This is a genomic window from uncultured Sphingomonas sp. (assembly GCF_937871615.1).
Taxonomy (GTDB): domain Bacteria; phylum Pseudomonadota; class Alphaproteobacteria; order Sphingomonadales; family Sphingomonadaceae; genus Sphingomonas.
On the sequence record NZ_CALMPA010000046.1, the window covers coordinates 56818 to 166953 of the forward strand.

Below are 110136 nucleotides of genomic sequence, written 5' to 3' on the forward strand. Positions count from 1 at the left end.
TGAAGCTTGTAGCGGCTCTTGGTCCAGATCGGTTGGGGCTTGAACGAACAGCCGTCGGACGAGCTGATGGTGAGAGCCCCCAATCGCCCCATCATGAAGGTCGAACGGGCGGCGAGCCCTGCCCAGGCTTCGACGCTGTCGTCGAAATGGATGTCGCCGGCGACCGGATAGGTCGCGCCCCAGGAGCCCATGCACCAGAACAGCGGATCGATGACCTTGCCCGCCGCTGCCGCCGCACTGTCCGCCATGCAGGCGAGACCAGCGGCGGGATTGCCGAACAGGATTCCTTCGGGCTGGATGATCGCGCCCAGCGTCCCCGACTGCCAGGTCGGCAGCACCTCGGTGATCATGGCGACGTCGAACCCGTCATCCTCGATGCAGGGCAGGTCCGTGAACATGTCCAGCATCTTCCAGACCGGGCTGATATAATAGTGCGCCTGCGCGAACATCTTGCGCGTGTTGGTGCCGTCCGAAATAGACGATTGACTGCCCTGCAGCTTGCCGCCGGTCGGAAGAAGGTCGACGCCGAGCGCCATCATGCACCCCGGTTCGGTGACGACATCGACCATGCGGTTGGGCGACCAGAAGCTGACCTTGACCCCGAACCAGAAGGTGGCGCCTTTGCGGCAGGCGCACAGCGGCTTCGATGCGGATTGCGCGTCCAGCTCCTTGTCGAGCTTGTCGAAGCTGCCGATCCGCACGCCGCCGATCGTGATCGGGAAGATGCAGTTCCAGCGGACCTTGGTGATCGGGTTGAAGATCGTGCCGGCCTCGCATTTCGATGCATGGGCCGGTGCGGCCGGCAACAGGACCGCGAGCGCAAGCGCCGCCGCGCCCGCGCGCAGGGATGAGGCAACGCGTTTCATGGCCTGGTCTTTCGCGGCGTGGCGGGCTCGGGAGGAATTTCCGTCAGTTCGAGACGCTGCCCGACCTGCCGGACGATCACCGGGGCAACGGTCAAGCCGAGGCGCTCCTTCATCCGCTCTTCGAGGATGAACAGCGCACGCCCGGACTTCTCGCTCAGCGACAGCGCGTCGTCGGCCGGATCGCCGCCGCCGGTCAGGATGATCCAGTCGGACGCGGAGGCGGCCCGGGTCGCCCAGCCCAGATCGCGGGGATGGACGATGAACAGCCGCTGCGGCAGCGAGACATAGGTGAGCGGATTGAACGCGAAGCCCTTGGGATAGAGGATCTTCCCGTCAGGCAGCCGGATTTCCTGCTCCAGCGTGTAGAATGGCACGACCGAGCGGACGCGCTGCTGCTGCGTGACGCCGAGCGTCGCGCCGCGTAGCGCGCTCCATTTCGACCGGGGACCGAACCGCGATGCGATGTTCGCTGGTTGACGCGCGGCGCGCGCCTCGATCTCGGCCATCGCGTCGGGCTCGGCGATCGGCCAGGTCCGCCCGATCGTCGAAGTGTCGGCGTGCGCCGGAAATGCGGCGACAAGAGCGGTAGCGGCGAGAAAGCCCCGCATGGCACCGGGAGATACGCGATCAGCGGCCATTGCGGCGTCTCCAGTGGTAATCGGATCCAGGCTGCGAAGTCTCGCCCAGCACGGCGCAGATGAAGGCCGAGACGCCGGGAACGAGCGTCAGCCAGATGACCATCTGGCTCGCCCCGAGATCTGGCGCCCCCCGAAGAACGAGCGTGGACTGAACGAGAAGGAGGAGATGCGTGCCCACCAGCAGGCGGATCGACGACTGGCAGGGTTGGCGCGAGAAGATGCCGTTCATTGGCGCCTCCGGAACCGGATACGCTGAACCAGCCGCTCCGCGGCCGGCGCAATGCTGAAGGCGATCGCGCCACCCGCCAGCGCGGCGATACCGATCACGCCGGCAATGACAGGAGCGGGAACGACGCTGCGAGCGCCGCAAAGTTCGACCACGATGCAGGTCATCGTGGAGCTTGCCGCTTCGGCGAGCGCGATCGCCGCGACGCTGCGCCGCCAGCGTCCGCGCTCGCGTCCTAGCGTCGCAAGGTAGCCGTCGCGAACCGACGCGAGCAGGATGACCCGATCGGTCAGTTCCGACTGGCACCGGACCAGATAGTCGTGAAGTGTTTCGTCGGGCTTGCGCTCGACATGGGTGAGGCGGTCGTGGTTGCCCGCATGCAGCAGGTCGTGGATCATCCCTTCCTCCCGAATTTTACGAGGAGACGGCTCGTGGCCCAGGTCAGGCCGATCAGCATCAGCCCGGTCAGGAAGCAGCCGGCGCCGACCATCGCCGCCCCGCGGAGCACCAGCCCGGCGGGCTGTCCGAGCGCGAACCCGGAGGCGAGCACGAGCAGGGAGATCATCGCGGTCTCGATCAGAACGAGCCGGAAGCGCCAGCGCATCGCTTCGGCTTCGGCGCGTTGGGCCACGCGCGCTTCGAAGGCCCGCGCAAGATCGAGGTTCGTGTCGTTCGAAAGCTGTAGCGGCAACTGGCGAGGGGATGAGTGACGGCGCATCATGACTGTGCACTCCATTGGCGAGCGGGTCCCGGATCGGCCGCGGCCGAGCCTCCGAGAATTTCGGCGGGATCGACGCCGGCCAGCTCGCAGATTGCTTCGAGCGGCGATCGTCCGGCGCGCACCAGCGCGTCGAATGCGGCGACGTCCTCGGGCGCGGAGGTGTTGATCCAGTAGCTGAACGGATCGACGACAAGCCGGGCGATGCCGAGCCCGAGCGGGCTGTCGATGAAGACCTCGCTATAGTTCGGCTTGTTGTTGCGGACCGATTTCAGCAGGTCGAGGACGAACCCGGAATAATCGAGGATCTTGTTCTCGACCGCTTTGTCGTAGGTCGAGCCCTGTAACAGGAAACGCGTCGCGGCATTTTCAAGAATGACCTGACCAGTGCCGCCGAACAGCAGCAGATCGTTCATGCTCTGGAGAATGATGCCGAAGCTGCCGCGATACTTGCGGGCGCGGCGATAGCCCTGACTGATTGCTTCGGCGAGGCGGGACAGGTCCTGCCCTTCGTTCCGGGTCATGAACTGCGCTGATTCGTCGCACAGCACGAAGCGCGGGCGGTCGCGGGCCGAGAGGTAAAGCTCCTGCGTCACCGCGTTGACCACGACCATCACGACGACATTGAACAGGTCGGGCATGGACTTGAGGCGCTCGAGTTCCAGCACGACGAATTCGTCGCTCGAGATGTCGAAGGTGGAAGGGCCGTTGAAATAATGGCCGTAGGCGCCGGCCGAGCCGAAATCGCGCAGGTTGAAGGCCAGTTCGCGCGCGGTCGGGATCAGATGCTCCACCCGATCGAGGTCGGAGCGCGTGTGCGCCGGATAGACGCCGAGCCATTCGCGCACGGCGTCGATCCCCATTTCCCCGCGCCCGCTCTCGATCGCCCATTGCACGGCCGATTTGAGCAGGTTCCATTCCGAGGTGGTGACGGCCTTGCGGTTCGCGGCATTCGCCATCTCGGCCACGATCGCGACGGCCATCGAGATGGCGGATTCGCGATCGTCGCCATCGAGCGCGAACCCGAGGTCGAACGGATTGAGCACGAGATGCTCTTCGCCGAGATCGATATAGCGCCCGGAGCAAAGCGTGCAGAGCTTGCGGTAGGAGCCGCCGATATCGATGATCCGGATGAGCGCGTTCTGCGCGAAATATTGCTGGCACAGGTTGTTGAGCAGGAAGCTCTTGCCCGCGCCGCTCTCGGCCGAGACGATGAAATTGTAGTTGTTGATGCGCGGGTCGAAGAGGTCGAGCGTGATGAGCTGGCCCTTGCGGCCGGTGTAGAGCAGGGCAGGGCGGCCACCACCGCGGAAGTCGGTCTGGATCGGAGCCATCAGGACGCCGGCGCGCGCGGGAACCCGAAAGTCGCGCTGGAGCATCCGTAGCGTGCGGCGATCGGGATAGAGGCCGAACGGCAGGCTCGCGGCGAGAAGGATCGGATTGAGGTAGCTTTCCTCCTGCACCATCCATGGCAGGGGCTCGCTCTCCCAGAGCCGCTTCGCGCGCGCCGCCATCTCGCGGGCCTGGGCGCGGGTCTCCCCGAACACCCACAAGGTCGGCGTCACGGAGAGGAACCGGCTGTTGCCGATCTCATCCAGAACCCACCCGATCTCCTCGATCTGCTTGCCGACCTCGACGGCAAAGCTGCCCGCCGCCTTTTGCGCCGAGAGGATCTGCGCCCGCTTGTGGATTTCGAACGCGCTATGGTCGAACAGAACGTTCAGCGTGAACAGGAACGGCCCGCCGATCTGGTCGCTGTCCTCCGAGCTGCCGCGTATCCCGCCGGTCAGGCGATTGCCGCGCTCGGCGGTGATCCGGCGCGGCGGCGACTTCGGCGTCAGGCACCGGGCGACCTGCTCGCCCAGAAAAACCTCCGGCCCCGCAAATTCGAACGCCGGCCCCGCGTCGATGATCTGCTTGCGCACCGGGACCGCGCGATCGTGCTGGCCCTGCGAGAAGACGCCGGGCGCGTGTGCGAAGACGCCATTGAAGATCCGGCGATAGAAGGAGACGACCTCGCCCGGTTCGAGGCGGCGGATGCCGAGCTTCGCGAGCTGCTCCTCGATCTGGCGCTTGAGGTCATTGTCCATCGGCTGCCGGGTCTTCACCGACAGGAAGGTTCGGAAATCGCGAACCGGAATGCCGTGCAGCGCCTTCAGGCCCGCCGTTCCGGCGCGCATATAGTCGGCGGTGCGCCTCGCCGAAGCCTGGATCAGCGGGTCGGGACGAGTCTTCAGGTCGAGGAAGGCGTCAAGCGCATCATCGATCACCGGGTCCGCGAAGCTATGAAGCTGGAGAACCGTGCCTTCGGGGAAATGGATGTTGAGCAGTCCGAGCAGTGCTTCATGGACGTGCGCGAACATATACGCGGACGGCACCAGCTCCCAGGCATAGCCCCAGCCATCGTCGATCGTCAGGAACGCCTGCTCCTCCTCGACCCATGCGACGAGCGGGAGGAAATCCGAATAGCTGTCGCGCGAGACGCTCTGGCGCAGCCGCGCCAGCGTCATTCCATCGCGCTGGTCGACGAGCGCGCTCACGGGCGATCGTCCCGGTCGGCCGGGCGTTCCCGCGTCTGGTCGAGGATCGGCACATTGGCCGAGGAGGCTTGCGGCGCGACGAGATAGTCACCGACCACCCATTGCGGCCGTTCAAGGATCGAGAAGACATAGCGCTGCATGTAGAGCCGGTCGGGGCGATGCTGGTCCGCATAGGGCAGGATCAGCGTGCGGACCGTCCGGGGCGGTTTCAGCATCGGCGTCGCCGGCTGCTCGATCAGCCCCTGGAGCTCGCGATAGACGCTCTCCCGATACCCGGCATAGGCTGACCCAGAGGTTTGGCGTCCCGATCGATTGCCCCCGGCGGCAGGGTTCGGCGCATTGCGCAACAGCGCCTTGTCGCGCGTGACGCCGGGGTCGGATCGCGATGCCGCGCCGGCGACGGCGTCGCTATAGGCCTTCTCCGGGTGGATGCACTGACCATGGTCGCTGTTCTTGCACGAGAACTTCTCGCTATACGGTGACATGATCGAGCCGATGGTGGCGCAGCCACCCAGCGCCGCGACGGTCGGCAGCGCGAGCCCCAGAATGACGGCGCGTGGCATGCGCCGGCAGGCATTCATGGTCATGGACGGATTTCCCCTGAAAAAGTCGAGCGGGCGCATCAGAATTTCACTCCGGCGGTCGGCTTGATTTCGAGGGTCACGCCCTCCTGGATCACCACGACGACATCCTTCGCGGCGCCGACCTCGACGATCGGCCCCGCTTGACGGGCAAGATCCAAATAGAAATCGGTGAGCTTCTCCGACGAGCGCGAGAGGCCGCCGGCGATGCCGGCCTTGGCGGCGTCGCCCGCGTCGAGCGTTCGGACCGATCCCAGCGCCGAGGTCGACACCTCACCTGTGGTCGTCTCGACCGTCTGCGCGATGCCGCTGATCGTGCCGGCGATGAAGGAGCGGGCGAGGGCCGCGCCCGCGCGCGTGACCACCTTGCCGCTCAGACCCTTCTTCCCGTCGACGTCAACGAAGAAGCCCTTGATCGGCTGGTCGACCACCGAGCGCTCGTCGAAATCCACGCACGACAGCGACACGAGCTGGACCTCGACCCGCTCTTTCGCCAGGCTCCCGGTGGCGTTGCCGATGACGAAGCAGCCGGCGAGGTTCGCCTTCACGTCATTGGGGAGCAAGGCCGGGGCCTGTACGCGGGCGATCAACGGCTCCGGGTTCGAGGTCGCGTCGCGGCTCGCGAGCGCGTCGATCCCCGTCAGCAGCCGGGCCTTCATGAAACCAGGCGGCAAATAAATCGTGCGATTCTTTTTTTTGGTGCTGCCCGGCTTGTCGCCGGTCGCCGTCGCGCCGGTTGCCGCACCGATAGCGCCCACCGTCTTTTCGACCGGGGGTGCAGGGGGCGCGGGCGGCGCGGAGGGGATGGCGGGCGGCTCGGGCACCTTGGCGGCGGCGTCGCCTGTGGCGGGTGGGTCCGGGAAGGTGGGGACGCTGCCGGGAAGCGCGGGCGGCAGGTCGGTGCCGTCGGCCTTCGCCCCGCCGGGAACGATCTTGCCCTCCTCGATCGCCGTCACCCGGTCGCCGAGCAATGTCTGGCCGTCGAGGATCTTCTTGAGGTCGCCGCGCAGCTTCACCTCCAGGCTGTCGCCGCGCAGGCCTGCACCCATTTCCAGTTTCGAGGCCGGGGTGGCTGCCGGTTTCTCGGCCTTGTCGCCGCTGGCAACATACAGGCCGGCACCAAGGAGCCCGACGACGCTCACGACACCCGCTTGTTTCAGCCGCAGTTGCTGCCGCGCCGTGAGCATGGCCCAACGGGCGCGCCAGTCGAGCAGCGCCGGACCACGGCCATTGAGTGTGTCTTCGGCGTCTGCCTTGGCCTGCGCCGCGAGATGGGCGCGATAGCTGCCCGGCTTCGCATCGCTATTCGTCCGGATGGGTTCGTCGGCGTCGTTCATTGGACCGCCCCCCTGCGAACGACGACAAGGCGTGCGGTCTCGCCGGCTTTGAGCACGCTCCGGTCGAGCGTGACCGCGAAGATGTTCGCGCCGAGGCTCGCGACGAGGAAGGTTCGCTCGTCGAGCGTCGCGTCGGCGCCGACCGTCACCAGATATTCGGAGGCCGACAGGCCCGCGCCCTCGATTTCAACGCGGCGACGTTCCTCGATGCTGGCGCCCGGCAAGGCGGGGAGGGCGAGCTTGCCGGCCGCCGGTGCTACCGGCGTGAAGCTCGCGGGAATCCGGTCCTGGAGCATCGAGAGCGTGACGGAGACCGCGCGCTCCTCCTCCACCAGCGGTCCGAGCAGGTCTTCGTTCGCGCGGGCGCGCTGCGCGCCGCCCGGCTGGAGCGTGACCGTTTGCGCGGGAATGTCCGACGGCTCGGCGTAAAGCGAATAGACCGCGCCGTTGCACGAGACGAAGAACTCCGAGGGGACCGTGACGAACGAGCGGGTGACGGCGCCCGCGTCGTCGGTCTCCTTCACCAGGAACTTGATCCAGGCATCTGACCCGGCGCGCTCGACGGCGATGCCCTTCTCGGTCGAGAATTTCACGTCGTCGATCTCGCCGCCGACGCACACGACATGGTTGATGTCGCGGTTCGAGAGCCGGATAGTGCTGGTCTGGTCGGGAAGGGCGGTGATGCTCTGCGCCATCGCCGGCAATGGCGTCGCGGTGAGCGCCAGCGTCACCAGCAGCCGCCTAGCGGGGGTCTGCATCGAAATTCTCCTCGGTGAGGGCGGTGAGCCAGAAGCGGCCGTGCTCGATCGCGTAGCGAATGTGCAGGTTGCCGCGGAACTTGCGGACCACGCCGCCGATCACGCGGATCTTCTCGATCGGGGCGACGATCTCGCGGTCGGTCCAGGTGACGGGCTGGTCGGGGCGGATATAGCTCGCGATGGACAGGGTCGGATTGCCGGCCAGCTCGTCGAGCAGCTTGTTCAGGCCGTCCCGCATCGCATTATAGGCGCTGGGATGCGCGATCCGCAGCAATTCCTCGAACTGACGATCGGCGGAATAGGCGGAATAGGTCCCGGCCAGCGACACGATGTTGAAGGTGATCGCGCGGAGATAGACTTCGGACGGCTTGTTGCCGGTGACATAGAGGTCACCGCTCGCGCCGAACGGCACAACAACCGTGCGCTGGTTCTGGTTCGAGGTATACATCACCGTGCCGAGCACCGTCGTCACGCCGAACAGGCCGACGATCGCGATCTTCAGAAGGCGATTTTCCTCGAAGAGATTGCTCGATCCCTGGAGGTATCGATGAATCCCGAAGCTGGCGGGTTTTCCCAGCAGCGGATCGGCGGGCGGGCGGGACCGGCGGCGGAACATGACCGGTATCATTCGTAGAACCGGGTCTGCGTCGGACCCGGATAATGGCGGAATGAGACGAGACCCCAGCGCCAGGCCAGGTGCGGAATGAAGCCGCGTGGCTTTGTACGCAGCCAGGGCACGAAAAGGAGAAGGCCCGCGACCAGCGCCCAACCGAGCATCCCGCCGAGAATGATGGCGACGAAGATCGTCGTGACCACCAGCACGAACTCGTCCGATGCAAACCACAGGATCTGCACGGGCTTATGCAAATATTGGGGCAATCGCTCGTCCACGAGCCTTCTCCTCTTGCTTCAAGACCGTCCCGCGAAGCTGGTTGACTTGAACGGGACGGGGGTGCCGGGCACCTGTGCGCCCGGACCTGGGTGCGTTCCGGCGGTGCCTCGTCGTCGGCCTCGCCGGAGCGATGGCTTCAGATCACCATGCCGAAGGTCTGGAGGATGGTATCCGACTTGATCAGGCAGACCGCCGCCACGATCGTGGGGATGCCGACCATCACGTTCGAGAACAGCCGCGACACGCCGAACAGGAACGCGGCGACACCACCGACGAACCCGAGCGGCCCCTTGACGCCCTTGTTCACCACGATGTCGTAGATATCGTAGCCAAGATCGCCGGTCGCAGGGGCGGTGAAGGCGTGCGCGCTCCCACTGGCGAGCGCGAGAACGGCCAAAGGGAGGCCGACACTGGCGACCGGGACGATCCGGCTGCCGAGCTTCTTCAACATAGTCTTGCTCCATGCATATTGGGCCGTCCGCGAACTTGCCTGCCGGCATCGACCGTGATCGCTGTCGGCCGACGGCATGGCTGGACGGCCCGTGGGGGCCATGGCCGCCGGCATTCCGGTCCGCGGCGCGCCATGACCCGCTTCTCGCAGGCTCGAGCGCGCGCCAGCGGCCGCCATGAATGGGGGGATGGGATGCTCAGCGCGGGCCATCGGCCTTCGCCTTGCTGCTTGAGAGGAAGGCTTCGAGCTCCGCTTGCTGAAATCCGGAGATCAGCTTTCCGTCCGCGATGATCGTCGGTGTGCCCGAGACACCCATGCGAGCGACAGCCTCGGCGTTGCTGTGAACCCTGGCGGCGCCTTCGGGACAGGTCAGCAGGTGTTGCGGCGCGGCCCCGGCGTAGATCGCCTTGAAGGCCGCGGCTTTATCCGGCGAGCAGAGGATGTGCTCCGCCTTGGCGGCAGCTTCGGGGTGGATGCCGCTGACGAAAAAGATCAGGCGCCGGACCTGCTTTCCTTCGGCAGCTTTCGCGGCCCAGAACCGGTCGAGCGCGCGGCAGAATGGGCAGTCTGGATCCGTGAACTCGATCACGCTGGGCGCGTTGGCGGGGCCAATAATCAGCGCCTTGCTCGTGTCGAGCCCGTCCACTTTCCGGCGCGCTGCGGCATCCTGCGCGAGAGCGGTGAGGTTCAGGCCATTGCGATCATAGACGGCCGCGAACAGGAGGTGCTCGCTTTCCGGCGCATAGTATATGATCCGGCCGCCCGCGGTCGCCTGATAGACAGGTCCCTTGACGGGCGATGGCCCGAAGTCCTCGAAATGGAGGTTGGTGAAGGTCTGGAGGAGCTGCTGCTGCGCATCCTGCACCGCCTGATCCAGGACCGGGTCGGTGGTGTTCTGCGCCGAGGCGGAACCGGTGACCATCGCAAGCGCCGCGGCGGCAAGAACGTGCTTACCGGCGCGCATCGACGTGCCCCTTGTCGCAGCAGTCGCCGATGAGCGCCGCATCGAGATGGAGGTTTGCGCCAAGGCGGATCAGGTCCGGCGCCGGCCGGTTCATCATCTCCTCGATGCGCCGGTTCATGATGACGAAGCCGTCTGGAGTTTCTATGACGTGACGCGGATCGGGTTGCGCCGGCGCGACGGGCTGGACACGGGCCTGGGAGGGAGCCGCGATGGCCCCTGTCGCCAGGGCGAGCGCGATCGCGTCGGGAATCAGCTTGTTCATGCAAAGCTCCCTGTTCCGACGCCGAGACGCCGGACTTCATGATGGTGGTGTCAGGAGCGGACGGTACGATTCGAACCGCCGCGCCGGATACCCCCTCTGCATGAAAGCAAAAGAGTCAGTGCGCAACGCGAGTAGGAAGTTAACTTCCGGTATCGCGCAATAACGTCAGAAAGTGGTCAATTTTGTTGGAGTGCCGCTATTTGCGGCGTCTTTCGCAGTAAAATGACATCCATGCACGTCTGTCGCGAGCAACGCGACGTTTAGATAGATCTGCTGCCGATTCCGTGCGAATATGATAAATATAAGGGTGTCATATCTATTTGGTATTTACTGACTAATTTGGCGGCGTCTCGACTTGTGATCCAGTACTTGGCATCACTATAATCAGCCGGGCGATAGTGGCGAAACTGTTCTCCAGGGGGACAACCGTATGTCACGCCTTGACCGCCTAGCTCCTGCCGACCTTTCAGGATTACGCTTCATCAAAAAGGTGTCGGGTGAAATGATCCGGGATGAGCGCCGCCGCAGGCATATCACCCAGGATGAGTTCGCCCGCGCGCTGAATATTAGCGGGCGCTGGATGCGTGAGATCGAAGCCGGCAACCCCGCTTCCAGACTCGACGACCATTTGCACGCTGCAATGCTCCTCCGGCTTCCGACAGCGCACATCTCGCTGGCGATCCTGTTCGTGGCGTCAGGGATGCCGGTGCCGCGACATATATTGCATGCGGACACCGGACATCTTGAACGCGAATGTGTGGACCTGATCGCATCCGGGTCGATCAAGTCGCTTACGAGCGAATTGACCCCGCATTGGTGGGCAGAGAGCAATGCCTGACGATCTTGGCGGACGCGCCGGCTCTCGGGAACGCGGGTCAACGGATGAGCGCTTTCTGGCGTATACTGACCTGGCGGCGCGCGGGATACCGTTCACTCGGCAGCACATATCGAGGTTGATAAAACAGGGACGCTTCCCTGCGCCGATCAAACTTGGCGCCGGAACAAACCGGTGGATCGCATCCGAGGTGGACGCGTGGTTTTCGCAACGGATTGCCGATCGAGAAGCCGATCTCGCGAGAAGGAGAGGTGAACGATAGGCGTTTCCACAATTGCTGGATCACCTCCTCGCCCTCTGCTCCGGAGGGCAGATAATACTATAGGTGCGTACCAGCCTCGTAAAGCAGGCCACATTTCTCGTTCTCGGATGTCGCCCGGAGGTAGTCCAGCCATAGCTGACATATATATGCAGGCGGTTGAAATCGGGCTTGTCTTAGGGGCCGGCACCGCCCGAATATGCGAGCCTCATACTCCTACCCCTTTTCGCGGCCCAATTCGCAACGCCCAAGATTCTCGTTACTGACCAAAATCCGAACCAGAGAATTGTTAGGCCGGCGAGTCACCTGGCCGACAAGGCAGGGACGCGGCCATCCCACGACCTATAAGTATCCGAAAATGGCGGACGTCCGGGCAGATAGCGCCTGCGGGAAGTCTAACGTAGCTACGGCAACAGCGTCAGATCTGGCGCGTCGAGACCGAGCGGATGCAAGGGATTGCCGATCAGCCCGCTGACCATCGCCGCCTGTATCCAGGTCGCCGGCCACAGCTTCGACATCGGCCCCACCAGCCGGTCGCGGACAAAGGGCAACAGGCGGCTGTCGGACTGATAGACCGGCGTGAACAACGCGGTGAGCCGCTGATAGAGATGCACGTGCCGCCGCCGCCCGGCGACCGCGCGTTCCAATCCCGCCCCGACGCTCGCACCTTCGCGCAGCCCCTTGGTCAGCGACCAGGCGTCGAGCAGCGCCATATTGGCGCCTTGCCCCAATTGCGGGCTTGCCGAATGCCAGGCGTCGCCGATGTGGATGAGCGCGGGTTCGGCCGGATTGCACAGCGTCCGATGGGCGTAATGGGCAAAGGTGAGCTGATCGGGATCGACGATCTGATCGAGCAGCGGCGCGCAGGCGGGCCAAAGCAAGAGAACCTCGCCCTTCCAGGCATCCAGTCCGGCGGTGCGCCATGCAGCCAGGCGATCGGCGCGCAGCGACCAAAAGAACGCGACTTGCGGGCGACTCGCGTTCGAAGGCGTGCCGATCGGAAGAACGCCGACCATCGTGCTCGCCCGTCGATAACGCTGCTCGAGCGCGGCACCGTCGAAGCTCGCCCCATCGGGCCAATCGAGGCTGGCCCATATCGCGCCATAGGCCAGCGAACGGCCGGTGGGTGGCGCGAGCGGCGTGCGCGTTCCCAGCGCGTCCACAACCAGATCGAAAGGCCCCGCAACGCCGCCATCGGCGAAATGCAGGTGGCGCTTCACCCCGTCAAGGACGCTGCTCGCCACCGTCCTGCCCGTAGCGATCGGCACGCCGGCCGCCGTCACCGCATCATGGAGCAGCGCGAACAGACTCGCCCGATGGATGCCGATGCCGAAGGCAGCCGGGCGCCCCAGGGCGGCATAGCGCACATCCAGCACGACCGGGCCGGCCATCCCAGCCTGGCCGACCAGGCGATCGATCCGGGCACCCTTTTGCAATGCGAGGTCGGCCAACCCCAACCGATCGAGCACGGCAAGGCCGGTCGGCTGAAGCATGAGGCCAGATCCGATCGGGCGCGGCGTCTCGAACCGTTCGAACACCGTCACACGATGCCCGTCACGCTTCAATAGCAGAGCGGCGGCCAACCCTCCGGGTCCGCAACCAGCAATGGCGATGTCGAGTGGCCCCATGCCTTGCTGCTAGCGGGAAACTTCGCCCGGACAAATGCGAAACGCGGCCAGGATCGGGCTCCTCAATGCCTCCGGGCAGGCTGCGTTCCCGAATCTTATTGCTGGAGAGAGAAGCAGGGCTGTGACGCCGCGCTCGATCGGCCAGTATTGGGAGGCGCTAGGCAGCAGACCGCCCGAGAGCGGATCGCGAGCGGCTACGGCCGCATCGTTATCCTGATTGGGCAGCTTCCTTGGCAACTCAGCGCAAGGATAGGCTGAGCCTAAAAGCGTAATTCTTCGAAAACCCACTTATCGGACTCGCCGATTCGGCGCTTTGGGGATGCAATGGGAGAAAGCACCGATGAAAAATTGGAAACTTGGCGGAGCCCCGCATCACCTCGAATTTGTTGCACGTTTTGTTGCATGCAACGCCAAATACGGCGTTCGCCACCAAGGGCCGTGCGCACTAAGTCATTGATTTTATTGAAGATTTTGGTGGACGCACTTGGGCTCGAACCAAGGACCCGCTGATTAAGAGTCAGCTGCTCTACCAACTGAGCTATGCGTCCATTCCGGCGGCGGAGCGGCTCAGGAGCCGCGTTCCGATCGGGAAGCGCGCGGTTAGCAGGCGTGGCGGAATGTGCAAACCTTTTTTTGCTCACCAGCCGGTTTTTCTCCGACTTTCGCGATCAATCGACATCAGGATCCCGAGACACAGCAGCACCGTCATCTGCGCGGAGCCGCCGAAACTGACCAGCGGCAGCGGGATTCCGACGACCGGGGCCAGGCCCATCACCATCATCAGATTGATCGCGACGTAGAAGAAGATCGTTGTCGACAGCCCGGCGGCGGTGAGCTTCGCGAAGCGCGATTTGGCGCGCACACCGACATTCACGCCCCAGCGGATAACGAACAGATAAGCTGCGATAATGAAGATCCCGCCGGCGAGGCCCCATTCCTCCGCCATCGTGGCGAAGACGAAGTCCGTCTGCCCCTCGGGGAGATAATCCAGGTGGCTTTGTGTGCCGTTGAGGAAGCCCTTGCCGAACATCCCGCCCGAGCCGATCGCGATCTTCGACTGGGTGATGTGATAGCCGGTGCGCAGCGGATCGCTTTCGGGATCGAGGAAGATCAGCACGCGATTGCGCTGATAATCATGGAGCGCGAAGTTGAAGGCGAGGGGAGCCGCGATCGCCAGCGCCAGCGCGCCGCCGACGAACAGGCGCAGCGGAATGCCCGCGAGGAACATCACGGTTACGCCGCCCGCGCAGATCATCAGCGCGGTGCCCAGATCAGGTTGCAGCATCACCAGCGCGCCCGGAATCCCGATCAGCACGCACGGCGGCCAGATCGCGCCGAAGCGCCGCGTTTCCGAGGGGGGAAGCATTTCGTAGAAGCGGGCGCAGGCAAGGACGATCGCGGGCTTCATCAGCTCCGACGGTTGCAGGCGGATGAAGCCGAGATCGAGCCAGCGCTGGCTGCCCCCGCGCACCGCGCCGAGCAATTCCACCGCGAACAGCAGCACGACCAGCCCGAGATAGGCAGGGAAGGCGGCGCGGCGCCAGATATTCTCGCGCACCGCGCTGACACCAACGGCGGCGGCAAGGAAGACGAAGAATCGTATGCCCTGCGGCAGCGCCCAGGGGCGCAGGCTGCCCCCGGCGGCGGAAAACAGCACGACCAGCCCGAAAGAGCCGATCGCGGCCACCAGCAGCAGGATGCGCCACGGCAGCCGCGCGAGCGGCGCGGGAATGATCGAATCGAGCATCATCGCTCTTGCGGGCCAGGCTCGGGCGAGCCGGTGGTGCCCGCCACGCCGCCGGTATTGGCGATATCGCCGGGCGTGGCATCGGCGCTGGCGTTGCTGGCGCTGGTGACCGCTTCGACGGCGGGGGCATCGGTGGGGGCGGGGGCGTCCGTTTCGGTGGCCATCCCCTCCTCGCTCGGGTGCGCGTTGGCGGCAGCGCGATAGGCGGCGGATTCCGCGGCCATCCGGGTGCGGATATCACCGCCCCATGTCGGCTCGACCTCCGCCAGCGATTTCATCGCGCGATCGCGATCGAACAGATAGGTCATGATATCGCGCCCGATCATCGGCGTATCGAGATTGCGCACCGTATGGCCGTTGTGTTCCAGCACGATCGCGGCGGCATAGCGCGGGTTTTCGATCGGCGCGAAGCACACGAACAGCGCGTGATCCCTGAGCTTGAACGGGAGCTGCGCGTTCTTCAGCACCCCGCTTCGCCGTTCGGCCATGGTGATGCGGCGCACTTGCGCGGTGCCCGTCTTGGCGGCGAGTTGGATGCCGGGCACCAGCATCCGCGCCGCGCCGCCGGTGCCCCCGCCGTTCACCACGCGCCACATCCCCTCGCGCACGATCTGGAGATTTTCCGGCTTCACCGGCAAGGCGGCGGGATTGCGCGACACATGATCCGCCAGCAGGCTTGGTTGCAGCATCCGCCCGGAAGCGATCCGCGCGGACATCACCGCGAGTTGCAGCGGATTCACCAGCACATAGCCTTGCCCGATCGAGGCGTTGAGCGAATCCGCCACCGTCCAGCGGCTCTTGTATTTCCGGAGCTTCCACGCGCTATCCGGCACGGTGCCGTAACGCTGGGTGGTGAGCGGCAGATCGAATTTCTCGCCCATCCCGAGCATCCGCGCGATCGGGGCGACATTATCATAACCAAGCCGCCGGACCATTTCGTAGAAATAGATGTCGCAACTCGCCGCGATCGCGCCGCCGAGATCGAGCGCGCCGTGGCCGCCGCGCTTGTGGCAGTGAAACACGCCGCTGCCGACCCTGAGCGCCCCGGTGCATACCACGCGTTCGTGCGGGCTGACGCCGGCTTCGAGCAGCGCGAGGCCGTTCATCGGCTTGACGGTCGATCCCGGCGGATAGAGCCCCTGCGTGGCCTTGTTCATCAGCGGCACGTGATCGTTGGCGCTCAGCATCTCCCATTCGAGATGGCTGATCCCGGCGGAAAAGCTGTTGGGATCATATGCCGGCATGGATGCCATCGCCAGCATTTCACCGGTGTGGCAATCGAACACCACCGCGGAGCCGGAATTGGTGCCCAGCCGCCGCGCGGCATATTCCTGCAATCCGGCGTCGATCGTCAGCTTCTGCGTCTTGCCGGGGATATCGGGCCGGGTGGCAAGCTCGGCGACCAGCTTGCCGCGCGCCGTGACCTCCACGCGCTTCGCGCCGGGGGAGCCGCGCAATTCCTTTTCCAGCGTCTTTTCCAGCCCGTCCTTGCCCAGCTTGAAGCCGGGCGTGACGAGCAATTGCTCACGCGTTTTCTTGAACTGTTCGGCGGTGGCGGTGCCGACATAGCCGGTGAGATGCGCGACCGCCGCGCCCGCCGGATAATTGCGCGCGAAGCCGCGTGTCGGCGCCACGCCCGGCAATTCCGGCTGGCGCACCTGCACCGCGGCGAACCGCTCCCACGAAATGCCGTCGATCACCTGCACCGGCTGGAAACCGGCGGCCTTCTTGATGTCCGCGCGCACGCGCAGCAGATCAGCCGGCGTGAGATCGAGCAGCTTTTGCAGCAGCGCCAGCGTGTGTTCGAGATCCTCGACGCGATCGGGGATGATATCGACGCGGAAATCGGTGCGGTTGTCGGCGATCGGATGGCCGCCGCGATCGACGATCCAGCCACGGCGCGGCGGGATCATCGTGTTGTTGACGCGATTGCTTTCGGAAAGCGTGCTGTAGCGTTCGTTCTCCGCGATCGCGAGCCAGCCCATCCGGCCGACGAGCAGCGCGCCGACCCCGATCTGAGCGGAGCCAAGCAGCCAGGCGCGGCGCGAGAAGGTGTAGCCTTGCTGCGCCTCGGTTGCGATCCGGGGCGGGCGGCTCATTCGCTCGCCCGCTTGCGATCAATCCAGGCGACGATTCGCGCGGCGAGGGGGAAGGCGAGGATCGACACGATGATCTGGAGCAATAGCACGGCATCGACGTGCGCGGTAAGCGGGGATGCGACGAGCCGGCCCCCGATCAGACACAAAATGATCGCGGCGGCGGCGATCATCCAGTCATGCCAGAAATCGCGAAACATCGTGCGCTGATCGAACAAATCTATCAGAAAGAAAGCGAGCGTCCACAGCACGATGGCGCTGCCCAGCGGCTGGCCGCTCAGCAGATCGTCGAACGATCCGAGCAACGGCACCGCCCAGCGCCTGAGCGAAAGCGGCGCGAGCAGCCGCCATGCGAGCAACATCAGCAGCCCGCACGGGGGCAGCAACCCCAGCGTCGCGCCGAACGGGGCGACGGTGACGAGCGAACCCGCCATCACCGTGATCCACGGAATCGCGCGCGCGCGACCGGCGGGCAGCACCGGCTCGAACGGTTTGCGGGGCGCGATGCTCATTTCTTGCCCTTGGCGGGGATCGGGCGCGGCGGCGGAGGCGGGGGAACGAACGCCTCGCTCACCAGCGCGAAATCGAATGTGTCTGGCCGGGCATAGGGCTGCGCGGGCGCGGTGTCGCTCCCCGCGCGGACGACGCGCGCGACGAGGACGCCCGGCATATAGATGCCGCCGGTGCCAGAGGTGACGAAGCGGTCGCCGGGCCGCAATCTGGCGTCGGCGGTGTCGACCGAGCGGATATCTATCATGCCGTCGCCGCGCCCGGCGGCGAGCGCGGGCATCCCGTCACCGATGCGGCGCACCGGCACGATGCTGGTGGGATCGGTGAGCAGCAGCACGCGCGCGGTGTTCGGCCCGGTTTCGACGATGCGGCCCAGCAGCCCGTCCGGCCCGCGCACCGGCTGCCCCTCGCGCACGCCCTGCCAGCTTCCGGCGTTGAGGATGCCGAAGCGCCGCGTGCTCGATGCGCTCGAACTGACGATACGCGCGGTGACGACCGTGCCGGGCGTGCCGTCGCGCAGCTTCAGCAGCCCGCGCAGGCGGCGGTTGTCCTGCACCACGATCTGCGCCTGGAGGATCGCGGCCTGGCGGCGCTTCAACTCGGCGCGCAATTCCTCATTCTCGCCGTGCACGCGGAAATAGCTGGCGATCGCATCGGGCGCCCCGGCGACCGTGCCGAACGCCGCCGACAGCCCCGAGGATACCGGCATGGTCACCTCGCGCACCGCCGCGCGCAATGCGGCGAAGGCGGTGGGATTGAATGATGACAAGGCGAGCAACACCGCGCCCACCACCGCGCCCGCGATGGCAAGGATATAGGTCAGGAATAGCGAATATTGCGCCCGCCTCGAGAAACCCGGGCGCCGATCCCGTGACGGCGCCATCGCCTATGCCTTTTCGAGAATGATTTCCCCGCTCAACCGCTTGTCAATACGCCACGGTACATCGTGTCTTCCAGCGCGCGGCCGGTGCCCAGCGCCACGCAGGTCAGCGGATCTTCCGCCACCGTAACGGGCAGCCCGGTTTCGTCGCGCAGCACCTCGTCCAGCCCCTGAAGCAGCGCGCCGCCGCCGGTCAGCACGATGCCCTGATCGACGATATCGGCGGCCAGTTCCGGCGCGGTATTTTCGAGCGCGACGCGCACGCCCTCGACGATCGTGGCGACCGGCTCGCTCAACGCCTCGGCGATCTGGCCCTGGTTGATCTGGATTTCCTTCGGCACGCCGTTGACGAGATCGCGGCCCTTGATGTGGATCGTCGCCCCGATGCCGTCAGCCGGCGGCTTGGCGATGCCCACTTCCTGCTTGATCCGCTCCGCCGTGGCTTCGCCGATCAGCAGATTGTGGTTGCGGCGGACGTAGCTGACGATCGCCTCGTCCATCTTGTCCCCGCCGACGCGGACGCTGGTGGTATAGGCAAGGCCGCGCAGCGACAGCACCGCCACTTCGGTCGTACCGCCGCCGATATCGACGATCATGCTGCCGATCGGCTCGGTCACCGGCATGTCGGCGCCGATCGCGGCGGCCATCGGCTCCTCGATCAGCCACACCTGGCTCGCGCCCGCGTTCGACGCGGCATCCCGGATCGCGCGGCGCTCCACCTTGGTCGAACCCGAGGGGACGCAGATCACGATTTCCGGCCAGCGCATGAAACGGCGTTGCCCATGCACCTTGTAGATGAAGCTCTTTATCATCTGCTCGGCGACATCAATGTCGGCGATCACGCCGTCCCGCAACGGGCGGATCGCTTCGATATTGCCCGGCGTCTTGCCCATCATCAGCTTGGCGTCGTTGCCGACCGCCTTCACCTTCTTGATGCCGTTGATGGTTTCGACCGCGACGACCGACGGCTCGTTGAGCACGATGCCGCGACCGCGCAGATAGACAACCGTGTTCGCCGTGCCCAGGTCGATCGCCATGTCGTGCGACATGAACTTGAAAAATCGCGAAAATGCCATGATGCGCTAGTTTCCGTCCCCGAGTCGCCACGCCAGATGCGCAGTACAATACGCCAACCATCCCGCGCTTGCTGCCGCAAGGCGCATTCTGCACGAATTTATCAGCGTCTTGACGGTCGCGGGATGGCGCCGCTTGGGCTAGGGGAGGGGACGTGTCAATAAGACGTTTGCCCGAGCACCTCGTGAACCGCATCGCCGCCGGTGAAGTGGTGGAAAGACCAGCCAGCGCGTTGAAGGAACTGGTCGAGAACGCGATCGACGCGGGCGCGACGCGCATCGCGGTGCTGCTCGCCGCCGGCGGGGTCGAGCGGATCGAGGTTTCCGATGACGGCTGCGGTATGTCGCCTGAGGAAATGGCGCTGGCGTGCGAGCGCCACGCGACCTCCAAGCTGCCCGACGACGATATCGACGCGGTATCCACGCTCGGCTTTCGTGGCGAGGCGCTCCCTTCCATCGCCAGCGTCGCGCGGGTGACGCTGGAGAGCCGACCGCGCGGGGCTGACGGCTGGGCGCGGACGATCGACAATGGCGTGCTGGTGCGCGAAGGCCCGGCGGCGCTGCCGCCCGGCACGCGGATCGTGGTCGACGGATTGTTCGCGCGCGTGCCGGCACGGCGCAAGTTCCTGCGCGCGACCCGCGGCGAATATGCCGCCTGCCTCGATGTGATGCGCCGGCTGGCGATGGCGCGGCCCGATATCGCCTTCACCGTGGAGCATGACGGGCGGCGCGCGCTCGCCGCGTTGCAGGCGGAGGACCGGCCCGCGCGTGTCGCGCTGCTCACCGATCGCGCGCTCGCCGAGAATTCGGTCGCGGTCGATCTGGAGCGCGAAGGCGTGGTGCTGGGCGGTGTCGCGGGGCTGCCGACCTTTCATCGCGGCATCGCCGATCATCAATATCTGTTCGTCAATGGACGGCCCGTGAAGGATCGCCTGCTGATCGGCGCGATTCGCGGCGCCTATGCCGAGATGATGCCGCGAGACCGGCACGCGGTGGTCGCGCTGTTCCTGGAGGTGCCGCCCGATCAGGTCGATGTGAACGTCCATCCCGCGAAAACGGAGGTGCGGTTCCGCGATCCGGCGATGATCCGGGGAATGATCGTGAGCGGCATCCGCCGCGCGCTGGACGGGGCGGGGCACCGCGTGGCGCATCGCCCGGCGGATGACGCGCTGGCGATGTGGCGCAGCGAGCCGATCGCCGCGCCGCCGCCCGAGCAGCAGCAGACGATCTGGCAAGCCGCGCCGCAAGCATCGGGCGGGGTGGTCGCCGATCGCCGCCCGAGCTTCTTCGCGCCCCCGCCGCAAGCGCGCGCGGAAGCGGCATGGGCGCCGCCGCCGGAGCGCGCCGATCACCCGCTTGGCGTGGCGCGCGGGCAGGTCGCCAAGACCTATATCGTCGCGGAAGCCGAAGACGGGCTGGTCATCGTAGATCAGCACGCCGCGCACGAACGGCTGGTGCTCGAACGGATGCGCCGCGCGCTCGCCGATGGGCGGGTAGCGTCGCAGGCGCTGCTGATCCCCGAAGTGGTCGAGCTGGACGAATCCGCGTGCGACCGGCTGGAGGTGCGCGCGGCGGAACTGTCCGAACTCGGGCTCGATCTCGAACGCTTCGGCCCGCGCGCGATCCTGGTACGCGCGACCCCGGCGCTGTTGGGCAGCGGCGATCCGGCGGGGCTGGTCACCGATCTCGCCGATGAACTGGCGGCGTTCGATGAGGCTTTATCCTTGCGCGAGCGATTAGACGCGGTGGCGGGGACGATGGCGTGCCATGGCTCGGTCCGCGCCGGGCGCGTGCTCTCGGTGGCAGAGATGAACGCGCTGCTCCGCGAAATGGAGGTCACGCCGCATTCCGGCCAGTGCAATCATGGGCGCCCGACATGGGTGAAGCTCGCGCATGGCGATATCGAAAAGCTGTTCGGGCGGAAGTGAGGCCGGGTTTCGCCGCAATCACGGTCGTTTAGGAGCGTCCTTAATTAGTCCGGATAACGGGCATTCCCGGTTTCGCGAAAGTCGGCCCTTTCGCAACGTCAGTCAGAAACTTGGTAAGGATCACTGTAGGCTTCACTCCTCGCGGATCATTGCACGACAATCGTTGCTCTGCGATCATCAGCCAATGAAGATGACCGGATACTCAGTCGCTGCCATCGCTGCCATCGCTTTGACCTTCGTGACGACCGCCGGTGTCGCGTTCAGCGGTTCCGCGCGTTCAGAACAACCAGAGCCTAAGCCGGGCGATGGTGTTCTATGCCTTTGGGCACTAACGTCCGTGGCGTCGGAGGTCGGTAAGCATTGTCCCGGCAAAAATGACCCCGCCTTTCAGACCGCGTTAGATCAGAGCGTAGCGGTCATGGACCAGTATGTTTTGGTAAACGGTCGTATCGACGCCACCGGCATTGCGAAGTTCAAAGCCCAACAGGGCGGGGTGGGGCAAAGCGCCGCAGAGCTTTGCACGCCGGACAAAACGCAAATTTACGATCATCTCCATTCGCAAGGCGCTGACGCAATACGAGAAGCGGTTCGTAAGGCGGTAGCGCGTCCCGGGACACCTGCATGGGGTGACTGCGTCTAGCGGGAGGCATTGCAAAAGGGTTCCTATGCGCGGCGCTGGCTGACCCGTCGCAAAACCAACGACTTGGCCGATGGAAAAGGTCGCACCTGAAGTCTACTTCCTGCGGTGGCGCTCCAGATGCAGCGTGACCGCACTCCACCCAATCCCCGCCGTTCACATGACGCTCGGACTATGGCGTCGCGGGGCTACCCCGCACGGCCCCGCACCGGCACGCCGGCTGCGGCCAGCGCGGCGTGGGCCTCCGCGATCGTAGCCTCCCCGAAGTGGAAGATCGACGCGGCGAGCACGGCGGAGGCATGGCCTTGCGTCACTCCCGCGACGAGATCGGCGAGGCTGCCGACGCCGCCCGATGCCACAATCGGCACGCTGGTAGCATCCGCGATCGTGCGGATCAGCGCGAGATCATAGCCGTCGCGGGTGCCATCGCGGTCCATCGAGGTGATGAGCAATTCGCCCGCGCCCAGTTCGGCGAGGTGCAGCGCGTGCTCCACCGCGTCGATCCCGGTCGCGCGGCGCCCGCCGTGGGTGAATACTTCCCAGCGATCGCCGCTGCGCCGCGCATCGACGCTCGCCACGCAGCACTGGCTCCCGAAACGCCCGGCGATGTCTGACACCACCTCCGGCCGCGCGACGGCGGCGGAGTTCACCGCCACCTTGTCCGCGCCGGCGAGCAGCAATGCGCGCGCATCGTCCGCCGTCCGCACGCCACCGCCGACGGTGAGCGGCATGAAGCATTCCGCCGCCGTCCGCCGCACCACGTCGAGAATGGTGTCGCGGCCCTCGTGGCTGGCGGTGATATCGAGGAAGCACAATTCGTCCGCGCCGGCTGCGTCATAGGCGCGCGCCTGCTCCACCGGATCGCCAGCATCCTTCAGATCGACGAAATTGACACCCTTCACCACGCGCCCGTTGGCGACATCGAGGCAGGGGATGACGCGCGCGCGAACCGTCATCAGGCGGCCTTCGCCACCGCCAGCGCGGCGGCGAGATCGAGCCTGCCGTCATAGAGCGCGCGGCCCGTGATGACGCCTTCCACCCCGTCACGCGTGTGGAGCGCGAGGATATGGATATCGCCGATGCCCTTCACCCCGCCGCTGGCGATCACGGGGATCGCCACCGCGCGGGCAAGGTCAACCGTCGCCTCGACGTTGCAGCCCTTGAGCAGCCCGTCGCGCCCGACATCGGTGAACAGCAGCGCGGCGACGCCCGCATCCTCGAAACGGCGCGCCATATCGGTGACGCTGACGGTGGAGACCTCGGCCCAGCCCTTGGTCGCGACCATGCCGTCGCGCGCATCGACCGCCACGACGATCCCGCCGGGGAAGGCGGCGGCCATGTCGCGCACGAATTGCGGGTTTTCGAGCGCCGCGGTGCCGATCACCACGCGCGAAACGCCGAGATCGAACCAGCCCTCCACTGCCGCTGGCGTGCGGATGCCGCCGCCGAGCTGGACGTGGCCGGGGAAACGCTCAACGATCGCGCGCACCGCCTCGCCGTTGACCGACTGGCCCGCGAAGGCGCCGTCGAGATCGACGACATGGAGATGCCCGGCGCCCGCTTGCGCGAACAGCATCGCCTGCGCGGCGGGATCGTCGCCATAGATGGTGGCGCGATCCATATCGCCCTCGGCGAGGCGCACGACCTGCCCCTGTTTGAGGTCGATCGCGGGGAAAACGATAAGGGTCATGGGCGCCACGCAAGGAAATGTTCGAGCAGCGCAAGGCCGTAACGCTGGCTCTTTTCGGGATGGAATTGCACGCCGAGCAGATTGTCCCGCCCGATCGCGGCGGTGACGGGGCCGGCATGATCGGTGCGGGCGAGAACATGCTCGCCCTCGAACGCATAGCTGTGCAGGAAATAGGCCTCGCCCGCCGCCAGCAGCGGATGCGGGACGAGGGGAACCACGTCGTTCCACCCCATATGCGGCACCTTCGCCGCCGGATCGGCTGGCCTCAGCAGGCGGACGCGCCCGGCGATCCAGCCGAGCCCGGCGTGGCTGCCCATTTCCTCGCCGCTATCCGCCATCAATTGCATCCCCACGCAGATGCCGAGGAACGGTGCGCCCTGCGCAAGCACGCGCGCGGCGAGCGCCTGTTCCAGCCCGTCCACCGCGCGCAGGTTCGCCGCGCACGCGCCGAACGCGCCGACGCCGGGCAGCACGATGCGATCGGCGCGCGCGATCACATCGGGATCGGCGGTGATGGTGACATTGCCCGCGCCCGCTGCGCGAAGTGCGTTCTCCACCGAGCGCAGATTGCCCGATTGGATATCGACCAGCGCGAGCGTCATTGCGCGAGCCTTGCGATCGCGGACACCGCCAGCGCCGCCTTGAACTCCACCACCTCGGCGGTGGCGAGCCCCGCGGTCACCAGCGGATCGGTCTGTGCCAGCGCCTCGATATCCTCGGCGATGCCCCGGCACAGGATCACGCTGCCGGTGCGCGGCTCGCGCCGCCCGGCGACGAGGAACACGCCCTCCTTAAGGCCGCGCTCAAGGAACGCGCGATGCGCCTCGACATGCGCGTCCACCTTGTCCAGCGAGCCGACATAATCGAGCAGGACGACGCAAAGGTGCCCGTCGACGTGGAACTCGCTCAGCGCGGTCACAACGTGCCTTTGGTCGATGGAATCGCATCGGCCTTGCGCGGGTCGATCTCCAGCGCCAGCCGCAGCGCGCGGGCCAGGCCCTTGAAGGCGCTTTCGGCGATATGATGGTTGTTCTCGCCGTGCAGGGTTTCGATATGCAGCGTGATTCCAGCGGCTTGGGCGAAGGAGTGGAACCAGTGCTTGAATAGCTCGGTATCCATCTCGCCGAGTCGCTTCTGGGTGAATTCGGTGTTCCAGACGAGCCACGGCCGGCCCGAGATATCGAGCGCCACGCGCGTCAGCGTCTCGTCCATCGGGGATAGCGCGTCGCCGTAGCGGCGGATGCCGCGCTTGTCGCCAAGCGCCTGCGCCACCGCCTGGCCGATCGCGATCGCGGTATCCTCCACCGTATGGTGCTGATCTATATGCAGATCGCCTTTGGTGCGGACGTTGAGGTCGATCAGCGAATGCCGGGCAAGCTGCTCAAGCATGTGATCGAAGAAGCCGATCCCGGTTTCCACGTCATAAAGCCCGGTCCCGTCGAGATTGACGGTGACGGCGATATCCGTTTCGCTGGTGGCGCGTGTGATCGTCGCGGTGCGCATGATGCGCTCCATAACGCGCGCGCCGCATTTGGGAAGGAAAGCTTTGCTTGACCACGCCCGCGACCGCGCTACCCATAGCCTTCTATGGACGACAATGCGCCTGACAGCCTGATACCTTATGACGAAATCGTGCAGGAAGCCCTGCGCGCCGTGGTGGGCCGCGTGCTCCGCTCGGTCGCGGAGAACGGCGGCAATCTGCCCGGCGAGCACCATTTTTACATCACGTTCAAGACCCAGGCGCCCGAGGTCGATATCCCCAAGCGCCTCGTCGAGCGTTTCCCGGACGAGATGACGATCGTGATGCAGAATCGCTTCTGGGATCTGACGGTGGACGATCGCCGATTCTCGATTGGCCTGAGCTTCAATCAGGTGCCGTCGAAGCTGGTGATTCCCTATTCGGCGATCACTGGATTCCACGATCCCGCGGTCAATTTCGAGCTGCGCTTCCAGGCGCAGGAAGGCCCGGAGGATGGCCCCGGCGGGCATGATCCGGCCGAAAACGACGGGCCGGGCGCCGCGCCGATCGAAGATGGATCGAACGTCGTCGCCGTGGATTTCAAACGGAAGAAATGAGCCGGAAGCGAGCCGTGCAACCCTGTTGCACGGCGCTCGTGAAGCGACGCGCCCGGCGGCAGGCGGACGCGGCATTGCCGCGTTCGACGTAGCTGACGGAGGACGCATTGATCGACACCCGCACCGAAGCCGATTCGATCGGCGCGATCGACGTTCCCGCCGACGCTTATTGGGGGGCGCAGACCCAGCGTTCGATCGAGAACTTCCCGTTCGGCGAGCGCGAGCGGATGCCGATCGCGATTTCCCATGCGCTGGCATTGGTGAAGCAGGCGGCGGCGCGGGTGAACCGGCGCCACGGCCTTCCCGCCGACAAGGCCGACGCGATCGAGCGCGCGGCGGCGGAGGTCGTGGCGGGCGAGCATGACGATCAATTCCCGCTGGTCATCTGGCAGACCGGCAGCGGCACGCAATCGAACATGAACGCCAATGAGGTGATCGCTGGCCGGGCGAACGAGATTCTATCGGGCAGGCGCGGCGGAAAATCCCCCGTCCATCCCAATGACGATGTGAACCGGGGGCAATCCTCGAACGACAGCTTCCCGACCGCCTTGCACATCGCCGCGACGCTTGGCGTGCGCGATCGCCTGCTCCCTGCGCTCGATCGGCTGCACGGCGCGCTGGCGCTGAAATCCGAACAATGGGCCGCCATCGTCAAGATCGGGCGCACGCATTTGCAGGATGCCACGCCGCTGACGCTGGGGCAGGAATTCTCCGGCTATGCCAACCAGCTTTACCGCTGCCGGCGCCGGATCGAACCGGCGGTGGAACATGGCACGCGGCGGCTGGCACAGGGCGGCACGGCGGTGGGCACTGGCCTGAACGCCCCGGCGGGGTTCGCGGACGATTTCTGCGCCGCGCTGCGCGAGATCACCGGGGAGCCATTCATCCCGGCGGAGAATTTCTTCGAGGCGCTGGGATCGAACGATCCGCTGGTCAATCTGTCTGGCACGCTCAACACGCTCGCGGTGGCATTGACCAAGATCGCCAACGATATCCGGCTGCTCGGCTCCGGCCCGCGCTGCGGCCTCGGCGAACTGGAACTGCCGGCGAACGAGCCGGGCAGTTCGATCATGCCGGGCAAGGTGAACCCCACGCAATGCGAGATGCTGACGATGGTGGCCGCGCAGGTGATGGGCAATCACGTGGCGATCACGATCGGCGGCGCGCAGGGGCATCTGGAACTCAACGTGTTCAAGCCGATGATCGGCGCGGCGGTGTTGCGCTCCATCGACCTTCTGGCGGTGGGGATGCAATCCTTCGCCGAACGCTGTGTCGACGGGCTGGAGGCGAATGAGCGCCGCATCGCCGATCTGCTCGATCGCTCGCTGATGCTCGTCACAGCACTCGCGCCCGAGATCGGCTATGACAATGCGGCGAAAATCGCCAAACACGCGCATGTCGAGGGGCTTACGCTGCGCGAGGCGGGGATCGCGCTGGGGCTGGTCGATGCCGCGACGTTCGATCGCGTGGTGCGCCCGGAGGCGATGCTGGGAACCTGAGCCAGCGTCGCGCGCTTGATCGTTCCGTACCATCCAAGAGGTTTCAGATGCTTCGTACCATCATCGGCGCGCTTGTCGGCAGCGAACTCGATCGCCGCGAGGGCGGCGGCGGCCTGAAGGGCGCGGTGGTGGGGGCGGTGATGACGCGTGCGGTAACCCGGATGGGGCCGTTCGGGCTGGCGCTTGGCGGCGCCTATGTCGCGAAAAAGGCTTATGACCGGCACAAGGCGCGTCGGCGCGATTCCGTGGTGAACGCGCACCCGCCCGCCAGCGTCTGACCACGGGGCGCAGGCGAGGGACGGGAACGTAATCGCCCGCGCCAGACGCTTGCCGGCTTGACGCCCGCCCCATGCGCGCGGCACTAGCGCGCATGGCCGCTCCCTCCCAGCCCGATCCGCACGGCTTCAAGCGCCGTGGCGTACTTTTCGTGCTGTCCTCGCCATCGGGCGCGGGCAAATCCACCATTGCGCGCAAATTGCTTGCCGCCGAACCCGATCTCTCGATGTCGGTATCCGCCACGACGCGCCCGATCCGCCCCGGCGAGGTGGACGGGAAGGATTATCATTTCGTCTCGCTCGATCGCTTCCGCGAAATGGCGACCGGGCATGAGTTTCTAGAATGGGCGCATGTGTTCGATGAACGCTATGGCACGCCCAAGGCGCCGGTGGACGAGATGCTGGCTTCCGGCAAGGACGTGCTGTTCGATATCGACTGGCAGGGCGCGCAGCAGCTTTACCAGATCGCCGGTGGAGACGTGGTGCGCGTCTTCATCCTTCCCCCGTCGATGGAGGAACTGCACCAGCGGCTGCTGAAACGCGCGACCGATCCGATCGAGATCATTGATCGCCGCATGGCGCGCGCTGCCAATGAAGTGAGCCATTGGGACGGCTATGATTACGTGCTCGTCAATGACGATATCGAGGAATGCTTCCAGTCGGTGCGCACGATCCTCGCGGCGGAGCGGCTGAAGCGTTCGCGGCAAACCGGGCTGATCGGCTTCATCCGAAAGCTGCGCCGCGCGGGAGAGGGAACCGCGCCGTAATCCGCGCTGGCGATTGCTCTGGTCAGGAGCGTCGCAGAAAAATCATATAGATGGCGCCGAATATGATGACGATGGCGATATTCGCCATCAGCCGTTCCCAGAAACGGTGGCGGAAGAACGCATAATCCACCGCGATGATGACGATCACCATCGCCGCGATGAGAAGCCCTGGCGGAAGCCGGATCATCAGCCGATTCCTTTCGGAATTGTCCGCCGGTCGGCCCGGCTCGGCCTTCGGGACTATACCCTAATTCTCGCTGATTGCAGCGAGGAAGCGCACGGCGGCATCATAGCTCGCGCGCTTTGCATCGCGGGCGCGGGTGGCGAGTTCGTCCTCGCCCCATTGCTCGGCCTGCCAATCCTCGTCGATCTGCGCGGCGCGCCACAGCGCCTCGGCCTCGATCGCGCCGTCCGCCAGCGCGAGCGAGCCGATGAGTGAGCCTGTCGCGGAAACGATCGCCTGCAATGCGGCGAGCGTGAACGGATCACACGCCGCAACCGCCTCGGCGAGCCGGGTGAGCGTCGCCTCGGGCTGGGCGATGTGCATCACGCCCGCGGTGGTCGCGAAGTGGATATCGTAGCGCCGCCTGGCCCAGTCGAGCAGCGGCTCCCACGCCGCCTCCTGCCGTGCGACGAGTTCGGCGGGCGAATCCGCGCGGTAGCAGAGCAGATCGGTTTCGGCATAGCGCGCGATATCGGTGATGAACGGCGAAGGCTCGGGCGCGATCCGGTCGATCGCGGCATTGGCGAGGCCGGTGAGCGGCATCGCGCGCGGATCGACCGTCTCGCCCACCGCGCGCCATTCGTGCGCCACGGCTTCCGCCAGCGCAGCGCTTGGCAAGGCGAGCGGCGCGCGGCCCGGCGTGCGGACCGGGCGACCGTCGAGCGTCACCACCCGGTCGGCATCCAGCGCCACTTCCTTCCAGAATCGCTTCATTCGGACGGGCTCCGCCAGCGCCGCGCGAGGCTGCGCGGCACGATCGCCATCATCGCCAGCGCGGCAAGCACGATCGCGCCGCCCAGCAGCTTGCGCCAGGTCGTATCGCCCTCCGCCAGCAGCAGCACGCCGAGCACCGCGCCACCCGACGCGGCAAGGCGGGAGAGGGTGATGTAGAACCAGCGGATCTTCGCGGGATCGCGATCAGGAGCGGCCATGCGCGTGCTATGGCCGATCCGCGCCCCGCGCGCCACCCGCGATGAACCGGGCGGTGCAAGCGCCGGATGCCGCATGAACCGCTTGGTAACACCGGCGCCTTATGGTTAAGGACGCGAAGCGAGCGGAGCCGGGGGCACGCCAGCTTCTTCACGATCGGTTTTTGGAGACGAGGGCGCATGGTTGGCCCAGCAGTGTTCACTTATGGCTTGTTGATGAGCTTCATCTTTGCCGGGGCATCGCGCAATGCGAAGCTGCGGCGGCCCAATCCGCCGATGATCCAATATACCGGCTATATCATGTGCGGGCTGACGGGCGCGCTTTCCGTGATGCTGTTCGCGGTCGCGACGTTTGGCTTTTTCGGCAAGCCGCTGATCTGACGCGTTACAGCCGGGCGTGGTTGGCGCGCTCGGTCTGATCGGCGGGATGCTCCTTGCCCGCGCCGCGCAGCCCGGCGATCGCGCCGCGAAGATCGGCAATGGATTTGTTCTGGCTGAGCTTCGCCGTGCCACGCCATTCGCTTGTCGTGAGCACGAAACCCTGGATCGCGGCGCGCATCGCATCGAAGCGGCGTGGATCCATCTTGTCGCGCGTCCATTCGGGCTTAGGCGCGAGCCGGTGTTCCTGCGCGTGGAAGGCGGCATCAAGGTGCGCGATCAGTTGCGCGTCGTCCAGCGGCGTGACCACGCCTTCAGCCTCCGCGACGACATAATTCCATGTCGGCACCTGATCCGCGCTGTCATACCAATCCGGGCTGATATAGGCGCCGGGGCCGCCGAAGCTGGCGATCGCACGCGTGCCGCCCGCGATCGGCATCGCGCGGTTGCGGCGCGCGAGGTGGAACAACAGGTTGCCAGCCGCATCCACCGAGACCGGCACGTGCACCACCATCGGTCGTTCCGCCATCGCAAGGAAGACGTGCGCGAAGGCCGTGTCGGCGGCGAAAGCGCGCGCCGCCTCCGCGGTCATGGCGAAGGCGGCGTCCGGGTGCATCAGTCGCGCGCGGCGCCGCGCCCGCGCCGCTCGCCGCGCCGCGCCTTGCGCACCGTCTTGGCATGGGCGCGGGCCTTGGCCTTGATGTCCTCGCGGGTTGGCGGGGGTGGAGTATCCGGCGGCATGTTGTCGCCGAGCGCCGCATCGAAGCCGAGGCTTTTCAGGCTCTCCGCGAAATGCGTCGGGAGTTGTGCGGTAACGTCGATCTTGCCGCCATCGGGATGATCGACCCGGATGCGCCGCGCGTGGAGGTGCATCTTGCGGCTGATCCCGCCGGTGAGGAACGCGGCCTTTCCGCCATATTTGCCGTCGCCCACGATCGGATGGCCGATCGCCGCCATATGGACGCGCAACTGATGGGTGCGCCCGGTGAAAGGCTGCAACTCCACCCATGCGGCATGGTTGCCGGCGCGCTCGATCACGCGATAGCGGCTGCGCGCCGCCTGACCCTCGCCGCTTTCATCGACGTGCATCTTCTCGCCGCCGGTGCCGGGTTGCTTGGCGATCGGCAGATCAATCGTGCCGTCCTCGATCGAGGGCACGCCGACCACCAGCGCCCAATAGACCTTCTTCGCCGTGCGGCTGGAAAACGCCTTGGCGAAGAACGCCGCCGCGCGCGCCGAGCGCGCGACGAGCAACGCGCCGGAGGTGTCCTTGTCCAGCCGGTGAACCAGCTTGGGCCGCCCCTCCAGATCGAATTGTAGCGCATCGAGCAGGCCATCGACATGCTCGGTCGTCTTCGTGCCGCCCTGCGTCGCGAGGCCGGGCGGCTTGTTGAGCACCAGCGCGGCGGCATCCTGATGGATCACCATCTCGCGCGCGAAGGCGGCTTCGTCCTCGGATAGTGTCGGGCGCACACGCACCGGCCTGGCGGTGGCGCGCACCGGCTCGGCGGGGGGGACGCGCAGCACCTGACCGGCGACGAGGCGATCCCCCGGCCCGACGCGCGCGCCATCGAGCCGAAGCTGCCCGGTCCGCGCCCATTTCGCGACGATGGTGAAGCTGGTGTCGGGCAGGTGGCGCTTGAACCAGCGATCGACGCGGATGCCGTCGTCATCCGGGGCGACGGTGAACTGGCGGACGGTGTCGCTCATGCCGCCACCCGCACGACGAACAACCCGGCGAACAGCGCGAGGATCGCGCCGGCGAGCGAGAGCGAGACATAAGCGATCGCACCGGCCCATGCGCCGCGCTCGATCATCGTCACCACTTCGAGCGAGAAGGACGAAAAGGTCGTGAAGCCGCCCAGCACGCCGACGCCCAGCAACAGCCGCCAGCCTTCGCCGCCGAAGGTGGAAAAGCGCGCGAGGATGCCGACGAGCAGCCCCATCAGCAATCCGCCGACGATATTCACGGTCAGCGTGCCCCACGGCCAGTTCGGCCCGAGCAACCCGAGCATCATCCGCCCGGTAAGATGCCGCGCGCCGGACCCGAAGGCCCCGCCGAGCATGACGATCAGAAGGTTCTGCATTCCGCCGCCCTAACGCGAATGGCGCGCGGGTGGAAGGGAAGCGCCGGTCAGGCCGGTCAGTTCGCGCCGTCCGCCATCAGATCGACCTCGGTGCCCCCGCCCTTGCGCGGGCGGAGCATGACGAACAGCGCGCCCTTTCCGGGCGCCGTGCCCGCCAGCACATGATCGGTGCCGTCCAGCCCGTGCTGCGCGGCGATGCCCGCGTCTCCCGCCTTGGTGAAATACCAGTCGAGCAGGCGCTGGAGCGGGGCGGCGCTGGCGAAGTTGACGATGCGCAGCGCACAGCCCTTGCCATCCGCCCCCGCCGCCTCGATCACGCGCGCATCCGGATAGAGCGGCGCGGCGGCGGGCAGGCGATTGGCCCAGACGGCGGAATAAGAAACATTGCGCGAGCAGGTCACGGCGAAATGCTGGCTCTCGGCGAGCGCGCCGAGCGTCAGGGTGCGGCGCGCGGCGGCGCATTGCGGGCAGGGGCCGGGGGCGGGCGCGGCGCGCAGATCATCCCGCTCCGCCGGCCCCTTGCGCGCGGCGATATCGTCGGGCGGCAACATGCCGCTCGCCGGCTGCCTGGGGGGGCGGACGACATCGGCATTGGCCTGCTGCACCAGCGCGGGATCGACCATGATCTGATCGCGCAGCGCGCTTATCAGCGCCGGATCACTGGCCGGGGCGGACTGGTTCGTCGCGGCGAGCATGTTGTCGAGTTCGTCGCTCGCCGCGCTGTCATTTCCCGGCGCGGCACCACAGGCGCCGAGCGTGATCGCCAGCATCGGCGCCAGCAGCGGCGCAAGGCGACGCGGGAGGAACATGGCAAACCCCTTGGACAATTCGGTTATGCCATGCCCGATCATGGTTGCCGAAGCGTTGACGCGTCGCCTCCCGTCTTATCGTTGCAATACACCAAGGGCCGCGCCATGTTGTCGGCCATGTTCAACATCATCTCGATCCTGATCGGCCTGGTCGCGTTGCTGTTCGCGATACCCGGCGTGCTGCCGTTGCTCGGCTGGCTCAACTGGGCCGCGCTGCCGATCGCGGTGGTGGGCGCGTTGTTCGGCATGATCTCGTCCAGCGATTCCGGGCGCAACTTCAACCTGCTGGTGCTGCTGATCGCGATCGTGCGGCTTGCGCTGGGCGGCGGTTTCCTCTGATGCGATCCCGTCGAGCGGGCGGCACGGGGATTGCCTGATCGCATGAACCTGGGGTCGATGCCGGAATTGTCGTGGGAGGTGGTGGATCACCTCGCGCTGTCGGTCGTCGCTGCGGGGCGGGACGCGGGCTTTCCTTACGTCGCCGCGCAGAGCGATCTTGGCGATCCGATGCCGATGAAGGACGGCGAGGGGCGCGCCTATGCCGAATCGCTGCCGTGGGTGGATTCCGATCCCTATTACTGGCGCAATCGCGCGCTTGCGCTGCGCTCCAGCTTCCTGCTCGCCGCGCGGGTTTTCGCGGAGCCGATCTGGTTCGCCGATGGAAAGCTCGGCTCGTGGCGCCCGACGCGGGGCTTGGCGGCGATTGATTGCAGCCGCGTGACCGATGAGTTCGGCTTCACCGGCGCGATTATCGCGCCCGCGCACCTCAGCGGCGGGCAGGTGGGGGCGGTGGTGTGGGTGACGACCGAGCCGATCGACATGGCCGCCACCTTCGCCGCGCACGCCGCGGGCATGTTTACGATCGCGCTGCAATTCCTCGCGGCGCATAGCGAACTGGCGACCAACCGTCAGCGCGTCACGCCCGCGATGCTCTCCCCGCGCGAGGCGCAGTGCGTGCGCTGGGCGGCGGCAGGCAAGACCAATACGGAGATCGCGACGATCCTGTCGCTCTCGGTTTCGACGGTGCGGTTCCACCTGCGCAACGCCGGGGAGAAACTGGGGGCGACGACGCGCGCGCGGATGGTCCAGATCGCCACCGGCATGGGGTTCCTCGGTCGCCACGTCTGACCCCTGACGCCTGTGTCAGGTGGACAGCGCGCGTGTTCGGCGCATGATAAGCGGATGGATCACCTGCTGACCCCAGAGACGCGCGCGTTCCGCGACGAGGTGCGTACCTTCCTCAGTGAACGGCTGCCCGCCGATCTCGCCCGCGCGGCGCGGCGCGCGACCAGCGTGTTCCTCCATCCGGACGTTACGCTGGCGTGGCAGCGCATCCTCCACGCGCAGGGCTGGGTCGCGCCGGATTGGCCGATCGAGCATGGCGGGCCGGGATGGGATGGCATCCGGCGCTATATCTTCGCGGAAGAATGCGCGCGCGCGCACGCGCCGTCGCTCGCGCCGCAGGGGCTGAAGATGGTCGCGCCCGTCATCATGCATTACGGCAGCGATGCGCAGAAGGCCGCGCTGCTGCCGCGCATCCTTTCAGGCGAGGATTATTGGTGCCAGGGCTATTCGGAGCCCGGCGCCGGCTCCGATCTGGCCGCGCTCCGGATGCGCGCGGTGCGTGACGGCGACGAATATGTGCTCAACGGATCGAAGATCTGGACGACGCACGCGCAATTCGCGAACCGCATGTTCTGCCTCGTCCGCACCAGCGCGGAGGGGCGCCCGCAATCGGGGATCACCTTCCTGCTACTGGAGATGGCGACGCCGGGCATCACCGTCGCGCCGATTCTGACGCTCGCGGGCGAGCATGAGTTCAATCAGGTGTTCTTCGATGATGTGCGCGTGCCTGTCGCCGGGCGGCTCGGCGCGGAGAATGACGGCTGGACGGTCGCCAAGCATCTGCTGACCTTCGAGCGCGGCGGGCGTTATGCGCCGTATCTCGCCGCGCATCTTGCGCTGCTGCGCGAGGCGGCGGCGCGGACCGGGTGGCTGGAGCAGGCGGGCAATCGCGAGCGGCTGGGGCGGGAGGCGATCGCGATCGACGCGTTGCGCGCGATCGAGGTCGCCGCGCTGGAGGGCGGCGGCCCGGCGGATGCGGTGCGCCCGTCGATGCTCAAGGTGCTGGGGACGGAGGCGTCACAACGGCTCGATCATCTGGCGCTCGAAATGGCGGCGACATGGCAGGGCGCGCTCGACGACGCGCCCGATGCGATCGCGATCGCCAGCCCACGCTATCTCAACAATCGCGCGGGCAGCATCTATGCGGGTTCCAACGAGATTCAGCGCGATCTGATCGCGCGCGCCGTGGTCGATCAGGCGGCGTAGCGGGCAAGGTGCGCGCGGGCGCCGCCGTCGCCCTGCCGCAAGGCGCAGGCGCGGCGGAAATAGCCCGCGAGGCGCAGTTCGGCGGTAAGCCCCATCGCGCCGTGAATCTGCACGGCGCCTTCGCCCACGATCCGCGCGGCATCATCGCATGTCACGCGCGCGGCGCTCACGGCGCGTGGCGCGTCGGTGGCGAGACTTTCCAGCGCGTCGATCGCCGCGCCGGTGATCGCCTCTGCCTGCTCGATCATCATCGCCATATCCGCCATGCGATGCCGGAGCGCCTGAAAGCTGCCGATCGCGACGCCGAATTGCCGGCGCTCGTGCGAGAATAACGCGGTGTCGCGCAGCATCGTGCGGCACAGGCCGACGATCTCCGCGCAATGCAGCACGGCCAGCGCATCGGCTGACGCGTCATCGCCAGCGGGTCGCGCGCCATAACGCTTCGCCACCCAATGTTCGGCCCATGGGAGCGCCGCATTCGTCCGGCCCAGCGCGGCGGCGACCACCGCCGCATCGCGCAGGCTGGTGCCGAGGCCGCCGGCTTCCTCCGCGATGCCGAGCGCATCGAGGCCGTTTCCTTCGATCGCCGTGGCCCAGTCCGCCGCGCCGCGCGCGAACGTGGCGTCGAGCGTTTCGGCGAGCATCCGCTGTTCGTCCGTGCGCGCGAAAGTCATGTCAGTTCACCCGTCTGTCATGCCCGGCCCAGAACGGCTCGCGCAGTTCGCGACGCAGAATCTTGCCGGATGGATTGCGCGGCAACGCCGCGATGAAATCGACCGATTTCGGGCATTTGAACCCAGCGATGCGCGCGCGTGCATGGGCGATGATCGCATCAGCGTCGGCGGGTTCGCCGGGCTTCAGCACCACGATCGCCTTCACCGCCTCGCCCCAGCGCGCATCGGGGATGCCGATCACCGCCACGTCGGCCACCGCGGGATGGCCGTAGATCGCGCTTTCCACCTCCGCTGGATAAACATTCTCCGCGCCGGTGATAATCATGTCCTTGATGCGGTCCTGGATGAACAGATAGCCTTCTTCATCGAGCAGGCCGGCATCGCCCGTGCGCAGCCAGCCATCGCCGATCAGCGCGCGCGCGGTTTCCTCCGGCTTGCCCCAATAGCCCGTGGTGTTGTTGGGGCTGCGGATCGCGACTTCGCCGATCGCGCCGGGCGGCAGCGCGTTGCCGTCCGCGTCGATGATCTTCAGCTCCACGCCCGCCAGCGCCTTGCCCGCCGCCGTCATCTTGTGTTCGCGATCGGGCCGGTGATCCTCGGGCGGCAGGGCGACCACGCCGCCCCAGGTCTCGGTCATGCCGTAAACCTGCACGAAGCCGCAGCCGATCCGCTCCACCGCCTGTTTGAGCAACGGCAGCGGGATCGGGCTGGCGCCATAAGAGAGCGTTTCGATCGAGGAGAAATCGGCATCCGCGGCCTTCGGATGCTGAAGCATGATCCCGATCGCGGCGGGAACGAGGAACAGCCGTTTCACGCGATGCGCCGCGATCGCGTCGATCACCGCGCCGGGATCATATTCGGCATGGACGATCAGTTCCTGCCCGTTGTTGATCGCGCCCAGCACCACGCCGACCCCGCCGATATGGCCATAAGGCATGGCGATGATCGTCGTGTCGCCCGGCTCCGACAGCAGCCAGTCGATCCCCGCCGCGATCTGGTTGGCGCGCTGGCGGATGCCGTTGGCGTGGCTCAGCATCACGCCCTTCGGCTTGCCCGTCGTGCCGGAGGTGTAGAGCTGGAGGACGATATCCTCCTCGCTTACTGATACCGGCGGCGGCGTCGCGGGGGCGCCATCGCGCAATGCGACATAGCCGGCATCGTCCATCGCGATTACGGCAAGGCCGTGCTGTGCCGCCGCTTCCCCGATCGCGGCGAAGGCCGGTTCGACGAACAGCGCCGCCGCGCCACTGTCTTCAAGGATATAGGCGATCTCGGGCGGGGCGAGGCGCCAGATGATCGGCACGAAGACGACGCCGGCGCGCGCCGCGCCCAGCGCCAGTTCGATCGCATGATCGCTGTTCTTGCCGAGATAGGCGATGCGATCGCCCTTCTTCAGCCCCATCGCGATCATCGCATTCGCCACCTGATCGGCATGAGCGTCGAACGCGGCATAGCTCGTCACCCGGCCATTGTGGCGCAGCGCCACCCCATCGGGCCGGGTGGCGGCATGATGGCGCAGAGCGTCGCCGAATGTCCGGGGGAGGGGGGCGTTGGTCATGCCCGTATCGCCGATCGCATCAGTTTTCCTCTCCCATCCATCCTGTCAGAACTTGAAGCCAGCGGTCGCGCCCCAGGTCCGCACCTGTCCGGGGAAGCGGACCACCACGTTGGCGTTGCTGGCAACGGCGGTCCAGTAATATTGATCGAACAGGTTGCGGCCCCAGATGCTGAACGACCAGCTATCGTCATTCGCCTTCACGCCAAGCCCGGCGTTGACGGTGGTATAGGGCTTGATGTCGTAGAGCGGATTGATCTCGAATGTCGTCGTCTGCCGCGATTGATACCGCAGATTGGCATTGGCGGTGAGATTGAGCCGGTCGGTGATCGGCTGATCGACCAGCGCGGTGCCGGAAAGCGTCAGCTCCGGGCTGTAGATGAAGCGCGCGCCCGCGAAATCCTGCGTCTTTCCGGCGGCGTTGGTGCCGATATACTGGTCGATCCGCGTTTTCAGCCACAAGGCGTTGCCGATCAGCGTGAAGGCGCTGGTCGGGCGGATCGTCAGTTCGCCTTCGACGCCATAGGCTTTCGATTTCGGCACGTTATCCAGCCGCGAAAGCGCGGTGTAGATCGGATCGGCGAAATAGGTGCTGATCTGCTTGTCTTTGTAATCGTAATAGAATGCCGCGAGATTGAGCTGGACCTTGCGATCGAGCATCCCGAGCTTCGCGCCGATTTCGTATGCGGTGAGCTGCTCCTGCTTCACCGGCCCGTTCTGTCGCGCGATATTGGCGGCGTTGATCGGCGTGGTGCCGGATTTATAGCCGCGCGAGATCGACGCATAGAAAAGCGTCGTCGCGCTCGGCGTCAGATCCAGCGCGGCGCGCCATGCGAAATTATCCTCGTCGATCAGCGAGGTGACGAGGCCGAAGCTGTTCGTCGCGGGGTTATAGGTGTTGCACTGATTGGCGCTGATAGGCGCGGCCAGCGTACCATAGAGTTGCAGGAACAGCGCGCGATTGGCGAGGTTGATGTTGGGCAGCATACTGCCGTTGAAATCGCGCGAGCAGCCGGCGTAATTCTGCTTGTCGCGCGTGTATCGGCCGCCGAGCGTCAGCTTCAGCAGATCGTTGAAGGCATAATCGGCGTTGCCGAAGATGCTCCACGTCCGCGTGTCGATATTGCCCACGTCGCGATAGGTGCGGAATGCGGTGGACGCATCCGCCACCGTATAACCGAAGGTGTTGAGCGGGGAGGCGAGCAATTGCAGCGTGCCCGCGCGCACCAGCCCGACATTGGCGTTCTGCCCCAGCAGCGTGCGGTTGCTGTCGAGGATCGTATCCTTGGCGTAATAGCCGCCAATCAGCCAGTTATAGCCCGGCCCGTCGCCCTCTACGCGCATCTCCTGCGCGAAGCTCTTGATATGGCCGTTCGCCTGCTGGATCAGGATTTCATAGGGCACGCCGGACCAGTCGAACGTCGCTTGCCGATCGAACTCGTTATAGCCGGTGAGCGAGACGATCCGCACATGCTCGCCAAGATCGAGCTGGATGCGGCCCTTCAGCCCGAGGAACCAGTTATCCTCCGCGAGTGGCCCGGACAGGCCCGCGCCGCGCCCGATATCGGCGCCGCGCGCCGCCCTGGGATCCCAATCCGCCTGGCTGCCGCTGGTGGGCATATGGCTGGCGATATAGCTTGCGACGCCGGGCGCGTTGAACAGGCTGGCGGTCGATCCGCTGCCCGGCGTGGTCGCCGGGGTGAAGCCGATGCCTTGCCCCGCCACGGTATCGGATTTGTTGGCCCAATAGGTCGCCGACAGATCAATTTTGAAGCGCCCCGGCTGGAGCGCGAGCGAGCCGCGCAGGCCGTAGCGCCTGACTTTGCCGAGCCGCTCGCCACGGCTGTTGCTCACCTGCCAGCCCTCGTCGCTAATGTCGGCGCGATAGCCGAGGCGCGCCTGGATACCCTCGGCGATCGGGCCGGTGACATAGCCGCCGACATTGAGCGTGCGATAATTGCCGACATCCACGCTCATCGCGCCCGATGCGGTTTCGCTCGGCTTGCCGGTGACGAAATTGATGAGGCCGGCGGTGGTGTTGCGCCCGTAAAGCGTGCCCTGCGGCCCTTTCAGAACCTCGACGCGCTCGATATCAATCATCGGGCCGGTGTTCATGATCGGATAGGCGTAGGCGACCTCGTCGGTATAGGTGCCGACGGTCGAGGTGGACGACAGGTTGATCGTGTTGAAGCCGATCCCGCGCAGCGTATAGGTCGGCACGCCCTGATAGCTTTGCGCCACCGTGAAGCTCGGCACGACGGCGGCGAGATCGCGCACGTTGTTGACGCGCAGTTCCTGCAAGGTCTCGGCGGTAAGCGCCTGAACCGAGATGCCGACGCGGTTGATCGATTCCGCGCGGCGCTGCGCGGTGACGATGATGTCGCCGGGTATCTGCTGGGCGCCAGCGGTCTGTTGACCGTCGGTGGCCGTTTCCGGTTCGGCGCGTTGCGCGTGCGCCGCGCCCGCGCCGATCAGCGCGATGGCCGCCGTGCCGCCGTAAAGCGCATTGCAAATGTGCCGGATCGTCATGCTCATGGATCCCCTCCAGTAATGAACGGCTTCTGCGAGCCGATTGTGGAGCAAGGGGGTAGCAGGCCCGGCCGCCGCCGACCCCTGACACCTATGACAGGGGCGCGAGGGAAGGGCGCACTTCCGCGATAAGTTCCAGCAGCGCATCCGCCGCGCGGGTGCGATAGCGTTCCTTGTGGCGCAGCCCGAAGAAGGATCGCGGCCCGAAGTCGATCGGCAGCGCCTGAAGCCGGCCGGCGTTGATCGCGGGGACGACGACCAGCGATGACAGCGCGGCGATCCCCGCGCCGACCTCCACCGCGGTGCGCGCGCTCTCGTTCGACGGGAGGACAAGCGCGACATCGAGCGTGGCGGGATCGACGCCGAGCAGGCGCAGGTTTTCGTTGAGCGTCGAGCGGGTGCCCGATCCCGGCTCGCGCATCACCCAGCGCGCGCGTTGCAGCCATGCCGCGTCGATCGGTTGCGGCGCGACGTGCGGCGCCGCGACCAGCATCAGGCGATCTTCCCCCAGCGGCCAGTGCGCCAGCATCGGATCGTCCACCCGGCCTTCGACAATGCCGATATCCGCCTCGCCTTCATGGATCAGATGGGCGGTCTGTTCGGTATTGCCGATCGAAAGGTTCACCGCGATTCCGGGATAGCGCTCGCGAAAGAGCGCGAGGATCGCGGGCAGCCAGTAAGCCGCGATCGTCTGGCTCGCCATCACGCGCAGCGAGCCACGCCGCAGCCCGCCGAATTCCTCCAGCAGCAGTTCCGCCGCCGCCGCGCGCGCCAGCACGCCGCGCGCTTCCTCCAGAAAGGCGCGCCCGGCCTCGGTAAGCCGGATGCCGCGCCCGACGCGATCGAACAGCTTGATCGCGTGGCGCTCCTCCAGTGCGGCGATCGCGGCCGAGGCGGCCGATTGGGTGACGTTCAACGCGCGCGCCGCCGCCGTCACATGTTCGCGCTCGGCGACGCCGACGAAGATGCGGAGCTGCTCCAGTGTCATGCGGGCAATCTGCCCCAAATCATCGTGAATTGCGATTGGAAAGACAAAAACATCGCGTTAGATGGATTGAATGAGCTGACCTAGACGGGGAGGCGAAAGGATCATCTCATGGCCACGGCCATCGCCGCCATTCGCTCGCCGCGCAACGCCCAGGATTTCGTTTCGCGGATCGCGCCCGGCGTTGCCCTGTGCCTGATCGTTACCGCCGGCGCCTATCTGCTCGAAGGCGCGGAGGCGGCGCTGTTCGGCAGGGCGTGGCTGGAGGCGCTCGTGCTGGCGATCGTCGGCGGCACGGTGATCCGCAGTTTCTGGGTTCCGGCGGCGCGCTGGCAGGCGGGGATCAACTTCAGCGCCAAATATCTGCTGGAGATCGCGGTGGTGCTGCTCGGCGCGTCGGTGAGCGCCGCGACCATCCTTCATGCCGGGCCGGTGCTGCTCGGCGGGATCGCGGCGATCGTCGCGCTGACGATCCTGTTCGGGTTCGCGGTCGGGCGGTTGCTCGGGCTGCCGATGCGGATGGCGCTGCTGATCGCTTGCGGCAATTCGATCTGCGGCAATTCGGCGATCGCCGCCGTCGCGCCGGTGATCGACGCGGATTCCGATGATGTCGCCGCCGCGATCGCCTTCACCGCCGTGCTGGGGGTTGGGGTGGTGCTCGGGCTGCCGCTGCTCGGCATCGCACTGGGCATGAATGCGGTCGCTTATGGCGCGTTCGCCGGGCTCACCGTCTATGCCGTGCCGCAGGTGATCGCCGCGACCGCGCCGCTCGGGGCCACTGCCGTCCAGATGGGCACGCTGGTGAAGCTGGTGCGCGTGCTGATGCTCGGGCCGGTGTGCCTCGTGCTCGCGCTCGTCGTGCGCCCGGAGAGGGACGAGACGACGCGCGAGGCCGCCGCCGCGCCGGGGCTGTCGTTTGGAAAGCTGGTGCCGTGGTTCATCATCGGTTTCCTCGCGCTGGCGGCCTGTCGTTCGTTCGGCCTGGTGCCACAGGCGGCGGTGGCGCCGCTTGGCCGCATCGCGACGATACTCACCGTGGTGTCGATGGCGGCGCTAGGCCTTGGCGTTGATATCCGCTCGGTCGCGCGGGCGGGCGGGCGCGTCACGGCAGCGGTGATGTTGTCGCTCGCCGGGCTGGGCGCGCTGAGCTTCACGCTGGTGACGTTGTTGCACCTGCGCTGACGGCGGGGAGTCACGACTGTTTGCGCGCAGACGCAACACGCGCTTGCACATTCCGCGCGGCACGCCTAACGCCACCGCTCGCGTCGGGGAGTGGCGCAGCCCGGTAGCGCGCCTGCTTTGGGAGCAGGATGTCGCAGGTTCGAATCCTGTCTCCCCGACCAACTGCCGCACAGGCGGGCGGCATATCGGGCAGCGCCCCGAACCGCTGGTGGAATTTAGTTTCTGCACCATCGCCAATGCTTATGCTACGGGGCACGCCGCCGGGCGAAAACGGGGCGGCAGGGGAATCGTATGCGTAAATACCGAAATCGCCGGCCTGTGATTCTGGCGGTGGTCGGCATTCTGGCGTGCGCGCATAGCCCCGCATTCGCGCAGGCGCGCTGCGCTGAACTGCCCGCGAGCGATGTGAATTGCCCGGTCGATCCGCAGCAGCCGGACGTTGCGAAGGAGGTCGCGTGGGTCGATCTTCCCGCATTGCCTGAGGCACAACCGCTCGTTCCGGCAATCGACACGCCGGCGGCGGTATCGGCTGGAAGCGCCGCCGCCGAGCCGGTTCAGGCATCCGCGCAGGCCGATGAAACGCACCCGCGCGATATCGTCGTTACCGGGCGCGGGGAATGGGAGGCGCCCGATCCGCTGGTCGGCGTCAATCTGAAGGCGTTCGAGGCGACGCAGGCGGTGGACAAGGCGCTGGTCGGGCCGATCGCCCTGGCCTATAAGGATGCGGTGCCGAAGCCGGTCCGCGACGGAGTGCACAACTTTCTCTACAACCTGCGCGAGCCGGTCGTTTTTCTGAACTTCGTGCTCCAGCTCAAGATCGGGCGCGCGCTGGAAACGGTCGGTCGTTTCACGGTCAACAGCACGGTCGGCGTCGCGGGCGTCTTCGACATGGCGAAGCGAAAGCCGTTCAAATGGCGCCGGCGCAGCAACGGCTTTGCCAATACCTTTGGCTTCTATGGCATCAAATCCGGCCCGTTCCTGTTCCTGCCGATCGTCGGCCCGACCACGCCGCGCGACCTGATCGGCGGCGCGCTCGATCGGCTGCTGTTCCCGTTCGTTTACGGCAAGCGCATCACCAAACCCGAATTTTCGGTGCCGTTCGCGGTGCTGGGCACGCTCGATCACCGCGCCGAATTCGACGAGACGCTGCATCAGCTTCACGATGGGCAGGCCGATCCATATGCCCGGTCGCGCGATTTCTATCTGCAACGCCGTCAGAACGAGATCGACGAATTGAAGGGCAGGGCGCCGAAGAATTCCAGCCCGATGTCCGAGGCGCCGACCGCGCCGGTGACGGTGAAGGAGCGCGCGCCTGAACCGCCCGCCGGGGTGGAGAAGCCAGGCGACCCGCCGCGCGATCCGCCCAATTGAGAAACCTCGTGTATTCGAGCGGTTCGTCGCGGTCGTCCGTTCCGATCCGCGATATCGGCGAGATTTCGCGCGTGGCGCTTTGCCGGCGACCACCGACCCTGAAAGGATTTCATCTTGAAGACAGCGCGGCTGTTCGCGTTACTATGCGGCTCGATCGGATTGTCAGTCGGCGCCGCGAACGCGACGCAGGCGCCCACGGCGGAGCAGGTGGCGGCGGCGCGGCGGACGATCACCGACGATCCCGCTGTGCCCAGCTTCGCGCCGAAGGGCTATGATGTCACGATCGTCGAATATTCCGATTATCAATGCCCGTTTTGCCGCCGGTCGCAGTCGGTGCTTGCCGCGCTCTTGGCGAGCGATGGCAAGATTCGGGTGGTTTACCGCGACTGGCCGGTCCTTGGCGAAGCCTCGACGCTTGCGGCCCGGCTCGCCATGGCTGCCAAATATCAGGGCAGATATATCGCGTTCCACGACGCGTTGTTGCAGACATCGGGCAGGCTCGACGATCAGGCCATTCGCGCGGCGGCGGCCAGGGCGCGGGTCGATTGGCAGCGCCTGCAACAGGATTTGAAAACGTATGGCGCGGAGATCGACGCGCTGCTCGATCGCACGCGGCGGCAGGCGGCGGCGATGAACCTGCGCGGCACGCCGGGGTTCCTGATCGGCCCGTATCTCGTTCCCGGCGCGCTCGATCTGGCGACGTTCAAGAAGGTCGTCGCACTGGCGCGCGCCAATCCCACGGGCGATCCGGGGAAGGGCAGGTAGCGGGAAGCCGCGTCTGGAGGGACATCCGGCGCATTCGATGCCCCATCGGTGGATGGGGAGGGGGTGGTGGGCCCGGCAGGACTCGAACCCGCAACCTAGCCGTTATGAGCGGCCAGCTCTAACCATTGAGCTACAGGCCCACGTTGCACTTGTGACTAGCAGCGCGGTTTGCCGACGCAAGACCAAGACGACGTGGAAAGGGCAAAGAAAAAGGGGCGTTCCCGAAGGAGCACCCCTTTTACGTGCATCAAACGCTGTGGGCCAGAAGGCCCATCAGGCGATCAATGTGCGTTCGAAGCTGCGTCGCGCACGTTGCCGGCGGCCGCGTTCAGATTGTCCGCGGCGTTCGACATCGCGTCCGCAGCGACGGCGTTCGAGGTGTTGTCCGCAAGCGCGTCCATGTTGTCCGCAGCGCTCTGCAGATTGTCCGCCAGCATATCGGCGTTGTTCTCAGCAGGCGTTTCCGGCTTCGAGCAGGCCGCAACGGACATCAGGCCGGCGGCAGCAAGAACAAAGGCAAACTTCTTCATTCGGATGCTCCCAAGCATAGCAATCATCGCGGCCGACCCTCGCCGTCGCGAACCCCCGAAATACCGAACCGTTTCGATGGGTCAATGACGAAAATCATGAAACAGCCATGATGCGACGGGTTGAAACGCCATTCTTCAGCGGGATTTGCGGGGCGCCGGGCCGATTTCCTCAGGCGCATCGGCGACGATCGCGAGCATCGTCGTCCATGCCGCGACATTCTGCCGCAGGGTTTCGGGATCGACGCGATCGAGCGTGTCGTCGGCGGTATGATGGGTGTCGAAATAGTGCATGGCGGACTGGTTGAAGTCGATTCCCGCTACGCCTTTGGCAACGATGGGGGCGATATCCGCACCGTCGCCGCCTTCGCCGGGGCCGTGGACGATGCCGAGCGGGGCGATCGCGCTGGCGATCCGCCCGGCCACGGCGCGCGCGCTGTCGGGCAGCGACGCCTGGAAACGCCAGATGCGATCCGCGCCGAGATCGCTTTCGGCGGCAACCGCATGTTGTTCGGCGCCATGGCGACGGGCGTAATCGCGCGCGCCGAAGCCGCCGACCTCCTCCGATCCGAACCAGACGACCCGGATCGTGCGGCGCGGCTGGCGCCCGCTATCCATGATGCGCTTCGCCGCCGCGGCGGTGATCGCCACGCCGGAGGCGTCGTCGATCGCGCCGGTCGCGAGATCCCAGCTATCGAGATGCCCGCCGATCAGCACGATGCCGGCGCTCGGGTCGCTCCCCGGCACCTCGGCGATGACGTTGCCCGATTCCTGCTCCCCGATCTGGCGCGGGGTGAGCACGAGCTTCATCGTCAGCGGCTTGCCGCGAGCGGCCATCGCCTCGATCAGCTTCGCATCGGGCACGGAAAGCGCCGCGGCCGGAATAGGCTTCACGCCATCGGGGAAATTGGTGTTGCCGGTGTGCGGCGTGCGATGCGTATCGGTGCCGATCGAGCGAATCACGATCGCCGCCGCGCCCTTGCGCGCCGCGATCCCCGGCCCGACGAAACGCGCGATGCCGGCCTGACCGTAGCTGGAGCCGTCCTGCGTGGGGGCCATGGCGTTGCCGATATATACGATCTTGCCCTTCATGGCGCTGTCGGGCGCGTTCATGAATTCGGCGAAGGTCTTGAATATGGCGACTTCGGCGGTCAGCCCGGCGGCGGGCGTCGCGCCCGAATTGCCGAGCGCGGTCAGCACCAGTTTCTGCGGGAAGGGGGCGGTGATTTCGGCGTGTTCCTCGCCGCGCACCCATACGGGCATACGATAGGTTTCGATCCGAACATTCTGGAAACCAAGCGATTTGAGCTTTGCCACCGCCCAACTCCGCGCGCGGGCCTCGCCATCGGTGCCGGCGAGGCGCGCGCCAACCTCGGTCGTCAGCCCCTCGACGATATCATAAGCGATATCGTCCTTGAGCGCGGCATCGCGCAGCTTGGCGACAGCCGGATCGACCGGCGCCGGCATGGGGGGCACCGCGCGCTGGGCGATCGCGGGGAAGGGCAGGGTGAGCGCCAGCGCGGCGGCGAGAAATCGCTTGGTCATTCCGCCCGCGTAAGGGGTGAAATCGCCTCCGGCAAGCGGTGACGATTGCAACCATCCTCGCCGCACCGGCGCGTCACGACAAAGCGGGACGCGCCGGCGGGAACCGCCCGCTTCAGGCCCGGTTCGCGGCGCTCAGCACCGCGCGGACGCTGGCGGTCGCGATATCCGAATCGATTCCCACCCCCCAGACGGTGCGCCCGTCGGCGGTGCGGCATTCGAGATAGGTTGCCGCCTGGGCATGGGCGCCGTTGCCGATGGCGTGCTCACTGTAATCCACCACCTCCAGATCGGGGCCGGTCGTTTCGGCAAGGGCCGCGATCACGCTTGAAATCAGCCCGTTGCCGCGCCCGGAGAGCGATCGTTCCTCGCCGTCGATCGCGACGCGGCCAACGAAGCGGCGGTCCCCTGCCGGGCCGGTTTCCTCGTAATCGCGCAGCATGAAGCGGTCTTTCACGCTGGGCAGATAGGTGCGCTCGAACGCGCCCCAGATATCCACGGCGTTCAGTTCGCGGCTCGATTCGTCGGCCAGCGCCTGCACGACACGGCTGAAATCGGCCTGCATCCGCTTGGGCAGTTTCAGCCCCTTGTCCTGCTCGATCACCCAGGCGACGCCGCCCTTGCCCGATTGCGAGTTGACACGGATCACCGCTTCATAGCTGCGCCCGAGATCCGCCGGGTCGATCGGCAGATAGGGGACTTCCCACAGATCGTCGTTGCGCGCGGCCTGTGCGGCGAAGCCCTTCTTGATCGCATCCTGATGGCTGCCGGAAAAGGCGGTGAACACCAGATCGCCGGCATAGGGCGTGCGCGGGTGGACCGGAATGTTGGTGGCATATTCCACCGTCTTCACGATCGCGTCGATATCCGACAGATCGAGCTTTGGATCGACGCCCTGCGTGTACATGTTGAGCGCGACGGTCACGAGATCGCAATTGCCGGTGCGCTCGCCATTGCCCAGCAGGCAGCCCTCGACGCGATCGGCGCCCGCCATCAGCCCCAGTTCCGCCGCCGCGACGCCGGTGCCGCGATCGTTATGCGTGTGGAGCGAGATCACCACGCTGTCGCGATTGGGGATGTTGCGCCCGAACCATTCGATCTGGTCGGCATAGACGTTGGGCGTCGCGCATTCGACCGTCGCGGGCAGATTGAAGATGATCGGGTTTTCCGGCGTCGGGCGCAGGATATCCATCACCGCGGCGCACACCTCGACCGAGAAATCCAGTTCCGCGGTGGAGAAGGTTTCGGGGCTGTATTCGAATATCCACTTGGTGTCCGGCTGCTTGGCGGCTTCGTCCCGCAGCACCTTGGCGCCCTCGATCGCGATCTGGCGCACTTCGTCGCGCGACATGCCGAACACGATCTTGCGCCATGCCGGGGAGACGGCGTTGTAGAGGTGGACGATCGCCTGCTTCGCCCCCTTCAGGCTCTGGAAGCTCGTTTCGATCAGGTCGCGGCGCGATTGCGTCAGCACCTGGATCGTCACGTCGTCGGGGATGCGGCCCGACGTGACCAGCCCGGAGATGAAATCAAACTCGGTCGCGCCCGCGCTCGGGAAGCCGACCTCGATCTCCTTGATCCCCACCTTCACCAGCAGATCGAAGAAACGCGTCTTCTTCTCCGCGTCCATCGGGTCGATCAGCGCCTGATTGCCGTCGCGCAGATCGGTGGAAAGCCAGCGCGGGGCACGGGTGATGGTTTTCGACGGCCAGGTACGGTCGGCGATGTCGATGGTCGGGAACGGACGATATTTCGTGGATGGATCGCGCAGCATGACGGCTCTCTGTTGCAGGGAGGCTATTGGGTCGTTCGGCTTGGCCCTTAGGCGCGTCGGCGTGGGAAGCCCACGCGGCAGAGTTCGCGCCTAAGGGCGCGTAAGTCGAAGGAGAAGGCCGAACACCTGCGTCATTACGGCACGCGGTAACCCCGGAAGGGTGGCGCTGTCTAGCCCCGGCGCGCGAAAAGCCTGTCGAACGGCGTATGCGGCACGATCCAGAACAGGGCGACCAGCGCGGCGCAGGCGATCCCCAGCCACGGCGAGACGAAGGTGAGCGCGAAGCCGAGCGTATAGACCACCACCGCGAAATAGCCCTTTCGCGTGGTGCGCAGGTGATAATCGCGCGCCGCCTCGTGCCGCGCGCCGGTCTTGGCGATCACGCGTTGCAGCCAGGCATAGCCGACAGCCGGGAGGATCAGCGTGACGAGATAGACCTGCGTGGCCGTCCGGCTGAACTCATGCTCGCCGAGATAGGCGGTGCCGAACGGCACGAGGCTGAGGCCGAACAGCAATGCGAGGTTCGACCAGATCAGCGCGTTGCCGACGGTGCGCGCATGGCCCAGCAGCCGGTGATGATTGCCCCAATAGAGACCGACGTAGATATAGCTCAGCGCGTAAGCGAGAAACAGGTGCCACATCGCCAGGATGTTGCGGATGCCGTCCGCCGCCGGCACCTTCAGTTCCAGCACCATGATCGTGATGATGATCGCGATCACGCCGTCGGAGAACGCCTCCACCCGGCCGACGCCTTGGCCTTCGCCGGCCTCGTCCTGCGCCATCGCTTATTTCACGAAGGCGGCGCTGATCTTCAGCGTCACCGCGTCCGACACCATCGGGACGCCGTATCCGACGCCGAAATCGCTGCGGCGGATCGTGGTCATCGCGGTGAAGCCGACATTGTCCTTGCCCATCATCTTGCCCGCGCCATGGAATTTGACGTCGAGCGTGACGGGCTTCGTCACGCCGTTCAGCGTGAGGTTGCCGTCGATCTTCGCGTTTTCGCCGCTCGCCGTCACTTTGGTGGAGACAAAGTGCGCATCAGCCGGGCTGGGGCCGAAGAAATCGGCCTTGGCGCCTTCCTTGGGCGCGCGGAGCAGGTGCGCGGTGAGATCGGGGTTGGCCGTAAGCACCTTGCTTACGGGGATGGAGACCTCGACCTTCGCCGCGTTCGGTTTTGCCGGATCGAGCGTCAGCGTGCCGGTCGTATCGCCGAACAGCCCGAAATAGGGCGTGAAGCCAAGGTGATCGACGGTCCATTCGATCAGCGTGTGTCGTGGGTCGACCGTATAGGTGCCCGCCACCACGGCGGCGGGATCATGCGATCCCGGCGGCGCCTTGGGCGCTTGCTGCGCGATGAGCGCGGTGGAGGCGAGGGCGATGACGGCGATGGCGGTGAAGCGCATTGGAGTTCCCTTTTCTTTCCGTGGATTGAACCACAAGCGGCGGACAGGGGGAAGCGCAGAAAATCGAAACGCGGCGTTTCCGCATCCGATGCCGCTATTTGACCGCGCCTTCGATCAGATCGAACTTGATCCTCACCCATGCGCCGATCAGCGGCTTGTCCCCCCGGCGTGGCGGGCGGACGAGGAATTGCCATGATGCCTGGCGTAGCGCGCGCGATATGCCCGATCCCGGCGTCTCCCCGATCTCGCGGCAATCCTCGACATGATAGCGTTCCGCGATGCGGCAGATCACCATGCCCCAGCCGGCTGCTTGCCGCGCCGGGAGATAGGTCGCCATTTCGGCATGGGTCGGCTCGCGATACCATTCGGCGTAATACAGATCCTCGCCACCCGGCGCCCCCCCGGCGGCGGCGACCTGCGATCCGTTGGGCGCGGCATGATTGCCCGTGTCGCCATTGGCCGATGCGCTCTGGTCACGCTGTGACCTGATCCGCCCGATATCGGATGCGGCGTAATCGGCGCGCGACAGCATGATGACGCCCGGCAGCGTGATCGGCGGGGTGGGCGCGGAGGTGGCGCGCGGCGGCGGAGCGGCCTGGTGCCTTTCCTGCTTTTCGGCCTTCGGGCGCTCGACCACGGTTTTGGTCTTGTTGCGTTGCTCGCCCTTCGCCTCGGACACGTTGAAGGTGGAGAGCGGGCGCATATCGACGATCAGCGGCGTTCCGGTGATCGCGCCGACCGTGATGAGCGCGAGGACGACAAGGACGCCCACCGCGATCGAAAGCAGCAGCGCACCGGCGCGCCCGCGCACGCCGACTTGCGACTGGTACGACGAGGAACGGTAGGACGCCGCACGAATCACGCCCCCGCCTCTAGAGAGGCGAGGGCGGGAATGCACCAGCGATCAAACACGGTTCGTCGCGGTTTTCGGATTACAGGCCGGTTACAGGCCGGATCAGTTGCGCTCCTTGTCCACCAGCTTGTTCGCGCCGATCCATGGCATCATCGCGCGCAGCTTGCTGCCGACCTGCTCGATCTGGTGCGCGCTGGCGGCCTTACGCGCCGCCTTCAACTCGGGCTGGCCGGCGCGGTTGTCGAGCACGAAGTTCTTGACGAAGCGACCGGACTGGATGTCCGCCAGCACGCGCTTCATTTCCTTCTTCGTCTCGTCGGTGATGATGCGCGGGCCGGTGGTGATGTCGCCATATTCGGCGGTGTTGCTGATCGAATAGCGCATGTTGGCGATGCCGCCTTCATACATCAGATCGACGATCAGCTTCAGTTCGTGAAGGCATTCGAAATAGGCCATTTCAGGGGCATAACCCGCCTCGACCAGCGTTTCGAAACCGGCCTGGACGAGCGCGGTGGCGCCGCCGCACAGCACCGCCTGTTCGCCGAACAGATCGGTTTCGCATTCCTCGCGGAAGTTCGTCTCGATGATGCCCGAGCGACCACCGCCGACGCCCGAGGCATAGGCCAGCGCCACATCATGCGCGTTGCCGCTCGCATCCTGATGGATCGCGATCAGGCAGGGGACGCCGCCGCCGCGCGCATATTCGGAACGCACCGTGTGGCCCGGCCCCTTTGGCGCGATCATAATCACGTCGATATCCGCCGGCGGCTCGATCAACCCGAAATGGACGTTGAGCCCGTGCGCGAAGGCGAGCGCGCTGCCGGGGCGCAAATTGCCCTTCAGATCATTCTCCCAGATCGCCGCCTGATGCTCGTCGGGCGCGAGGATCATCAGGATATCGGCCCACTTCGCCGCTTCCTTGTTCGACATGACCTTGAAGCCGGCGCCTTCAGCCTTTTTCGCGGTGGCCGAGCCTTCGCGCAGCGCGATCGCGATTTCCTTCACGCCCGAATCGCGCAGGTTCTGCGCATGGGCATGGCCCTGCGAGCCATAGCCGAGGATGGCGATCTTCTTGGCCGTGATGAGGTTCAGATCGGCGTCGCGATCGTAATAGACGCGCATGTGATAATCCTTTCGTGAATGCTCGGTAAATGTGGCCCGCACGCGGGCATTGGAAATGAAGGTTCAGGCGGGTTCGCTGCCCCGCGATATGGCGACGATGCCGGTGCGGGCGACCTCGATCAGGCCGACTTCGCCCATCAGCTCGACGAACTTGTTGATCTTCTCGATGCTGCCGGTCACCTCGAACACAAAGCTGGAGGTGGTCGCGTCGACCACGCGGGCGCGATAGACATCGGCCAGCCGCAGCGCCTCGATCCGATGATCGCCGGTGCCCCGCACCTTCACCAGCGCCAGTTCACGCTCGACGTGATCGCCCTCGGCGGTGAGATCGTGGACCCGGTGGACCGGGACGAGCCGATCGAGCTGCGCCACGATCTGCTCCAGCGTCGCCGGGCTGGCGGAGGTGACGATCGTGATCCGGCTGACCTGCTTGTCCGCCGTGATCTCGCTCACCGTCAGGCTTTCGATATTATAGCCGCGCGCGGTGAACAGCCCCGCGATCCGGGCAAGGATGCCCGGTTCGTTATCGACGATCACCGCCAGCGTATGGCGCTCGGTTGTTTCTTCCCTGATGTGCATCTTCTTCTCGCTCCCCTCCCTTTCAAGGGTGGGGCTGGGGGTGGGTAGCGTCCAGGTGGTACGGGGCGGCAGGCTTTGCGGGGTGCCGTATCCGAGCACTCCACCCACCCCCGGCCCCACCCTTGAAAGGGAGGGGAGGTAGTTGGTTCAAACCAGCGCCTTCGCCTCGTCGTTCATCGTGCCCGAAACCTCGTTCGCCTGCAGGATCATGTCGGTATGCGCCGCGCCGCTCGGGATCATCGGGAAGCAATTGGCGAGCTTCGCCACCCGGCAATCGACCATTACCGGCCCGTCGTAAGCGAGCATTTCCGCGATGCCGCCTTCGAGCTGGTCGGGCCGCTCGATACGGATGCCCTTCCAGCCATAAGCCTCGGCGAGCTTCACGAAATCCGGGAGCGCATCCGAATAGCTTTCGGAATAGCGGCTCTCATACGTCAGTTCCTGCCACTGGCGGACCATGCCCATATATTCGTTGTTGAGGATGAAGATCTTCACCGGCAGGCGATATTGCGTAGCGGTGCCCAGTTCCTGAATGTTCATCTGGATCGAGGCTTCGCCCGCGATATCAATCACCAGCGCGTTCGGATGGCCGAGCTGCGCGCCGATCGCGGCGGGCAGGCCATAGCCCATCGTGCCGAGCCCGCCCGACGTGAGCCATTTGTTCGGGCTGTCGAATCCGAAATGCTGCGCCGCCCACATCTGGTGCTGGCCCACCTCGGTGGTGATGATCGGCGCCTTGGCGTGGGTCGCATCCCACAGCGCCTTGATCGCGCGCTGCGGCATGATCTCCTCGCCGCCTTCCGGGAAATCGAGGCTGTTCACCGCGCGCCAGCCGTCGATCCGGCGCCACCATTCGGCGATGTCGGGCTTTGGGTGGCGGCGCGATTTCCAGATGTGGATCATGTCCTCCATCGCGTGGCCGGCGTCCGCCAGAATGGGGAGGTCGATCCGCACCGTCTTGTTCATCGACGAGCGATCCACGTCGATATGCACCTTGCGGCTGTTCGGGCTGAACGCGTCGAGCCGGCCCGTCACGCGATCGTCGAAGCGCGCGCCGATCGCGACGATCAGGTCGGCCTGATTCATCGCCATATTGGCTTCATAGGTGCCGTGCATCCCCAGCATCCCCAACCATTGCGGGCTGGAGGCGGGATAGGCGCCAAGGCCCATCAGCGTGGAGGTCACCGGCGCGCCGGTGATCTTGGCGAGTTCGCGCAGCATCTGGCTTGCCGCCGGGCCGGAATTGATGATGCCGCCGCCGGTATAGAGGATCGGGCGTTCCGCCGCCGCCAGCATATCGACGACCTGCTCGATTTCCCTGCGATCGGCTTTCACCGGCGGGCGATAGGTCTTGTGCTGGATCGGGCCGGGCTTCGCGTAGCTCGCGGTGGCGACCTGCACGTCCTTGGGAATGTCGATCACCACCGGGCCGGGGCGACCGGAGGTGGCGATATGGAACGCCTCATGCACCACCGGGCCGAGCCGTGCGGGATCCTTCACCAGATAATTGTGTTTGGTGCAGTGCCGCGTAATGCCGACGGTATCGGCCTCTTGAAACGCATCGGAGCCAATGAGGTGCGTCGCGACCTGCCCGGTGATGACCACCATCGGGATCGAATCGAGCAGCGCGTCGGTGATGCCGGTAACCGCGTTGGTCGCGCCGGGGCCGGAGGTGACGAGCACCACGCCGGGCTTGCCGGTGGAGCGGGCATAGCCCTCCGCCGCATGGGTCGCGGCCTGTTCGTGGCGGACGAGGATGTGGCGAATCCGCCCCGAACGGAAGATCGCGTCGTAAATCGGAAGGACCGCGCCCCCCGGATAGCCGAAGATGACTTCCACGCCGAGATCGCACAGCGCCTCGACCAGGATGTCTGCTCCGCTTTTCTCGGTCACGTCGATCACTCCTTCATTCATGCTGCACAAGCGAATAGCGTGCGCGGTTGAAGCTCGCTAGTGCATCAAATATTACGCGTCAAATAATAATATTGAAATATTCTTTCAAATCGTCTCTCGACACCTCCGCAACGCGCCGCCAGTCCGGCGGCGGCTGGTTGCGGAACCAGGTATATTGTCGCTTGGCATAACGCCGCGTCGCGATTTGCGCCTCACGGAGCGCCTGTTCGCGATCAATGGCGCCCGCGAGCATCGCGGCGATCTCCGGCACGCCGATCGCGCGGCGTACCGGGGCATCGAGGGGCACGTCCGCGCGCGCCACCAGCCGCGCGACCTCATTCACCGCGCCGCCGTCGAACATCGCGATGAGTCGCGCGTCACACCGCGCGACCAGTTCGTCTCGATCCGGCAGCAGGATCAGCGATCGCAGATCAATCGACGCGCCGATTCCGCCGCTCGGTTGCGTCTGCCAGTCGGCAAGCGTTCTCCCCGTCGCGCGTATTACCTCAAGCGCACGCGCCACCCGTGCCGTGTCGGCGGGGGCGAGCCGTGCGGCGGCGGCGGGGTCTTCACGGGACAGCGCGATATGCGCTTCCGCGACGGGCAGCGCGCGCACCTCGGCGCGGATCGCGGGGTCGATGTCGGGCACCGGGGCGATACCGGCAATCAGCGTGCGCAGATAAAGCCCGGTGCCGCCAACGAGGATCGGCAGCCGCGCCTCGTCATGCGCTTCGGCGATCGCGGCGCGCGCGTCCGCCGCCCATTGCGCCGCCGAACAGGCGGTCGCCCCGTCAATATAGCCGAACAGGCGATGTGGCACGCGCGCTTCGTCCGCCGCGTCGGGCCGGGCGCTCAGGATGCTGAGGTCGCGATAGACCTGGCTCGCGTCGGCATTGATGACCACGCCGTTCGCGCGTTCCGCCAGTGCCATCGCCAACGCGGACTTGCCGCTTGCCGTCGGCCCTGCGATGAGCGCCACCGCTGGGCGGGAGTGAGGGAGTTCGATGTTCACGGCGACGTTGATAGCAACGGGACGGCTCACCGCCCAAATCCTCTCTGACGCGAAGGCGCGGCTCGCCGCGAAAGGCTGTGCGCCGGATGAACCGGCGTGGCTCGACGAGGGCGATGCGGCGGATATCTCGTTCGCGCGGGAGCCGGAGGCCGCGCGAGCCAGTCTGGAGGGCGCGTTCGATCGCGTCGATATCGTCGTGCAGGCGAGCGTCGACCGCGAAAAGAAGCTGCTGGTGGCGGACATGGATTCGACCATGATAACCATCGAATGCATCGACGAACTCGCCGATTATGCCGGGATCAAGCCGCAGATCGCCGGGATTACCGAGGCGGCGATGCGTGGCGAACTCGATTTCGCCGCCGCGCTGGATGCGCGCGTGGCGCTGCTCAAGGGGTTGGGCGCGGATGCGATCGAACGCTGCCGTGCGGAGCGGGTGCGGATCATGCCCGGCGCGGCGGCGCTGGTCGGCACGATGCGCGCGCGCGGCGCGACCGCGGTGCTCGTTTCGGGCGGCTTCACCGCTTTCGCTGATCCGGTGGGGGAGACGATCGGCTTCCATCGCGTGATCGCCAACCGGCTTCACGTCGCGGGGGATCGGCTGGCCGGCACGGTTGCCAAGCCGATCGTCGATTCATCCACCAAGGAGCGCACGCTGCGCGAGACGCGCGCGGAACTGGGCCTTGCCGACGTAGAGACGCTGGCGGTGGGCGATGGCGCGAACGATCTGGCGATGATCGGCATCGCCGGGTTGGGCGTCGCCTATCACGCCAAGCCGATCGTGGCCGCCGCCGCCGCCGCCCGGATCGATCACGGCGATCTCACGGCATTGCTCTGGGCGCAGGGGATCGCACGGAAGGACTGGGTGGTGCCCCTGAACGGCGACGGTTGATTTCGGATAGCTGCCGTTCCGATCCTAAGACGACCGTTCCGCGTCCCGCCTATTCGCGCTGCCGGAGCAGACCGTTACGGTGCCAACACCACGCACGGCACGCCCGCCTTGCCGCACGCGGCTTGGGCAGAAGCGCGGCTGGCGAAGCCGCTCGCCTGCACCTTCGTGATATTCCCGGTCTTGACGTAATTCACCCGACCGCCGGTCTTCGCTCCGATCTTGCCCCATAGGGCGTGGGCATTGCCCGCGTCGCGGAAGGCGCCGAGCTGGATGCGCCAGCTTCCGTTCGCCGCTGCGGCGGGGGCGGGAGCAGGCTTTGCCTCTTTCGGTTTGGCTGGCAGGGGTGCGGCACTGGCGACCCTCGCCGGTTTCGGCGCAGGCGCGGCCTTCTCGCGGCCCAGCACCGGATAGCTGGCACCCGGTGTTTTCGCGGGCGATGACACAGGCGGGCGCGGCGCGGCGGTGTGTTGCGCCCGTTCCGCTGTCGGCGCGGGAGAGGTCGCGGCGGCGAGGCGGGCATAGCGGCCGTCCACCTCGATCCGCTTCGCCATGGCTAGCCCCTGCTGGCGCTGCTCCGGGGTGATATATTGATCCATCTGCGCCAGCGTCTGCGAAGCCTGCGACAAGCCTTGCTGCGACGAGCGCGAGACCAGCGCGAAGGCGCGCGCCCAGTCCTTCCTCACCGCATCGCCGTTGAACAGCATCGTGCCGAGCACCAGTTCCGTGCGCTTCTCATCGCGCGCCACCGATTTTTCCAGCCAGGGCAGGGCGTCCGCCTTGCGGCCTTCCTGAAACAGGCTGAGCGCGTAATTGTCCTGCGCCTGCGCATGGCCTTGCACCGCGGCCTTATGGAACCAGTCGATCGCCTGTTTCTGATCGGTGGGCACGCCGCGCCCGAGCTTGAAGGCCTGCCCCATGTTGAACTGCGCATCCGCGTCCCCGGCGATCGCCGGCTTGCGCCATTCGGCGACCGCCTTGTCGTAATCGCCGCGACTCCACGCATCGACCCCGGCTTTCACATCCGCGATCGCTGGCCCCGCCACCGCCATCAGCGCCCATGCGCCGAGATACGCCATTCTCATCGCCCAGCCCCCATCCCGTTGATGTTCCCGAAACATGCCTGAAGCCCTATCACCAGGCAATTAACCATTCGTTCCGGCAAAGCCCGCGACGGAGCGTCCGCTCGCCGCAGCATTCGGCGCCAAACCATAACGCGAGGCCCTTCCGCGCCATTTACCTTTCCTTATCCTCCCTCATGGCATTTCGGCCCTCTGAACAGGTGGATTTGAGGGACTCATGCGCGTTCTCGCAATGGCATCGCAAAAGGGAGGGTCTGGAAAGACCACCTTGTCCGGCCACCTCGCGGTGCAGGCGCAGCTTGCCGGTGCCGGCCCGGTCGTGCTGATCGACATCGACCCGCAGGGTTCGCTCGCTGATTGGTGGAATGAGCGGACGGCGGAATATCCCGCCTTCGCGCAGACCACCGTGGCGCGTCTCGCCGCCGATCTGGAGGTGTTGCGCCAGCAGGGTTTCAAACTCGCGGTGATTGATACGCCGCCCGCGATCACCATGGCCATTCAGAGCGTGATACAGGTCGCCGAACTGATCGTTATTCCCACGCGCCCCAGCCCGCATGATCTGCGTGCCGTGGGCGCGACGGTCGATCTGTGCGAGCGCGCGAGCAAGCCGCTGATCTTTGTCGTCAACGGCGCCACGCCCAAGGCGCGGATCACCAGCGAGGCGGCGGTTGCGCTGTCGCAGCATGGCACCGTTGCGCCGGTCACGATTCACCAGCGCACCGATTTCGCCGCCTCGATGATCGACGGTCGCACCGTGATGGAGACCGATCCGAAGGGGCGCTCCGCCAGCGAGGTCGTCGCGCTGTGGAGCTATATTTCGGATCGCCTGGAAAAGAACTTCCGCCGCACGGTTTTCACGACGCCAAGCACGGTCAACGGGTTCGTCGCCTCTCGCACCGCGGCAGCCGGCTTTGGCCGGCGGGTGGTCGGCTGATGTTCGGCGCACCGAAGCCGCTCGCCTCGCTCTCGTCGGGGTTGCTCGCGCGCAAGGGGCAGGCTCGCCCCGCGATGCGTCCACAAGGATTCGGCAGCCTCGCCGGTCTTTCCACCGCGGGCGACGCGCTCGGCTGGAACGACATGGGAGAGCCGCCGATCGTGCCGCCGGTCCTGGCGGCGCGCGAAGCCTTGCAGGAGGAACTGACCTCCGCATTCCCGGCGGAAGCCGAAATCGGCGAGGAAATGCCCGCGTCGAAGGCCCACGTCGCACTCACCCCGCTGCCGCCGGCAGTGGACGTGTCGGTGGCGACAGCGGCACGCATCCGGCGCGAAACCGCGCATCGTCGCAAAAGCGCCTTCACGTTGCGGCTGGATGAGGAACGCCATCTGCGGCTGCGCCTCGCCTCCGCCACGCGCAATCGTTCGGCGCAGCAACTCGTCACCGAGGCGCTGGACGCCTTCATCGCCACACTGCCGGAGGTGGAGACGCTTGTTGCCCAACTGCCGCCGCGCAAGAAGCGCTGATCGGGATACAGGAATATGGTCATGAGGATTCGCGCGGTCGCCAGCCTGAGCCTTACGGCGCTGGTATTCGGTGGCGCCATGGTGGGCTGCACGCAGGGCGGCGCGGGCGTCGCTTCCGCCAGCAGCCGCAGTGATGCGGGCGTGGCGAAGCAGGCCGCCGCCAACGCCGAAAAGGCGCGTAAGGCGCTGACCAAAGGGCAGGCGGCGCAGGCTGCCGTTTTTGCCGAGGCGGCGGTGGCGATGCAGCCGCGCGATGCGGGTTACCGCGCGTTGCTCGCCGGGGCGTATCTCAAGGCGGGTCGCTTCGCCTCGGCCGAAACGGCGTATGGCGACGTGCTGGCGCTGACGCCCACCGACGGGCGCGCCGCGCTCAACCTCGCGCTCGCTCAGACCGCGGGCGGGGATTGGGAGAGCGCGCGCAAGACGCTGGCGGCTCATACGGCGCAACTCGATCCGACCGATCTCGGCCTTGCACTGGCTCTGGCGGGCAGCCCGACCGAGGGCGTGGAGGTGCTGATCGCCGCGACGCGCGCACCGGGCGCGACGGTCAAGACCCGGCAGAATCTCGCGCTTGCGATGGCATTGGCCGGGCGCTGGCAGGAGGCGCACAATATGGCCGCCGTCGATCTGTCACCAGCGGAGGCCGATCAGCGGATCATGCAATGGGCTGCTTTCGCCAAGCCGAATCATGTCGCCGATCAGGTCGCGGCGCTGCTCGGCGTGACGCCGGCGCAGGATCCCGGCCAGCCGGTCGCGCTGGCGCTCAACGCTTCGGTGCCGGTCGCTGTCGCGAACGCGGATAATGATGCCGGAACCGCGGTAATGTCTGCGCCCGAACCAAAGAAAGTCGCGATCGCCGCTGTGGTCGCTCCCATGCCGCAAGCCGTGGCGGTGGAGCAGGCCAGGCCGGTCATCGAGCCTGCGCCCGCGCCGGTGCTGGCGCAGATGCCCTCCGCAACCCCGGCCAAAGTGGTTTTCGCGCCGCGCCGGGAATTCGTCCAGGCGATCCCGGCGCGCGATTTCGCGGCGGCGAAGCTGGTGATGGCGCAGCACGAGGTTTCGCTTCGCCGTCAGGCACCGATCCGTAGCGCGCGCGTGCAGGAAAAGGGCGATTGGTACGTCCAGATCGGCGCCTTCTCCTCATCCGGGGTTGCCAAGGATGCCTGGGCGCGGGCGCAGCGTCGTTTCGTCGGCTTCTCCGGCAAGGCGCCGGCGGGGATGATCTTCAAGGTTGCCGACCGCGAATATTATCGGCTGTCGATCGGCGGGTTCAGCCGCGCGGATGCTGATGCCACCTGCCGCGCTTATCGTGCGGACGGCGGGACGTGTTTCGTCCGCGCGCGCGCCGGCGATCAGATCGCGCAATGGGCGAAGGGCGGCGTGCAGGTGGCGTCGCGCTGAGCCAGTGTTCGGCCTGCTGGCGGGCAGGATAATCAGCCGATCTCGTGCCCGCCTTTGAACAGGCGGCGGACCCGGCCTTGCGCGGGCAGCCCGTCGAACGGCGTGTTGCCCGCCTTGCCCGCCATCCGCTCCGCATCTATCAGCCACGGCGCCTGCTCGTCGATCAGGATGACATCGCCCGGCGCCCCGATCCTGAACGTGCCCGCGTCGATGCCAAGCACCCGCGCCGGATTGCGCGCGAGCAACGCGAACAGCCGATCCAGCGCGATTTTCTCGTCCCGCGCAATGCCGAGCGCAAGCGCGAGCAAGGTCTCCGCGCCCGAGGCGCCGGGGCTGGCATCCGCATAGGGCAAACGTTTTTCTTCCGGTCCGCGCGGATCATGGCCTGAACACAACACGTCGATCGTGCCGTCCGCCAGCGCGCGCAGTGCCGCGCGCCGATCGTCCTCCGCGCGCAGCGGGGGAGAGAGATGGGCGAAGGTGCGGAAGTCACTCATCGCATTGTCGGACAGCATCAGATGCGCCGGCGTGATGCCACACGTCACCTTCACCCCGCGACGTTTCGCCGCGCGCACCAGATCGAAGCCTGCCGCCGTGGTCACCTGCCGGATATGAATCGTGGCTCCAGTGTCCTCGGCGAGCATCACATCGCGCGCGATCGCCAGTGCCTCGGCCACCGAAGACGCAGAAGGAAGCCCGAGCCGAGTCGCCGTTTCGCCGGTGGTCGCCACCGCATCGCCGGTCAGCGCGCTGTCTTCGGCATGAGTGATGAGCGTCAGCCCGAGATCGCACGCATAATCGAGCACGCGCCGCATCACGCCCGAATCCGCGATCCAGCGCCGCCCGGTGCCGATCGCGCGCGCGCCAGCGGATTGGCAGATCGCCATTTCCGCCAATTCCGTGCCCGCCAGCCCGCGCGTCGCCGCCGCGATCGGATGGATCCACAGATCCGGCTTGCCGATCAATGCGGAGCGCTGGACGATGCCCGGCTCGTCGAGCACCGGCGATTGATCGGGCATCAAGCCGACACGGGTGATCCCGCCGGCGCGGAATGCGGCGCGGTCGATCGTCGCCACGCCGAGATCGACGATGCCGGGCGCCAGGATCAGGCCCTTGCATTCGATCACCATCGCGCCGGTCGCCGGGGTGTCCGCGATCAGCCCGTCGGTAATGAACAGATCGCCGGTCCGCTCGCCGCCCTCGGGGCAGACGATGCGCGCGTTGCGGAAATGGAGCGCGGCGTTCATGCCCAGCCCTCCACACCGCGCGCGCGCCGGGTGAGCACGTCCAGACACGCCATGCGCACAGCAACCCCCATCGCCACCTGTTCGGTGATCGCGGAACGCTCGGCATGGTCGGCGACGCTCGAATCGATTTCCACCCCGCGGTTCATCGGGCCGGGGTGCATCACCAGCGCATCCGGCTTCGCGCGCGCGAGCCGTTCCGGGGTGAGCCCGTAGCGCAGGTGATATTCGCGCGGGGAGGGGACATAGCCGCCCGACATGCGCTCGGTCTGGAGGCGGAGCATCATCACTACGTCCGCTCCTTCCAGCGCCGCGTCGAAATCAGTGAATGCGGTGACGCCCATCCGCTCGATCGCGGGGGGCATCAGCGTCGTCGGCGCGCATACCCGCACTTCGGCGGCGAGCGCGGTCAGCGCGAGGATGTTCGAGCGCGCGACCCGGCTGTGCAGCAGATCGCCGCAGATCACCACGCGCTGATGCGCGATGCTCCCCCGCCGCCGCCGGATCGTCAGCGCGTCGAGCAATGCCTGGGTGGGATGCTCATGCCGTCCGTCGCCCGCGTTGAGCACGGGGCAATCCACCTTGTCCGCGATCAGCCGCACCGCGCCCGACGACATATGGCGGATGACGATCACGTCGGCGCGCATCGCGTTCAGCGTCATCGCCGTGTCGATCAGCGTTTCGCCCTTCTTCACGCTGGATTGCGCCGCGTGCATGTTGACCACATCGGCGCCGAGCCGCTTTCCGGCGATCTCGAACGACAGCAAAGTGCGCGTCGAATTCTCGAAAAAGGCGTTGATCTGGGTCAGCCCCGCCAGCCGGCGATCGGGCGGGGCATGGGCCGCGTTCGGCGCGACCCAGCGTTCCGCCTCATCGAGCAGAAACATGATCTCATGCGGCTGGAGGCCCTCGATCCCGGTCAGGTGGCGGTGAGGGAAAACGGCGCCACCCGGTATCAGGGTGGCGGGGCGGTGGTCCGACGGTTCAGGCATCGAAGAGGAGCGGATAGTGACCGGCGCGCGCGGGCGCAACGGTGTTTATCGTCAGTTGTTCGGCACCATCGGCTTCGCGCCCTTCACCTCCGGCGGAATGGGCACCATTTCATAGATATCGAGCGATGCGCCACCGCCCGTCGCGCGATCGAGGATCAGCCGCCAGCGGAAGGCGGAAACCCGCTCGACCAGCCCGACCAGATCGCGAGAGGCATCCTCGCCATAGCGATATTGTTTCGTCTCGCCTTGGCGGCGATAGGTGCCGAGCAGCACCATGCGCTTGTCACCATCGGGATAGAGATAGCCTTCCGGTCGATTCTCGCCGGTGGTTTTGGCAAAGGCGGGTCCGTCCTTGTCCGCGAGAATGTAGCAGACATCGGGCGCAAAGGATTGCACGCCCCGCCTGCCGCCAAGCCGGATCAGCCGGCAATGATAGGGGCCGGGCGACAATTGCGGCGCCAGTTGCGCGGCCCCCGGATCGAGCAGCACGCCTTCTGACCGGGCGATGACGGCGGCGCCGCGCGGAAGCGAATTGATCGCGCGGGCGAAACGCGCGTCGAGCGTATCGAGCGAGCGCAGCCCCGCCGGGGTGGCGATCCGCATCCATTCGGGTTGCGGGGTGCTGGTGTCCACCGTTGCATGAGGCCGCATGGGGCTTGGCCGCATGGCGCTATGCTGCGCGCCGCATCCCGCAAGCGCCGCGCTCGCCAGCCCGATGGTCAGGCAACGCAGAACCATCCGCGATCTCCGAATGAAACGCCGACGACAGGATCGCATAATCGCGCCGGGAGAACGCGCGATCGGGCGGGTTGGTTCATGCCGGCAACGAATGCGGATCGCGAGGCTATACGCGGACGAGCGCGTCGATCGCTCCCTGCAGGATATAGGCAGCGGCCATCTTGTCGACGAGTTCGGCGCGTTTCGCCCGGCTCGCATCCTGCTCGATCAGGGTGCGCGTCACCGCCTGCGTCGACCAGCGTTCGTCCCACAGCAGGATCGGGCCGAGATCGGCGATGTTTCGCGCGAAGGCGCGGGTGGATTGGCTGCGCGGGCTTTCGCTGCCGTCAAGGTTGAGCGGCAGGCCGATGACGATGCCGGTCACCGCCTGCTCGGCGATCAGCGCGGCGAGCGCCTCCTTGTCCTTCGTGAATTTGGCGCGGCGGATGAGAAGGGCAGGGCTGGCGAAGGTCCACCCCGCGTCGCACAACGCGGTGCCGATCGTCTTGGTGCCCAGGTCCAGCCCGATCAGCCGCCCGCCGCCTGGCAGCGCATCGCGGAATTCTGCGGCGATGGTGGAGATCATCGCGCGGCCAGCCGCCGTGCGACATCCGCGCGGACATTCGCCCAGAACAGGGCATAATCATAAACGTGGAAATTATTGCCCGGCAGCACATAGGGGCCAAGTTGCGGCGCCTCGCCGATCAGCAGGAAGCCGCGCCCGGCGCAGCGCGCGGGCACCTTGCCGCGTTCGATCGTCGCGCCGGACATGTCGCCGGCGGGGAACAAGGTGCCGAGGTTCGCGCTCGCCGGGGCGTCCGCATCGGCGGTGCCGGTCAGCGGGTTGGTGCAGACGATCCGGGTGCCCCGCCGCGCTTGCCCGGTCAGCCCGATGGTGGCGTCGAACGTGTCTAGAATCAGCGTCGGGTCCGCCGGCTCGGCGAAGCTCCCCCAGGAAAGGACGCAGCCGCGCTGATCGCGGGCGGTGCATTCCGGCAGGCCAAGCGCGGGCAGATCGGCGGTGCGGCTGATCGGCCAGCCGACGACATAAGCGGCGGCGATCCGTTTCGCGAGCGGCTTGCCCGCGACCCGATCCTTGAGCAGCCGCATCAAATGCAGCGCGCCCTGACTGTGCCCGGCGAGAACGATCGGGCGCTCAGGCCCGATCCCGCGCAGGAACTCGTCGAACGCCTGAGCCACGTCGCGATAGGCGACATCGAGCGCCCGGCCGGCATCGGGCGCGGTGGTCAGGAACGCGCCGAACGCCGCCTGCCGATAACGCGGTGCCCAGATATCGCCCGCGCCGTTGAACGCGCTCGCCTGCCCGCGCAGGAACAATTCGGCGCGCTCATTGGCCTCTTTATCGTCGAGCGAAGCGTTCCAGTGGTCGCGCTCCAGATACGAGGTGGGGTGGATGAAGAAGATCGCCGCGCCGCCCGGCTTCGGGTGATAGCCCGCCGGCGTCCAGGATGCGGGGCTCTTTTCCAGGCCCGGCCGCGCATACCACATTTGCGGAACGTCATAGGCGTCGGCGGGCAGCGAAGCGCGCGCCTCGAACGTGGTGCCGGGGACGAAGCGCCAGCGGATCAGATCGTTGCCCCAGATACGAAAGACGATCGCGGCGACGATCACCAGCGCGGTAAGGAAGGCGACGATATAGAGAAATTTGCGGGCCATCGCGCGTGTGACTGCCCCAGCGGCGCAGCGCGCGCAATGCCGGGCATTGCTTTCCCGCGATGCACAATGGTAGCGGCGCACTCATGTCAATCGACACTGCCACAGTTAAGAAGGTCGCGAGCCTTGCGCGCATCGCGATCGACGATGCCGCCGCCGAGCGGCTCGTGCCCGAACTCAACAACATCCTCGGCTGGATCGAGCAACTCGGGGAGGTCGATACCAAGGGCGTCGAGCCGATGACGGCGGTGATCCCCAATCATCTGCGCCTGCGCGACGATGTCGTTACCGACGGCGGCATCCGCGACGCGGTGCTGGCGAACGCGCCGGCAGCCGAGCATGGTTTCTTCACGGTTCCGAAGGTGATCGAATAGTGTCCGACCTTACCGACCTCGGCATCCGCGAGATTCGCGACGGCGTGCGCGCGGGCACCTTCTCCGCGCGCGAAGTGGCCGAAGCCTTCAACGCTGCCGTCAGCAACGCGAAGGCGCTCAACGCTTTCCTCGTCGAGACCCCCGATCACGCGCTTGCCGCCGCCGATGCCGCCGATGCCGCGCGCGCGGCGGGCGAGACGCTGAAGCCGCTCGCGGGCGTGCCGATCGGCATGAAGGATCTGTTCTGCACCAAAGGCGTGGCGAGCACCGCGGCGAGCCATATCCTCGAAGGTTTCACCCCGCCCTACGAGTCCACCGTCTCGCAGAACCTGTGGGATGCGGGCGCCGGGATGCTCGGCAAGCTCAACATGGATCAGTTCGCGATGGGCTCGTCCAACGAGACGAGCGCGTTCGGCAATGTGATCTCGCCGTGGCGGCGCAACGACGGCGGCAATGCCGCGCTCGCGCCGGGTGGTTCGTCGGGCGGCTCGTCCGCCGCGGTCGCCGCGCGGATCGCGCCGGGCGCCACGGGCACGGATACCGGCGGCTCGATCCGTCAGCCCGCGGCCTTCACCGGCATTTCGGGCATCAAGCCAACCTATGGCCGCTGCTCGCGCTGGGGGACGATCGCGTTCGCCTCGTCGCTCGATCAGGCCGGGCCGATGGCGCGTGACGTGCGCGATTGCGCGATCATGCTGGGCGCGATGGCCGGCTTCGATGCGAAGGACGCCACCTCGCTCGATCTGCCGGTGCCGAATTGGGAAGCGATGCTCGACGCCAGCCTCGCGGGCAAGCGCGTTGGCGTGCCGAAAGAATATCGTGTCGACGGAATGCCCGCCGAGATCGAAACCCTGTGGCAGCAGGGCATTCAGTGGCTGAAGGATGCCGGCGCCGAGGTGGTCGAGGTATCGCTGCCGCACACCAAATATGCGCTGCCGGCTTATTACATTATCGCACCGGCCGAGGCTTCGTCGAACCTCGCGCGTTACGATGGCGTGCGCTACGGCGAGCGCGATCTGCCCGACGGCGCGAATCTTCAGCAGATGTATGCGGCCACCCGCGCGGCGGGCTTCGGCGATGAGGTGAAGCGCCGTATCCTGATCGGCACTTATGTGCTCTCCGCCGGCTTCTACGACGCTTATTACACGCAGGCGCAGAAGGTCCGTGCGCTGATCGCGCGCGATTTCGAGGCGGCGTGGGAGAAGTGCGACGTGCTGCTGACGCCGACGGCGCCGTCGGCCGCCTTCGGGCTGGGCGAGAAGCAGGCCGATCCGCTGGCGATGTATCTGAACGACGTGTTCACCGTGCCCGCCAGCCTCGCCGGGTTGCCGGCGATGAGCGTGCCGGGCGGGCTTTCCGCCGAGGGGCTGCCGCTGGGCCTCCAGATCATCGGCAGGCCGCTCGACGAGCAGGGCGTGTTCAATGCCGCGCTGGCGATCGAGGAACGCGCGGGCTTCGCGGCGCGCCCGCAGGCGTGGTGGTAAGGAACGAAAGCGATGACTGAATCCACCTATCGCATCAAGGGCGCCACCGGGGATTGGGAGGTCGTGATCGGCCTCGAGGTTCACGCGCAGGTCACGTCGAACGCGAAGCTCTTTTCCGGCGCCGCCACCGCGTTCGGTGCGGAGCCGAATACGCAGGTGAGCCTTGTCGATGCCGCGATGCCGGGAATGCTGCCGGTGCCGAACCGCGAGTGCATCCGGCAGGCGGTGCGCACCGGCATGGCGATCGACGCGCGGATCAACAAATGGTCGCGGTTCGACCGGAAGAATTATTTCTACGCCGATCTACCGCAGGGCTATCAGATTTCGCAGCTTTATCACCCGCTTGTCGGAGAAGGCTCGGTCGAGATCGAGGATGGCGACGCGATCAAGGTGATCGGCGTGGAGCGCATTCACGTCGAGCAGGACGCTGGCAAGCTGATGCACGATCAGCATCCGACGCGCTCTTATGTCGATCTCAACCGTTCCGGGGTGGCGCTGATGGAGATCGTCAGCCGCCCGGATATGCGTTCGCCAGCAGAGGCAGGGGCTTATCTGCGAAAGCTGCGCGCGATCCTCCGCTACGTCGGCTCGTGCGACGGCAATATGGAGGAAGGCTCGATGCGCGCCGACGTCAACGTCAGCGTGCGCAAGCCGGGCGACGAATTCGGCACCCGCACCGAGACGAAGAACGTCAATTCCGTGCGCTTCGTGATGGCCGCGATCGAGCACGAAGCGAACCGGCAGGTCGATGTGCTCGAATCCGGTGGCAAGATCGTGCAGGAAACCCGCCTGTTCAATCCGGATACGGGCACGACGCGCTCGATGCGCTCCAAGGAAGACGCGCACGATTACCGTTACTTCCCCGATCCCGATCTGTTGCCGCTCGAACTGGACGATGCGTTCCTGGACGAATGCCGCGCCTCGCTGCCCGAACTGCCCGATGCGAAGCGCAAGCGGTACGAGGCGCTGGGGATCACCACCTATAACGCCGATGTGCTGACGGCGGAGGTGGAGACCGCGCGCTGGTTCGATGCGCTGCTGGAAGCCGGCGCTGCGCCCGCCGCCGCGTCCAACTGGGTGACGGGGGAGTTGTTCGGCGCGCTGAACCGGATCGGGAGGGGGATCGGGGAATCGCCGGTCACGCCCGGTCAGGCGGCTGAACTGCTCGCGCTGGTCGCGAACGGCACGCTTTCCGGCAGCCTCGCCAAGCAGGTGTTCGAGGTGATGCTTGAGACGGGCGACGCGCCGGGCAAGATTGTCGAGGAGCGCGGTCTGAAGCAGACTTCGGACACTGGCGCGATCGAGGCGATCATCGCGGAAGTGCTGGCGAAGAACCCGAGCCAGCTCGAACAATATCGCGGCGGCAAGGAGGCCCTGTTCGGCTTCTTCGTCGGCCAGACGATGAAGGCGATGGCGGGCAAGGCCAATCCGCAAGTGGTGAACGAATTGCTCAAAAAGGCGCTCGCCGCCTGACGTGACGGGCAAGCCAGGCGGGCGCGACAAAGGGTTATCTGTCGCGCCCGTTGTTTTTATCGCTCGTTGAGCCGCGGCATCAGCTCGACGAAATTGCAGGGCCGGTGGCGGCTGTCGAGCTGCTCACGCAGGATGCCGTCCCACCCGTCCTTCACCGCGCTGGTCGATCCGGGCAGCGCGAAGATATAGGTGCCGCGCGCGACGCAGGCGCAGGCGCGCGATTGCACGGTGGATGTGCCGATCGTCTGATAGCTGAGCCAGCGGAACAGTTCGCCGAAACCGGGAATCATCTTGTCCGCGACCCGCTCGATCGCCTCCGGGGTCACGTCACGCCCGGTGACGCCGGTGCCGCCTGTGGTGATGACGCAATCGACCCGTTCATCGCCGATCCAGCGATGAAGTTGCGCGACGAGATCGTCGGCGTCGTCGCGCAGGATGGCGCGATCGGCCAGCACGTGCCCTGCGCCGGTCAGCCGCTCCACCAGCGTATCGCCCGAACGATCCTCCGCCAGTGAGCGCGTGTCGGATACGGTGAGCACGGCGATGCGCACCGGCAGGAAAGGGAGGCTCGTGTCGATCGGCATAAGGCGCTGACGCTAATTGGAGAGGCGGGGTCTGGCGACCCCAAATAGGCGGGGTTCAGTGTTTCCCGTTCGCCGCCACGGCCGCGCGGATCAGGGCTTTCAACGCCTCGGGGTTGATGGCATCGCCTTCGTGAAAGTCGATCGCGCGCCGTACATTGCCGTCGAGGCTGGCGTTGAACAGCCGCGCGGGATCGTCAAGCGCGGCGCCCTTGGCAAAGGTCATCTTCACGGCGTTCTTGTAGCTCTCGCCGGTGCAGATCATCCCGTTGCGATACCAGACGGGAACGCCGCGCCATTTCCATTCCTCGATCACGTCGGGAACAGCCTCGATGATAAGCGCGCGGATGCGGGAAAGCGTGTCGCCGCGCCAGTCCCCGAGTGCGCGGATGCGCGCGTCGATCAGGTCGGACGGTGTTTCGGCACCGTCGCTCGCCATCAGTGGCCGCCGCCGCTGATCGTGGTCGAGGTGGGGCCGACGCGCCCGTCCACCGCGATCGCGGTCTGCTGCGGGCGTGCCGCGATGCGCACCGCGCTCGGCCCCGGAAGGCCGGGGAAGCGCGGCCACATGCCCTGCGCCAGCGCGGCGCGGCTGGTGGAGGTCGCGCGACCGGCCTGCGCCTCATACATCCAGTAATTGCGCAGCACCGTCGTCACATAGCCGCGCGTTTCCCAATAGGGGATGCTTTCGATGTAGAGCAGGGGATCGCCGCCGTCCTGAACGATCGCGTTCCAGTCCTGCACGGGCTTCGGCCCGGCGTTATAGGCGGCGATGACCTTGGGCAGCAGCCCCTGTGTGATGCCCATGTCGCGCAGCTTTTCGAGGTGGCGCTGGCCGATATCCATGTTCGTGGAAGGCCGGGTCAACGCCGCGCGATCGACGGCCATCCCGCGTTCGCGCATGTAATCGGTTGCCGCCGCCGGCATGATTTGCATCAGGCCATAGGCGCCCGCCGGGCTGACCACCTTGTTGCGGAAACCCGATTCCTGAAGGGTGTGCGCCCACACCAGCGCCTTGTCGACGCGCCAGCCGGTATCCGGCGTCCAGTTCGGCGTGGGATAGCGCGCATCGGCGGTGGTGACGACGCCGGGCGGGCAATTGTGCGCCAGCCACACGACGCTCGCCGGCAGGTCCATCTGCTCGGTGAGCCGGATCAGCGCCGCGAATTCGTTTGGCGCGCCGATCCGCGCCTGCTGGCGGATCACCTGATCGGCGGCGTCCGTCTCTCCGATTTCGACCAGCGCCGCGGCGACGCGCACGTTCGGGCGCCGTTCGAGCAAGGCCCAGTCGGCGGTGACGCGCTGGGGCCGGATCACCGGCGACGAGATGTTCAGCGCTTGCCGCGCAAGCTGGCCGTAAAAGGCCTCGCCATATTGCGCGGCGTTCTTTAGCCGGCCTTCGACCCGATCGGGGCGGCCGCAGCGCATGTCCGCCCGCGCGGCCCAATAAAGCCCGGCGGCACGCAGATCGGTATCGTTCGCGCGGGTCGAGACGCCCTCGAAGCCGCGACCGGCGGCGGCGCAATCATCGGCGCGCCACGCGGCGAGCGCGGAGGTCCAGCGGGCCTGTATTGCCCAGTCACCCACGCCGTTCGCGCCAATGTCGCCCAGCCGGCGGGCATCGCTATCCAGCCCTTGAAGGAAATAGATCCATGCCACGCGCGCGGTCCATTCCGTCTGCGCTTCGGGGGATAGGCCGTTGGTGGAATCGAGCAATGCCTCCGCGTCGCGCCCCATGTCACCCTTGATATAGGGCTGCATCTTCTGCGCGAGATCGGCGGCGACCTGATCGCTGCGGGTGGCCTTGACGCGGACGCGGTTGGGCGCGCCATCCTGCCAGATGAGCCGCTGCGCCTCAGGCAGCGGCGGCAGATCGACCGCGCCGCGCGCGCGCGCCAGCCTTGCCACCGCCTCGGCCTGCGGGAGTTCGGGGGCCTCGGTCACCAGCTTCACGAGCGGATCAAGCTCGACGCGCGGTGAGCCTTTGGCGGTATAAAGTTCGGCGAGCGCGTAGGAATGGAGCGGGCCGGGCGCCATCGCGGTGAGGCCGATCTGCGCATCCTGCCAGCGTTGCTCACGGATCGCGGCGAACACGGCGCGATAGGCGGTGCGCTGCTCGGGCGAGAGTTGCGTCGGGATACCGGGCCTGGCGCTGAGCGCGCTGGTCGCGGTCGCGCCCGTGGTGGCGATCGTCGTTCCCGCCGGTAGCGGATCGGCATAAGCAATCCCCGCGGACAGGGCGGCAAGACCGGCCGCCGCCACGAATTTCGCAATCACGCCTCAATTCCCCCGATCAGCAATTGTAGATCCCTCCAGGCCTCGGCCTTGGCGGCGGGACGCTCGCGCAACAGACGCGGGTGATAGCTCGCCACAACCTCGGTCTTCCTGCCACCCTTATGGTCAACAGGGTGCAAACGCCCACGGGCTTCGGCGACATCCATCGAAAGCAACGCACGACTCGCCGCATTTCCTAGAGTTAGCAGTCGTTTTGGCGCGACGAGCGCAACATGGTGGCGGGCGATTTCGAACAAGGCGTCCTGCTGCTCGCGCGGCAGCCGCCCGGCGATCGGGCGCGCGGCGGCAACCGCGGCGAGGTGCACGTCGGCGCGGGTGCGGCCGATCGCGGCAAGCATCCGATCGAACAGCCGCGCGGTCTCGCCGGAAAACAGCTCGTCGCGATCATCGCGATCGGGGCAATCGGCCAGGATCATCAGATCGGCGCTCGCCGCGCCCGATGCGCCGATCAGCGCGCCGCCCCATCCGGCTTCGGGCGCGTCGGCGCCGATGCGCCACGCCAGAAACCCCTCCAGCGTCGGCGGGAGCGCGAGTGCGCGGCGCGCGGGGGCAGCAGGCGGCGCGGCCTGATCCGCGCGATCGGGCGCACGCGAATCCGCCGCACGCGCGGGCGTTTCCGCCTCCGGCGCGGCGAGCCAGTCGAACGGATCGTCACTGACGAGCACGTCCACACCGGCGGCTTCCCACCATTCCAGCGTGCTCGCGCTGGCCTTTGCCCAATCGAAAATCTGATCTGCCCCCATCGCGCGTATAAGGATTGGCGTTGACGCGCCGGTCAATTCCCTTGAGAGCCAGTGACGGACAGGACGTTGCCGGATCGCGCCCGAATGCGAATGGCACGGGAGAGAAGAATGAGCGAACGCGAATCGATGCCCTATGACGTGGTGATCGTCGGCGCGGGGCCTGCGGGCCTCAGCGCGGCGATACGCCTGAAGCAGCTTGCCGCCGAGAAAGAGGCGGAGATTTCGGTGTGCGTGCTCGAAAAGGGCTCAGAGGTCGGCGCGCATATTCTTTCCGGCGCGGTGATTGATCCGCGCAGTCTGGATGAACTGCTGCCGGACTGGCGCGACGCGGGTTGCCCGCTGGCCGAAGTTCCGGTGAGCGAGAATCTGCACTGGGTGCTGACGCGCGGCGGCAAGTTCAACATGCCGCATTTCGTAACCCCTTCGTTCATGCACAATAAGGGCACCTATACCGGCTCGCTCGGCAATCTGTGCCGCTGGCTGGCGGAGAAGGCGGGCGAACTCGGCGTGGAGATCTTCCCCGGTTTCGCCGCGGCGGAGATTCTCTACGACGATCAGGGCCGGGTGAAGGGCGTCGCGACCGGCGACATGGGCGTTGCGCGCGATGGCACGCACAAGCCGGATTATCAGCCGGGGCTGGAGCTTCACGCGAAATACACCTTCTTTTCCGAAGGTTGCCGTGGGCATTTGACCAAGCAGCTCATCCGCCAGTTCGCGCTGGATGCGGATAGCGATCCGCAGGTCTATGGCATCGGCATCAAGGAATTGTGGGACATTGATCCCGCATTGCACGAGCCCGGCCGTGTGATCCACACGCAAGGGTGGCCGCTGAGCGAAACCGATGGCTCGAACGGCGGCGGCTGGATCTATCACCAGGCGAATGGGCAGGTCAGCATCGGCTTCGTCACCTGGCTCAACTACACCAATCCGCATCTCTCGCCGTTCCAGGAGATGCAGCGGTGGAAAACCCATCCGGAGATCGCGAAGCTGCTGAAGGGCGGCAAGCGTGTCAGTTATGGCGCGCGCGCGATCAGCGATGGCGGGTTGCAGTCGATCCCGAAGCTGGTGTTCCCCGGCGGCGCGTTGATCGGCGACAGTGCCGGTTTCCTCAACGTGCCGCGCATCAAGGGCACGCATACCGCGATGAAATCCGGCATGATGGCGGCTGAGGCCGCGGTCGACGCGATCCTGTCGCAGCGGGAGGGCGACGAGCTTGCCGCCTATCCGGCGGCGTTTGACGAAAGCTGGGTGAAGAAAGAGCTTTCGGTCGTCCGCAATGTCGTGCCGCTGGTGAAGAAATTCGGCGATTTCATGGGTTCGGGCCTCGCCGGAATCACGATGTGGCTGGAGCATCTGGGCATCAAGGTGCCCTTCACGCTGCATCATCATCCGGACAATGAAACGCTGTGGCGTAAGGATCTTGTCCCGAAGATCGACTATCCGAAGCCCGATGGCGTGCTGACCTTCGATCGGCTTTCCTCGGTGTTCCTGTCGAACACCAACCATGAGGAGGATCAGCCCGTCCATCTGACGCTGAAAGACCCGTCGATCCCGGTGGATTACGATCTGCCGATGTTCGACGAGCCGGCGCAGCGTTATTGCCCGGCGGGCGTTTATGAAATTGTCGGCGAGGAGGAAGGCAATCCGCGCTTCGTCATCAACGCGCAGAATTGCGTGCACTGCAAGACCTGCGACATCAAGGATCCGACCCAGAACATCACCTGGGTCGTGCCGGAAGGTGGCGGTGGCCCGAATTATCCCAATATGTAAGGCGGCGTTGCTCGCATGTTGTGCGAGCATGGCGGTCGCCACCCCGGCGGTCGCCGCGAACCAGCCCGCGAAAAACGGGCTGCTCGCCTATCTCGCCGCGCGCGCCGATGACGGCAATAGCGACGGGGCGGAGGCGGTGCGCCGTTATACCGCCGCGCTCGCCGATGCGCCGGGCAACGCGGATGTCGCGCTGCGGGCTTATCGCGAGGCGCTGTCTGTTGGGGACGATGCGCTGGTCGATCGTTCCATCGCGACGCTTCTGGCGGCAGGTCAGGCGCCTGCGGATAGCGCGCTGATCATGCTGGCCGGCGCGGCGCGCGGCCATGATCTCAAGGCCGAGGATGCGGCGATCGCGCGGCTTTCCGGCGGGCAGCTTGCGGTGCTGGTCACGCCGCTGCGTGCCTGGGCCGCGCAGGAGCGGGGCGGCGATCCGCTGGCGATATTGGCGCAGCGCCCGCGCGATGCCGTGTCACGGCGGCTGAACGACGAAACCCGTGCGCTGATCCTGATCGCGCGCGGGCAATATGATGAGGGGTTGACCAGCCTTCGCGCGATATCGGGCAACGATCAGGCCGCCCAGGACCTGCGCATCGCGGCGGCTCAGTTGCTGATCGGGAAGGGTCAGGATGCGCGCGCCCGGACGCTGCTGACGGGCGATAGCGGGCCGATCGCCGCGCTGCGCGATCACCCTCAGGGCGCAAAGCCGACCCTCGCGTTCGGCGCGGCGCGCCTGTTCGTGCGGCTGGCGGACGATCTCGTGACGGGCGATCCGGGGCCGCTGTCGATCACGCTCACCCGTGCCGCGCTGCGCGCAGAACCCGGCAACGATCGCGCGCGGCTGCTGCTTGCGGGGACGCTTGCGCGGCTCAACCGAACCGATCGCGCATTGGCCGTGCTGAACGGTGTCGACAAGACGGGCCTCTATGGCTCGACCGTTGATACGGCGTGGATCAGCATCCTCGCCGGTGCCGAGCGATATGAGGATGCGATCAGGATCGCCGCGCCGCTCGCCCAGCCTGCGGACGCGTCCGATCTCGCGCTGGCGACGCTGGGCGACCTGTTGCTCACCGCGAACCACCCGAAGGAAGCGCTGCCGGTCTATCGCCGGCTGATCGAGCGCCCGAGCGGCGCGGCCAGGTGGGAGCCGTGGCTGCATTATGCCGCTGCGCTCGATCAGGCGGGGGACTGGCCCGCCGCGCGCGAGGCGCTGTTGCGCGCGGAGGCGATCGCGCCGGATGAGCCATCGGTGCTCAACTATCTGGGCTATGGCGATATCACCCATAATGGCGACGTGCCGAAGGCATTGGCGATGTTGCAGCGTGCAGTGGCGCTGCGCCCGGATGATTCGGCGATCGTCGATTCGCTCGGCTGGGCCTATTATCGCAGTGGCGATCTGAAGCGCGCGCTCCCGCTGCTTGAACAGGCGGCGCAGGCATCACCCGAAAATGCGGAGATCGGCGAGCATCTTGGCGACGCTTATTGGCGCGCTGGCCGGCGATATGAGGCGCGCTACGCGTGGCGCGCGGCGCAGGTGGTGGCGGAAGGCGCGAACCGCGATCGGCTCGCGACGAAGATCGCCGACGGCCTGTGACGATCGAAGGAACGCGCGACGCGATAATCGAACGCGCGCCGGCAAAGCTCAATCTCGCGCTGCACGTCCGCCGTCGCCGGTCGGATGGCTATCACGATATAGAAACCCTGTTCGCCTTTTGCCGCGATGGCGATGCGATCTCGCTTGCTCCGGCGCGCAGCGACAGTTTCGCGATCAACGGGCCGTTTGGCGCGGCGCTGGCGCGAGAAGGGGATAATCTCGTGACGCGCGCGCGCGACGCTTTTCGCGCCGCCTTCGGGGATTCCGCCTGTTGCGCGATCGTGCTGGAAAAGAATCTGCCCGTCGCCTCCGGCATCGGCGGCGGCTCGGCGGATGCCGCGGCGACTTTGCGCGCGTTGGCGCGGCGCCATGGGGTCGCGCTCGACGACGCACGGCTGTTCGAGATCGCCGCCAGGCTCGGCGCCGACGTTCCCGCCTGTCTGATGGGGCAAAGCGCGATCGGATATGGCCGGGGCGATGATCTGCGCCCGATCGCGGGATTGGGCGGCAAGGCGGCATTGCTGGTCAATCCCGGCGCGGCGGTTTCGACCGCGCGGGTTTTCGCGGGCTGGGACGGCGAGGATCGCGGCCCGATCAGCGGCGGGGATCCGGCGGGTGATCGCAACGACCTGACCGCCGCGGCAATCGCGATCGCCCCGGTGATCGCATCGGTGCTCGGCGTGCTGGAGCGTCAGCCTGGTGTGGAACTGGCGCGCATGTCTGGTTCGGGCGCTACATGCTTCGCCTTGTTCGACACCGCCAGTGCCGCGCACGCCGCGACTGGAGCGATCGCCGCCCGTCAGCCCGATTGGTGGATTTTGGAAACTTCGCTGGCCTGACAGCGGCTGTTGCGGGAAATTATGTTCCTCTCTTGTTCGATGAGAACAAATGGGATACTTGTGTCGCAACGCGTTGAATGGTTCACGCGCTTGGTCTAGCGACGGGGGTTCCACAATGGCCGCCAACCTCAAGGTGATTGATAACGGCATGGCAATCGCGAATGCAGACCGTCAGAAGGCGCTGGACGCCGCATTGGCGCAGATCGACCGGGCTTTCGGCAAAGGCTCGGCGATGAAACTCGGGCAGCGCGAGACGATGAAGGTGGAAACGATTTCCACCGGCAGTCTCGGGCTGGATATCGCGCTTGGCGTCGGCGGGCTGCCGCGCGGGCGCGTGGTGGAGATTTTCGGGCCGGAAAGTTCGGGCAAGACGACGCTCGCGCTCCACGCCATCGCTGAGGCGCAGAAGATGGGCGGCACGGCGGCGTTCGTTGATGCGGAACACGCGCTCGATCCGGTCTATGCCCGGAAGCTGGGCGTCAATATCGACGAACTGATCGTCTCGCAGCCCGATACGGGCGAGCAGGCGCTGGAGATCGTCGATACGCTGGTTCGTTCGAATGCGATCGACGTGCTGGTCGTCGATTCGGTGGCGGCTCTCGTCCCGCGCGCTGAAATCGAGGGCGAGATGGGCGATAGCCACGTCGGCCTTCAGGCGCGGTTGATGAGCCAGGCGCTGCGCAAGCTCACCGGCACGATCAGCCGTTCGCGCTGTCTCGTCATCTTCATCAACCAGATCCGCATGAAGATCGGCGTGATGTATGGCTCGCCGGAAACCACCACCGGCGGCAATGCGCTGAAATTCTATGCCTCGGTCCGGCTCGATATCCGCCGTATCGGTTCGGTCAAGGATCGCGACGAGGCGACCGGCAATCAGGTGCGCGTCAAGGTCGTCAAGAACAAGGTCGCGCCGCCGTTCAAGCAGGTCGAATTCGATATCATGTTCGGCGAGGGCGTGTCGAAGATGGGCGAGATCATCGACCTTGGCGTCAAGGCCGGGCTGGTCGAAAAATCCGGATCGTGGTTCAGCTATGACAGCGTCCGCATCGGGCAGGGGCGTGAGAATTCCAAGCAGTTCCTGCGCGACAATCCCGAGATGGCCGAGCGGCTGGAGCGCGCGATCCGCGCGCGCACCGAGGGGCTGGGCGAGGAATTGCTGGTCGGCCAGTCCGACGAGGATAACGTCTGATCGCCTTTGGCGAAGCATCTGTTTTCCAGGCGGCGGGGGTCACCGTCGCAACAATCGGGGAGGCCCGTTCCGTCAGGGAGCGGGCCTTTCGTTTTTCCGCAACGACCGATGTGCGATAGACGGTGGACAATGTGACATGCGCGGCATCGCTGAAAATATCCCGACTGGGGCTCTGTTGTCGGCGCCCGGTCGGTATCTCCGCTTTGAACCACCGCCGTGGCGAATTGCCGGTTTGCGGCATCGCGTCAGCCAAATTTCAAGGTGGGCCGCGCGATGAACGCCGCAGCCTTGCCGGCGACCGGCAGGGTAGGGCGTATCTTCGTTCCGTCGCATCGTGCATCGGCGGGCAACAATCGACCTTGGATTCGCAAGAGCGCGAGACCGTCGCGCACATTCGCTGCGACGCGGCGTCAGGACTCCATTTCATCGCGCCCACAGGCTATTCCCGTTTTCCACCGAGCGTATATCATAACGGATGCGGCGGGCTGTGATCTGCCCTGCTGATGGGAGACGCTGATGACGGATGCGCTCGAATGGCGGGGTCGCGTCGGCGATGTCTGGGCGGACGAATGGCGGTTCACCGACATGGGCTTCGCCGGTTTGGCACGCGTGCTCGATGCGGCGATCGCGGCTGGCGCGCCGGTGCAGGGCCGGGCGCTGGATATCGGCTGCGGTGCAGGGGCGACCACGCTGGCACTGGCGGCGGCACGACCGGGCCTGAATATCCTTGGCGTCGATCTGTCGGAACGACTGGTCGCGGTCGCGCGCTCACGCGGGGCGGAGCGTGCGAATGTCACGTTCCGTGTGGCCGACGCCTCCAGGCTGCACAGCGAGCCCGACGCGGGCGATCGTTTCGATCTGGCGTTCTCGCGTCACGGCGTGATGTTCTTCGCCGATCCGGCCACCGCGTTTCGTCGCATCGGCGAGGTGTTGCACCCCGGCGCTGCGCTCGTCTTTTCCTGCTTTGCCGAACTTGGCCGCAACTCATGGGTGACCGAGATTGCAAAGGTCATCGGTTCGGGCGCTCCCTCGCCCTCCTTGCGCCCTGACGCGGCGAGTGCGGGCGAAATCCGTATGGCCGCCTATCAGCCCGGCCCATTCGCTTTCGCCGATCAGGCGCTGGTGCGCGCCATCCTTGAGCAGGCCGGTTTCGTTCCGGGCGAGCCGCAACGGGTCGATTTCGACTATCGCGCCGGCGAAGGGGATGACGCGGCGGCACAGGCGTTGCACTTCTTTCAGCGCATCGGGCCGGCTGCCCGGATACTGGCGACGATGGAGCCGGCGGAGCGCGCCGAAAAGAAGGAGCAGCTCGCCGCGTTCCTCGCCGGGCAGGTTCGTGACGGCGTGGTGGCGTTTTCCGCATCGGCCTGGATCTGGACCGCGCGGACGAAGGCGCAAGTGCAATGACGATCATCGTTCACCATCTGGAAAACTCGCGCTCGCAGCGGATCTTGTGGATGCTCGAGGAGATCGGGCTGCCTTATGAAATCCGGCGTTATGAGCGCGATCGCCGCACGATGCTGGCGCCGCGCGAATTGCGCGCCGTTCATCCGCTCGGCAAATCACCGGTTATCGAGGATAGCGACGATCCCGGTCGCGTCATCGCGGAAACCGGCGCTATCGTCGAATATCTTGTCGACAAGGCTGATGGCCGCCTCGGCGCGCCGGCGAACCGCGACGGCGCGCTCGCCTATCGTTTCTGGCTGCATTACGCGGAAGGCTCGATGATGCCGCCGCTGCTGGTGAAACTTGTCCTCACCCGCATCCCGCTCATCGGCAATCGCGTGGCGAAGCGGCTCCAGCCGATGATCGACGTGCATCTCGATTTCGTCGAGGCTGCGCTTACCACGCGTCAATGGTTCGCGGGCGGCGCGATCACCGCGGCGGACATTATGATGAGCTTTCCGCTGGAGGCTGCGCGCGGTCGCGCCGGCCTCGACGTGAGCCGCCCGCACACGATCACATGGCTTGACCGGATTCACGCCCGCCCCGCTTATCGTCGCGCGCTGGCGGCAGGCGGGCCATACGCTTATGCGTGACGGCAAGCGCGCGCCTCGCGGTGAACCGATCCCGGAAGCGGCCTCAATTCTGATTTGCAAGCGGCGGCGGATCGGGGAGCGACGGCTTGCGCCTCACGCCGCGCAGTTCCGCCGGTTCGTTGGGCGGGGTCGCGGCGCCGGTGATCTTCACCGATGCCGCGGCGCCCACCACCGGAAGACGCATCACCTGACGTTTCATGCACGGCGCGCGCGCCTTGAATTCGTTGCAATTCCATAAGGTGCGATCGAGCCCGGCGGCCTTGTCGCGGATATAGCTGAACGACATCGCGGCCATCTCATCAGGCGCCAGCGGCAGGACGTAGCCCATCTTCGCGGCGTCGGTCCAGAATATCACCTTGCACTTCGTCCGCTGGCCGCAGGTGGCGCGCGCGATGACAGGGAATTGCGCCGCCTGTGCCGGATCGAACCGGGCGAGGAAAGTATCGGGATCGTCGGCCAGCGACGGGGGGATACGCCCGGCATAATGTTCCGCATCCAGCGCCGCCTTGGCATCATCGACCGGCGCGGCGCGATGCGCGTCCGACAGGGCCGCAAGAACGGCGATCATCGGTTCGCCGCCCGCCCAGCCGCGATTGAACGCGGGCGGCGTTCCCCACCAGCCGGCCCAGCGGAAGAACAGATGGGTGTGCACCTCAGCGATCTTGTCGAGGCTGGCGCTCCAGTAAGGCACTACCCAATCGGTGTGATAATGCGTGGCATAGCCGACCGGGCGATAGACCGCGCCGTGCAGCGCCGCGGTCGCCACCTGCCGGGCGCGGCGCCATGCCCCTTCAGAGGGGCGGCGGGTCATCGCGCCATCGCAGGTGAATGTGAACTGGCAGCCGGTGGCGCGTTCCGCGCCCTGAAAGACGACGCCGCAGATCGTCTTGGGAAAGGCGGGGTGGCGAAGCCGGTTGAGCACCACCTGCACCACCGCGCGTTCGCCCGCGCTGTCGTCGCCGGCCTCGTAATAGCCAGCCGCCGCGAGACAATCGGTCGCGCGTGCGAGATCGACCGCGCTCCCAACGAAATCGAAGGGGCGTGCGACCGGCTTCGGTCCCTTCGCGAACGGGATCGAATCGTTCCACGCGCGCGCCTCGTCGGGCGATAAATCCTGCAACTCGACCGGCTCGACCGGGGGCGGCTCGGTCGGGACGGCGATGCGGGGCGATGCCTGCACCCTCGTGTGATGCGCGGCGGGCGTCATGCGCACCACCACCAGCGGCAGCGCGAGCGCCGCCGCCGCGATCAGCACAAGGATCGCGTGAAGCAGCGGCGCGGGGCGGGTCATGCGGGCTGAAGCGTCAGGCTTCCGGGAGGAAATCCGTTACCGAGAGATAGCGCTCGCCCGTGTCGTAGTTGAAGCCGAGCACGCGGCTTCCGCTGGGCAATTCGGTCAGTTTCTGGGCGATCGCGGCGAGCGTGGCGCCGGATGAGATGCCGACCAGCATTCCTTCCTCCCGCGCGGAACGGCGCGCCATGTCCTTCGCAGCCTCCGCCTCCACTTCGATCACGCCGTCAAGCACCAGGGTGTGCAGATTGGTGGGAATGAAGCCCGCGCCGATGCCCTGAATCGGGTGTGGGCCGGGCTGGCCGCCGCCGATCACCGGAGAGGCGGTCGGCTCGACCGCGAAGACTTTCAGCTTCGGCCAGCTTTTCTTCAGCGTTTCAGCGACACCGGTGATATGCCCCCCGGTGCCGACGCCGGTGACGATCACGTCGATCGGCGCGTCCGCGAAATCCCTCAGGATTTCCTGCGCGGTGGTGCGCGCATGAACGTCGATATTCGCCGGATTGTCGAATTGCTGCGGCATCCATGCGCCGGGGGTTTCCTTCACCAGTTCCAGCGCGCGTTCGATCGAACCTTTCATGCCCTTTTCGCGCGGGGTCAGGTCGAAGCGCGCGCCATAAGCCAGCATCAGCCGGCGGCGCTCGATGCTCATGCTGTCGGGCATGACGAGGATGAGCTTATAGCCCTTCACCGCCGCGACCATCGCAAGGCCGATGCCGGTGTTGCCGCTGGTCGGCTCGATGATCGTGCCGCCGGGTTTCAACAGGCCATCCCGCTCCGCCGCCTCGACCATGCTGAGCGCGATGCGGTCCTTGATCGAGCCGCCGGGGTTCGATCGTTCGGATTTGATCCACACCTCGCCATCCGGGAACAGCCGCTGCACGCGGACATGCGGGGTGTTGCCGATCGTCTCCAGGATCGTATTGGCCTTCATGGCTGCGCTACTCCGTGTTGCCGGGGTTTGTCGTGCCCCGGTGCTTCAGGTGGATCAAACGTCTTGGCGAGCTTCAGTTCCGGATAGAGCCGGGACCATAACAGCGTAACCCCGATCGCGGCGAGCCCGCCGGCCACGACCGCGCCGACCGGGCCAAGCAGCGAGGCCATCAGCCCGCTCTCCGCCTCGCCCAGTTCGTTCGAGGCGGAAATGGTGAGCTGGCTCACCGCGCTCACCCGCCCGCGCATCTCATCGGGGGTATGAAGCTGGATGAGCGAGGAGCGGACATAGACGGAAACCATATCCGCCCCGCCCGCGACGATCAGCGCGATCAGGCTCAGGAAAAAGTTGGTCGAAAGGCCGAACGTCAGGATCGCGACGGCGAAGATGAATACCGCCGCCAGCATCTTGCGCCCGACATCCTCCCGCATCGGGCGGAACGAGAACCACAAGGCGGTGCCCGCCGCACCGATCCCCATGCCGGCGGCGAGGATGCCCAGCCCGGTCGCCCCGACCATCAGGATATCGCGCGCGTAGATCGGCAACAACGCGGTCGCGCCCGCCAGCAGCACGACGAACAGATCGAGCGTGATCGTCGCCTGCACCAGCCGGTTGCGCCTTACATAGGTGAACCCGTCAAGGATGCGCGCGATCGGGTGACGGTCGGTCTCTGCGGGCGGCTGCGGCACACGGCGGATCATGAAAATGCCGATCAACGCGATGAAATACAGGCCGGATATGCAGGCATAGGCCACGTCGGGGTGGATGGCGTAGAGCAGGCCGCCAAGGCTCGGCCCCGCGATCGTGCCGACCTGCCACGCGATCGAGGAGATGGCGATCGCGGTCGGCAGGCTTTCGCGCGGGACGAGATTGGGGGCGAGCGCGGAATAGGCCGGGCCGGAAAAAGCCCGCGCGACGCCAAGCAACACCGCCGCGCCGAACAATGCCGGCAGCGCCAATATGCCGAGCCATGTGAGCACGCCCAGCATTGCCGAGATGAAGATCAGCAGCAGCGTCGTAAGCCGCACGATCCAGCGCCGGTCGATGCTGTCCGCCACCAGCCCCACCACCGGGGTGAGCAGGAACAGCGGCACGAATTGCGCCAGCCCGATCATCCCCAGCATGAATGCGGCCTGCCGGATATCCATGGTTTCCCGCGCCAAGCCATAGGCCTGCCAGCCGATGATGATCGCCTGCGCGCTGGTGCCGATCGTGCCCGCCAGCCGCGAGCACCAATAAGCGCGGAAATTGGCGATGCGTAACGGGTGGGTCGGTTGCTCCATCCATTGCCGATTACGGGGCGTCACCCCGGTTCGCAACGTGGCTTCTTGCTGGGTGGGCGATAGGCGATCTTGTGGCACGGCGCGGATTGCGCCTTCGCCCGCTCGGAGACTATAGGCACCGAACTTCCCCTAGGAAACGAGGTCTTTTTAGACGTGGCAAAAGCCCCCGCACGGAGCACACGAACCAGCAGCGCGCCGCCAGCGACGCCCAATCGGGAGCGTCCCGCCGAGCCGCAGCCTTACAAGGCTTCGAAGGACGAGCTGCTCAAATTCTATCACGACATGCTGTTGATCCGCCGCTTCGAGGAGAAGGCGGGCCAGCTTTACGGCCTCGGCCTGATCGGCGGCTTCTGCCATCTGTATATCGGTCAGGAGGCGGTCGCCGTCGGCCTGCAATCCGCGCTGACCGAGAAGGATTCGGTCATCACCGGCTATCGCGATCACGGCCATATGCTGCTGTGCGGCATTCCGCCCAAGGATGTGATGGCCGAGCTTACCGGGCGCGCCGCGGGCATCTCCAGGGGCAAGGGCGGCTCGATGCACATGTTCAGCGTGGAGCATAAGTTCTACGGCGGGCACGGCATCGTCGGCGCGCAGGTGTCGCTTGGCGCGGGCCTTGGCTTTGCGCACAAATATTCCGGTGATGGCGGCGTGTGCCTCGCCTATTTCGGTGATGGCGCGGCCAATCAGGGCCAGGTTTACGAAGCGTTCAACATGGCGGAACTGTGGAAGCTGCCGGTGATCTTCGTGATCGAGAACAATCAATATGCGATGGGCACGTCGGTCAACCGCGCGTCGTCGGAAGACCAGCTCTATCGCCGCGGCGAGAGCTTCCGCATCCCCGGCATCCAGGTCGACGGGATGGATGTGCTCGCCTCGCGCGGCGCTGCTGAAGAAGCGCTGGTGTGGGTGCGCGCGGGCAAGGGGCCGATCATCCTTGAGATGAAGACCTATCGCTATCGCGGCCATTCCATGTCCGATCCGGCGAAATATCGCAGCCGCGAGGAAGTGCAGGCGGTGCGCGACAAGTCCGATCCGATCGAACACGTCAAGAAGCTGCTCGAAGCCGAAGGCGTGAAGGAAGACGATCTGAAGGCGGTCGAGGCGGAAATTCGCCGGCAGGTGAACGAATCCGCCGATTTCGCGGAGAATACCCCCGAACCCGAACCCGAAGAACTTTATACCGACGTGCTGGTGGAGAAATATTGAGATGGCGATCGACATCAAGATGCCGGCGCTGTCGCCCACGATGGAAGAAGGCACGCTCGCCAAGTGGCTCGTCAAGGAAGGCGACACCGTAAAGTCCGGCGACATTCTCGCCGAGATCGAAACCGACAAGGCGACGATGGAATTCGAGGCGGTCGATGAAGGCACCGTCGCGCAGATTCTCGTCGGCGAGGGGACGGATGGCGTGAAGGTCGGCACCGTCATCATGCGGATCGCCGGTGAGGGCGAGGATGTGGCGGCCAGCCCGAAGCCGGCGCCCGCCGCCGCCAGCGCGGAAAGCCCCGCGCCCGAGCCACACAAGGTGGAAACCGGCGCGCGCCAGATGTTCGACGCGGCGAAGCACGATGCGGAGGTGAGCGATCCCGCGGTTCCGGCTGGCACCGAGATGGTGAAGCTCACGCTGCGCGAGGCGCTGCGCGACGCGATGGCCGAGGAAATGCGCGCCGACGATCGCGTGTTCGTGATGGGCGAGGAAGTCGCGCAATATCAGGGCGCGTACAAGGTGACGCAGGGGCTGCTCGACGAGTTCGGCGACCGCCGCGTGATCGACACGCCGATCACCGAATATGGCTTTGCCGGCGTCGGCACGGGTGCGGCGATGGGCGGCCTGCGCCCGATCGTCGAGTTCATGACGTTCAACTTCGCGATGCAGGCGATCGACCATATCGTGAACTCGGCCGCCAAGACCAATTACATGTCCGGCGGCCAGATGCGCTGCCCGATCGTGTTCCGCGGGCCGAACGGCGCGGCGAGTCGCGTGGGCGCGCAGCACAGCCAGAATTACGGGCCATGGTATGCCAGCGTTCCCGGCCTGATCGTTATCGCGCCATATGACGCGGCCGATGCGAAGGGCCTGCTGAAGGCGGCGATCCGCTCGCAGGATCCGGTGGTGTTCCTCGAAAACGAGCTGCTCTATGGTCGCACGTTCGAGGTGCCCAAGCTCGATGACTGGGTGCTGCCGATCGGCAAGGCACGCATCATGCGCGAAGGCAAGGACGTGACGATCGTGAGCTATTCGATCGGCGTGGGCCTCGCGCTCGAAGCCGCCGACAAGCTGGCTGCGGAAGGGATCGACGCCGAGGTGATCGACCTGCGCACGCTGCGCCCGCTCGACAAGCAGACGGTGCTGAAGTCACTCGCCAAGACCAACCGGCTGGTCGTGGCCGAAGAAGGCTGGCCGACCTGCTCGATCGCGAGCGAGATCGTCACGATCTGCATGGAGGAGGGGTTCGACGATCTCGACGCCCCGGTGGTCCGCGTCTGCAACGAGGACGTGCCGCTTCCCTATGCCGCGAACCTGGAGAAGCTGGCGCTGATCTCCACCGACAAAATCGTCGCGGGGGTGAAGAAGGTTACGTATCGCCAGTAACGCACTGACGATCCTTAAAATTCAGGCCGGCGGCGTCAAAGGGCGCCGCCGGCCTTTTTGTTGTTCAATTGGTGAGGCGGGCGGTTGCCACGGCGGCCTGAAACAATTGTGCCAGCGCGGTCGAGATATCGCTGTCGGTTGTCACCTTGGTGTAAAGGCCCGGCGACGCGCATTGCTGGAGCGGCGGGCTGATCTTGTCGGTGGGTGACAGATACGGCGCCTTTACATTGGTTTGCGACCAGCCATCGCTGGCCGAATCCGGCAGATATTCGGTGTATAACACGGCGATGCGGATCCCGCGCGCCTTGATCGTGTCGCACTGGGTGGTCGAGATCGGGCCTTCGGGTCTGCCGCCGGGACGGGTTTCGTCCCACATCCCGTCGGTGATGAGAAACATCACCGCCTGCGGCGTGTCGCCGTTATAGTTCGTGCCATTTCCCGGCGTCGTCGGCATCGCGCCCAGGATGCCGCTGAAAGCCTTGGTGAAACTGGTGGCGGTGTCGTTGTCGTTCGTCCCGCATTTGTAATAATTGTTCTGGCAATAGACGAGCACCTGCGCGTCCGTGACGTGCAGCTTCACGGTCGAAAGGCTGGCATCGACATTCGGCGCCGCGACAACGGAGGGCCACAACTGCTTGAATGTCTTGTCGAATGAAAACAGGCCCATCCGATATTTCGCCTTGTTGCTCGATGACATGCTGGTGGCGAGATCGGTGAGATCGGATACGGCATTGTGGAGCAGATCGGTGCGAAGAACGATTCCGTTGTTCACCGCGACGGTATAGAAATCCTTGCAGTTCTTGTTCTTTGAATCGCACACCAGTTCGGTGTTGTCGGTGACGCCCTTTACGCCTTTGCTGTACGTGAGATTGGTCTGATGACATGCAAAGGCGCAGCCGCCGCTTACGGCCCCGCTGGTTGCGCTTATCATCGCCGACAGGCCCGCGCTGGTTGCGGGCAGCAACATCGACGGCGAGGTGTCGAGCAGCATGTAGAAATCTATGTTCGGCGCCACGACGTTGTTCGATGTCGAGGTTCCGCCGATCGCGATCGTCGGGGAGCCGAGAATGCCGCCGAACGAATTCTGCGATAGCGCCGAATAGCTCACCGTCATGGTGCGGGAGCCTGGGCCGGTCGGATGCGTGATCGTGACGACCAGCGTTGACGGATCATAGGTTACGCCCGTGAGCGAGGATGCCTGCGTGTTGAACATGTTACGCGCGGTAAGGGTGGCGGTCGCGTCGTCTTGGCTCATCATCGTCTGCGTGACGCCGGCCAGCGCGGCGGCGTCGGCCAGCGCGTTCATCTTGGTCCTGAGCTTTGCCGCGCGCGCATAGTCGATGCCCATTCCCGTGGCGAAGGCCATTGGAACAATCGCGAAGCCGAACAGGATCAGCACGTTTCCGGAAATGTCGCGGCGCAGGCGCGAAAGGAAATGCCGGACGGAGACCGATCCGATGCGCAATGATGAAAGCAGCGACATAATCAGCAGCCCGTGCAAGGAATATCGGTTGAACGACGTGGATTCATGAAAATCCTGTCCCGGAAATTCATCGGCCCGATCAATTGCGCCCCGGCAACGGGCGTGTAAGCGTAACTTACCTCGGCATATATCAGGTTCGTGCCCGGCACCCGAAGCTGGACGGGCACCGCGCCGCTCGGCACCCCCGGCGTTGCATAGAGATCGCTGGTTTTGAGCAGCACGCCGTCGCTCGCCCGGCTCCAAACGACGCTTGGCATACCCGCCGCGCTGATCGCGATTTCGGAGACGCGCGTTGTGGCGTTGCTGGCCGAATAGGGCGTCATCACCGACGCCGCAGCGCCCATGATATTATCCAGATCGCTCGACTGCACGGAGGTGAACTGCGAGGTCACGTCCGCCAGCGTGCGCGTGGTGGTGGTCACCTTGCGATAGGCGGAAGTCGCATCCATCAACTGATAGCCGCCGAGATAAAGCAGGATCAGGAACGGCGCGACCATCGCGAATTCCACGGCGCCAAGGCCGCGTCGATCGTCGCGCAGCCGGCGTGTCATCGTGCGGATCAGGCTGTTCATGAGCCGCTTCCATAAGGTTCGGTTTTGAACACCGATGTCGCGATCAGCAGCCGCTGGCTGCCGGCCATGTTCGACAGGTTGAAGCCCAATGGCGCGCCGACCACGGGTAGTCGGTACATCGTGCGCATGACGACGATGCTGCCCGCCCCGCCCGGCGAGAAGCCCCAGGTGTTGGTGACGTTGCCGTTGCTGTCGTATGTGAGCGCGGGGGCGGATACGTTGACGGCGGCGAAGCTGGAGGCGTTCTGCACGTCGATCATCAGATTGGCGCATTTCATGAACGCCGGCAGGTTGGCGCAGGCCGCCGCCTTGAATGCTGTCGGCGTCATCCCGCCGCTTTGCGCGGCGCCGGTAATCAGTTGGCGCGCGGTCCGCTCCGCGCTGGTTTCCAGCGCCTGTTGCGAAAAGAACACCAAAGCGGTTTGCAGGATCGCGAGGACCAGCGCGATGAACGGCGCGGCCACCGCGGCGAATTCGAGGATCGTCGCGCCACGCCGATCGCGAATGAGCGACCGCAACGCGCGCCGACCACGCGCGACTCGCTTTGCCTGATGCGCCTCGGACGCCATTCCGCCTGAATTCCCGTCCCGAAAAATAGTCCCGATTCGATCTTAAATCCGGCAGCCTTAAGAAAACCTCAAATTGTGCGGCGCGGTTGACGCGCCAGCCGTCGCCGAGCAGTCACTTGTTGATGATCTCCAGTGAGCCAGCCCCGCCGCCGATCCCCGATCAGGGGCATCTGATCGAGCGGCGCATCATCCTTTCCTATGCGCCGGTTGCGTCCCGCGCGGGGCTGGCGGCGTTGCTGGCGCTTGACGATCGGCTGGGCGAAATCGTCGCGGCGGCGCGCGATCCGCTGATCGGCCAGATGCGGCTGACCTGGTGGCATGAGGCGCTGGCCGCGCTGGATGGCGCGCCGCCACCGGCTGAACCGATCCTCCGCGCGGTATCGGCGCATCTTCTGCCGCGCGGCGTCACCGGCGCCGAACTCGCGCGGATCGTTGACGGGTGGGAGGCGCTGCTCGCGATCGACAGCGATCCGGCGGCTGCCTTTGCCGGTCACGCCGCCGATCGTGGCGAAGCGGTGTTCGCGATCGCGGCGCGATTGCTGGGCGGGGAGCATCGCGGATTGCGCGATGCGGGCGCGGGATGGGCGCTGGCGGGCTTAGGCGATCCGGGTGCGCGGCGGATCGCGGCTGAGCGGCTTGACGGGCTGACGCGCGGGGATCGCTGGCCGCGCGCGCTTCGCCCGTTGTCCGGGATGGCGCTGCTGGCGCGGGCCGATCTGCGCGGCGGGGCGCCTCCCGGCAGTATCCGCCGCGCCGCGCGGCTATTTCGCCACTGGCTCGGCGGGCGATAATCTGGTCATATCGGGCAAGGGGAGGGGCGCGGATGTGGCGTTATGCGGTGGGCGGCGTTGCCGCGCTGTTGATGGTCGCGGCGGGATGGATGCTGTTCCACGGCAATGCGGCACGCGAGCCGGCGCTGCCTCCGCCGCCACTCGCATCGCGAGTACAGGTGGACGACGAAGCGGCGCCCGGCGTTCCCGAAGCGAGCGATCGCACCCGCGAACAGAAGCGTTTCGACCGTTATGACAAGGATCGTGACGGACGCATCACGCGGGAGGAATATCTCGCGTCCCGGCGCAAGGCATTCGCGAAGCTCGATACCAATGGCGACGGCAGGCTTTCGTTCGAGGAATGGGCGGTGAAGCCGATAACGAAATTCGCCGATGCCGATCGTGATCGTTCCGGCACGCTCGATCGCGGCGAATTCGCTACCACCGCACCGAAGCGCCGCCCGAAGCCGAAATGCGTCTGCGCCCCGGCGCCGGCGGCGGCTGAGGATTAGGCGTCTAGCCGAGCCAGCCCGCCAGCGCGGCGCGGGCGCGATCGGTGTAGAGCCGTTTGCGATCGGCCTTTTTGGTGCGGCCAGCGATCGGGGGAAACAGCCCGAAATTGACGTTCATCGGCTGATAGGTTTCCGCCACCGCCGCGCCGGTGATATGGTGAAGCAACGCGCCGAGCGCGGTTTCCACCGGCGGCGGGGCGAGCGGGCGCCCGGCCAGTTCGGCGGCGGCGAAGCGGCCCGCGAGCAGCCCGATGCTCGCGCTCTCGATATAGCCTTCGCATCCGGTCACCTGCCCGGCGAAGCGGATGTTGGGGCGCGTCTTCAGCCGCAATTCGCTGTCGAGCAACTCGGGTGAGCGCAGGAAAGTGTTGCGATGCAGGCCGCCGAGCCGCGCGAACTCCGCCTTCTCCAGCCCCGGAATGGTGCGGAACAGGCGCACCTGTTCGGCGTGTTTCAGCTTGGTTTGGAAGCCGACGATGTTCCACAAGGTGCCGCTGGCATTGTCTTGCCGCAGTTGCACCACCGCATATGGCCAGCGCCCGGTGCGCGGGTCATCCAGCCCGACCGGCTTCATCGGGCCGAAGCGCAATGTCTCCGGCCCGCGTTCCGCCATCACCTCGATCGGCATACAGCCCTCGAAATAGGGGACGTTTTCCCAGCCGCGATATTCGGTCTTCTCGCCGGCGATCAGCGCGGCGACGAAGGTTTCATATTGCTCCCTGTCGAGCGGGCAATTGATGTAATCCTTGCCGTCGCCCTTGTCCCAGCGGCTCTGGAACCATGCCACGTCCATGTCGATCGAATCACGGTGGACGATCGGGGCGATCGCATCGAAGAAGGCGAGCGAGTCCTTGCCCGTCTCCGCGCCGATCGCCTCGGCGAGCGATGGCGCGGTCAGCGGCCCGGTGGCGATGATCGCGGGGCCGTCGGGCAAAGCGTCGACACGTTCACGGACGATCGTGATGTTCGGATGCGCGATGAGCGCCGCCGTGACACCGGCGGCAAAGCCATCGCGATCCACCGCCAGCGCCGATCCGGCGGGTACGCGATGCGCATCGCCCTCGCGCATGACAAGCGAGCCGAGCGCGCGCATCTCCTGATGCAAGAGGCCGACCGCGTTGCTTTCCGCATCGTCCGAGCGAAAGCTGTTCGAGCAGACGAGTTCTGCTAGCTTGTCAGTGTGATGGGCCGGGGTCATATGCTCCCCCCGCATCTCGGACAATTTTACGGAAATACCTGAATTTGCGAGCTGAAATGCGGCCTCGCACCCCGCCAGGCCACCACCAATCACATGCACCTGATGCTTCATTTCCGGTCCTTTTGAGTGGGACGTCAGGGGTTGCGGGGGACTGGAAAATCCCCACGTTCCCCCACGTTTTCCCCACGGTAGAAAATGCAGCGTGGCGGGGCCACGACTATCTGATCCCTGGGCCGGGCAGCAGGAATGTCACCACACATGCGCTTCCATGTGCCCCGAGAGATCAGATTGCCAATCACACACAGCCCCGCCCGGCACGCTTTTCCTTAGCGCGAGTGCCAGATCGTTACTTCGGTCTTTCCAGACCTGTAAGGCACGAACGAACTATGCACCTGTTCAAGCCAGCCAGCGGCTTCGAATATCGAACGTTCAACCGGATTGACGTAGCAGATGCGAATGTCGCGAGTTTGCTGGGCGTGAATCCGCGCCAGCGTTCGGCGCATCACTTCGCCATCAAAAGGGTTGTAAATGTAAAACGCGGAAGCATCCGAATATTGTTGTTCGGTCGCATCCCCGGTGATGATGGATATCGGCACTCCGTCGATCTTTGAGGCATTTCTGCGCGCCTGCTCGGCGTCGTCCGGACGCAGTTCGATACCTACGAACTTTCGACCTGCGCCACGATACGCGAAATAGCAGATTGCCCGCCCAAATCCGCATCCGATATCAACGAGGGCGTCATCATCCCTGACTACGAAAGATCGAGCAATTAGGTTGAGGGCACGGTAGCTCGTCCCCTCGTTTGGACGGAACTTTGAACGCAAATCGGCTTCATGAGTGCTGCGGAGCCGATCAATGGTGTCGATGCCAAGCCGCCAATCCTGGAAGCGATCGTTGATTTTGGATATTTCCCAGCCGGCCCTATTAAGCAGTCGCGTTCGAAAAGATTGCTCGCTGGCCATGGCCGCAGGATAGGTTCGAAACATGACGGACGGCAAGTTAACCCTTGATGTTGAAACAGGTCCAGAACCCTACGAATGGAAGCACGGGAAGAAAGATGCGCCTCTGCGCGTTACCGTCGTTGATGACATAGAGGCCGTGGTGTCACTGCGGCCCGAATGCCGCGCGCTGAGAGAAGGAAGCGCCGATCGGCCAGTTGCCCTAGATCTTCCATATTTCGCGGCTGGCTGGCGTGTAGCGGCGATGGCTTCGGACGCTCGGCTCCGCGTTGTTGTCATTGAGCGAAACGATACTCCAGTCGCGATTTGGCCGCTCTATCTCGATCAACGCTCCGGGATTATCCGCCATCTCGGCTGTGGCAGCAGAGAGGAATATGCCGGCGCGCTAGGCATTATGGACACCGAGACTTGCGGAGAGGCGCTGAACAGGCTTCGCGGCGAGGGGGACGCGATCGAGGTCTATAACCTGCGTCCAGGCACGCCCCTATGCGCGGCGATCGAGAGCAATGGCCCCTTTCTCAAGACCTCGGTTTACTCTCCCATCATCACCGTCGGCGATGACCCTGACGCATGGCGGAAGGCGAAATCCAAGAGCTTCCGACAGTCGATACGAAACAATCGAAGCCGGTTATCTCGTTTGGGCGAAATCGACGTTGCGCCCGTGCCGGTCGAAAAGGCCGACGCTTTCTCGCGCTGGATGTTTGCCACAAAGCGCGAGTGGCTGGATTCCAAAGGAATCGGCAAGAACTGGATTCGGTCATCAGCCAGCGAGGCCTTCTTTGCCGACCTACTGGGGCAGTCCGGCAGCAATGTGATCGGATTCGCCGTCACGCTCGATGGAAAATATATCGCGGGCGCGTTCTTGCTGCTTGCCAGGGATATCGAGTTTTTCGTCGTCGCCAACGATGCGGCATATTCGGCATTCTCGCCGGGTCATCTGCTACTCGACGGGTTAGTTGATTTCGCCGCCGACCGCTGTTCCGATATAGATCTTCGGATCACCCAGGACGAATACAAGATGCGATGGGCGGATCGGACGGAGGAGCGTGTCTCCTACGTGGTTGCGCTGAACTGGCGCGGCAGGACGCTAATCGCCCGACGAAAAATGGTGGCGCGCGCGAAGATCGTTCGGCGCATCGCCGGAAAAGTGAAGAGACTGCTATCCAGGAAGACCTGAAATGCGCGCGCCCGCCTCGGCGAGTTGCCAGGCGGCTTCCGATCCGGCGAGGCCGCCGCCGATGATATGAATGTCGTGGGTCATGATGCGCGGCGTTAGCGCCGCCTGGCGCGGATCGCCAGCGGCTGGCGCGCGCGCGATCCTGCGTTACAACATGCGCATGGGGATAGGATTCGTCGCGGCGCTGATCGCTGGAGCCAGCTTTATGATCGCCGTGCTTGCCGTGTGGAGCGGCCCGGCGATCGTGGTGTGGAAGGGGGCGGGTGTCGCATTGCTCGCGCTCTGGGCGGCGCGGCGGGCAAGGAGCGCCGATGGCTGGCTGATCGCCATCGTGCTGGCGCTTGGCGCGGCGGGCGATGTGTTGCTGGAGATCGCGGGGCTGGAGGTGGGCGCGGTCGCGTTTCTTGCCGGGCATGTCGTCGCGGTGGCGCTCTATCGACGCAATGGCGCCTCCTGGGCAGGCATCGTCATCGGTGCCGCCGCGGTGGCGGGGGCGGCGTGGCTGATCCTGCCGGGCGCCGGCGTCGCCGTTTATGCGATCGGGCTGGGCGCGATGGCGGGCGGGGCGAGCGGATCGCGTTTTGCGCGCCCCTTCGTGGCGCTCGGCGCGTGGCTGTTCGTCCTCTCCGATCTGCTGATCTTCGCGCGGGCGGGAGGGCTGGTAAGTGGCGTTTTGCCGCATCTGCTGATCTGGCCGACCTATTTCGGCGGTCAGGCGTTGATCGCCTGGGGCGTGGTCACGAAGTTGGGCGCGAAAGCATATGATGATCGCTTGCACCATCGGCTATGAAGCCAGGGCGATGGCGGATTGCCACCGCATATGGCTGCGCGCGGGCGACGCGCCGGGGGGCGATGTGATCCATCTCATTCCGGGAGTAACGGCGTGACCCGCACGATGACCTTCGACGTGATTTCGGACGTGGTGTGCCCATGGTGCGTGATCGGGCTGCTCGGGCTGGAGCAGGCGCTCGATGCGACGGGCGACGTGGTGACGCCGGTGATCCGGCTCCAGCCGTTCGAGCTTAATCCGCATATGCCGCCCGGCGGGCAGGATATCGCCGAGCATCTGCGCGAGAAATATGGCGCGCAGGCCGGCGGCGGGGGCGAAGTGCGCGAACGGATTCGCACGATGGCGGCGGCTTTGGGGTTTGAGATGGCGCAGCGGCCGGGCGGGCGCATCTATAATACGTTCGACGCGCATCGCCTGATCGACCATGCGCAGCGCGAGGGGCGGGGTCTGTCGCTCGCCCACGCCCTGTTCCGGCTTTATTTCACCGATGGGCGCGATCCGGGCGATCCGGTGGTGCTGGCCGAGGCCGCGCGCACGGCGGGGCTGGATGAAGCGGGCGCCCGCGCGGTGATCGAGAGCGGTGCCTTTGCCGCCGACGTGCGCGCCATCGAGCGGGAATGGCGGGAGAATGGCGTCACCTCCGTGCCAACCATCATCATCGACGAGCGTTACATCGTTCAGGGCGCGCAGGAACCCGCCGCCTATGAACGGGCGATCCGGCGCATCGCGGCGGAGAATTGAGGAGAGGCACGATGCTGGCGATCGAGGTCGCGGATGACGGGCTGGTAGAGCTGGTGGTGGACGGCGCCATCACCCGCGCCGATTTCGATAATGTGGTGACAGTGCTGGAAGGCGCGTTCGCCAGGCACGGCAAGGTGAACGTCGTGGAGGTGGTCCGCAAATTCGGCGGGATCACCCCGCATCTGTGGTGGCAGGATGTGAAATGGAGCTTTGGCCATCTCGATCGTTTCGGGCGGTGCGCGATGGTGACGGATTCGGGCTGGATCGGCCCGGTCGCACGGGTGATGGCGGCGATGCTGCCGATCGAACTCAAGACCTTCGGAATGGGCGAGATGGACGCGGCGCGCGCCTGGGCGCGGGGAGCGGCCTGATACGCGGCCCATTGCGGGCGCGCGGCGCTGCCCGTAGGGCGGCGGTATGGACGAAGATGATCCGCTTGGCCCGCTCGACCCCGATTTCGCCGCCGCATTCGTGCGCGATCTTCGGCGACCGCCCTGCCAGCTTTACCTGATCTCCCCGCTAGACGTGTCGGGCGGGTTCGGCGATCGCCTTGCCCGCGCGCTCGATGCCGGGCCGGTGGCGGCCTTCCAGTATCGCGTGAAGGGCGTGGACCAGCATGAAGCGGCACGCCTCGCCGAGCCGCTTCAGCGCATCTGTGCCGATCGCGAATGCGCCTTCATCGTCAATGATTCGGTCAGCCTTGCAAAGCGGCTCGGCGCGGATGGCGTGCATCTCGGGCAGGAGGACGGTGATCCGCGCGAGGCGCGCAACGTGCTCGGCCCCAATGTGCAGATCGGCGTCACCTGTCATGACAGCCGCCATCTCGCGATGGAGGCGGGGGAAGCGGGGGCGGATTATGTCGCGTTCGGCGCTTTCTATCCCACCTCCACCAAGGAGGTGGGGCATCATCCCGAGCCGGTGATCCTGTCATGGTGGTCCGCGCTGTTCGAGCTGCCCTGTGTCGCGATCGGCGGCATCACGCCGGCGAATGCCGCCCCGCTTGTTGCGGCGGGCGCGGATTTCCTCGCGGTGAGCAACGCCGTGTGGGGCGGGGACGAGGCGGCGGCGGTGCGCGCCTTTGCCGAAGTGCTGGGCGGGCAGTGATCCTGCCCCAGCTTGCCGGATCGCGCGCGCGCCGCTAGATCGCGGGCCAACGGGGCCTCGGATGGCCCCAACGCTCTTTCCAGTAGGTCAAGACCCATGAAGATCAGCGGCGTGGACATTCGCCCCGGCAATATCATCGAATACGAAGGCGGCATCTGGCGTGCCGTGAAGATCCAGCATACCCAGCCCGGCAAGGGCGGCGCCTATATGCAGGTCGAGCTGAAGAACCTGCGCGATGGCCGCAAGAACAACGTCCGCTTCCGTTCCGCCGAAACGGTGGAGCGCGTGCGGCTTGATACCAAGGACTTTCAGTTCCTGTTCGCCGAGGGCGACGGGCTCGTCTTCATGGACAAGGACACCTACGATCAGGTGACGCTGCCGCGCGATCTGCTCGGCGATGCCGCCGCCTTCCTGCAGGACGGGATGGACGTGGTGATGGAACTGTACGACGAGGAAGCGATCAGCGTGCAGTTGCCCGACACGATCGAGGCGACGATCGTGGAGGCCGATGCCGTGGTGAAGGGGCAGACGGCTTCGTCCAGCTACAAGCCGGCGGTGCTCGATAACGGCGTGCGCATCATGGTGCCGCCGCATATTGCGAGCGGCACGCGCATCGTGGTCGATGTGTATGAGCAAGCTTACGTCCGCCGCGCCGACTAACCCGATTTGAAACCCCTCCCTCTCTGAAGGGAGGGGGGAGTTATTGAAATGCCATCCCATTCGGGCCTGTTCACCATCATCGAGCGCGCGGCGCGCAAGGCCGCGCCGCGGCTGCGTCGCGATTTCAACGAGGTCCAGCAGCTTCAGGTGAGCCGCAAGGGGCCAGCCGATTTCGTCTCGATGGCCGACAAGCGCGCCGAGCAGACGCTGTACGAGGAATTGTCCAAGGCGCGGCCCGACTGGGGCTTCGTGATGGAGGAGCGCGGCACGATCGAGGGCGATCCGAACAAGCCGCGCTTCATCATTGATCCGCTCGACGGCACGTCGAACTTCCTCCACGGCATCCCGCATTTCGCGATGTCGATCGCGGTCGATGAGCCACTGCCCAACGGCAAGCGCGAGGTGACGACGGCGCTCGTCTATCAGCCGCTGACCGACGAAAGTTTCTGGGCCGAAAAGGGCCGGGGCGCATGGGTGCAGTCCGAACGGCTGCGCGTTTCGGCGCGGCGCGATCCGTCGGAGGCGCTGATCGCCACCGGCATCCCGTTCATGGGGCATGGCGATTTCGTGCAATGGACGCGCATCTTCGGCGCGGTGGCGCCGCAGGTGGCGGGGATTCGCCGGCTCGGCTCCGCCGCGCTCGATCTCGCATGGGTCGCCGCGGGGCGGTTCGATGCTTATTGGGAAAGCAATCTCAATATCTGGGATGTCGCCGCTGGCATGTTGCTGGTGAAGGAGGCTGGCGGTTTCGTCACCGATTTCCGTGGTGGCGATCGCGCGATCGAGCGGAACGAATATCTCGCCGCCAATGATGCGCTTCATTCGAAGCTGCACAAGCTGGTGGCGAACGCGCTGCGCTAAGCCGCTCCCCGTCATTCCCCGCGCAGGCGGGAATCCATTCTGGCTGACGTCGCGTTCCATCGCAAGCCTATGTACTTATGGATTCCCGCCTGCGCGGGAATGACAGACAAAATGAAGGGCGGATTCTCGCCTCCTCCGTGCCTCAGCCAACGAAATTCGCCGCAAAACCGTTCAATTGCGAATCATTCTCACGCCTCCGGCGCTTGCCCGTCCGGACCCATCCGCCTAAAGCGCCCCCATCCATTTTCGCATCTGCGAGATACCCGTGGTCGACCTGTCGCAATATCTGCCAATCCTGATGTTCCTCGGCATCGCGATCGTGCTTTCCAGCGCGTTCGTGTTCCTGCCGATGATCGCCCAACGCTTCACGGGCACGCATAATCCCACGCCGGAAAAGCTGGCGGAATATGAGTGCGGCTTCCCCGCGTTCGAGGATTCGCGCAGCCAGTTCGACGTGCGTTTCTATCTCGTCGCGATTCTGTTCATCATCTTCGATCTCGAAGCCGCGTTCCTGTTTCCGTGGGCGGTCAGCGTGTTCACGCTCGGCTGGACGGCGTGGATCAGCATGATGATCTTCATTGGCGAGCTTGCGCTCGGCCTTGCCTATGCCTGGAAGAAAGGGGCGTTGGATTGGGAATGAATATGTCCACCAGCTCTCTTGGCGGCCCTGTCGAGCTGCGGCATGATCCCAGCGGGCAGGCCGTCGTGCCGCCCGATCAGGGCTTTTTCGATAGTCTCAACGGCGAACTCACCGACAAGGGCTTTCTCGTCACCTCGACGGAGGAGCTGTTCCAATGGGCGCGCACCGGCTCCTTGTGGTGGATGACCTTCGGCCTCGCGTGCTGCGCGGTGGAGATGATCCACGTCAACATGCCGCGTTATGATCTGGAGCGTTTCGGTGCCGCGCCGCGCGCCAGCCCGCGCCAGTCCGACGTGATGATCGTCGCGGGCACGCTCTGCAACAAGATGGCGCCCGCGCTCCGCAAGGTCTATGACCAGATGTCGGAGCCGAAATACGTCATCTCGATGGGGTCGTGCGCCAATGGCGGCGGCTATTATCACTATAGCTACAGCGTGGTGCGCGGCTGCGATCGGATCGTGCCGGTGGATATCTATGTCCCCGGCTGCCCGCCGACCGCCGAGGCGTTGCTTTACGGCATCATGCAGTTGCAGCGTAAGATCCGCCGCAGCGGGAGCATCGAGCGATGAAGGCGCCGGCACCGGCATTCGCCGCCGATCTGAACGCCGCCACGATCGAGGCGGCGCGCGCCGCGCTGGGGCCTGCGCTGATCGACACGCGCGACGCGGTGGGCGAGGTCGCGCTGTTCGTGAAGCGTGACGGCCTGATCGACACGATGATCGCGCTGCGCGATACGCCCGGCCTCGAATATCAGCAGCTTATGGAGATCGCCGGGGTGGACTTCCCGGACCGCGCGGAGCGGTTCGAGGTGGTCTATTGCCTGCTTTCGCTGACCCGCAACCATCGCATCCATGTGCATGTGTCGGCGACCGAGGAAACCCCGGTCCCCACCGTCACCGATATCTGGCCGGTCGCCGGCTGGCTGGAGCGCGAGGTTTACGACATGTACGGCGTGCTGTTCGCGGGCAACCGCGATCTGCGCCGCATCCTCACCGATTACGGCTTTCGCGGCCATCCGCAGCGCAAGGATTTCCCGCTCTCGGGCTTCGTCGAGCTGCGTTATTCGGAAGAAGCGAAGCGCGTCGTCTATGAGCCGGTGCAACTCGCGCAGGATTTCCGCAGCTTCGACTTCATGAGCCCGTGGGAAGGCGCGCAATATGTGCTGCCCGGAGACGAGAAGGCGAAGGGAGAGGGCAAGTGACCGATACCCTGACCGATCCCGCGATCGAGAAGATGCTTCACGAAACGGATGTCGCGCATCCGTCCGAGGGCGATGTCGCGATCCAGAACTATACGATCAACTTCGGCCCGCAGCATCCGGCGGCGCACGGCGTGTTGCGCCTCGTCATGGAACTGGACGGCGAGATCATCGAGCGGGTCGATCCGCACGTTGGGCTGCTGCATCGCGGCACCGAAAAGCTGATCGAATACAAGACTTACGCGCAGGCGCTGCCGTATTTCGACCGGCTCGATTATTGCTCGCCGCTCGGCATGGAGCACAGCTTCGTGCTCGCGGTGGAGAAGCTGCTCGATCTGGAGGTGCCGATCCGCGCGCAATATCTGCGCACGTTCTTCGCCGAGCTGACCCGTATCTCGAACCACATGCTCAACCTCGGCAGCCACGTCATGGACGTTGGCGCGATGACGCCGAACCTGTGGCTGTTCGAAATCCGCGAGGATTGCCTCAACTTCTTCGAGCGTGCTTCCGGCGCGCGGATGCACTCCAATTATTTCCGCCCCGGCGGCGTGCATCAGGATGTGCCGCTGAAGCTGCTGACCGATATTGGCGACTGGCTCGACACGCGCCTGCCCGTGCTGTTCGAGGATGCGATCAGCCTGGTTGCGGACAACCGCATCTTCAAGCAGCGCAACGTCGATATCGCGACGGTGAGCCGCGAGGATGCGATCAAATGGGGCTTCTCCGGCCCGATGATCCGCGGCTCGGGCATTCCGTGGGATTTGCGCAAGTCGCAGCCCTATGACGCTTACGCGAAAATGGATTTCGAGGTGCCGGTGGGCACGCGCGGCGATTGTTATGATCGCTTCATGGTCCGCGTCGAGGAAGTGCGCCAGTCTGCCCGTATCATGCGCCAGTGCCTGAACGAGATGCCCGGCGGGCCGACCGCCTCGCTCGATCGCAAGGTGGTGCCGCCGAAGCGCGGCGAGATGAAAAGCTCGATGGAAGCGCTCATCCACCACTTCAAGCTTTATTCGGAAGGGTATCACGTCCCCGCCGGCGAAGTATATGTCGCGACCGAAAGCCCGAAGGGCGAGTTCGGCGTGTATCTCGTCGCCGACGGCTCGAACAAACCCTATCGCTGCAAGATTCGGCCGACCGCGTTCAGCCACCTTCAGGCGATGGACATGATGAGCAAGGGGCATATGCTCGCGGACACCACCGCGATCCTTGGCGCGATGGATATCGTGTTCGGGGAGTGTGATCGGTGAGCGTTGATCGGGTGGCGATCGCGCGCGAACTGATCGCGCGCTATAATGCGCAGGATGCGGACGGTTATGTCGCGCTGATGACCGAAGACGCGTGCGAGGCGGGCTATCGCGGCGCTGTCGTGCGCGATGGCCGCGAGGGCGTGCGTTCCGGGCTGAAGGCGATGTTCGCCGAATTTCCGCTGAACCGCGCTGAAATCCTCTCCGCTTATGCGCTGGGCGAATATGCCGTGCTGCACGAAAGTGTCCGCCGCTCGGCAGAGGCGGAGCCGTTCGAGGTGATGACGATCTATACGTTTGAAGGCGACAAGGTGTCGCGTGTGGAGTTCGTGCGCTGATGGCCGACGCACCGGAAATCCCCAATGAGGCAGAGGTTCGCGCGCGCTGGGGCGCGTTTGCATGGACCGCGGAAAACCAGAAGAAGCGCGACGAGATTCTCGCGCGCTACCCCAAGGGGCGCGAGCAATCCGGCTCGATCCCGCTGCTCGATCTCGCCCAGCGGCAGGTCGGCGCGGAGACGCAGACGCAAGGCTGGCTGCCGATCCCGGTGATCGAGTTCGTCGCGCGCGAGATCGGCGTGCCCTATATGCGCGTGCTGGAGGTCGCGACCTTCTACACGATGTTCAACATGGCGCCGGTCGGTCGCTATCACGTGCAGGTGTGCGGCACGACGCCGTGCATGTTGCGCGGCTCCGACGATGTGATGGCGGCGTGCCGCAACAAGGGCCTCATCAAGGGCAAGACCACGCCCGACGGTCTGTTCACGCTGACCGAGGTGGAATGTATGGGCAATTGCTCGTCCGCCCCGATGGTGCAGATCAACGACGATAATTACGAAGACCTTGATTACGATCGCACGATCGCGATCCTTGAGGCGCTTGAGCGCGGCGAAAGCCCCAAGGCCGGCACGCAGGAGCCGGGGCGCCACACCGTAGAGCCGCTTGGCGAGCCGACCTCGCTTGCCGCGATGGTCGCCGAAAACCATGATTACCGGCCCGAATGGGGGAATGTGGCATGAGCGCGATCGCTCCGCTGGCCGACAAGGACCGCATTTTCACCAACCTCTACGGCTATCAATCGTGGCGGCTCGATGCCGCGCGGGCGCGTGGCGATTGGGACAATACCAAGGCGCTGCTCGATCTGGGGCAGGACAAGATCATCGACGAGATGAAGGCGTCCGGCCTGCGCGGGCGCGGCGGGGCGGGTTTCCCGACCGGCATGAAATGGTCGTTCATGCCCAAGGAGCCGCGCGCGGATCGCCCGAGCTTCCTCGTCATCAACGCCGACGAATCCGAGCCGGGCAGTTGCAAGGATCGCGAGATCATCCGCCACGATCCGCACAAGCTGATCGAGGGCGCGCTGGTCGCCGGCTTCGCGATGCGCGCGCGCGCCGCCTATATCTACATTCGCGGCGAATATATCCGCGAGGCGGAGACGTTGTTCGCCGCCGTGGCCGAGGCTTATGATGCCGGGCTGATCGGCAAGAACGCCTGCGGCTCGGGCTATGATTTCGACGTGTTCGTCCATCGCGGCGCGGGCGCCTATATCTGCGGCGAAGAAACCGCGATGCTGGAAAGCCTGGAGGGCAAGAAGGGCCAGCCACGCCTCAAGCCGCCGTTCCCGGCAGGTGCCGGTCTCTATGGCTGCCCGACGACGGTGAACAATGTCGAGAGCATCGCGGTCGCGCCGACGATCCTGCGGCGCGGCGCTGCATGGTTTGCGAGTTTCGGCAACGAGAACAACCGGGGCACCAAGCTCTTTCAGATCTCCGGCCATGTCGAGCGCCCGTGCGTGGTCGAGGAAGCGATGAGCATCTCGTTCCGCGAACTGATCGAAAAGCATTGCGGCGGCATTCGCGGCGGGTGGGACAATCTGCTCGCGGTGATCCCCGGCGGCTCCTCGGTGCCGCTGGTGCCGGCGAAGGACATCATTGATTGTCCGATGGATTTCGATGGGCTGAAGGCGGTCGGCTCGGGCCTTGGCACCGCGGCGATCATCGTCATGGACAAATCCACCGATATCGTCCGCGCGATCAGCCGCATCTCCTATTTCTACAAGCACGAGAGCTGCGGCCAGTGCACGCCGTGCCGCGAAGGCACCGGCTGGATGTGGCGCGTGATGGAGCGGCTGCGCACCGGCGATGCCGACATCGGCGAAATCGACATGCTTCAGCAAGTGACGAAGCAGGTGGAAGGCCATACGATCTGCGCCCTCGGCGACGCCGCCGCATGGCCGATCCAGGGCCTCATCCGCCACTTCCGCCCCGAACTGGAACGCCGCATCAACGAGCGCAAGGGCGGGGATGCGGCTCCGTTGCAGGAGGCGGCGGAGTGATCGGTACCGTTGCTCTTGTCCGGTTCATTACCGGCGTATTTGCGGCTGCGATGCTTTGCACGTCACCGGCGATCGCGAAGCCGGGCGATAATGCTTGGGCGGCCTGTGTTTGGCAAACCGCGCCGGCATCCGCCGCGAAGTGGATCGCGATGACTCCGCCAGACTATCATGTCTCCTTCGAAAGCGCAGAGTCGTTGTTAGGGCTGCGTCTTTCGGCGTTATGCGGCACGGTCGCCGCGAATGAACGCAAAGGCGAGAGCTTCTACGATTTCAAGCGCTTCGCTTCGACATTGAAAGGGGTTAGGCCGAAAACCTCCGCCGGCAGCGACCAAGCTGACGTCGTCGTCGAACTATGTCGCTACCGTCTGAACAGCGATGGCAAGGTTTTTACCTATCGCTATGACGTGGTGCGGATCGACGCTGCGGTTCGGACGACGACCTACATTCAATATTACGATGAGATCGAGGGAAAGCCGGTGCGATTGCCGCAGAGTTTGCGGATTGTTCCGAAGCCTGAGCAGTCAGTCGAAAAGACATGCGCGCCGATCTCCAGCGACGGGACGCTGACCAATGCCTAAAGTAAAAGTCGACGGCGTAGAGATTGAGGTGCCGCAGGGCGCCACCGTGCTGCAGGCGTGTGAGCTTGCGGGCAAGGAAATCCCGCGCTTCTGCTATCACGAGCGGCTCTCGATCGCCGGCAATTGTCGCATGTGCCTCGTCGAGGTGAAGCCGGGGCCGCCCAAGCCGCAGGCAAGCTGCGCGCTGCCCGCGGCGGACAATCAGGAGATTTTCACCAACACGCCGATGGTGAAGAACGCCCGCGAAGGCGTGATGGAATTCCTGCTCATCAATCACCCGCTCGATTGCCCGATCTGCGATCAGGGCGGCGAGTGTGATTTGCAGGATCAGTCGATCGCTTACGGTCGCGGCACCTCGCGCTTCGAGGAAAACAAGCGCGCGGTGACCGAGAAATATATGGGGCCGATCGTCAAGACGGTGATGACGCGCTGCATCCAGTGCACGCGCTGCATCCGTTTCGCCGAGGAAGTGGCGGGGGTTGAGGAAATCGGCGCGCTTTATCGCGGCGAGAATATGCAGATCACCTCCTATCTGGAAGGCGCGGTCACCAGCGAGCTTTCGGGCAATGTGGTCGATCTCTGCCCCGTCGGCGCGCTGACCTCCAAGCCTTATGCGTTCGAGGCGCGCCCGTGGGAGTTGCAGAAGACGCTGACCATCGACGTGATGGACGCGGTGGGCACCAATATCCGCCTCGACAGCCGTGGCCGGCAGGTGCTGCGCTGCGTGCCGCGCATCAACGATGACGTGAACGAGGAGTGGGCGACCGACAAGACGCGCCACGCGGTTGACGGCCTGGTGCGTCGCCGGCTCGATCGCCCGTTCGTGCGGCGTGACGGCAAGCTGATCGAAGCGACGTGGGACGAAGCCTTTGCGGCGATCGCCGACGTGGCGAAGGGCGTTGGCGACAGCGTTGGGGTCGTCTCCGGCGATCAGGCCGATTGCGAAACGCTGTTCGCGGCCAAGGCGCTGGCGAAGTCGTTCGGCTCGTCGCTGCTCGAAGGGCGGCAGACGGGGATGGATTACGATACGTCCAGCCTCGCGGCGGTGAATTTCAACACCACGATCGCGGGCGCGGAGACGGCGGACGTGATCCTGCTGGTCGGCACCAACGTGCGCTGGGAAGCGAGCCTGGTGAACACCCGCATCCGCAAGGCGATCAAGAAGGGTGCGAAGGTGTTCGCGGTCGGGCCGGAGGTCGATCTCACCTATAAAATTGAGTGGCTGGGCGACGATCTCGCGGTGCTCGGCAATCTGCCGGCGGCGGTGACTGATGCCTTCGCGAAGGCCGAGCGACCGATGATGATCGTCGGCGGCGCGGCGATGAAGGGCGCGCAGGGCGCTACGCTGGCGCTGGTCGACAAGCTCGGCCTCATCAAGGATGGGTGGAACGGTTATAACGTCCTCCATTTCTCGGCCAGCCGGATGGGCGGGCTGATGCTCGGCTATGCGCAGAAGGAAGGCATTTCCGCGCTTTATGGCGCGAAGCTCGCGTTCTTTCTTGGCGCGGATGAGTGCGATTTCGGCAAGTTCGTCGGGTTCAAGGTCTATATCGGCCACCATGGCGATCAGGGCGCGCATCATGCCGATGTCGTCCTGCCGGGGGCGAGCTATGCCGAGAAATCGGGCACCTGGGTCAATCTCGAAGGGCGCGTCCAGCGTGGCGAGCGCGCGGTGTTCGCGCCGGGCGATGCGCGTGATGACTGGACGATCCTGCGCGCGCTGTCCGAAAAGCTCGGCAAGACGCTGCCGTTCGATACGCTGGAGGAATTGCGCGCCGCGATGGCCGTGGATTGCCCAGACCTTGCGAACGTCGGCCTGGTCAGCTTCGCGTGGAACCCGCCGGCGCTCGATGCGAAGGCTGAAGGCGTGATCGCGGGCTATCCGATCAAGGATTTCTACCTCACCAACGTGATCTGCCGCGCATCGCCGACGATGCAGCGCTGCTCGGCGGAACTGATCCATGGTGAGACCTTCGCGGAGGCGGCTGAGTGATGGCGCGCGGCTCCGTCATTCCCGCGCAGGCGGGAATCCATTGCGGCAATGGTTGTGGTTCGATCGGGATTCAGCGTGAGTGGTTCCCCGCCTGCGTGGGGATGACGGCGGGGGGGAAGTTGAAGTGACCGCCTTTTTCGAGAACACCATCGGCCTGTCCCATGAGTGGGCATGGTTCGTCGCCACGCTGGTCGGCATCCTGGTCATCGCGCTGCCGCTGATGCTGGCGGTGGCGATGATTATTTACGCCGATCGCAAGATCTGGGCGGCAATGGCGCTCAGGCGCGGGCCGAACGTCGTCGGGCCGTTCGGCCTGCTCCAATCGTTCGCCGATGGCCTGAAGGTCTTCCTTCAGGAAACCATTATCCCGGCGGCGGCCAATCGCGGCCTGTTCATCCTCGCCCCGATCATCACCTTCACCGTGGCGCTGATCGTCTGGGCGGTGGTGCCGTTCCAACTCGGCGTGGTGCTGTCAGACATCAACGTCGGGCTACTCTATGTGCTCGCGGCATCGTCGCTCGGCGTGTACGGCATCATCCTTGCAGGCTGGTCGTCGAACTCCAAATATCCGTTCTTCTCGGCGATCCGCTCGGCGGCGCAGATGGTGAGCTATGAGGTCGCGATCGGCTTCATCCTGATCTCGATCGTGCTGTGGGCGGGGACGTTCAACCTGACCGGGATCGTCGAGGCGCAGCGCGGGGTGCTGAATACGCCGGTCAACGGCTTCTTCCTCAATCCGTTGCTGTTCCCGATGGCGGTGATGTTCTTCATCTCGTCGCTGGCCGAGACGCAGCGTACACCGTTCGACCTGACCGAGGCGGAGAGCGAACTGGTTGCGGGCTATCAGACCGAATATTCGTCGATGAGCTTCGCGCTCTACTGGCTCGGCGAATATGCCAACGTGCTGCTGATGTGCACGCTCAACGCCACGTTATTCTGGGGCGGGTATCTGCCGCCGCTGGACTGGGCGCCGCTTTATGCCGTGCCGGGGATCATCTGGCTGTTCGCCAAGATCCTGTTCTTCTTCTTCGTGTTCAGCTGGGTGAAGGCGACGGTCCCGCGCTATCGCTATGACCAGTTGATGCGGCTGGGCTGGAAGGTGTTTCTGCCGGTCTCGCTGTTCTGGGTGTTCCTCGTTTCCGGCGTCCTGATGTGGATGCGGGTAGGATTCTGACGATGGGTATCGCATCGACGATCAAGGCCTTCACGCTGTGGGAGTTCGTGCAGGCGCACGCTTTGACCCTGAAGTATTTCTTCAAGCCAAAGGCGACGATCAACTATCCGTTCGAGCGCAATCCGGTCTCCCCGCGCTTCCGTGGTGAACACGCGCTGCGCCGCTATCCCAATGGCGAGGAGCGCTGCATCGCGTGCAAATTGTGCGAGGCGATCTGCCCGGCGCAGGCGATCACGATCGAGGCCGAGCCGCGTGACGACGGCAGCCGCCGCACCACGCGTTACGACATCGACATGACCAAGTGCATCTATTGCGGCCTGTGTCAGGAAGCGTGCCCGGTCGACGCGATCGTCGAGGGGCCGAACTATGAATTCGCGACCGAAACGCGCGAGGAGTTGATCTACGACAAGGCCAAGCTGCTCGATAACGGTGACAGGTGGGAGCGCGCGATCGCAGCCAACCTTGCCGCCGACGCGGCGTACAGGTAGGCGCGCAGTGATTTCAGGGGTTATCATGATTCTGGCGGAGAACGGCCGGTGATACAGGCGTTCGCCTTTTATCTTTTCGCGATCGTCGTGCTGCTTTCGGGCGCGATGACGATCTCGTCGCGCAACCCGGTGCATTCGGTGCTGTGGCTGATCCTCGCGTTCTTCAACGCCGCGGGGCTGATGGTGCTGGTCGGCGCCGAGTTCATCGCGATGCTGCTCGTCATCGTCTATGTGGGGGCGGTCGCCGTGCTGTTCCTGTTCGTCGTGATGATGCTCGACATCGACTTCGCGGCGCTGCGGGCGGGCTTCGTGCGCTATGCCGCGATCGGCCTGGTGCTGGCGGTCGCGCTGGTGTGCGAGATGCTGATCGGCGTGGGCGCGTGGAGCGCGGGCGGGATTGATCTCGCGCGCCGCGCCGCGCCGGTGAACGAAGCGATCCCGAACATCCAGGCGATCGGCAACCTGCTGTACACGCGCTATCTGTTCGTGTTCGAGGGCGCCGGGCTGGTGCTGCTGGTGGCGATGATCGGCGCGATCGTGCTGACCCATCGCGAGCGCAAGGGCGTCCGGATGCAGAATATCGCGCGGCAGATCGCGCGGCGGCCCGACGAGGCGACACGTAACATGCGGCCCGAAGTGGGCCAGGGGGTGCAGCTGTGAGCGGCTCAATCGGCCTGATCCACTATCTTGTCGTGGCGGCGATCCTGTTCACGATGGGCGTGCTGGGGATATTCCTCAACCGCAAGAACATCATCGTCATCCTGATGGCGATCGAACTGATCCTGCTTGCGGTGAACATCAACCTTGTGGCGTTTTCGGCGGCGCTCAACGATCTGGTCGGGCAGGTGTTCGCCATGTTCGTGCTGACCGTCGCCGCTGGCGAGGCCGCGATCGGCCTTGCCATCCTCGTCATCTTCTTCCGTGGCCGCGGGTCCATCTCGGTCGATGATCCCAGCCGGATGAAGGGATAAAGCGTGACCTCGATCCTTTTCATCGTTTTCCTGCCGCTGCTCGCGGCGGCGGTTGCCGGGCTGGGCAATCGCGCCCTCGGCAATACGATCGCCAAGTCGCTGACGACGGCTGCGCTGTTCGTTTCATGCGCCCTGTCGTGGCCGATTTTCATCGGCTTCATGACCGGGAGCCTGAGCGAGAGCGTCACGCCGGTGCTGCATTTCATCACTTCCGGTTCGATGGATGTGAGTTGGGCGCTTCGCGTTGACGCGCTGACGGCGGTGATGCTCGTGGTGGTCACCAGCGTCTCGGCGCTCGTCCACCTGTATAGCTGGGGCTATATGGCGGAGGATCCGGATCAGCCGCGCTTCTTCGCCTATCTCTCGCTGTTCACCTTTGCGATGCTGATGCTGGTGACGGCGGACAATCTGATCCAGATGTTCTTCGGCTGGGAAGGCGTTGGCCTCGCAAGCTATCTGCTGATCGGTTTCTGGTTCAAGAAGCCGAGCGCCAATGCCGCCGCGATCAAGGCGTTCGTCGTCAACCGCGTTGGCGATCTGGGCTTCATGCTCGGCATCTTCGGCACCTATCTGGTGTTCAACACCCTCTCGATCCCGGAAATCCTGCACGCGGCGCCCGGCATGGCCGGATCGACGATCGGCTTCCTCGGTTATCGCTTCGATACGATGACGGTGCTGTGCCTGCTGCTATTCGTCGGCGCGATGGGCAAATCGGCGCAGCTTGGCCTGCACACCTGGCTGCCGGATGCGATGGAAGGCCCGACGCCGGTGTCGGCGCTGATCCACGCCGCGACGATGGTGACGGCGGGCGTGTTCATGGTGTGCCGCCTGTCGCCGATGTTCGAAACATCGCAGACCGCGCTCAATGTCGTCACCGTCGTGGGCGCCGCGACCTGCTTCTTCGCGGCCACGATCGGCACGACACAGACCGACATCAAGCGCGTGATCGCTTATTCGACCTGTTCGCAGCTCGGCTATATGTTCTTCGCCGCCGGCGTCGGCGCCTATGGCGCGGCGATGTTCCACCTGTTCACGCACGCGTTCTTCAAGGCGCTGCTGTTCCTCGGCGCCGGCTCGGTGATCCATGCGATGCACCACGAGCAGGACATGCGCTATTACGGTGGCCTCAGGAAGCATATCCCGGTCACCTTCTGGGCGATGATGTTCGGTACGCTGGCGATCACCGGCGTGGGCATCTACGGGGTCGGCGGCTTTGCCGGCTATCACTCGAAGGACGGTATCATCGAAGCGGCATGGGCGGCCGGGCAACCGGGGGCGTTCTGGGCCGGCGTCATCGCCGCGCTGCTCACCAGCTTCTATTCGTGGCGCCTGATGTTCCTCACCTTCTGGGGCAAGCCGCGCTGGGCCGCGTCGGAGCATATCCAGCACGCCGTCCACGATGGGCATGGCCATCACGAGAATCCGGCGGACGAACATGCCGCGCCCGCGACTCACGCGCATGACGTGGGCGTGCATGAGATGGCGACCGGCACGGCGGGCTATCACCCGCATGAAAGCCCGCTCAACATGCTGATCCCGCTGATCGCGCTGTCGATCGGCGCGGTGGCCGCCGGCTTCGTGTTCCACGGCTGGTTCATCGAGCCGACCGCCGGCGAGACGTTCTGGCGCGGGTCGATCGCGTTCAACGAGCATCTGATGCACGCGATGCACGAGGTGCCGGTCTGGGTGAAGCTCGCCGCGACGGTGGTGATGCTACTCGGCTTCGCGGGGGCGTGGCTGGCCTATATCGTGCGCACCGATATTCCGGCGCGCTTCACCGCGACGTTCGAGGTTCTGTACGATTTTGTGTACAACAAATGGTATTTCGACGAATTGTACGACCTGCTGTTCGTCCGCCCCGCCTTCGCGATCGGCCGCTTGCTGTGGCACAAGGGCGATGAGGGGACGATCGACCGCTTCGGGCCGAATGGTTCGGCGTGGGTGGTCCAGGTGGGCAGCCGCGTCGCGTCACGCCTTCAGACAGGGTATGTTTACACTTATGCGTTCGTCATGCTGATCGGGCTCACCGCCGCGGTCACCTGGGTCATCGCGGGTTGAGGTGGGGCAGATGAACGGCTTTCCAATCCTCTCCGTCATGTTGCTGGTGCCCGCGCTCGCCGCGGCCGCCTGCCTCTTTCTTTCGGCTTCGCAGGCGCGCTGGCTCGCGCTGGCGGCGACGCTGGCCAACCTCGCGCTCGGCGTGGTGTTGTGGCTCAGCTTCGACATTGGCGGCGCGCAGTGGCAGTTCGTCGAACATGCCCCGATCTTCGGGCGCTTCGGCTGGTCGCTCGGCATTGACGGCTTCGCGCTGCTGCTGATCGAGCTGTCGGTATTCCTGATGCCGATCTGCGTCGGCGCATCGTGGAACGCGATCGAAAAGCGCGTGCCGGAATATATGAGCCTGTTCCTGTTCACCGAAGTGCTGATGATCGGCACCTTCGCGGCGCAGGATCTGTTCCTGTTCTACATCTTCTTCGAAGCCGGCCTTATCCCGATGTATCTGATTATCGGCATCTGGGGCGGGGCGAACCGCATCTACGCGTCGTACAAGTTCTTCCTGTACACGCTGCTTGGCTCGGTCGTGATGTTCATCGCGATGCTCTACATGAGCATCACGGCTGACACGACCTCGATCCCGGTGCTGATGGCCTATGATTTCCCGGCCCATGTGCAGACATGGCTGTGGCTGGCGTTCTTCGCCTCGTTCGCGGTGAAGATGCCGATGTGGCCGGTCCACACCTGGCTTCCCGACGCGCACGTTCAGGCGCCGACGGCGGGGTCGGTCATCCTGGCCGGCGTGTTGCTGAAGCTCGGCGGATATGGCTTCCTGCGTTTCTCGCTGCCGATGTTCCCGGAAGCGTCGGCGCAACTCACCTGGCTGATCTTCGCGCTGTCCGCGGTGGCGGTGATCTACACCAGCCTTGTCGCGCTGGTTCAGTCCGACATGAAGAAGCTGATCGCTTATTCGTCGGTCGCGCATATGGCGATCGTCACCGTCGGCCTGTTCGCCTTCAACGCGCCGGGCATCGAGGGCGCGATGATGGTGATGCTGGGCCACGGCCTGGTATCGGGCGCGCTGTTCCTGTGCGTCGGCGTGATTTACGATCGGCTGCACACCCGCGAGATCGCGCGTTACGGCGGGCTTGCACAGAACATGCCGCGCTATGCCGTGCTGTTCCTGCTGTTCACCATGGCGTCGATCGGGCTGCCGGGGACGAGCAACTTCGTCGGCGAACTGCTGAGCCTGATGGGCGCATATCAGGTGTCGACCACGATCACCCTGCTTTGCACCACCGGCATCATTCTGGGCGCGGCTTATATGCTGTATCTCTATCGCCGCGTCGTGTTCGGCGAGATCAAGTCGGACGACGTTCGCGCGATGCCCGATCTGTCGAAGCGCGAGATGTGGCTGCTGGTGCCGATCGCCGCCGTCGTGCTGTGGATGGGTGTCTATCCGGAAAGTTTCCTCGCGCCGATGCGCAAGGATACGCAGGCGCTGCTCGCGCGGATCGAGCGCGC

At 65.6% G+C, this 110136-nt stretch carries 118 protein-coding genes, 3 tRNA genes and 1 pseudogene (2 of these 122 cut by a window edge); 55 read left to right on the forward strand and 67 right to left on the reverse strand.

Annotated elements, in window-relative coordinates; genetic code table 11:
* The 14 genes from Q0316_RS13130 to Q0316_RS13195 all read right to left on the reverse strand — a co-directional run.
* Positions 1-866 carry the 5' portion of a TraU family protein gene (locus Q0316_RS13130; RefSeq protein ID WP_298673210.1) on the reverse strand. It extends 151 nt beyond the left edge of the window, so the window shows 866 of its 1017 coding nt (coding positions 1-866); it begins with the start codon at positions 864-866; the stop codon falls past the left edge of the window.
* Positions 863-1474, reverse strand: a complete 612-nt coding sequence (locus tag Q0316_RS13135; RefSeq protein WP_298673213.1) for a conjugal transfer protein TraW — start codon at positions 1472-1474, stop codon at positions 863-865. Before Q0316_RS13135 ends, Q0316_RS13130 begins: the two co-directional genes overlap by 4 nt.
* A gap of 19 nt (positions 1475-1493) precedes the next feature.
* On the reverse strand, positions 1494-1733 hold the full coding sequence (locus Q0316_RS13140; protein ID WP_298673216.1) for a hypothetical protein: 240 nt from the start codon (positions 1731-1733) through the stop codon (positions 1494-1496).
* On the reverse strand, positions 1730-2128 hold the full coding sequence (locus Q0316_RS13145) for a hypothetical protein (protein ID WP_298673219.1): 399 nt from the start codon (positions 2126-2128) through the stop codon (positions 1730-1732). The genes Q0316_RS13140 and Q0316_RS13145 overlap by 4 nt, the downstream gene beginning before the upstream one ends.
* A complete protein-coding gene (locus Q0316_RS13150) occupies positions 2125-2451 on the reverse strand; it encodes a hypothetical protein (protein WP_298673222.1) in 327 nt (108 codons plus the stop codon). The genes Q0316_RS13145 and Q0316_RS13150 overlap by 4 nt, the downstream gene beginning before the upstream one ends.
* Positions 2448-4958: a TraC family protein gene (locus tag Q0316_RS13155; RefSeq protein ID WP_298673937.1), complete on the reverse strand. Its 2511-nt coding sequence runs from the start codon at positions 4956-4958 to the stop codon at positions 2448-2450. Before Q0316_RS13155 ends, Q0316_RS13150 begins: the two co-directional genes overlap by 4 nt.
* A 26-nt stretch (positions 4959-4984) precedes the next feature.
* The gene (locus Q0316_RS13160) at positions 4985-5551 is read right to left on the reverse strand and encodes a TraV family lipoprotein (protein ID WP_298673939.1); all 567 of its coding nucleotides are present in this window, start codon (positions 5549-5551) and stop codon (positions 4985-4987) included.
* Positions 5552-5610: 59 nt separating this feature from the next.
* The gene (locus Q0316_RS13165; RefSeq protein ID WP_298673224.1) at positions 5611-6906 is read right to left on the reverse strand and encodes a TraB/VirB10 family protein; all 1296 of its coding nucleotides are present in this window, start codon (positions 6904-6906) and stop codon (positions 5611-5613) included.
* Entirely contained in the window at positions 6903-7664 is a 762-nt protein-coding gene (locus Q0316_RS13170; RefSeq protein WP_298673227.1) for a type-F conjugative transfer system secretin TraK, read from the reverse strand. Before Q0316_RS13170 ends, Q0316_RS13165 begins: the two co-directional genes overlap by 4 nt.
* Complete coding sequence (locus Q0316_RS13175; RefSeq protein WP_298673230.1) at positions 7648-8280, reverse strand: TraE/TraK family type IV conjugative transfer system protein; 633 nt, start codon at positions 8278-8280, stop codon at positions 7648-7650. Before Q0316_RS13175 ends, Q0316_RS13170 begins: the two co-directional genes overlap by 17 nt.
* Before the next feature lie 8 nt (positions 8281-8288).
* Complete coding sequence (locus Q0316_RS13180; protein ID WP_298673233.1) at positions 8289-8555, reverse strand: type IV conjugative transfer system protein TraL; 267 nt, start codon at positions 8553-8555, stop codon at positions 8289-8291.
* Positions 8556-8692: 137 nt separating this feature from the next.
* Positions 8693-9007: a hypothetical protein gene (locus Q0316_RS13185; RefSeq protein ID WP_298673235.1), complete on the reverse strand. Its 315-nt coding sequence runs from the start codon at positions 9005-9007 to the stop codon at positions 8693-8695.
* Positions 9008-9203: 196 nt separating this feature from the next.
* Complete coding sequence (locus tag Q0316_RS13190; protein ID WP_298673238.1) at positions 9204-9971, reverse strand: DsbC family protein; 768 nt, start codon at positions 9969-9971, stop codon at positions 9204-9206.
* Entirely contained in the window at positions 9958-10233 is a 276-nt protein-coding gene (locus Q0316_RS13195; RefSeq protein ID WP_298673241.1) for a hypothetical protein, read from the reverse strand. The genes Q0316_RS13190 and Q0316_RS13195 overlap by 14 nt, the downstream gene beginning before the upstream one ends.
* 430 nt (positions 10234-10663) lie before the next feature.
* Here Q0316_RS13195 and Q0316_RS13200 point away from each other — a divergent pair, with 430 nt between their 5' ends.
* Together Q0316_RS13200 and Q0316_RS13205 are read left to right on the forward strand one after the other, a co-directional pair.
* The gene (locus tag Q0316_RS13200) at positions 10664-11071 is read left to right on the forward strand and encodes a transcriptional regulator (protein WP_298673244.1); all 408 of its coding nucleotides are present in this window, start codon (positions 10664-10666) and stop codon (positions 11069-11071) included.
* Positions 11064-11330 (forward strand): AlpA family transcriptional regulator, encoded by a 267-nt coding sequence (locus Q0316_RS13205; protein WP_298673247.1) that lies wholly within the window; start codon positions 11064-11066, stop codon positions 11328-11330. The genes Q0316_RS13200 and Q0316_RS13205 overlap by 8 nt, the downstream gene beginning before the upstream one ends.
* 401 nt (positions 11331-11731) lie before the next feature.
* On the opposite strand, the gene Q0316_RS13210 is transcribed toward Q0316_RS13205, so the two are convergent.
* The 7 genes from Q0316_RS13210 to Q0316_RS13240 all read right to left on the reverse strand — a co-directional run bounded on the left by Q0316_RS13210 (position 11732) and on the right by Q0316_RS13240 (position 19264).
* A complete protein-coding gene (locus tag Q0316_RS13210) occupies positions 11732-12955 on the reverse strand; it encodes an NAD(P)/FAD-dependent oxidoreductase (RefSeq protein ID WP_298673249.1) in 1224 nt (407 codons plus the stop codon).
* Positions 12956-13427: 472 nt separating this feature from the next.
* Positions 13428-13503 (reverse strand) — tRNA-Lys (locus Q0316_RS13215).
* 89 nt (positions 13504-13592) lie between these two features.
* The gene (gene rodA, locus Q0316_RS13220; RefSeq protein ID WP_298673251.1) at positions 13593-14705 is read right to left on the reverse strand and encodes a rod shape-determining protein RodA; all 1113 of its coding nucleotides are present in this window, start codon (positions 14703-14705) and stop codon (positions 13593-13595) included.
* Positions 14702-16801 carry a penicillin-binding protein 2 gene (mrdA, locus tag Q0316_RS13225; RefSeq protein ID WP_298673254.1) on the reverse strand — a complete coding sequence of 700 codons (2100 nt, stop codon included), beginning with the start codon at positions 16799-16801 and terminating at the stop codon, positions 14702-14704. The genes rodA and mrdA overlap by 4 nt, the downstream gene beginning before the upstream one ends.
* A complete protein-coding gene (locus tag Q0316_RS13230) occupies positions 16798-17310 on the reverse strand; it encodes a rod shape-determining protein MreD (RefSeq protein ID WP_298673256.1) in 513 nt (170 codons plus the stop codon). The genes mrdA and Q0316_RS13230 overlap by 4 nt, the downstream gene beginning before the upstream one ends.
* Positions 17307-18191: a rod shape-determining protein MreC gene (mreC, locus tag Q0316_RS13235; protein ID WP_298673258.1), complete on the reverse strand. Its 885-nt coding sequence runs from the start codon at positions 18189-18191 to the stop codon at positions 17307-17309. Before mreC ends, Q0316_RS13230 begins: the two co-directional genes overlap by 4 nt.
* Positions 18192-18223: 32 nt before the next feature.
* Positions 18224-19264, reverse strand: coding sequence for a rod shape-determining protein (locus Q0316_RS13240; RefSeq protein ID WP_298673261.1), 1041 nt, complete (start codon positions 19262-19264; stop codon positions 18224-18226).
* 152 nt (positions 19265-19416) lie between these two features.
* Here Q0316_RS13240 and mutL point away from each other — a divergent pair, with 152 nt between their 5' ends.
* Positions 19417-21189 (forward strand): DNA mismatch repair endonuclease MutL, encoded by a 1773-nt coding sequence (mutL, locus tag Q0316_RS13245; RefSeq protein ID WP_298673264.1) that lies wholly within the window; start codon positions 19417-19419, stop codon positions 21187-21189.
* A 184-nt stretch (positions 21190-21373) separates the two neighbouring features.
* Positions 21374-21829, forward strand: coding sequence for a hypothetical protein (locus Q0316_RS13250; RefSeq protein WP_298673266.1), 456 nt, complete (start codon positions 21374-21376; stop codon positions 21827-21829).
* Between the two features lie 185 nt (positions 21830-22014).
* Here Q0316_RS13250 and hisF read toward each other — a convergent pair whose 3' ends face one another.
* Genes hisF through hisB form a run of 5 tightly spaced genes read right to left on the reverse strand, consistent with a single transcriptional unit; the run spans position 22015 to position 25019 of the window.
* Positions 22015-22782: an imidazole glycerol phosphate synthase subunit HisF gene (hisF, locus tag Q0316_RS13255; RefSeq protein ID WP_298673269.1), complete on the reverse strand. Its 768-nt coding sequence runs from the start codon at positions 22780-22782 to the stop codon at positions 22015-22017.
* Entirely contained in the window at positions 22782-23516 is a 735-nt protein-coding gene (gene hisA, locus Q0316_RS13260; RefSeq protein ID WP_298673272.1) for a 1-(5-phosphoribosyl)-5-[(5-phosphoribosylamino)methylideneamino]imidazole-4-carboxamide isomerase, read from the reverse strand. The genes hisF and hisA overlap by 1 nt, the downstream gene beginning before the upstream one ends.
* Positions 23513-24118 carry an imidazole glycerol phosphate synthase subunit HisH gene (gene hisH / locus Q0316_RS13265; protein ID WP_298673275.1) on the reverse strand — a complete coding sequence of 202 codons (606 nt, stop codon included), beginning with the start codon at positions 24116-24118 and terminating at the stop codon, positions 23513-23515. Before hisH ends, hisA begins: the two co-directional genes overlap by 4 nt.
* The gene (locus Q0316_RS13270) at positions 24115-24435 is read right to left on the reverse strand and encodes a YciI family protein (RefSeq protein WP_298673278.1); all 321 of its coding nucleotides are present in this window, start codon (positions 24433-24435) and stop codon (positions 24115-24117) included. The genes hisH and Q0316_RS13270 overlap by 4 nt, the downstream gene beginning before the upstream one ends.
* The gene (gene hisB / locus Q0316_RS13275) at positions 24432-25019 is read right to left on the reverse strand and encodes an imidazoleglycerol-phosphate dehydratase HisB (protein ID WP_298673281.1); all 588 of its coding nucleotides are present in this window, start codon (positions 25017-25019) and stop codon (positions 24432-24434) included. Before hisB ends, Q0316_RS13270 begins: the two co-directional genes overlap by 4 nt.
* Positions 25020-25103: 84 nt before the next feature.
* Here hisB and Q0316_RS13280 point away from each other — a divergent pair, with 84 nt between their 5' ends.
* The 4 genes from Q0316_RS13280 to gmk all read left to right on the forward strand — a co-directional run bounded on the left by Q0316_RS13280 (position 25104) and on the right by gmk (position 28133).
* Positions 25104-25592: an SspB family protein gene (locus tag Q0316_RS13280; protein WP_298673284.1), complete on the forward strand. Its 489-nt coding sequence runs from the start codon at positions 25104-25106 to the stop codon at positions 25590-25592.
* 107 nt (positions 25593-25699) lie between these two features.
* Entirely contained in the window at positions 25700-27091 is a 1392-nt protein-coding gene (gene fumC, locus Q0316_RS13285) for a class II fumarate hydratase (RefSeq protein ID WP_298673286.1), read from the forward strand.
* Positions 27092-27138: 47 nt separating this feature from the next.
* Positions 27139-27369: a hypothetical protein gene (locus Q0316_RS13290; protein WP_298673287.1), complete on the forward strand. Its 231-nt coding sequence runs from the start codon at positions 27139-27141 to the stop codon at positions 27367-27369.
* A 92-nt stretch (positions 27370-27461) separates the two neighbouring features.
* Positions 27462-28133 carry a guanylate kinase gene (gene gmk, locus Q0316_RS13295; RefSeq protein ID WP_298673290.1) on the forward strand — a complete coding sequence of 224 codons (672 nt, stop codon included), beginning with the start codon at positions 27462-27464 and terminating at the stop codon, positions 28131-28133.
* A 22-nt stretch (positions 28134-28155) separates the two neighbouring features.
* On the opposite strand, the gene Q0316_RS13300 is transcribed toward gmk, so the two are convergent.
* Genes Q0316_RS13300 through Q0316_RS13310 form a run of 3 tightly spaced genes read right to left on the reverse strand, consistent with a single transcriptional unit; the run spans position 28156 to position 29288 of the window.
* Complete coding sequence (locus Q0316_RS13300; protein WP_298673292.1) at positions 28156-28320, reverse strand: hypothetical protein; 165 nt, start codon at positions 28318-28320, stop codon at positions 28156-28158.
* A gap of 60 nt (positions 28321-28380) precedes the next feature.
* A complete protein-coding gene (locus Q0316_RS13305) occupies positions 28381-29070 on the reverse strand; it encodes an ATP12 family chaperone protein (protein ID WP_298673294.1) in 690 nt (229 codons plus the stop codon).
* Positions 29067-29288 (reverse strand): hypothetical protein, encoded by a 222-nt coding sequence (locus Q0316_RS13310; RefSeq protein ID WP_298673320.1) that lies wholly within the window; start codon positions 29286-29288, stop codon positions 29067-29069. Before Q0316_RS13310 ends, Q0316_RS13305 begins: the two co-directional genes overlap by 4 nt.
* Before the next feature lie 177 nt (positions 29289-29465).
* Between Q0316_RS13310 and Q0316_RS13315 the strand changes: the two genes are divergently transcribed.
* Positions 29466-29666 (forward strand): hypothetical protein, encoded by a 201-nt coding sequence (locus Q0316_RS13315; protein WP_298673322.1) that lies wholly within the window; start codon positions 29466-29468, stop codon positions 29664-29666.
* Positions 29667-29670: 4 nt separating this feature from the next.
* Here the strand turns inward: Q0316_RS13315 and Q0316_RS13320 are convergent, their stop codons facing one another.
* From Q0316_RS13320 to Q0316_RS13335, 4 genes are read right to left on the reverse strand one after another with little or no spacing between them, the layout of a single operon-like run.
* On the reverse strand, positions 29671-30279 hold the full coding sequence (locus tag Q0316_RS13320) for an FMN-binding negative transcriptional regulator (protein WP_298673323.1): 609 nt from the start codon (positions 30277-30279) through the stop codon (positions 29671-29673).
* Positions 30279-31373, reverse strand: coding sequence for an RluA family pseudouridine synthase (locus Q0316_RS13325; protein ID WP_298673325.1), 1095 nt, complete (start codon positions 31371-31373; stop codon positions 30279-30281). Before Q0316_RS13325 ends, Q0316_RS13320 begins: the two co-directional genes overlap by 1 nt.
* The gene (gene crcB / locus Q0316_RS13330) at positions 31370-31750 is read right to left on the reverse strand and encodes a fluoride efflux transporter CrcB (RefSeq protein ID WP_298673326.1); all 381 of its coding nucleotides are present in this window, start codon (positions 31748-31750) and stop codon (positions 31370-31372) included. The genes Q0316_RS13325 and crcB overlap by 4 nt, the downstream gene beginning before the upstream one ends.
* Before the next feature lie 56 nt (positions 31751-31806).
* Complete coding sequence (locus Q0316_RS13335; protein ID WP_298673328.1) at positions 31807-32559, reverse strand: hypothetical protein; 753 nt, start codon at positions 32557-32559, stop codon at positions 31807-31809.
* Positions 32560-32676: 117 nt separating this feature from the next.
* Here Q0316_RS13335 and Q0316_RS13340 point away from each other — a divergent pair, with 117 nt between their 5' ends.
* The 3 genes from Q0316_RS13340 to Q0316_RS13350 are packed head-to-tail and all read left to right on the forward strand — an operon-like array spanning position 32677 to position 34890.
* Positions 32677-32898 carry a hypothetical protein gene (locus tag Q0316_RS13340; protein WP_298673330.1) on the forward strand — a complete coding sequence of 74 codons (222 nt, stop codon included), beginning with the start codon at positions 32677-32679 and terminating at the stop codon, positions 32896-32898.
* Between the two features lie 42 nt (positions 32899-32940).
* A complete protein-coding gene (locus Q0316_RS13345; RefSeq protein WP_298673331.1) occupies positions 32941-33687 on the forward strand; it encodes a helix-turn-helix transcriptional regulator in 747 nt (248 codons plus the stop codon).
* Between the two features lie 54 nt (positions 33688-33741).
* On the forward strand, positions 33742-34890 hold the full coding sequence (locus tag Q0316_RS13350; protein ID WP_298673333.1) for an acyl-CoA dehydrogenase family protein: 1149 nt from the start codon (positions 33742-33744) through the stop codon (positions 34888-34890).
* On the opposite strand, the gene Q0316_RS13355 is transcribed toward Q0316_RS13350, so the two are convergent.
* The 4 genes from Q0316_RS13355 to Q0316_RS13370 form a co-directional block, all read right to left on the reverse strand.
* Positions 34878-35564, reverse strand: coding sequence for an acyl-CoA dehydrogenase family protein (locus tag Q0316_RS13355; RefSeq protein ID WP_298673334.1), 687 nt, complete (start codon positions 35562-35564; stop codon positions 34878-34880). The genes Q0316_RS13350 and Q0316_RS13355 overlap by 13 nt on opposite strands.
* Before the next feature lies 1 nt (position 35565).
* Positions 35566-37122 (reverse strand): long-chain-fatty-acid--CoA ligase, encoded by a 1557-nt coding sequence (locus Q0316_RS13360; protein ID WP_298673335.1) that lies wholly within the window; start codon positions 37120-37122, stop codon positions 35566-35568.
* Between the two features lie 45 nt (positions 37123-37167).
* Complete coding sequence (locus Q0316_RS13365; RefSeq protein WP_298673336.1) at positions 37168-39654, reverse strand: TonB-dependent receptor; 2487 nt, start codon at positions 39652-39654, stop codon at positions 37168-37170.
* Positions 39655-39739: 85 nt separating this feature from the next.
* The gene (locus Q0316_RS13370) at positions 39740-40636 is read right to left on the reverse strand and encodes a LysR substrate-binding domain-containing protein (protein ID WP_298673337.1); all 897 of its coding nucleotides are present in this window, start codon (positions 40634-40636) and stop codon (positions 39740-39742) included.
* 108 nt (positions 40637-40744) lie between these two features.
* Here Q0316_RS13370 and Q0316_RS13375 point away from each other — a divergent pair, with 108 nt between their 5' ends.
* From Q0316_RS13375 to Q0316_RS13390, 4 genes are all read left to right on the forward strand, one after another.
* The gene (locus Q0316_RS13375) at positions 40745-41815 is read left to right on the forward strand and encodes a putative sulfate exporter family transporter (protein ID WP_298673339.1); all 1071 of its coding nucleotides are present in this window, start codon (positions 40745-40747) and stop codon (positions 41813-41815) included.
* Positions 41816-41899: 84 nt separating this feature from the next.
* Positions 41900-41976 (forward strand) — tRNA-Pro (locus Q0316_RS13380).
* Between the two features lie 130 nt (positions 41977-42106).
* Positions 42107-43186, forward strand: a complete 1080-nt coding sequence (locus Q0316_RS13385) for a VacJ family lipoprotein (protein ID WP_298673340.1) — start codon at positions 42107-42109, stop codon at positions 43184-43186.
* A 114-nt stretch (positions 43187-43300) separates the two neighbouring features.
* Entirely contained in the window at positions 43301-43951 is a 651-nt protein-coding gene (locus tag Q0316_RS13390; RefSeq protein WP_298673341.1) for a DsbA family protein, read from the forward strand.
* Between the two features lie 64 nt (positions 43952-44015).
* Here Q0316_RS13390 and Q0316_RS13395 read toward each other — a convergent pair.
* The 11 genes from Q0316_RS13395 to miaA all read right to left on the reverse strand — a co-directional run bounded on the left by Q0316_RS13395 (position 44016) and on the right by miaA (position 54578).
* Positions 44016-44091, reverse strand: a tRNA-Ile gene (locus tag Q0316_RS13395).
* Positions 44092-44232: 141 nt separating this feature from the next.
* Positions 44233-44481 (reverse strand): hypothetical protein, encoded by a 249-nt coding sequence (locus Q0316_RS13400; protein WP_298673343.1) that lies wholly within the window; start codon positions 44479-44481, stop codon positions 44233-44235.
* Positions 44482-44616: 135 nt separating this feature from the next.
* Positions 44617-46023, reverse strand: coding sequence for a M20/M25/M40 family metallo-hydrolase (locus Q0316_RS13405; RefSeq protein ID WP_298673345.1), 1407 nt, complete (start codon positions 46021-46023; stop codon positions 44617-44619).
* Between the two features lie 112 nt (positions 46024-46135).
* Positions 46136-47794, reverse strand: a complete 1659-nt coding sequence (leuA, locus tag Q0316_RS13410) for a 2-isopropylmalate synthase (protein WP_298673346.1) — start codon at positions 47792-47794, stop codon at positions 46136-46138.
* A gap of 170 nt (positions 47795-47964) precedes the next feature.
* On the reverse strand, positions 47965-48576 hold the full coding sequence (locus tag Q0316_RS13415; protein WP_298673348.1) for a TMEM175 family protein: 612 nt from the start codon (positions 48574-48576) through the stop codon (positions 47965-47967).
* Positions 48577-48579: 3 nt separating this feature from the next.
* Positions 48580-49200: a YceI family protein gene (locus tag Q0316_RS13420; RefSeq protein WP_298673350.1), complete on the reverse strand. Its 621-nt coding sequence runs from the start codon at positions 49198-49200 to the stop codon at positions 48580-48582.
* 94 nt (positions 49201-49294) lie between these two features.
* On the reverse strand, positions 49295-50062 hold the full coding sequence (locus Q0316_RS13425) for a hypothetical protein (RefSeq protein ID WP_298673352.1): 768 nt from the start codon (positions 50060-50062) through the stop codon (positions 49295-49297).
* A 93-nt stretch (positions 50063-50155) separates the two neighbouring features.
* Positions 50156-51175, reverse strand: coding sequence for a ketol-acid reductoisomerase (gene ilvC, locus Q0316_RS13430; RefSeq protein ID WP_298673354.1), 1020 nt, complete (start codon positions 51173-51175; stop codon positions 50156-50158).
* 63 nt (positions 51176-51238) lie between these two features.
* On the reverse strand, positions 51239-51754 hold the full coding sequence (ilvN, locus tag Q0316_RS13435) for an acetolactate synthase small subunit (RefSeq protein WP_298673356.1): 516 nt from the start codon (positions 51752-51754) through the stop codon (positions 51239-51241).
* 147 nt (positions 51755-51901) lie between these two features.
* Positions 51902-53647 (reverse strand): acetolactate synthase 3 large subunit, encoded by a 1746-nt coding sequence (locus Q0316_RS13440; protein ID WP_298673358.1) that lies wholly within the window; start codon positions 53645-53647, stop codon positions 51902-51904.
* A 79-nt stretch (positions 53648-53726) separates the two neighbouring features.
* Positions 53727-54578, reverse strand: coding sequence for a tRNA (adenosine(37)-N6)-dimethylallyltransferase MiaA (gene miaA / locus Q0316_RS13445; protein WP_298673942.1), 852 nt, complete (start codon positions 54576-54578; stop codon positions 53727-53729).
* Between the two features lie 73 nt (positions 54579-54651).
* On the opposite strand from miaA, the gene serB reads away from it, so the two are divergent.
* Positions 54652-55548 (forward strand): phosphoserine phosphatase SerB, encoded by an 897-nt coding sequence (gene serB / locus Q0316_RS13450; RefSeq protein WP_298673360.1) that lies wholly within the window; start codon positions 54652-54654, stop codon positions 55546-55548.
* A gap of 74 nt (positions 55549-55622) precedes the next feature.
* On the opposite strand, the gene Q0316_RS13455 is transcribed toward serB, so the two are convergent.
* Positions 55623-56630, reverse strand: a complete 1008-nt coding sequence (locus Q0316_RS13455) for an SPOR domain-containing protein (protein WP_298673362.1) — start codon at positions 56628-56630, stop codon at positions 55623-55625.
* Positions 56631-56844: 214 nt separating this feature from the next.
* On the opposite strand from Q0316_RS13455, the gene Q0316_RS13460 reads away from it, so the two are divergent.
* The 3 genes from Q0316_RS13460 to Q0316_RS13470 are packed head-to-tail and all read left to right on the forward strand — an operon-like array spanning position 56845 to position 59489.
* Positions 56845-57561, forward strand: coding sequence for a ParA family protein (locus Q0316_RS13460; protein ID WP_298673365.1), 717 nt, complete (start codon positions 56845-56847; stop codon positions 57559-57561).
* The gene (locus tag Q0316_RS13465) at positions 57561-58088 is read left to right on the forward strand and encodes a hypothetical protein (protein WP_298673367.1); all 528 of its coding nucleotides are present in this window, start codon (positions 57561-57563) and stop codon (positions 58086-58088) included. The genes Q0316_RS13460 and Q0316_RS13465 overlap by 1 nt, the downstream gene beginning before the upstream one ends.
* A gap of 21 nt (positions 58089-58109) precedes the next feature.
* A complete protein-coding gene (locus Q0316_RS13470; RefSeq protein ID WP_298673369.1) occupies positions 58110-59489 on the forward strand; it encodes a tetratricopeptide repeat protein in 1380 nt (459 codons plus the stop codon).
* 32 nt (positions 59490-59521) lie between these two features.
* Here the strand turns inward: Q0316_RS13470 and Q0316_RS13475 are convergent, their stop codons facing one another.
* From Q0316_RS13475 to Q0316_RS13495, 5 genes are all read right to left on the reverse strand, one after another.
* Positions 59522-60736 (reverse strand): dihydroorotase family protein, encoded by a 1215-nt coding sequence (locus Q0316_RS13475; RefSeq protein ID WP_298673372.1) that lies wholly within the window; start codon positions 60734-60736, stop codon positions 59522-59524.
* Positions 60733-61725: an aspartate carbamoyltransferase catalytic subunit gene (locus tag Q0316_RS13480; RefSeq protein WP_298673375.1), complete on the reverse strand. Its 993-nt coding sequence runs from the start codon at positions 61723-61725 to the stop codon at positions 60733-60735. The genes Q0316_RS13475 and Q0316_RS13480 overlap by 4 nt, the downstream gene beginning before the upstream one ends.
* A 51-nt stretch (positions 61726-61776) precedes the next feature.
* Positions 61777-62463, reverse strand: a complete 687-nt coding sequence (locus Q0316_RS13485) for a DUF4893 domain-containing protein (RefSeq protein ID WP_298673376.1) — start codon at positions 62461-62463, stop codon at positions 61777-61779.
* Between the two features lie 106 nt (positions 62464-62569).
* Positions 62570-63028, reverse strand: a complete 459-nt coding sequence (ruvX, locus tag Q0316_RS13490) for a Holliday junction resolvase RuvX (protein ID WP_298673379.1) — start codon at positions 63026-63028, stop codon at positions 62570-62572.
* Positions 63025-64119 (reverse strand): DUF3089 domain-containing protein, encoded by a 1095-nt coding sequence (locus Q0316_RS13495; RefSeq protein WP_298673381.1) that lies wholly within the window; start codon positions 64117-64119, stop codon positions 63025-63027. The genes ruvX and Q0316_RS13495 overlap by 4 nt, the downstream gene beginning before the upstream one ends.
* Positions 64120-64202: 83 nt before the next feature.
* Between Q0316_RS13495 and gatC the strand changes: the two genes are divergently transcribed.
* The 3 genes from gatC to gatB are packed head-to-tail and all read left to right on the forward strand — an operon-like array spanning position 64203 to position 67447.
* Entirely contained in the window at positions 64203-64490 is a 288-nt protein-coding gene (gene gatC / locus Q0316_RS13500) for an Asp-tRNA(Asn)/Glu-tRNA(Gln) amidotransferase subunit GatC (protein ID WP_298673383.1), read from the forward strand.
* On the forward strand, positions 64490-65974 hold the full coding sequence (gene gatA, locus Q0316_RS13505; RefSeq protein ID WP_298673385.1) for an Asp-tRNA(Asn)/Glu-tRNA(Gln) amidotransferase subunit GatA: 1485 nt from the start codon (positions 64490-64492) through the stop codon (positions 65972-65974). The genes gatC and gatA overlap by 1 nt, the downstream gene beginning before the upstream one ends.
* A 12-nt stretch (positions 65975-65986) precedes the next feature.
* Positions 65987-67447 carry an Asp-tRNA(Asn)/Glu-tRNA(Gln) amidotransferase subunit GatB gene (gene gatB, locus Q0316_RS13510; RefSeq protein WP_298673388.1) on the forward strand — a complete coding sequence of 487 codons (1461 nt, stop codon included), beginning with the start codon at positions 65987-65989 and terminating at the stop codon, positions 67445-67447.
* 56 nt (positions 67448-67503) lie between these two features.
* Here gatB and moaB read toward each other — a convergent pair whose 3' ends face one another.
* The 4 genes from moaB to Q0316_RS13530 form a co-directional block, all read right to left on the reverse strand.
* A complete protein-coding gene (gene moaB, locus Q0316_RS13515; RefSeq protein WP_298673391.1) occupies positions 67504-68031 on the reverse strand; it encodes a molybdenum cofactor biosynthesis protein B in 528 nt (175 codons plus the stop codon).
* Positions 68032-68086: 55 nt separating this feature from the next.
* Positions 68087-68467, reverse strand: coding sequence for a DUF1801 domain-containing protein (locus Q0316_RS13520; RefSeq protein ID WP_298673394.1), 381 nt, complete (start codon positions 68465-68467; stop codon positions 68087-68089).
* On the reverse strand, positions 68467-70218 hold the full coding sequence (locus Q0316_RS13525; RefSeq protein WP_298673945.1) for a lytic transglycosylase domain-containing protein: 1752 nt from the start codon (positions 70216-70218) through the stop codon (positions 68467-68469). Before Q0316_RS13525 ends, Q0316_RS13520 begins: the two co-directional genes overlap by 1 nt.
* 83 nt (positions 70219-70301) lie before the next feature.
* Positions 70302-71066, reverse strand: coding sequence for a uracil-DNA glycosylase family protein (locus Q0316_RS13530; protein WP_298673397.1), 765 nt, complete (start codon positions 71064-71066; stop codon positions 70302-70304).
* 108 nt (positions 71067-71174) lie between these two features.
* On the opposite strand from Q0316_RS13530, the gene Q0316_RS13535 reads away from it, so the two are divergent.
* The 6 genes from Q0316_RS13535 (at position 71175) to Q0316_RS13560 (ending at position 78494) form a co-directional block, all read left to right on the forward strand.
* A complete protein-coding gene (locus tag Q0316_RS13535; protein WP_298673399.1) occupies positions 71175-72836 on the forward strand; it encodes an electron transfer flavoprotein-ubiquinone oxidoreductase in 1662 nt (553 codons plus the stop codon).
* Positions 72837-72864: 28 nt separating this feature from the next.
* The gene (locus Q0316_RS13540; protein WP_298673402.1) at positions 72865-74427 is read left to right on the forward strand and encodes a tetratricopeptide repeat protein; all 1563 of its coding nucleotides are present in this window, start codon (positions 72865-72867) and stop codon (positions 74425-74427) included.
* Complete coding sequence (locus tag Q0316_RS13545; protein ID WP_298673405.1) at positions 74424-75266, forward strand: 4-(cytidine 5'-diphospho)-2-C-methyl-D-erythritol kinase; 843 nt, start codon at positions 74424-74426, stop codon at positions 75264-75266. Before Q0316_RS13540 ends, Q0316_RS13545 begins: the two co-directional genes overlap by 4 nt.
* A gap of 115 nt (positions 75267-75381) precedes the next feature.
* On the forward strand, positions 75382-76455 hold the full coding sequence (recA, locus tag Q0316_RS13550; protein WP_298673408.1) for a recombinase RecA: 1074 nt from the start codon (positions 75382-75384) through the stop codon (positions 76453-76455).
* 516 nt (positions 76456-76971) lie between these two features.
* Positions 76972-77862 carry a trans-aconitate 2-methyltransferase gene (locus Q0316_RS13555; protein WP_298673411.1) on the forward strand — a complete coding sequence of 297 codons (891 nt, stop codon included), beginning with the start codon at positions 76972-76974 and terminating at the stop codon, positions 77860-77862.
* Entirely contained in the window at positions 77859-78494 is a 636-nt protein-coding gene (locus Q0316_RS13560; protein WP_298673413.1) for a glutathione S-transferase, read from the forward strand. The genes Q0316_RS13555 and Q0316_RS13560 overlap by 4 nt, the downstream gene beginning before the upstream one ends.
* 43 nt (positions 78495-78537) lie before the next feature.
* On the opposite strand, the gene Q0316_RS13565 is transcribed toward Q0316_RS13560, so the two are convergent.
* From Q0316_RS13565 to Q0316_RS13575, 3 genes are read right to left on the reverse strand one after another with little or no spacing between them, the layout of a single operon-like run.
* Positions 78538-79785, reverse strand: a complete 1248-nt coding sequence (locus tag Q0316_RS13565) for a cell wall hydrolase (RefSeq protein WP_298673416.1) — start codon at positions 79783-79785, stop codon at positions 78538-78540.
* A gap of 13 nt (positions 79786-79798) precedes the next feature.
* Positions 79799-80719, reverse strand: a complete 921-nt coding sequence (gene cysK / locus Q0316_RS13570; RefSeq protein WP_298673419.1) for a cysteine synthase A — start codon at positions 80717-80719, stop codon at positions 79799-79801.
* The gene (locus Q0316_RS13575) at positions 80716-82002 is read right to left on the reverse strand and encodes an MFS transporter (protein WP_298673420.1); all 1287 of its coding nucleotides are present in this window, start codon (positions 82000-82002) and stop codon (positions 80716-80718) included. The genes cysK and Q0316_RS13575 overlap by 4 nt, the downstream gene beginning before the upstream one ends.
* 153 nt (positions 82003-82155) lie before the next feature.
* Between Q0316_RS13575 and pdhA the strand changes: the two genes are divergently transcribed.
* Together pdhA and Q0316_RS13585 are read left to right on the forward strand one after the other, a co-directional pair.
* Positions 82156-83211, forward strand: coding sequence for a pyruvate dehydrogenase (acetyl-transferring) E1 component subunit alpha (pdhA, locus tag Q0316_RS13580; protein WP_298673422.1), 1056 nt, complete (start codon positions 82156-82158; stop codon positions 83209-83211).
* A 1-nt stretch (position 83212) separates the two neighbouring features.
* The gene (locus Q0316_RS13585; protein ID WP_298673423.1) at positions 83213-84598 is read left to right on the forward strand and encodes a pyruvate dehydrogenase complex E1 component subunit beta; all 1386 of its coding nucleotides are present in this window, start codon (positions 83213-83215) and stop codon (positions 84596-84598) included.
* A 64-nt stretch (positions 84599-84662) separates the two neighbouring features.
* Here Q0316_RS13585 and Q0316_RS13590 read toward each other — a convergent pair whose 3' ends face one another.
* From Q0316_RS13590 to Q0316_RS13600, 3 genes are read right to left on the reverse strand one after another with little or no spacing between them, the layout of a single operon-like run.
* The gene (locus tag Q0316_RS13590) at positions 84663-86081 is read right to left on the reverse strand and encodes a TadE/TadG family type IV pilus assembly protein (RefSeq protein ID WP_298673424.1); all 1419 of its coding nucleotides are present in this window, start codon (positions 86079-86081) and stop codon (positions 84663-84665) included.
* A 2-nt stretch (positions 86082-86083) separates the two neighbouring features.
* Positions 86084-86653, reverse strand: coding sequence for a TadE/TadG family type IV pilus assembly protein (locus tag Q0316_RS13595; protein WP_298673425.1), 570 nt, complete (start codon positions 86651-86653; stop codon positions 86084-86086).
* On the reverse strand, positions 86650-87222 hold the full coding sequence (locus tag Q0316_RS13600; RefSeq protein ID WP_298673428.1) for a TadE/TadG family type IV pilus assembly protein: 573 nt from the start codon (positions 87220-87222) through the stop codon (positions 86650-86652). Before Q0316_RS13600 ends, Q0316_RS13595 begins: the two co-directional genes overlap by 4 nt.
* 122 nt (positions 87223-87344) lie before the next feature.
* On the opposite strand from Q0316_RS13600, the gene Q0316_RS13605 reads away from it, so the two are divergent.
* The gene (locus Q0316_RS13605) at positions 87345-88013 is read left to right on the forward strand and encodes a hypothetical protein (protein WP_298673429.1); all 669 of its coding nucleotides are present in this window, start codon (positions 87345-87347) and stop codon (positions 88011-88013) included.
* Positions 88014-88045: 32 nt separating this feature from the next.
* Positions 88046-88504, forward strand: coding sequence for an EF-hand domain-containing protein (locus Q0316_RS13610; RefSeq protein ID WP_298673430.1), 459 nt, complete (start codon positions 88046-88048; stop codon positions 88502-88504).
* Positions 88505-88508: 4 nt separating this feature from the next.
* Here Q0316_RS13610 and trmFO read toward each other — a convergent pair whose 3' ends face one another.
* Complete coding sequence (gene trmFO / locus Q0316_RS13615) at positions 88509-89813, reverse strand: methylenetetrahydrofolate--tRNA-(uracil(54)-C(5))-methyltransferase (FADH(2)-oxidizing) TrmFO (protein ID WP_298673431.1); 1305 nt, start codon at positions 89811-89813, stop codon at positions 88509-88511.
* Between the two features lie 215 nt (positions 89814-90028).
* Positions 90029-90664 (reverse strand): class I SAM-dependent methyltransferase, encoded by a 636-nt coding sequence (locus Q0316_RS13620; RefSeq protein ID WP_298673432.1) that lies wholly within the window; start codon positions 90662-90664, stop codon positions 90029-90031.
* A gap of 22 nt (positions 90665-90686) precedes the next feature.
* Here Q0316_RS13620 and Q0316_RS13625 point away from each other — a divergent pair, with 22 nt between their 5' ends.
* Entirely contained in the window at positions 90687-91838 is a 1152-nt protein-coding gene (locus Q0316_RS13625; protein WP_298673433.1) for a GNAT family N-acetyltransferase, read from the forward strand.
* Here the strand turns inward: Q0316_RS13625 and Q0316_RS13630 are convergent.
* The gene (locus Q0316_RS13630) at positions 91821-91922 is read right to left on the reverse strand and encodes an FAD-dependent oxidoreductase (protein WP_298673435.1); all 102 of its coding nucleotides are present in this window, start codon (positions 91920-91922) and stop codon (positions 91821-91823) included. The genes Q0316_RS13625 and Q0316_RS13630 overlap by 18 nt on opposite strands.
* Between Q0316_RS13630 and Q0316_RS13635 the strand changes: the two genes are divergently transcribed.
* From Q0316_RS13635 to Q0316_RS13735, 21 genes and pseudogenes are all read left to right on the forward strand, one after another.
* Complete coding sequence (locus tag Q0316_RS13635) at positions 91921-92628, forward strand: lysoplasmalogenase family protein (protein ID WP_298673437.1); 708 nt, start codon at positions 91921-91923, stop codon at positions 92626-92628. The two genes, Q0316_RS13630 and Q0316_RS13635, sit on opposite strands and share 2 nt — an antisense overlap.
* A gap of 93 nt (positions 92629-92721) precedes the next feature.
* On the forward strand, positions 92722-93369 hold the full coding sequence (locus tag Q0316_RS13640; protein ID WP_298673438.1) for a DsbA family oxidoreductase: 648 nt from the start codon (positions 92722-92724) through the stop codon (positions 93367-93369).
* An 11-nt stretch (positions 93370-93380) separates the two neighbouring features.
* Positions 93381-93740 carry an STAS/SEC14 domain-containing protein gene (locus Q0316_RS13645; RefSeq protein ID WP_298673441.1) on the forward strand — a complete coding sequence of 120 codons (360 nt, stop codon included), beginning with the start codon at positions 93381-93383 and terminating at the stop codon, positions 93738-93740.
* Positions 93741-93786: 46 nt separating this feature from the next.
* Positions 93787-94473, forward strand: coding sequence for a thiamine phosphate synthase (gene thiE / locus Q0316_RS13650; protein WP_298673442.1), 687 nt, complete (start codon positions 93787-93789; stop codon positions 94471-94473).
* Positions 94474-94569: 96 nt separating this feature from the next.
* A complete protein-coding gene (gene efp / locus Q0316_RS13655) occupies positions 94570-95133 on the forward strand; it encodes an elongation factor P (protein WP_298673443.1) in 564 nt (187 codons plus the stop codon).
* Positions 95134-95181: 48 nt separating this feature from the next.
* On the forward strand, positions 95182-95994 hold the full coding sequence (locus Q0316_RS13660; protein WP_298673444.1) for an inositol monophosphatase family protein: 813 nt from the start codon (positions 95182-95184) through the stop codon (positions 95992-95994).
* A 265-nt stretch (positions 95995-96259) separates the two neighbouring features.
* The gene (locus Q0316_RS13665; protein WP_298673446.1) at positions 96260-96634 is read left to right on the forward strand and encodes an NADH-quinone oxidoreductase subunit A; all 375 of its coding nucleotides are present in this window, start codon (positions 96260-96262) and stop codon (positions 96632-96634) included.
* A gap of 2 nt (positions 96635-96636) precedes the next feature.
* Complete coding sequence (locus Q0316_RS13670; RefSeq protein ID WP_298673449.1) at positions 96637-97203, forward strand: NADH-quinone oxidoreductase subunit B family protein; 567 nt, start codon at positions 96637-96639, stop codon at positions 97201-97203.
* Positions 97200-97820: pseudogene (locus Q0316_RS13675) on the forward strand (NADH-quinone oxidoreductase subunit C); the annotation flags it as partial. The gene Q0316_RS13670 and the pseudogene Q0316_RS13675, both read left to right, overlap by 4 nt.
* A gap of 47 nt (positions 97821-97867) precedes the next feature.
* Positions 97868-99082 (forward strand): NADH-quinone oxidoreductase subunit D, encoded by a 1215-nt coding sequence (locus Q0316_RS13680; protein WP_298673948.1) that lies wholly within the window; start codon positions 97868-97870, stop codon positions 99080-99082.
* Positions 99079-99417 carry a nuclear transport factor 2 family protein gene (locus Q0316_RS13685; RefSeq protein ID WP_298673452.1) on the forward strand — a complete coding sequence of 113 codons (339 nt, stop codon included), beginning with the start codon at positions 99079-99081 and terminating at the stop codon, positions 99415-99417. Before Q0316_RS13680 ends, Q0316_RS13685 begins: the two co-directional genes overlap by 4 nt.
* On the forward strand, positions 99417-100097 hold the full coding sequence (locus Q0316_RS13690) for an NAD(P)H-dependent oxidoreductase subunit E (protein ID WP_298673454.1): 681 nt from the start codon (positions 99417-99419) through the stop codon (positions 100095-100097). Before Q0316_RS13685 ends, Q0316_RS13690 begins: the two co-directional genes overlap by 1 nt.
* On the forward strand, positions 100094-101413 hold the full coding sequence (nuoF, locus tag Q0316_RS13695; protein WP_298673456.1) for an NADH-quinone oxidoreductase subunit NuoF: 1320 nt from the start codon (positions 100094-100096) through the stop codon (positions 101411-101413). The genes Q0316_RS13690 and nuoF overlap by 4 nt, the downstream gene beginning before the upstream one ends.
* Complete coding sequence (locus tag Q0316_RS13700; RefSeq protein ID WP_298673458.1) at positions 101410-101991, forward strand: hypothetical protein; 582 nt, start codon at positions 101410-101412, stop codon at positions 101989-101991. The genes nuoF and Q0316_RS13700 overlap by 4 nt, the downstream gene beginning before the upstream one ends.
* Complete coding sequence (gene nuoG / locus Q0316_RS13705) at positions 101984-103984, forward strand: NADH-quinone oxidoreductase subunit NuoG (protein WP_298673460.1); 2001 nt, start codon at positions 101984-101986, stop codon at positions 103982-103984. The genes Q0316_RS13700 and nuoG overlap by 8 nt, the downstream gene beginning before the upstream one ends.
* A gap of 124 nt (positions 103985-104108) precedes the next feature.
* Positions 104109-105158, forward strand: a complete 1050-nt coding sequence (nuoH, locus tag Q0316_RS13710; RefSeq protein WP_298673463.1) for an NADH-quinone oxidoreductase subunit NuoH — start codon at positions 104109-104111, stop codon at positions 105156-105158.
* 2 nt (positions 105159-105160) lie between these two features.
* Positions 105161-105646: an NADH-quinone oxidoreductase subunit NuoI gene (gene nuoI, locus Q0316_RS13715; RefSeq protein WP_174837431.1), complete on the forward strand. Its 486-nt coding sequence runs from the start codon at positions 105161-105163 to the stop codon at positions 105644-105646.
* A gap of 48 nt (positions 105647-105694) precedes the next feature.
* Entirely contained in the window at positions 105695-106306 is a 612-nt protein-coding gene (locus tag Q0316_RS13720; RefSeq protein ID WP_298673467.1) for an NADH-quinone oxidoreductase subunit J, read from the forward strand.
* Between the two features lie 8 nt (positions 106307-106314).
* Positions 106315-106617, forward strand: a complete 303-nt coding sequence (gene nuoK / locus Q0316_RS13725) for an NADH-quinone oxidoreductase subunit NuoK (protein ID WP_179513603.1) — start codon at positions 106315-106317, stop codon at positions 106615-106617.
* Positions 106618-106620: 3 nt separating this feature from the next.
* Positions 106621-108675, forward strand: coding sequence for an NADH-quinone oxidoreductase subunit L (gene nuoL, locus Q0316_RS13730; protein ID WP_298673469.1), 2055 nt, complete (start codon positions 106621-106623; stop codon positions 108673-108675).
* Positions 108676-108685: 10 nt separating this feature from the next.
* Positions 108686-110136 carry the 5' portion of an NADH-quinone oxidoreductase subunit M gene (locus tag Q0316_RS13735; RefSeq protein WP_298673472.1) on the forward strand. It continues 91 nt past the right edge of the window, so only the first 1451 of its 1542 coding nucleotides appear in the window; it begins with the start codon at positions 108686-108688; the stop codon falls past the right edge of the window.

Coding starts and splice junctions, on each gene's coding strand:
- Q0316_RS13135 (WP_298673213.1), bottom strand. CDS start 1,474: ATGCGGGGCTTTCTCGCCGCTACCGCTCTTGTCGCCGCATTTCCGGCG.
- Q0316_RS13140 (WP_298673216.1), bottom strand. CDS start 1,733: ATGAACGGCATCTTCTCGCGCCAACCCTGCCAGTCGTCGATCCGCCTG.
- Q0316_RS13145 (WP_298673219.1), bottom strand. CDS start 2,128: ATGATCCACGACCTGCTGCATGCGGGCAACCACGACCGCCTCACCCAT.
- Q0316_RS13150 (WP_298673222.1), bottom strand. CDS start 2,451: ATGATGCGCCGTCACTCATCCCCTCGCCAGTTGCCGCTACAGCTTTCG.
- Q0316_RS13155 (WP_298673937.1), bottom strand. CDS start 4,958: ATGACGCTGGCGCGGCTGCGCCAGAGCGTCTCGCGCGACAGCTATTCG.
- Q0316_RS13160 (WP_298673939.1), bottom strand. CDS start 5,551: ATGCCACGCGCCGTCATTCTGGGGCTCGCGCTGCCGACCGTCGCGGCG.
- Q0316_RS13165 (WP_298673224.1), bottom strand. CDS start 6,906: ATGAACGACGCCGACGAACCCATCCGGACGAATAGCGATGCGAAGCCG.
- Q0316_RS13170 (WP_298673227.1), bottom strand. CDS start 7,664: ATGCAGACCCCCGCTAGGCGGCTGCTGGTGACGCTGGCGCTCACCGCG.
- Q0316_RS13175 (WP_298673230.1), bottom strand. CDS start 8,280: ATGTTCCGCCGCCGGTCCCGCCCGCCCGCCGATCCGCTGCTGGGAAAA.
- Q0316_RS13185 (WP_298673235.1), bottom strand. CDS start 9,007: ATGTTGAAGAAGCTCGGCAGCCGGATCGTCCCGGTCGCCAGTGTCGGC.
- Q0316_RS13190 (WP_298673238.1), bottom strand. CDS start 9,971: ATGCGCGCCGGTAAGCACGTTCTTGCCGCCGCGGCGCTTGCGATGGTC.
- Q0316_RS13195 (WP_298673241.1), bottom strand. CDS start 10,233: ATGAACAAGCTGATTCCCGACGCGATCGCGCTCGCCCTGGCGACAGGG.
- Q0316_RS13200 (WP_298673244.1), top strand. CDS start 10,664: ATGTCACGCCTTGACCGCCTAGCTCCTGCCGACCTTTCAGGATTACGC.
- Q0316_RS13205 (WP_298673247.1), top strand. CDS start 11,064: ATGCCTGACGATCTTGGCGGACGCGCCGGCTCTCGGGAACGCGGGTCA.
- Q0316_RS13210 (WP_298673249.1), bottom strand. CDS start 12,955: ATGGGGCCACTCGACATCGCCATTGCTGGTTGCGGACCCGGAGGGTTG.
- rodA (WP_298673251.1), bottom strand. CDS start 14,705: ATGATGCTCGATTCGATCATTCCCGCGCCGCTCGCGCGGCTGCCGTGG.
- mrdA (WP_298673254.1), bottom strand. CDS start 16,801: ATGAGCCGCCCGCCCCGGATCGCAACCGAGGCGCAGCAAGGCTACACC.
- Q0316_RS13230 (WP_298673256.1), bottom strand. CDS start 17,310: ATGAGCATCGCGCCCCGCAAACCGTTCGAGCCGGTGCTGCCCGCCGGT.
- mreC (WP_298673258.1), bottom strand. CDS start 18,191: ATGGCGCCGTCACGGGATCGGCGCCCGGGTTTCTCGAGGCGGGCGCAA.
- Q0316_RS13240 (WP_298673261.1), bottom strand. CDS start 19,264: ATGGCATTTTCGCGATTTTTCAAGTTCATGTCGCACGACATGGCGATC.
- Q0316_RS13250 (WP_298673266.1), top strand. CDS start 21,374: ATGAAGATGACCGGATACTCAGTCGCTGCCATCGCTGCCATCGCTTTG.
- hisF (WP_298673269.1), bottom strand. CDS start 22,782: ATGACGGTTCGCGCGCGCGTCATCCCCTGCCTCGATGTCGCCAACGGG.
- hisA (WP_298673272.1), bottom strand. CDS start 23,516: ATGACCCTTATCGTTTTCCCCGCGATCGACCTCAAACAGGGGCAGGTC.
- hisH (WP_298673275.1), bottom strand. CDS start 24,118: ATGACGCTCGCGCTGGTCGATATCCAATCGGGCAATCTGCGCTCGGTG.
- hisB (WP_298673281.1), bottom strand. CDS start 25,019: ATGCGCACCGCGACGATCACACGCGCCACCAGCGAAACGGATATCGCC.
- Q0316_RS13280 (WP_298673284.1), top strand. CDS start 25,104: ATGGACGACAATGCGCCTGACAGCCTGATACCTTATGACGAAATCGTG.
- Q0316_RS13290 (WP_298673287.1), top strand. CDS start 27,139: ATGCTTCGTACCATCATCGGCGCGCTTGTCGGCAGCGAACTCGATCGC.
- gmk (WP_298673290.1), top strand. CDS start 27,462: ATGGCCGCTCCCTCCCAGCCCGATCCGCACGGCTTCAAGCGCCGTGGC.
- Q0316_RS13300 (WP_298673292.1), bottom strand. CDS start 28,320: ATGATCCGGCTTCCGCCAGGGCTTCTCATCGCGGCGATGGTGATCGTC.
- Q0316_RS13305 (WP_298673294.1), bottom strand. CDS start 29,070: ATGAAGCGATTCTGGAAGGAAGTGGCGCTGGATGCCGACCGGGTGGTG.
- Q0316_RS13310 (WP_298673320.1), bottom strand. CDS start 29,288: ATGGCCGCTCCTGATCGCGATCCCGCGAAGATCCGCTGGTTCTACATC.
- Q0316_RS13315 (WP_298673322.1), top strand. CDS start 29,466: ATGGTTGGCCCAGCAGTGTTCACTTATGGCTTGTTGATGAGCTTCATC.
- Q0316_RS13320 (WP_298673323.1), bottom strand. CDS start 30,279: ATGCACCCGGACGCCGCCTTCGCCATGACCGCGGAGGCGGCGCGCGCT.
- Q0316_RS13325 (WP_298673325.1), bottom strand. CDS start 31,373: ATGAGCGACACCGTCCGCCAGTTCACCGTCGCCCCGGATGACGACGGC.
- crcB (WP_298673326.1), bottom strand. CDS start 31,750: ATGCAGAACCTTCTGATCGTCATGCTCGGCGGGGCCTTCGGGTCCGGC.
- Q0316_RS13335 (WP_298673328.1), bottom strand. CDS start 32,559: ATGTTCCTCCCGCGTCGCCTTGCGCCGCTGCTGGCGCCGATGCTGGCG.
- Q0316_RS13340 (WP_298673330.1), top strand. CDS start 32,677: ATGTTCAACATCATCTCGATCCTGATCGGCCTGGTCGCGTTGCTGTTC.
- Q0316_RS13345 (WP_298673331.1), top strand. CDS start 32,941: ATGAACCTGGGGTCGATGCCGGAATTGTCGTGGGAGGTGGTGGATCAC.
- Q0316_RS13350 (WP_298673333.1), top strand. CDS start 33,742: ATGGATCACCTGCTGACCCCAGAGACGCGCGCGTTCCGCGACGAGGTG.
- Q0316_RS13355 (WP_298673334.1), bottom strand. CDS start 35,564: ATGACTTTCGCGCGCACGGACGAACAGCGGATGCTCGCCGAAACGCTC.
- Q0316_RS13360 (WP_298673335.1), bottom strand. CDS start 37,122: ATGACCAACGCCCCCCTCCCCCGGACATTCGGCGACGCTCTGCGCCAT.
- Q0316_RS13365 (WP_298673336.1), bottom strand. CDS start 39,654: ATGAGCATGACGATCCGGCACATTTGCAATGCGCTTTACGGCGGCACG.
- Q0316_RS13370 (WP_298673337.1), bottom strand. CDS start 40,636: ATGACACTGGAGCAGCTCCGCATCTTCGTCGGCGTCGCCGAGCGCGAA.
- Q0316_RS13375 (WP_298673339.1), top strand. CDS start 40,745: ATGGCCACGGCCATCGCCGCCATTCGCTCGCCGCGCAACGCCCAGGAT.
- Q0316_RS13385 (WP_298673340.1), top strand. CDS start 42,107: ATGCGTAAATACCGAAATCGCCGGCCTGTGATTCTGGCGGTGGTCGGC.
- Q0316_RS13400 (WP_298673343.1), bottom strand. CDS start 44,481: ATGAAGAAGTTTGCCTTTGTTCTTGCTGCCGCCGGCCTGATGTCCGTT.
- Q0316_RS13405 (WP_298673345.1), bottom strand. CDS start 46,023: ATGACCAAGCGATTTCTCGCCGCCGCGCTGGCGCTCACCCTGCCCTTC.
- leuA (WP_298673346.1), bottom strand. CDS start 47,794: ATGCTGCGCGATCCATCCACGAAATATCGTCCGTTCCCGACCATCGAC.
- Q0316_RS13415 (WP_298673348.1), bottom strand. CDS start 48,576: ATGGCGCAGGACGAGGCCGGCGAAGGCCAAGGCGTCGGCCGGGTGGAG.
- Q0316_RS13420 (WP_298673350.1), bottom strand. CDS start 49,200: ATGCGCTTCACCGCCATCGCCGTCATCGCCCTCGCCTCCACCGCGCTC.
- ilvC (WP_298673354.1), bottom strand. CDS start 51,175: ATGCGCGTCTATTACGATCGCGACGCCGATCTGAACCTCATCACGGCC.
- ilvN (WP_298673356.1), bottom strand. CDS start 51,754: ATGCACATCAGGGAAGAAACAACCGAGCGCCATACGCTGGCGGTGATC.
- miaA (WP_298673942.1), bottom strand. CDS start 54,578: ATGGCACTGGCGGAACGCGCGAACGGCGTGGTCATCAATGCCGACGCG.
- serB (WP_298673360.1), top strand. CDS start 54,652: ATGTTCACGGCGACGTTGATAGCAACGGGACGGCTCACCGCCCAAATC.
- Q0316_RS13455 (WP_298673362.1), bottom strand. CDS start 56,630: ATGAGAATGGCGTATCTCGGCGCATGGGCGCTGATGGCGGTGGCGGGG.
- Q0316_RS13460 (WP_298673365.1), top strand. CDS start 56,845: ATGCGCGTTCTCGCAATGGCATCGCAAAAGGGAGGGTCTGGAAAGACC.
- Q0316_RS13465 (WP_298673367.1), top strand. CDS start 57,561: ATGTTCGGCGCACCGAAGCCGCTCGCCTCGCTCTCGTCGGGGTTGCTC.
- Q0316_RS13470 (WP_298673369.1), top strand. CDS start 58,110: ATGAGGATTCGCGCGGTCGCCAGCCTGAGCCTTACGGCGCTGGTATTC.
- Q0316_RS13475 (WP_298673372.1), bottom strand. CDS start 60,736: ATGAACGCCGCGCTCCATTTCCGCAACGCGCGCATCGTCTGCCCCGAG.
- Q0316_RS13480 (WP_298673375.1), bottom strand. CDS start 61,725: ATGCCTGAACCGTCGGACCACCGCCCCGCCACCCTGATACCGGGTGGC.
- Q0316_RS13485 (WP_298673376.1), bottom strand. CDS start 62,463: ATGGTTCTGCGTTGCCTGACCATCGGGCTGGCGAGCGCGGCGCTTGCG.
- ruvX (WP_298673379.1), bottom strand. CDS start 63,028: ATGATCTCCACCATCGCCGCAGAATTCCGCGATGCGCTGCCAGGCGGC.
- Q0316_RS13495 (WP_298673381.1), bottom strand. CDS start 64,119: ATGGCCCGCAAATTTCTCTATATCGTCGCCTTCCTTACCGCGCTGGTG.
- gatC (WP_298673383.1), top strand. CDS start 64,203: ATGTCAATCGACACTGCCACAGTTAAGAAGGTCGCGAGCCTTGCGCGC.
- gatB (WP_298673388.1), top strand. CDS start 65,987: ATGACTGAATCCACCTATCGCATCAAGGGCGCCACCGGGGATTGGGAG.
- moaB (WP_298673391.1), bottom strand. CDS start 68,031: ATGCCGATCGACACGAGCCTCCCTTTCCTGCCGGTGCGCATCGCCGTG.
- Q0316_RS13520 (WP_298673394.1), bottom strand. CDS start 68,467: ATGGCGAGCGACGGTGCCGAAACACCGTCCGACCTGATCGACGCGCGC.
- Q0316_RS13530 (WP_298673397.1), bottom strand. CDS start 71,066: ATGGGGGCAGATCAGATTTTCGATTGGGCAAAGGCCAGCGCGAGCACG.
- Q0316_RS13535 (WP_298673399.1), top strand. CDS start 71,175: ATGAGCGAACGCGAATCGATGCCCTATGACGTGGTGATCGTCGGCGCG.
- Q0316_RS13540 (WP_298673402.1), top strand. CDS start 72,865: ATGGCGGTCGCCACCCCGGCGGTCGCCGCGAACCAGCCCGCGAAAAAC.
- recA (WP_298673408.1), top strand. CDS start 75,382: ATGGCCGCCAACCTCAAGGTGATTGATAACGGCATGGCAATCGCGAAT.
- Q0316_RS13555 (WP_298673411.1), top strand. CDS start 76,972: ATGACGGATGCGCTCGAATGGCGGGGTCGCGTCGGCGATGTCTGGGCG.
- Q0316_RS13560 (WP_298673413.1), top strand. CDS start 77,859: ATGACGATCATCGTTCACCATCTGGAAAACTCGCGCTCGCAGCGGATC.
- Q0316_RS13565 (WP_298673416.1), bottom strand. CDS start 79,785: ATGACCCGCCCCGCGCCGCTGCTTCACGCGATCCTTGTGCTGATCGCG.
- cysK (WP_298673419.1), bottom strand. CDS start 80,719: ATGAAGGCCAATACGATCCTGGAGACGATCGGCAACACCCCGCATGTC.
- Q0316_RS13575 (WP_298673420.1), bottom strand. CDS start 82,002: ATGGAGCAACCGACCCACCCGTTACGCATCGCCAATTTCCGCGCTTAT.
- Q0316_RS13585 (WP_298673423.1), top strand. CDS start 83,213: ATGGCGATCGACATCAAGATGCCGGCGCTGTCGCCCACGATGGAAGAA.
- Q0316_RS13590 (WP_298673424.1), bottom strand. CDS start 86,081: ATGTCGCTGCTTTCATCATTGCGCATCGGATCGGTCTCCGTCCGGCAT.
- Q0316_RS13595 (WP_298673425.1), bottom strand. CDS start 86,653: ATGAACAGCCTGATCCGCACGATGACACGCCGGCTGCGCGACGATCGA.
- Q0316_RS13600 (WP_298673428.1), bottom strand. CDS start 87,222: ATGGCGTCCGAGGCGCATCAGGCAAAGCGAGTCGCGCGTGGTCGGCGC.
- Q0316_RS13605 (WP_298673429.1), top strand. CDS start 87,345: ATGATCTCCAGTGAGCCAGCCCCGCCGCCGATCCCCGATCAGGGGCAT.
- Q0316_RS13610 (WP_298673430.1), top strand. CDS start 88,046: ATGTGGCGTTATGCGGTGGGCGGCGTTGCCGCGCTGTTGATGGTCGCG.
- trmFO (WP_298673431.1), bottom strand. CDS start 89,813: ATGAAGCATCAGGTGCATGTGATTGGTGGTGGCCTGGCGGGGTGCGAG.
- Q0316_RS13620 (WP_298673432.1), bottom strand. CDS start 90,664: ATGGCCAGCGAGCAATCTTTTCGAACGCGACTGCTTAATAGGGCCGGC.
- Q0316_RS13625 (WP_298673433.1), top strand. CDS start 90,687: ATGACGGACGGCAAGTTAACCCTTGATGTTGAAACAGGTCCAGAACCC.
- Q0316_RS13635 (WP_298673437.1), top strand. CDS start 91,921: ATGATGCGCGGCGTTAGCGCCGCCTGGCGCGGATCGCCAGCGGCTGGC.
- Q0316_RS13630 (WP_298673435.1), bottom strand. CDS start 91,922: ATGACCCACGACATTCATATCATCGGCGGCGGCCTCGCCGGATCGGAA.
- Q0316_RS13645 (WP_298673441.1), top strand. CDS start 93,381: ATGCTGGCGATCGAGGTCGCGGATGACGGGCTGGTAGAGCTGGTGGTG.
- thiE (WP_298673442.1), top strand. CDS start 93,787: ATGGACGAAGATGATCCGCTTGGCCCGCTCGACCCCGATTTCGCCGCC.
- efp (WP_298673443.1), top strand. CDS start 94,570: ATGAAGATCAGCGGCGTGGACATTCGCCCCGGCAATATCATCGAATAC.
- Q0316_RS13660 (WP_298673444.1), top strand. CDS start 95,182: ATGCCATCCCATTCGGGCCTGTTCACCATCATCGAGCGCGCGGCGCGC.
- Q0316_RS13670 (WP_298673449.1), top strand. CDS start 96,637: ATGTCCACCAGCTCTCTTGGCGGCCCTGTCGAGCTGCGGCATGATCCC.
- Q0316_RS13680 (WP_298673948.1), top strand. CDS start 97,868: ATGCTTCACGAAACGGATGTCGCGCATCCGTCCGAGGGCGATGTCGCG.
- Q0316_RS13690 (WP_298673454.1), top strand. CDS start 99,417: ATGGCCGACGCACCGGAAATCCCCAATGAGGCAGAGGTTCGCGCGCGC.
- nuoF (WP_298673456.1), top strand. CDS start 100,094: ATGAGCGCGATCGCTCCGCTGGCCGACAAGGACCGCATTTTCACCAAC.
- nuoG (WP_298673460.1), top strand. CDS start 101,984: ATGCCTAAAGTAAAAGTCGACGGCGTAGAGATTGAGGTGCCGCAGGGC.
- nuoI (WP_174837431.1), top strand. CDS start 105,161: ATGGGTATCGCATCGACGATCAAGGCCTTCACGCTGTGGGAGTTCGTG.